This is a genomic window from Anaeromyxobacter sp. Fw109-5, assembly GCF_000017505.1.
GTDB lineage: Bacteria > Myxococcota > Myxococcia > Myxococcales > Anaeromyxobacteraceae > Anaeromyxobacter.
Map to the genome: position 1 here is coordinate 3,154,487 of NC_009675.1, position 110,465 is coordinate 3,264,951.

At 73.0% G+C, this 110,465-nt stretch carries 107 protein-coding genes, 1 tRNA gene and 1 other RNA gene (2 of these 109 running past the window's edge); 45 read left to right on the forward strand and 64 right to left on the reverse strand.

From position 1 onward, the window contains the following. From asnS to ANAE109_RS13955, 3 genes are all read left to right on the forward strand, one after another. Positions 1 to 294: the 3' portion of an asparagine--tRNA ligase gene (gene asnS, locus ANAE109_RS13945; RefSeq protein WP_012097522.1), read on the forward strand. The gene continues 1,011 nt to the left of window position 1, outside the view; 294 of the gene's 1,305 nt are visible here — the last part of the coding sequence; the start codon falls outside the window, past its left edge; it ends in the stop codon at positions 292 to 294. A 799-nt stretch (positions 295 to 1,093) separates the two neighbouring features. Continuing rightward, entirely contained in the window at positions 1,094 to 1,840 is a 747-nt protein-coding gene (locus ANAE109_RS25315) for a hypothetical protein (protein WP_158305892.1), read from the forward strand. 241 nt (positions 1,841 to 2,081) lie between these two features. After that, positions 2,082 to 3,797 (forward strand): HNH endonuclease, encoded by a 1,716-nt coding sequence (locus ANAE109_RS13955; RefSeq protein ID WP_012097524.1) that lies wholly within the window; start codon positions 2,082 to 2,084, stop codon positions 3,795 to 3,797. Positions 3,798 to 3,869: 72 nt separating this feature from the next. Here ANAE109_RS13955 and ANAE109_RS13960 read toward each other — a convergent pair whose 3' ends face one another. The 21 genes from ANAE109_RS13960 to ANAE109_RS14060 all read right to left on the reverse strand — a co-directional run bounded on the left by ANAE109_RS13960 (position 3,870) and on the right by ANAE109_RS14060 (position 22,989). Further along, complete coding sequence (locus ANAE109_RS13960) at positions 3,870 to 4,649, reverse strand: phosphatase PAP2 family protein (protein WP_012097525.1); 780 nt, start codon at positions 4,647 to 4,649, stop codon at positions 3,870 to 3,872. 34 nt (positions 4,650 to 4,683) lie between these two features. Beyond that, a complete protein-coding gene (locus tag ANAE109_RS13965; protein ID WP_012097526.1) occupies positions 4,684 to 6,141 on the reverse strand; it encodes an AcvB/VirJ family lysyl-phosphatidylglycerol hydrolase in 1,458 nt (485 codons plus the stop codon). After that, entirely contained in the window at positions 6,138 to 8,675 is a 2,538-nt protein-coding gene (mprF, locus tag ANAE109_RS13970) for a bifunctional lysylphosphatidylglycerol flippase/synthetase MprF (protein WP_041448352.1), read from the reverse strand. Before mprF ends, ANAE109_RS13965 begins: the two co-directional genes overlap by 4 nt. A gap of 171 nt (positions 8,676 to 8,846) precedes the next feature. Next, positions 8,847 to 9,446, reverse strand: coding sequence for a M17 family peptidase N-terminal domain-containing protein (locus ANAE109_RS13975; RefSeq protein ID WP_012097528.1), 600 nt, complete (start codon positions 9,444 to 9,446; stop codon positions 8,847 to 8,849). Between the two features lie 14 nt (positions 9,447 to 9,460). After that, the gene (gene nusB / locus ANAE109_RS13980; RefSeq protein WP_012097529.1) at positions 9,461 to 9,892 is read right to left on the reverse strand and encodes a transcription antitermination factor NusB; all 432 of its coding nucleotides are present in this window, start codon (positions 9,890 to 9,892) and stop codon (positions 9,461 to 9,463) included. A 2-nt stretch (positions 9,893 to 9,894) separates the two neighbouring features. Further along, a complete protein-coding gene (gene ribE / locus ANAE109_RS13985) occupies positions 9,895 to 10,386 on the reverse strand; it encodes a 6,7-dimethyl-8-ribityllumazine synthase (protein ID WP_012097530.1) in 492 nt (163 codons plus the stop codon). Next, a complete protein-coding gene (locus ANAE109_RS13990; protein WP_012097531.1) occupies positions 10,383 to 11,660 on the reverse strand; it encodes a bifunctional 3,4-dihydroxy-2-butanone-4-phosphate synthase/GTP cyclohydrolase II in 1,278 nt (425 codons plus the stop codon). The genes ribE and ANAE109_RS13990 overlap by 4 nt, the downstream gene beginning before the upstream one ends. Then, positions 11,657 to 12,304 carry a riboflavin synthase gene (locus ANAE109_RS13995; RefSeq protein WP_012097532.1) on the reverse strand — a complete coding sequence of 216 codons (648 nt, stop codon included), beginning with the start codon at positions 12,302 to 12,304 and terminating at the stop codon, positions 11,657 to 11,659. Before ANAE109_RS13995 ends, ANAE109_RS13990 begins: the two co-directional genes overlap by 4 nt. 12 nt (positions 12,305 to 12,316) lie before the next feature. After that, positions 12,317 to 13,522 (reverse strand): bifunctional diaminohydroxyphosphoribosylaminopyrimidine deaminase/5-amino-6-(5-phosphoribosylamino)uracil reductase RibD, encoded by a 1,206-nt coding sequence (ribD, locus tag ANAE109_RS14000; protein ID WP_012097533.1) that lies wholly within the window; start codon positions 13,520 to 13,522, stop codon positions 12,317 to 12,319. Then, positions 13,519 to 14,007, reverse strand: a complete 489-nt coding sequence (gene nrdR / locus ANAE109_RS14005; RefSeq protein WP_012097534.1) for a transcriptional regulator NrdR — start codon at positions 14,005 to 14,007, stop codon at positions 13,519 to 13,521. The genes ribD and nrdR overlap by 4 nt, the downstream gene beginning before the upstream one ends. Before the next feature lie 54 nt (positions 14,008 to 14,061). Next, a complete protein-coding gene (gene glyA, locus ANAE109_RS14010; protein ID WP_012097535.1) occupies positions 14,062 to 15,315 on the reverse strand; it encodes a serine hydroxymethyltransferase in 1,254 nt (417 codons plus the stop codon). A 45-nt stretch (positions 15,316 to 15,360) separates the two neighbouring features. Next, a complete protein-coding gene (rpiB, locus tag ANAE109_RS14015; RefSeq protein ID WP_012097536.1) occupies positions 15,361 to 15,804 on the reverse strand; it encodes a ribose 5-phosphate isomerase B in 444 nt (147 codons plus the stop codon). Positions 15,805 to 15,960: 156 nt separating this feature from the next. Continuing rightward, positions 15,961 to 17,202: a beta-ketoacyl-ACP synthase II gene (fabF, locus tag ANAE109_RS14020; protein ID WP_012097537.1), complete on the reverse strand. Its 1,242-nt coding sequence runs from the start codon at positions 17,200 to 17,202 to the stop codon at positions 15,961 to 15,963. A 70-nt stretch (positions 17,203 to 17,272) separates the two neighbouring features. After that, positions 17,273 to 17,515, reverse strand: a complete 243-nt coding sequence (gene acpP / locus ANAE109_RS14025) for an acyl carrier protein (protein WP_012097538.1) — start codon at positions 17,513 to 17,515, stop codon at positions 17,273 to 17,275. A 55-nt stretch (positions 17,516 to 17,570) separates the two neighbouring features. Further along, on the reverse strand, positions 17,571 to 18,320 hold the full coding sequence (fabG, locus tag ANAE109_RS14030; RefSeq protein ID WP_012097539.1) for a 3-oxoacyl-[acyl-carrier-protein] reductase: 750 nt from the start codon (positions 18,318 to 18,320) through the stop codon (positions 17,571 to 17,573). Between the two features lie 11 nt (positions 18,321 to 18,331). Further along, the gene (gene fabD / locus ANAE109_RS14035; protein WP_012097540.1) at positions 18,332 to 19,273 is read right to left on the reverse strand and encodes an ACP S-malonyltransferase; all 942 of its coding nucleotides are present in this window, start codon (positions 19,271 to 19,273) and stop codon (positions 18,332 to 18,334) included. Between the two features lie 20 nt (positions 19,274 to 19,293). Then, positions 19,294 to 20,274 (reverse strand): beta-ketoacyl-ACP synthase III, encoded by a 981-nt coding sequence (locus tag ANAE109_RS14040; RefSeq protein WP_012097541.1) that lies wholly within the window; start codon positions 20,272 to 20,274, stop codon positions 19,294 to 19,296. Between the two features lie 14 nt (positions 20,275 to 20,288). Then, entirely contained in the window at positions 20,289 to 21,368 is a 1,080-nt protein-coding gene (plsX, locus tag ANAE109_RS14045) for a phosphate acyltransferase PlsX (protein ID WP_012097543.1), read from the reverse strand. Positions 21,369 to 21,377: 9 nt separating this feature from the next. Then, positions 21,378 to 21,557 (reverse strand): 50S ribosomal protein L32, encoded by a 180-nt coding sequence (rpmF, locus tag ANAE109_RS14050; protein WP_012097544.1) that lies wholly within the window; start codon positions 21,555 to 21,557, stop codon positions 21,378 to 21,380. 34 nt (positions 21,558 to 21,591) lie between these two features. Beyond that, positions 21,592 to 22,152 carry a DUF177 domain-containing protein gene (locus tag ANAE109_RS14055; RefSeq protein ID WP_012097545.1) on the reverse strand — a complete coding sequence of 187 codons (561 nt, stop codon included), beginning with the start codon at positions 22,150 to 22,152 and terminating at the stop codon, positions 21,592 to 21,594. A 189-nt stretch (positions 22,153 to 22,341) separates the two neighbouring features. Continuing rightward, on the reverse strand, positions 22,342 to 22,989 hold the full coding sequence (locus ANAE109_RS14060; protein ID WP_012097546.1) for a response regulator transcription factor: 648 nt from the start codon (positions 22,987 to 22,989) through the stop codon (positions 22,342 to 22,344). A gap of 217 nt (positions 22,990 to 23,206) precedes the next feature. Between ANAE109_RS14060 and ANAE109_RS14065 the strand changes: the two genes are divergently transcribed. Next, a complete protein-coding gene (locus ANAE109_RS14065) occupies positions 23,207 to 25,462 on the forward strand; it encodes a hypothetical protein (protein WP_012097547.1) in 2,256 nt (751 codons plus the stop codon). 133 nt (positions 25,463 to 25,595) lie between these two features. On the opposite strand, the gene ANAE109_RS14070 is transcribed toward ANAE109_RS14065, so the two are convergent. Beyond that, positions 25,596 to 25,841 carry a hypothetical protein gene (locus tag ANAE109_RS14070; RefSeq protein WP_012097548.1) on the reverse strand — a complete coding sequence of 82 codons (246 nt, stop codon included), beginning with the start codon at positions 25,839 to 25,841 and terminating at the stop codon, positions 25,596 to 25,598. A gap of 4 nt (positions 25,842 to 25,845) precedes the next feature. Continuing rightward, a complete protein-coding gene (locus tag ANAE109_RS14075) occupies positions 25,846 to 26,529 on the reverse strand; it encodes a NapC/NirT family cytochrome c (RefSeq protein WP_143827974.1) in 684 nt (227 codons plus the stop codon). A gap of 179 nt (positions 26,530 to 26,708) precedes the next feature. On the opposite strand from ANAE109_RS14075, the gene ANAE109_RS14080 reads away from it, so the two are divergent. Continuing rightward, a tRNA-Arg gene (locus tag ANAE109_RS14080) sits at positions 26,709 to 26,785 on the forward strand. Positions 26,786 to 26,931: 146 nt separating this feature from the next. On the opposite strand, the gene ccsA is transcribed toward ANAE109_RS14080, so the two are convergent. From ccsA to ANAE109_RS14095, 3 genes are all read right to left on the reverse strand, one after another. Further along, positions 26,932 to 29,280 carry a cytochrome c biogenesis protein CcsA gene (gene ccsA, locus ANAE109_RS14085; RefSeq protein ID WP_012097550.1) on the reverse strand — a complete coding sequence of 783 codons (2,349 nt, stop codon included), beginning with the start codon at positions 29,278 to 29,280 and terminating at the stop codon, positions 26,932 to 26,934. Positions 29,281 to 30,103: 823 nt separating this feature from the next. Continuing rightward, a complete protein-coding gene (gene gltA, locus ANAE109_RS14090) occupies positions 30,104 to 33,121 on the reverse strand; it encodes an NADPH-dependent glutamate synthase (RefSeq protein ID WP_012097551.1) in 3,018 nt (1,005 codons plus the stop codon). A 179-nt stretch (positions 33,122 to 33,300) separates the two neighbouring features. Then, positions 33,301 to 33,675, reverse strand: a complete 375-nt coding sequence (locus ANAE109_RS14095) for a hypothetical protein (protein WP_041448353.1) — start codon at positions 33,673 to 33,675, stop codon at positions 33,301 to 33,303. A 632-nt stretch (positions 33,676 to 34,307) separates the two neighbouring features. Between ANAE109_RS14095 and ANAE109_RS14100 the strand changes: the two genes are divergently transcribed. Then, the gene (locus ANAE109_RS14100; RefSeq protein ID WP_143827975.1) at positions 34,308 to 35,408 is read left to right on the forward strand and encodes a rhomboid family intramembrane serine protease; all 1,101 of its coding nucleotides are present in this window, start codon (positions 34,308 to 34,310) and stop codon (positions 35,406 to 35,408) included. A 7-nt stretch (positions 35,409 to 35,415) separates the two neighbouring features. On the opposite strand, the gene ANAE109_RS14105 is transcribed toward ANAE109_RS14100, so the two are convergent. After that, positions 35,416 to 35,853, reverse strand: coding sequence for a secondary thiamine-phosphate synthase enzyme YjbQ (locus ANAE109_RS14105; RefSeq protein ID WP_012097553.1), 438 nt, complete (start codon positions 35,851 to 35,853; stop codon positions 35,416 to 35,418). A 199-nt stretch (positions 35,854 to 36,052) separates the two neighbouring features. Here ANAE109_RS14105 and ANAE109_RS14110 point away from each other — a divergent pair, with 199 nt between their 5' ends. Then, positions 36,053 to 36,505 carry a bacteriohemerythrin gene (locus ANAE109_RS14110; RefSeq protein WP_012097554.1) on the forward strand — a complete coding sequence of 151 codons (453 nt, stop codon included), beginning with the start codon at positions 36,053 to 36,055 and terminating at the stop codon, positions 36,503 to 36,505. A gap of 31 nt (positions 36,506 to 36,536) precedes the next feature. On the opposite strand, the gene ANAE109_RS14115 is transcribed toward ANAE109_RS14110, so the two are convergent. Beyond that, positions 36,537 to 38,123, reverse strand: a complete 1,587-nt coding sequence (locus ANAE109_RS14115; RefSeq protein WP_012097555.1) for an aromatic amino acid hydroxylase — start codon at positions 38,121 to 38,123, stop codon at positions 36,537 to 36,539. A gap of 265 nt (positions 38,124 to 38,388) precedes the next feature. Between ANAE109_RS14115 and ANAE109_RS14120 the strand changes: the two genes are divergently transcribed. After that, positions 38,389 to 39,669, forward strand: a complete 1,281-nt coding sequence (locus ANAE109_RS14120; protein WP_012097556.1) for a 4Fe-4S dicluster domain-containing protein — start codon at positions 38,389 to 38,391, stop codon at positions 39,667 to 39,669. Between the two features lie 9 nt (positions 39,670 to 39,678). Here ANAE109_RS14120 and ANAE109_RS14125 read toward each other — a convergent pair whose 3' ends face one another. Further along, positions 39,679 to 41,202, reverse strand: a complete 1,524-nt coding sequence (locus ANAE109_RS14125; protein WP_012097557.1) for an ATP-binding cassette domain-containing protein — start codon at positions 41,200 to 41,202, stop codon at positions 39,679 to 39,681. Between the two features lie 269 nt (positions 41,203 to 41,471). On the opposite strand from ANAE109_RS14125, the gene ANAE109_RS14130 reads away from it, so the two are divergent. Next, on the forward strand, positions 41,472 to 41,840 hold the full coding sequence (locus ANAE109_RS14130; RefSeq protein ID WP_041448354.1) for a response regulator: 369 nt from the start codon (positions 41,472 to 41,474) through the stop codon (positions 41,838 to 41,840). A 126-nt stretch (positions 41,841 to 41,966) separates the two neighbouring features. Here the strand turns inward: ANAE109_RS14130 and ANAE109_RS14135 are convergent, their stop codons facing one another. The 3 genes from ANAE109_RS14135 to ANAE109_RS23505 form a co-directional block, all read right to left on the reverse strand. Further along, entirely contained in the window at positions 41,967 to 42,473 is a 507-nt protein-coding gene (locus tag ANAE109_RS14135) for a hypothetical protein (RefSeq protein WP_041448355.1), read from the reverse strand. A 480-nt stretch (positions 42,474 to 42,953) separates the two neighbouring features. Then, positions 42,954 to 44,312, reverse strand: coding sequence for a cbb3-type cytochrome c oxidase subunit I (locus ANAE109_RS14140; protein ID WP_012097560.1), 1,359 nt, complete (start codon positions 44,310 to 44,312; stop codon positions 42,954 to 42,956). Next, a complete protein-coding gene (locus ANAE109_RS23505) occupies positions 44,309 to 45,028 on the reverse strand; it encodes a c-type cytochrome (protein WP_049768589.1) in 720 nt (239 codons plus the stop codon). The genes ANAE109_RS14140 and ANAE109_RS23505 overlap by 4 nt, the downstream gene beginning before the upstream one ends. Positions 45,029 to 45,418: 390 nt before the next feature. On the opposite strand from ANAE109_RS23505, the gene ANAE109_RS14150 reads away from it, so the two are divergent. Further along, the gene (locus ANAE109_RS14150) at positions 45,419 to 46,774 is read left to right on the forward strand and encodes a cytochrome-c peroxidase (protein ID WP_012097562.1); all 1,356 of its coding nucleotides are present in this window, start codon (positions 45,419 to 45,421) and stop codon (positions 46,772 to 46,774) included. A gap of 22 nt (positions 46,775 to 46,796) precedes the next feature. Here ANAE109_RS14150 and ANAE109_RS14155 read toward each other — a convergent pair whose 3' ends face one another. Beyond that, a complete protein-coding gene (locus ANAE109_RS14155) occupies positions 46,797 to 48,011 on the reverse strand; it encodes a DUF1015 domain-containing protein (RefSeq protein ID WP_012097563.1) in 1,215 nt (404 codons plus the stop codon). A gap of 61 nt (positions 48,012 to 48,072) precedes the next feature. After that, positions 48,073 to 48,294, reverse strand: a complete 222-nt coding sequence (locus ANAE109_RS14160) for a hypothetical protein (protein ID WP_041448356.1) — start codon at positions 48,292 to 48,294, stop codon at positions 48,073 to 48,075. Between the two features lie 328 nt (positions 48,295 to 48,622). Here ANAE109_RS14160 and ANAE109_RS14165 point away from each other — a divergent pair, with 328 nt between their 5' ends. The 4 genes from ANAE109_RS14165 to ANAE109_RS14180 all read left to right on the forward strand — a co-directional run bounded on the left by ANAE109_RS14165 (position 48,623) and on the right by ANAE109_RS14180 (position 53,467). Further along, positions 48,623 to 49,987: a CxxxxCH/CxxCH domain-containing protein gene (locus ANAE109_RS14165; RefSeq protein WP_012097564.1), complete on the forward strand. Its 1,365-nt coding sequence runs from the start codon at positions 48,623 to 48,625 to the stop codon at positions 49,985 to 49,987. A 205-nt stretch (positions 49,988 to 50,192) separates the two neighbouring features. Beyond that, positions 50,193 to 51,203, forward strand: coding sequence for a CxxxxCH/CxxCH domain-containing protein (locus ANAE109_RS14170; protein ID WP_012097565.1), 1,011 nt, complete (start codon positions 50,193 to 50,195; stop codon positions 51,201 to 51,203). A 112-nt stretch (positions 51,204 to 51,315) separates the two neighbouring features. Continuing rightward, the gene (locus ANAE109_RS14175; RefSeq protein ID WP_012097566.1) at positions 51,316 to 52,197 is read left to right on the forward strand and encodes a glucose 1-dehydrogenase; all 882 of its coding nucleotides are present in this window, start codon (positions 51,316 to 51,318) and stop codon (positions 52,195 to 52,197) included. Between the two features lie 91 nt (positions 52,198 to 52,288). Then, positions 52,289 to 53,467 carry an acyltransferase gene (locus ANAE109_RS14180; protein ID WP_012097567.1) on the forward strand — a complete coding sequence of 393 codons (1,179 nt, stop codon included), beginning with the start codon at positions 52,289 to 52,291 and terminating at the stop codon, positions 53,465 to 53,467. Here the strand turns inward: ANAE109_RS14180 and ANAE109_RS14185 are convergent. Beyond that, a complete protein-coding gene (locus ANAE109_RS14185; RefSeq protein WP_041448357.1) occupies positions 53,464 to 53,712 on the reverse strand; it encodes a DUF6132 family protein in 249 nt (82 codons plus the stop codon). The genes ANAE109_RS14180 and ANAE109_RS14185 overlap by 4 nt on opposite strands. A gap of 109 nt (positions 53,713 to 53,821) precedes the next feature. Between ANAE109_RS14185 and ANAE109_RS14190 the strand changes: the two genes are divergently transcribed. The 3 genes from ANAE109_RS14190 to ANAE109_RS14200 all read left to right on the forward strand — a co-directional run bounded on the left by ANAE109_RS14190 (position 53,822) and on the right by ANAE109_RS14200 (position 57,522). Then, complete coding sequence (locus ANAE109_RS14190; protein WP_049768590.1) at positions 53,822 to 54,916, forward strand: cytochrome-c peroxidase; 1,095 nt, start codon at positions 53,822 to 53,824, stop codon at positions 54,914 to 54,916. 237 nt (positions 54,917 to 55,153) lie between these two features. Continuing rightward, a complete protein-coding gene (locus tag ANAE109_RS14195) occupies positions 55,154 to 56,449 on the forward strand; it encodes an ISAs1-like element ISAnsp9 family transposase (RefSeq protein WP_011985640.1) in 1,296 nt (431 codons plus the stop codon). A 230-nt stretch (positions 56,450 to 56,679) separates the two neighbouring features. Continuing rightward, entirely contained in the window at positions 56,680 to 57,522 is an 843-nt protein-coding gene (locus ANAE109_RS14200) for a 3'-5' exonuclease (protein ID WP_049768591.1), read from the forward strand. A gap of 66 nt (positions 57,523 to 57,588) precedes the next feature. Here the strand turns inward: ANAE109_RS14200 and ANAE109_RS26005 are convergent, their stop codons facing one another. From ANAE109_RS26005 to ANAE109_RS14210, 3 genes are all read right to left on the reverse strand, one after another. Continuing rightward, entirely contained in the window at positions 57,589 to 57,720 is a 132-nt protein-coding gene (locus ANAE109_RS26005; RefSeq protein WP_012097570.1) for a hypothetical protein, read from the reverse strand. A gap of 69 nt (positions 57,721 to 57,789) precedes the next feature. Beyond that, positions 57,790 to 58,893, reverse strand: a complete 1,104-nt coding sequence (locus tag ANAE109_RS14205; RefSeq protein WP_012097571.1) for a DNA topoisomerase IV subunit A — start codon at positions 58,891 to 58,893, stop codon at positions 57,790 to 57,792. 3 nt (positions 58,894 to 58,896) lie between these two features. After that, a complete protein-coding gene (locus ANAE109_RS14210; protein WP_012097572.1) occupies positions 58,897 to 60,990 on the reverse strand; it encodes a DNA topoisomerase VI subunit B in 2,094 nt (697 codons plus the stop codon). A gap of 136 nt (positions 60,991 to 61,126) precedes the next feature. Here ANAE109_RS14210 and ANAE109_RS14215 point away from each other — a divergent pair, with 136 nt between their 5' ends. Beyond that, entirely contained in the window at positions 61,127 to 62,056 is a 930-nt protein-coding gene (locus ANAE109_RS14215) for a zinc metalloprotease HtpX (protein WP_012097573.1), read from the forward strand. 149 nt (positions 62,057 to 62,205) lie between these two features. On the opposite strand, the gene ANAE109_RS24635 is transcribed toward ANAE109_RS14215, so the two are convergent. Genes ANAE109_RS24635 through ANAE109_RS14230 form a run of 3 tightly spaced genes read right to left on the reverse strand, consistent with a single transcriptional unit; the run spans position 62,206 to position 64,187 of the window. After that, positions 62,206 to 62,679 (reverse strand): hypothetical protein, encoded by a 474-nt coding sequence (locus ANAE109_RS24635; protein ID WP_012097574.1) that lies wholly within the window; start codon positions 62,677 to 62,679, stop codon positions 62,206 to 62,208. Positions 62,680 to 62,705: 26 nt separating this feature from the next. Next, positions 62,706 to 63,734: a zinc-binding dehydrogenase gene (locus ANAE109_RS14225; RefSeq protein WP_012097575.1), complete on the reverse strand. Its 1,029-nt coding sequence runs from the start codon at positions 63,732 to 63,734 to the stop codon at positions 62,706 to 62,708. A gap of 15 nt (positions 63,735 to 63,749) precedes the next feature. Beyond that, the gene (locus ANAE109_RS14230; protein WP_049768592.1) at positions 63,750 to 64,187 is read right to left on the reverse strand and encodes a hypothetical protein; all 438 of its coding nucleotides are present in this window, start codon (positions 64,185 to 64,187) and stop codon (positions 63,750 to 63,752) included. A 187-nt stretch (positions 64,188 to 64,374) separates the two neighbouring features. Between ANAE109_RS14230 and ANAE109_RS14235 the strand changes: the two genes are divergently transcribed. Both ANAE109_RS14235 and ANAE109_RS14240 read left to right on the forward strand, forming a co-directional pair. Next, on the forward strand, positions 64,375 to 64,788 hold the full coding sequence (locus tag ANAE109_RS14235; protein WP_041448358.1) for an NUDIX domain-containing protein: 414 nt from the start codon (positions 64,375 to 64,377) through the stop codon (positions 64,786 to 64,788). Between the two features lie 168 nt (positions 64,789 to 64,956). After that, a complete protein-coding gene (locus ANAE109_RS14240; protein WP_012097577.1) occupies positions 64,957 to 65,133 on the forward strand; it encodes an FmdB family zinc ribbon protein in 177 nt (58 codons plus the stop codon). 57 nt (positions 65,134 to 65,190) lie between these two features. Here the strand turns inward: ANAE109_RS14240 and msrB are convergent, their stop codons facing one another. Then, positions 65,191 to 65,613: a peptide-methionine (R)-S-oxide reductase MsrB gene (msrB, locus tag ANAE109_RS14245; protein ID WP_012097578.1), complete on the reverse strand. Its 423-nt coding sequence runs from the start codon at positions 65,611 to 65,613 to the stop codon at positions 65,191 to 65,193. Positions 65,614 to 65,755: 142 nt separating this feature from the next. Here msrB and ANAE109_RS14250 point away from each other — a divergent pair, with 142 nt between their 5' ends. Next, complete coding sequence (locus ANAE109_RS14250; protein ID WP_012097579.1) at positions 65,756 to 66,247, forward strand: peroxiredoxin; 492 nt, start codon at positions 65,756 to 65,758, stop codon at positions 66,245 to 66,247. After that, entirely contained in the window at positions 66,247 to 66,465 is a 219-nt protein-coding gene (locus tag ANAE109_RS14255; RefSeq protein WP_012097580.1) for a hypothetical protein, read from the forward strand. Before ANAE109_RS14250 ends, ANAE109_RS14255 begins: the two co-directional genes overlap by 1 nt. Here the strand turns inward: ANAE109_RS14255 and ANAE109_RS14260 are convergent, their stop codons facing one another. From ANAE109_RS14260 to queG, 4 genes are all read right to left on the reverse strand, one after another. Next, on the reverse strand, positions 66,466 to 67,377 hold the full coding sequence (locus ANAE109_RS14260; RefSeq protein ID WP_041448359.1) for a folate-binding protein YgfZ: 912 nt from the start codon (positions 67,375 to 67,377) through the stop codon (positions 66,466 to 66,468). A 94-nt stretch (positions 67,378 to 67,471) separates the two neighbouring features. Further along, positions 67,472 to 67,897: a hypothetical protein gene (locus ANAE109_RS14265; RefSeq protein ID WP_012097582.1), complete on the reverse strand. Its 426-nt coding sequence runs from the start codon at positions 67,895 to 67,897 to the stop codon at positions 67,472 to 67,474. A gap of 76 nt (positions 67,898 to 67,973) precedes the next feature. After that, positions 67,974 to 68,834: a DMT family transporter gene (locus ANAE109_RS14270; protein ID WP_012097583.1), complete on the reverse strand. Its 861-nt coding sequence runs from the start codon at positions 68,832 to 68,834 to the stop codon at positions 67,974 to 67,976. A gap of 41 nt (positions 68,835 to 68,875) precedes the next feature. After that, positions 68,876 to 69,919 carry a tRNA epoxyqueuosine(34) reductase QueG gene (gene queG / locus ANAE109_RS14275; RefSeq protein ID WP_012097584.1) on the reverse strand — a complete coding sequence of 348 codons (1,044 nt, stop codon included), beginning with the start codon at positions 69,917 to 69,919 and terminating at the stop codon, positions 68,876 to 68,878. A 148-nt stretch (positions 69,920 to 70,067) separates the two neighbouring features. On the opposite strand from queG, the gene ANAE109_RS14280 reads away from it, so the two are divergent. The 7 genes from ANAE109_RS14280 to ANAE109_RS14310 all read left to right on the forward strand — a co-directional run bounded on the left by ANAE109_RS14280 (position 70,068) and on the right by ANAE109_RS14310 (position 77,734). Further along, positions 70,068 to 70,916: a site-specific DNA-methyltransferase gene (locus tag ANAE109_RS14280; protein WP_012097585.1), complete on the forward strand. Its 849-nt coding sequence runs from the start codon at positions 70,068 to 70,070 to the stop codon at positions 70,914 to 70,916. Positions 70,917 to 70,979: 63 nt separating this feature from the next. Continuing rightward, complete coding sequence (locus ANAE109_RS14285; protein WP_234945149.1) at positions 70,980 to 71,825, forward strand: CDP-alcohol phosphatidyltransferase family protein; 846 nt, start codon at positions 70,980 to 70,982, stop codon at positions 71,823 to 71,825. A 211-nt stretch (positions 71,826 to 72,036) separates the two neighbouring features. Beyond that, positions 72,037 to 73,131, forward strand: coding sequence for a CarD family transcriptional regulator (locus ANAE109_RS14290; protein WP_012097587.1), 1,095 nt, complete (start codon positions 72,037 to 72,039; stop codon positions 73,129 to 73,131). Beyond that, complete coding sequence (locus ANAE109_RS14295) at positions 73,128 to 73,673, forward strand: archaemetzincin (protein ID WP_012097588.1); 546 nt, start codon at positions 73,128 to 73,130, stop codon at positions 73,671 to 73,673. Before ANAE109_RS14290 ends, ANAE109_RS14295 begins: the two co-directional genes overlap by 4 nt. Positions 73,674 to 73,686: 13 nt before the next feature. Continuing rightward, a complete protein-coding gene (locus ANAE109_RS14300; protein WP_012097589.1) occupies positions 73,687 to 74,703 on the forward strand; it encodes a hypothetical protein in 1,017 nt (338 codons plus the stop codon). A 122-nt stretch (positions 74,704 to 74,825) separates the two neighbouring features. Then, positions 74,826 to 76,322 carry a hypothetical protein gene (locus ANAE109_RS14305; protein WP_012097590.1) on the forward strand — a complete coding sequence of 499 codons (1,497 nt, stop codon included), beginning with the start codon at positions 74,826 to 74,828 and terminating at the stop codon, positions 76,320 to 76,322. 134 nt (positions 76,323 to 76,456) lie between these two features. Beyond that, complete coding sequence (locus tag ANAE109_RS14310) at positions 76,457 to 77,734, forward strand: dicarboxylate/amino acid:cation symporter (protein WP_012097591.1); 1,278 nt, start codon at positions 76,457 to 76,459, stop codon at positions 77,732 to 77,734. Here ANAE109_RS14310 and ANAE109_RS14315 read toward each other — a convergent pair. Both ANAE109_RS14315 and ANAE109_RS14320 read right to left on the reverse strand, forming a co-directional pair. Then, positions 77,722 to 78,189, reverse strand: coding sequence for a universal stress protein (locus tag ANAE109_RS14315; RefSeq protein ID WP_012097592.1), 468 nt, complete (start codon positions 78,187 to 78,189; stop codon positions 77,722 to 77,724). The two genes, ANAE109_RS14310 and ANAE109_RS14315, sit on opposite strands and share 13 nt — an antisense overlap. A gap of 44 nt (positions 78,190 to 78,233) precedes the next feature. Beyond that, positions 78,234 to 78,722 carry a universal stress protein gene (locus ANAE109_RS14320; protein ID WP_012097593.1) on the reverse strand — a complete coding sequence of 163 codons (489 nt, stop codon included), beginning with the start codon at positions 78,720 to 78,722 and terminating at the stop codon, positions 78,234 to 78,236. 345 nt (positions 78,723 to 79,067) lie between these two features. Here ANAE109_RS14320 and ANAE109_RS14325 point away from each other — a divergent pair, with 345 nt between their 5' ends. Together ANAE109_RS14325 and ANAE109_RS14330 are read left to right on the forward strand one after the other, a co-directional pair. Then, entirely contained in the window at positions 79,068 to 81,512 is a 2,445-nt protein-coding gene (locus ANAE109_RS14325; RefSeq protein ID WP_012097594.1) for a Lon protease family protein, read from the forward strand. A gap of 167 nt (positions 81,513 to 81,679) precedes the next feature. Continuing rightward, positions 81,680 to 82,123 (forward strand): hydrogenase maturation protease, encoded by a 444-nt coding sequence (locus tag ANAE109_RS14330; RefSeq protein WP_012097595.1) that lies wholly within the window; start codon positions 81,680 to 81,682, stop codon positions 82,121 to 82,123. Between the two features lie 67 nt (positions 82,124 to 82,190). On the opposite strand, the gene ANAE109_RS14335 is transcribed toward ANAE109_RS14330, so the two are convergent. Continuing rightward, on the reverse strand, positions 82,191 to 82,421 hold the full coding sequence (locus ANAE109_RS14335; protein WP_012097596.1) for a hypothetical protein: 231 nt from the start codon (positions 82,419 to 82,421) through the stop codon (positions 82,191 to 82,193). Positions 82,422 to 82,753: 332 nt separating this feature from the next. Here ANAE109_RS14335 and ANAE109_RS14340 point away from each other — a divergent pair, with 332 nt between their 5' ends. Beyond that, positions 82,754 to 83,044 (forward strand): DUF1540 domain-containing protein, encoded by a 291-nt coding sequence (locus ANAE109_RS14340; RefSeq protein WP_012097597.1) that lies wholly within the window; start codon positions 82,754 to 82,756, stop codon positions 83,042 to 83,044. 135 nt (positions 83,045 to 83,179) lie between these two features. Then, positions 83,180 to 83,530: a transfer-messenger RNA gene (gene ssrA / locus ANAE109_RS24195) on the forward strand. Positions 83,531 to 83,535: 5 nt separating this feature from the next. On the opposite strand, the gene ANAE109_RS14345 is transcribed toward ssrA, so the two are convergent. Both ANAE109_RS14345 and ANAE109_RS14350 read right to left on the reverse strand, forming a co-directional pair. Further along, positions 83,536 to 84,891: a site-specific integrase gene (locus ANAE109_RS14345; protein WP_012097598.1), complete on the reverse strand. Its 1,356-nt coding sequence runs from the start codon at positions 84,889 to 84,891 to the stop codon at positions 83,536 to 83,538. A 64-nt stretch (positions 84,892 to 84,955) separates the two neighbouring features. Continuing rightward, a complete protein-coding gene (locus ANAE109_RS14350) occupies positions 84,956 to 85,279 on the reverse strand; it encodes a helix-turn-helix domain-containing protein (protein ID WP_012097599.1) in 324 nt (107 codons plus the stop codon). 578 nt (positions 85,280 to 85,857) lie between these two features. On the opposite strand from ANAE109_RS14350, the gene ANAE109_RS14355 reads away from it, so the two are divergent. From ANAE109_RS14355 to ANAE109_RS14365, 3 genes are all read left to right on the forward strand, one after another. Beyond that, positions 85,858 to 86,355, forward strand: a complete 498-nt coding sequence (locus tag ANAE109_RS14355) for a hypothetical protein (protein WP_143827976.1) — start codon at positions 85,858 to 85,860, stop codon at positions 86,353 to 86,355. A gap of 128 nt (positions 86,356 to 86,483) precedes the next feature. After that, a complete protein-coding gene (locus ANAE109_RS14360) occupies positions 86,484 to 86,708 on the forward strand; it encodes an AbrB/MazE/SpoVT family DNA-binding domain-containing protein (protein WP_012097601.1) in 225 nt (74 codons plus the stop codon). Then, positions 86,705 to 87,100 carry a type II toxin-antitoxin system death-on-curing family toxin gene (locus ANAE109_RS14365; protein ID WP_012097602.1) on the forward strand — a complete coding sequence of 132 codons (396 nt, stop codon included), beginning with the start codon at positions 86,705 to 86,707 and terminating at the stop codon, positions 87,098 to 87,100. The genes ANAE109_RS14360 and ANAE109_RS14365 overlap by 4 nt, the downstream gene beginning before the upstream one ends. 119 nt (positions 87,101 to 87,219) lie before the next feature. Here ANAE109_RS14365 and ANAE109_RS14370 read toward each other — a convergent pair whose 3' ends face one another. Beyond that, the gene (locus ANAE109_RS14370) at positions 87,220 to 88,290 is read right to left on the reverse strand and encodes a hypothetical protein (protein WP_049768593.1); all 1,071 of its coding nucleotides are present in this window, start codon (positions 88,288 to 88,290) and stop codon (positions 87,220 to 87,222) included. A 745-nt stretch (positions 88,291 to 89,035) separates the two neighbouring features. Here ANAE109_RS14370 and ANAE109_RS24200 point away from each other — a divergent pair. Beyond that, positions 89,036 to 89,431: a GFA family protein gene (locus ANAE109_RS24200; protein ID WP_012097604.1), complete on the forward strand. Its 396-nt coding sequence runs from the start codon at positions 89,036 to 89,038 to the stop codon at positions 89,429 to 89,431. A 100-nt stretch (positions 89,432 to 89,531) separates the two neighbouring features. Here ANAE109_RS24200 and ANAE109_RS14375 read toward each other — a convergent pair whose 3' ends face one another. Then, positions 89,532 to 90,683 carry an NAD(P)/FAD-dependent oxidoreductase gene (locus tag ANAE109_RS14375; protein WP_012097605.1) on the reverse strand — a complete coding sequence of 384 codons (1,152 nt, stop codon included), beginning with the start codon at positions 90,681 to 90,683 and terminating at the stop codon, positions 89,532 to 89,534. Between the two features lie 350 nt (positions 90,684 to 91,033). Here ANAE109_RS14375 and ANAE109_RS14380 point away from each other — a divergent pair, with 350 nt between their 5' ends. The 3 genes from ANAE109_RS14380 (at position 91,034) to ANAE109_RS14390 (ending at position 92,945) form a co-directional block, all read left to right on the forward strand. Beyond that, the gene (locus ANAE109_RS14380) at positions 91,034 to 91,417 is read left to right on the forward strand and encodes a helix-turn-helix transcriptional regulator (protein ID WP_041448363.1); all 384 of its coding nucleotides are present in this window, start codon (positions 91,034 to 91,036) and stop codon (positions 91,415 to 91,417) included. Further along, positions 91,414 to 91,887, forward strand: a complete 474-nt coding sequence (locus ANAE109_RS14385; RefSeq protein WP_012097607.1) for an SRPBCC domain-containing protein — start codon at positions 91,414 to 91,416, stop codon at positions 91,885 to 91,887. The genes ANAE109_RS14380 and ANAE109_RS14385 overlap by 4 nt, the downstream gene beginning before the upstream one ends. A 647-nt stretch (positions 91,888 to 92,534) precedes the next feature. Beyond that, positions 92,535 to 92,945, forward strand: a complete 411-nt coding sequence (locus ANAE109_RS14390; protein WP_041448364.1) for a VOC family protein — start codon at positions 92,535 to 92,537, stop codon at positions 92,943 to 92,945. 55 nt (positions 92,946 to 93,000) lie between these two features. Here ANAE109_RS14390 and ANAE109_RS14395 read toward each other — a convergent pair whose 3' ends face one another. Beyond that, positions 93,001 to 93,648, reverse strand: a complete 648-nt coding sequence (locus tag ANAE109_RS14395; RefSeq protein ID WP_041448365.1) for an NADPH-dependent F420 reductase — start codon at positions 93,646 to 93,648, stop codon at positions 93,001 to 93,003. A 426-nt stretch (positions 93,649 to 94,074) separates the two neighbouring features. Between ANAE109_RS14395 and infA the strand changes: the two genes are divergently transcribed. Further along, entirely contained in the window at positions 94,075 to 94,293 is a 219-nt protein-coding gene (gene infA, locus ANAE109_RS14400) for a translation initiation factor IF-1 (RefSeq protein WP_012097610.1), read from the forward strand. Positions 94,294 to 94,440: 147 nt separating this feature from the next. Here the strand turns inward: infA and rsgA are convergent, their stop codons facing one another. The 3 genes from rsgA to ANAE109_RS14415 form a co-directional block, all read right to left on the reverse strand. Next, positions 94,441 to 95,490, reverse strand: coding sequence for a ribosome small subunit-dependent GTPase A (gene rsgA / locus ANAE109_RS14405; protein ID WP_012097611.1), 1,050 nt, complete (start codon positions 95,488 to 95,490; stop codon positions 94,441 to 94,443). 323 nt (positions 95,491 to 95,813) lie between these two features. Beyond that, complete coding sequence (locus ANAE109_RS14410; RefSeq protein WP_143827977.1) at positions 95,814 to 97,703, reverse strand: hypothetical protein; 1,890 nt, start codon at positions 97,701 to 97,703, stop codon at positions 95,814 to 95,816. A gap of 420 nt (positions 97,704 to 98,123) precedes the next feature. After that, a complete protein-coding gene (locus ANAE109_RS14415; RefSeq protein ID WP_041448367.1) occupies positions 98,124 to 98,744 on the reverse strand; it encodes a histidine phosphatase family protein in 621 nt (206 codons plus the stop codon). A gap of 293 nt (positions 98,745 to 99,037) precedes the next feature. Between ANAE109_RS14415 and fusA the strand changes: the two genes are divergently transcribed. Then, a complete protein-coding gene (gene fusA / locus ANAE109_RS14420) occupies positions 99,038 to 101,125 on the forward strand; it encodes an elongation factor G (protein WP_012097614.1) in 2,088 nt (695 codons plus the stop codon). A 17-nt stretch (positions 101,126 to 101,142) separates the two neighbouring features. Beyond that, entirely contained in the window at positions 101,143 to 102,435 is a 1,293-nt protein-coding gene (locus tag ANAE109_RS23510; protein ID WP_012097615.1) for a hypothetical protein, read from the forward strand. 33 nt (positions 102,436 to 102,468) lie between these two features. Here the strand turns inward: ANAE109_RS23510 and ANAE109_RS26010 are convergent, their stop codons facing one another. The 7 genes from ANAE109_RS26010 to ANAE109_RS14460 form a co-directional block, all read right to left on the reverse strand. Beyond that, positions 102,469 to 102,603 carry a hypothetical protein gene (locus ANAE109_RS26010; RefSeq protein ID WP_255342581.1) on the reverse strand — a complete coding sequence of 45 codons (135 nt, stop codon included), beginning with the start codon at positions 102,601 to 102,603 and terminating at the stop codon, positions 102,469 to 102,471. 163 nt (positions 102,604 to 102,766) lie between these two features. After that, a complete protein-coding gene (locus tag ANAE109_RS14430; RefSeq protein WP_200860859.1) occupies positions 102,767 to 104,428 on the reverse strand; it encodes an MOSC and FAD-binding oxidoreductase domain-containing protein in 1,662 nt (553 codons plus the stop codon). A 359-nt stretch (positions 104,429 to 104,787) separates the two neighbouring features. Beyond that, positions 104,788 to 105,627, reverse strand: coding sequence for a DMT family transporter (locus ANAE109_RS14435; protein WP_012097617.1), 840 nt, complete (start codon positions 105,625 to 105,627; stop codon positions 104,788 to 104,790). A 445-nt stretch (positions 105,628 to 106,072) separates the two neighbouring features. Further along, entirely contained in the window at positions 106,073 to 106,438 is a 366-nt protein-coding gene (locus ANAE109_RS14445) for a molecular chaperone DnaJ (protein ID WP_012097618.1), read from the reverse strand. Positions 106,439 to 106,556: 118 nt separating this feature from the next. Then, a complete protein-coding gene (locus ANAE109_RS14450) occupies positions 106,557 to 107,453 on the reverse strand; it encodes a 5'-3' exonuclease H3TH domain-containing protein (protein ID WP_012097619.1) in 897 nt (298 codons plus the stop codon). A gap of 45 nt (positions 107,454 to 107,498) precedes the next feature. Further along, the gene (locus ANAE109_RS14455) at positions 107,499 to 108,482 is read right to left on the reverse strand and encodes an MDR family oxidoreductase (protein WP_012097620.1); all 984 of its coding nucleotides are present in this window, start codon (positions 108,480 to 108,482) and stop codon (positions 107,499 to 107,501) included. Positions 108,483 to 108,642: 160 nt separating this feature from the next. Continuing rightward, positions 108,643 to 109,029 (reverse strand): DUF488 domain-containing protein, encoded by a 387-nt coding sequence (locus ANAE109_RS14460; protein ID WP_012097621.1) that lies wholly within the window; start codon positions 109,027 to 109,029, stop codon positions 108,643 to 108,645. Positions 109,030 to 109,071: 42 nt separating this feature from the next. On the opposite strand from ANAE109_RS14460, the gene ANAE109_RS14465 reads away from it, so the two are divergent. Beyond that, the gene (locus ANAE109_RS14465; RefSeq protein WP_012097622.1) at positions 109,072 to 109,428 is read left to right on the forward strand and encodes a GFA family protein; all 357 of its coding nucleotides are present in this window, start codon (positions 109,072 to 109,074) and stop codon (positions 109,426 to 109,428) included. Positions 109,429 to 109,572: 144 nt separating this feature from the next. Further along, positions 109,573 to 110,465, forward strand: the 5' portion of a protein-coding gene (locus ANAE109_RS14470; RefSeq protein WP_012097623.1) for an ABC transporter substrate-binding protein. Its footprint extends 103 nt past the window's final position; only the first 893 of its 996 coding nucleotides appear in the window; the start codon lies at positions 109,573 to 109,575; its stop codon lies off the right edge, out of view.

Here is a 110,465-nt window from a genome sequence, read left to right on the forward strand (position 1 = left end):
CCCACGGACCCGAAGGTCGCGCTCGGCTGCGACGTGCTCGCGCCGGAGGGCTACGGCGAGATCATCGGCGGCGGCGAGCGCGAGAGCTCGCTCGAGACGCTCGAGGCGGCCATCGCGCACCACCAGCTCCCGAAGGAGGCGTTCGAGTGGTACCTCGACCTGCGCCGCTACGGGACGGTGCCGCACGCCGGCTTCGGCATGGGAGTGGAGCGCTGCGTCGCGTGGATCTGCGGGCTCCATCACGTCCGCGAGACCATCCCGTTCGCGCGGATGATGGAGCGGATCACGCCGTGAGCCTGACCGCGCGCTTCGCGCGCGGCGGCTCACGGCCATGATCGAACGGGGGGCTGCGCCCCCCGCCCCGTCGACGGCTGACCGCCGTCGCCCGGGGCCCACCCCTGCTCGCCGGGGCCCGTGACCTCCGCCGGAGGCGGAGGTCCCCGGCGCGCCGGCTTCGCCGGCGGTTACGGCCGACACCGCGCGCTGCCGCATCGGAAGCGCCCCGCGCCTTCCCGCGCTACGCGCGGCGGCTCACGGCCATGATCGAACGGGGGGCTGCGCCCCCCGCCCCGTCGACGGCTGACCGCCGTCGCCCGGGGCCCACCCCTGCTCGCCGGGGCCCGTGACCTCCGCCGGAGGCGGAGGTCCCCGGCGCGCCGGCTTCGCCGGCGGTTACGGCCGACACCGCGCGCTGCCGCATCGGAAGCGCCCCGCGCCTTCCCGCGCTACGCGCGGAGGCTCACGGCCATGATCGAACGGGGGGCTGCGCCCCCCGCCCCGTCGACGGCTGACCGCCGTCGCCCGGGGCCCACCCCTGCTCGCCGGGGCCCGTGACCTCCGCCGGAGGCGGAGGTCCCCGGCGCGCCGGCTTCGCCGGCGGTTACGGCCGACACCGCGCGCTGCCGCATCGGAAGCGCCCCGCGCCTTCCCGCGCTACGCGCGGAGGCTCACGGCCATGATCGAACGGGGGGCTGCGCCCCCCGCCCCGTCGACGGCTGACCGCCGTCGCCCGGGGCCCACCCCTGCTCGCCGGGGCCCGTGACCTCCGCCGGAGGCGGAGGTCCCCGGCGCGCCGGCTTCGCCGGCGAGACGCGTGATCAGCTTCGTGGCTCGGGCGACTCAGGCCTCGTTCCTGGACTGTCGGTGCACGGATAGTATCGCCGGCTCGGGGGTCGCCATGCCGCTCTTCGCGCTCGTGATTCCGGTCCTGCTCGCGGCGGATCTCGGCGCCGCGTTGCCCGCGGGGGCGCTTCCTGACGCCCGCGACCCCATCGCGCCGCTTCTCGCCGCCTCGCCCGCGGGCGAGCGCTTCGCCCACGAAGAGGACGTTCAGAGCGCGGTTCCACCAGGCCGATGGCTGGCCGCGTCGGGGGCGACGCTCCTCGGCGACGCAGCCGTCACGGGGCTCGCCCTCGCCGGCGCCTCGATGTCGGTCGATGCGTGGCTGCGAGACCGTCCGACGACCGCCGGGGGAGCCGTCACGGGCGTCGCGGTGCTCGCGGCGCTCGTCGCCCCGCCCGTGTTCGCGACGTGGGGGGCGCGCCGCGCGGGCGCGCCGGGCGAGCACGCGGGCCGCGCCTACGGTCTCGGCCTCCTCGCGCACATCGGCGGCGCCACCGCGGCGTGGGGGCTCTCCGCGGTCGCGCAGCGCCACACCTCCGTCGAGCCGGGCCCTGTCTTCGTGGCGGCGTTCGCGGTCTCGGAGCTGGCGCTGATGCCGTGGGTGGTGACGCGCGCTCTCGGGGGAGCCTCGCTGGCGGACGAGCCGACAGCGCCGGTGGACGGAGGGCCCTCGACACGCGCGCGCCCGCTCCGCGACCCGGCGCTTGCTACGCGCTGAACGAGTCGTCACCGACTCGAGTCACGACGAGACTCCTCCCTCGGTGGATCGCGAGGGGACGGCGCCGACGGCCGGGCGGCCGGACCGAGCCAGCGACACCGGCCCGTCCGATCACGCCGGACCTCGCCGCGATCGGATCCAGGTCGGAAATGCGCGTCTGGAAGGCTCGAGAACGCAATCGGCCGATCGGGCTCGCTGCGTCTGCGATCGGTGGACTCCAAACCACGTCCATTGACCGTCAGTGTCAGACCTCCATGCCATCCTGTGCGCGATGGAGGCCGCGCTCCCCACGCTCGAGACGGACGCGGTGACGCCCGACGCCTCGCTGGCCGGCTTCGCGGCGCCGCGGCTCGAGCTGCCGCCGCTCACCCGGGCCGAGCTCGAGACGTGGTTCCGCGGCGGGGAGCCGGAGGCGGACGCGTGCGAGCACCTCCTCGCCTGGGCGGCGCGGGCGCGGGCCGGATTGGATCTCGCGATCGGCGAAGGGCTCGACGCGCTCAGGCGGCGGGAACGGCTCGCGGAGCTGGGCTATCACCTCGACGACTATGCCCGCGAGGTCCTCGACCTCGGGAAGCGCACGGCCGAGAACCTCGCCCGGCTCGGGGCTGGGCTGCGAACACGTCCTCTGCTCCGGGAGGCGCTGCGGTCCGGGCGCGTCCGGATCCGCGCGGCGGAGACGGTGCTGCCGGTCGCGGTCGGCGAAGCCGAGGCGCTCTGGATCGAGCGCGCCAGGGTGCAGACGGTCCGGGAGCTGGAGGAGGAGGTCCGCGCGGCGCGCGCGCAGCCGAACGACGATGGCGAGGAGGAGTGGGTCCGGCTGCGCACGCATCTGCCACCGAACGAGCGGCTGGTCGTCGACGAGGCGCTCGCGGCCGCCCGCGAGCAGCTGCCGGGCTCGACCCGCATCGAGCAGCTGGAGGCGCTCGCGCAGGAGTACCTTGCCGAGTTCTCGACCGACGGCGACTCCGACGAGACGCGCCCGCTCGGGCCCGGGTTTCGCGCGTGCGGCCTCGGTCACCCTGCGCGGCGCGCGGCGGGCGGGGCCGCGACCGATCGATGCGCCGAGCTCCCCCCGGTTCCGGAGCTCGCCGCGCCGGACGTCCCGTTCGACGAGACCTCGACGGCGCAGGAGATCGACGAACGTCTCCGCGCGCTCTCCCGCCTTCGGATGGCATGGGATTCGCTCATCGGATTCTGCGGGCACGCGGTGAAGCGGAGCGGGATGCACGTGCTCCTGGGGTACGGCGGCTTCCGCCAGTACGTCGAGGAGCGGCTGGGGCTCCCCGCGCGCGCGGTGGAGCAGCGCGTCGCGCTCGAGAAGCGGCTCTGGGACTCTCCGGCGCTCCAGGAGGCGCGGCGGCAGGGCGTGTCGTACGAGAAGCTGCGGGTACTCGCGCGCCTGCCGGAGGCCGACATCGCCTCGTGGATCCCTCGGGCGCTCGAGGCGACCTGCATCGCGCTGAACCGCGAGGTGGAGGGCGAGCGCGACGGGCAGATGCGTGCGCGGCAGAAGCTCCTCGTTCCGCTGCCGCGCCGCGTGGCGGTGCTCCTCGAGGCGGCCGTCGAGGCCGTCCGGGGACGATTCGGGCGCGTACTCTCGACCGGGACGTGCCTCTCGGTCATCGCGTTCCATTTCCTCGCGTCGTGGAGAGGCGCGGGCAGACGTTCGAAGACCCGTTCGCAGAAGATCCGCGACCGGGATCAGGGCTGGTGCCAGGTCCCGGGGTGCAGCCACCGCGCCGCCCACTCGCACCACATCGACTACCGCTCGCACGGCGGCAGCGACGACCTCGAGAACCAGGTCGGCCTCTGCGCCTTCCATCACCTGCGCTGCATCCACCGCGGCTTTCTTCGCGTATTCGGACGGGCGCCGGACCGGCTCATCTGGATGCTGGGCGAGACGGTCTGGAAGGGACCTCCGGTCCGGAGCGCCGGCGCAGAGCTGCTGGCGAGCTGAACCGCGGTGAGGATATGGCGCACAGGGCGCGGGCCTTTGCCCCGTCGTCGCACCCCGGGTCGCCGTCGCCATTCAGAATCTCCCCACGAGCGCGAGGCCGCCGCCGAGCGGCGCGAGGGCGAGGCGTGCCGGGCCGCCGCGGGCGTGCAGGAGCGGGACGGCGGTCCCGACCGCCGCCCCGGCCACGAACCCCACCACCACGTCGGTCGGGAAGTGGTGGCCTCCCCAGACCCGCTCCACGCCCACGCTCGCGCCGCCCACGGCGGCCACGAGCCAGGGCCAGCGGCGCTCGCCGTAGCGGAGCCGGATCGTCCAGGCGGCGTCGGTGAGCGCCGCGACGGTGGCGCTCGTGTGGCCGGACCAGAACGCCCGGTAGGAGCCCGGCTCGCGCAGGTACGCGGGCTGGCCCTCGTACGCCCGCGGGATGGGGCGCTGGCTCGTGTACTTCGCGAGCGTGGTGAGCGCGCCGCTCACGGCGAGCGTCTCGGCGAACACCGTGAGGTCCTGCAGGAACGCGCGGCTTCCCCCGAGCACCGCCCAGTCCGCGAGCGGCGGGGCGAGCAGGGCGAGGAACAGCGTCGCCTGGCTCGCGTGCGCCGCGGCGTCGCTGTGGAGGCCGATCGCCCAGCGGTCGAGCGGGTTCACCTCGCCCTCGTCGCACGGGCAGCGCAGGTCGATGATCCGGTCCTCGAGCAGCCAGGGCACGAGGTTCGCGAGCCCCGCCCCCGCGACGATCGCGCCGTCCACCAGGGGGTCGACGCGGAACACCTCGGCCGGGTGCGCAGCCGCCGCGGGGGACGGGGCAGACACGATCACCGCTGCGGCGAGCGCGACGACCGCCCAGGACTTCAAGAGCCCTCCCCTCCGCCGACGTCGCCCAGGCGAATCATGGAGACCGCGAGCCGCCGTCGCCTGGTACGCCTGCGGGTGCGTTCGCCGCCTCGCTCACGATCCGCCCGAGGCTCGGGTAGTCCCGATCGAAGTGATGCCCGCCCGGGAGCACGACCCGGTCGACCCAGGGCAGGTCCGCGAGGTGGGGGCAGAGGCTGTCCTGCTCGTCCGCGCCCTGCACGCACAGGAACCGGGTGGCGCCCGCCGAGGCGCGCACCGCCGCCTCCGTGGACGTCGCCGTGCTCCGCCGCGGGGTCGAGAACAGGTCGACGACGTGGACCTCGAACTCGGCGGACGTCCCGGGGCCGAGCATCGCGACGAGCTTCAGCGCGGCGCGCTGGTCGGCCGGGAGGCGCGTCGCGACGAACGGCACGATGTCGGCGCCCCGGGAGTAGCCGAGGAGGAGCAGCTCGCTCCGGCCCCACGCGGCGCGGTAGTGCGCGAAGATCCGTGCGACGTCCGCGGCGGTCTCGCCGGGCGTCCGTCGCCGCCAGAAGTAGCGGAGCGAGTCGAGCCCGACCACCCCGACGCCCGCGTCGGCGAGCGCGCGCCCCACCCCCTTGTCCAGGCCGACCCAGCCGCCGTCGCCCGTGAGGAGGACGGCGAGACGTGGACCGGGCTTCGCGGCGGGAACCTCGACGAGCGGCAGATCCTTCACCTGCGCACCCGCGTCCGGCCCTGGCTTCGCCGCTGGCGGCGGCGCCGTCCCGACCGGCCCGGCGTGGTGCGCCTCGATGCGCGCGATCTCGGCCGAGACGGCGTCCGCCCAGCGATCGCCGGGCGCGAGCGAGTGGGCGGCCCCGGCGACCACGGTCACGGCGAGGGCGGCGCGTGCTCGCCCGAACTCCTGCGCGCTCGCCGCGGGGCAGACGCGGTCGTCCGCCCCGGCCACGATCGCGAACGGTGCGCCCGGGCGGGCCTGGTCGCCCGGGAGGTCGCCTTCGGGCGTCCTGCGCGGCGGCGGCCCCGCGCCCGCGCAGAGCGTCACGCCGAGCGGCTTCCCGGGGCAGGGCGCGAGGGCGACCACGCCCGCGAACGTGCCGTCGGGCGCCTGCGCCAGCGCGGCCCACGCCGCGGCGGCCCCCTGCGCATAGCCGACGAGCATCGGCCGGACGTACTCCTCGAGCCCGAGCGCCTTCTCGACGTGCTGGGCGAGCGATTCCAGGTCGCCCGCCGGGTAGACACAGCGGCCCGCCCGCCGGAGGGCGAGGTAGCCGGGCGTGTCGATCGCGAGCACGAGCGCCCCCTGCGCAGCGAGGGCGTCGGCGAGGGCGAGCTCGCCGCGCGCGAGGCCACCCTCCCCGGAGAGGAGCAGCACCGCGCGCCGCGGCTGGCCCGCGGGAGCCCGGACGTGGACGGTACCGACGCCCGCGAGCTGGAGGGTGCGCGAGGACGGCGGCGGGGTCGCCGGGGCGCTCGCGCCGAGCAGCGCGGCGACGACGAGCGCGATCATCGGGTCACCACGCCCTTCAGGCCGCGCGAGACGAGCGCCGCGACGTTCGTGAGCACGAGCGGCAGCCGGAACCCGCTCGGCGCGGCGAGGAAGCGGGGGCGCCACTCCGGCGCGAACTTCTCCTTGTACTGGCGGAGCCCCTGGAAGTTGTAGAAGTACTCGCCGTGCCGGTAGAGGCGGGCCCCGAGCCTGGTCCAGAGGGGCGCGAGCGTCCGGTCCTCCAGGCCCGAGAGCGGCGCCATCCCGAGGTTGAACGCCTCGTATCCCTCGCCGAGCCCCCAGCGCATGAGCGACACGAACAGGAAGTCCATGGTCGCGCGCGGCGCCTCGGCGACGTGGCGCATGAGATCCACCGACAGCTCCGCCCGGCACGTGCCCGCCCACACGTTCGCGAACGCGACGGGGCGGCCGTCGAGGAGCGCGAGCGCGACGGGCCCCTCGCGCAGGTAGCGCTCGTCGAAGTAGCCCAGCGAGAACCCCTTCTCGCGCGTGCTCCGCTCGGCGAGCCACGCGTCGGAGATGCGCCTGAGCTCCGGGACGAGGGGCGGCACGCGATCGGCCGGGACGAGCTCGAACGCGAGCCCGTCGCGCTCGGCCCGGTGGAACGCCTGGCGCAGCGGCCGCCGCTCCGCGCCGTCCAGGGAGAACGTGCGGAGCGGGACGATCGCCTCCTCCCCGAGCCGGTGGATCGCGAGCCCGAGGTCCAGGTAGCGCGGGAGCGCCGAGGGGCCGATCTGGTAGAAGCAGGCCCAGCCACCGTGGCGGTCCGACAGCTCGCGGAAGCGCCACGCCAGCTCGGTCGCGGCGCGGCTCGAGCCGATCGGATCTCCCATGGAGCACCAGGTCCGCCCCTCCACGCCGTACATGAGGAACGACGCCCCGTCGTCGCCGAAGAGGATGGGCTTGTCCCCGAGGAGGGCGACGTGGGCGGTGGAGTCCTCCGCCCGGGCCACGATCGGCCGCAGGCGCGCGAGCTCCGCCTCTCCCGGCGGCGCGGGCTCGGGCGGCGCCGGGTGCACGAGGCGCACGATGCCGTAGAGCACGACCGCGCAGACGCCGACGACCGACGCGCGGAGGAAGCGCGGGGCCTCGGCGTGGAAGGCGAAGTCGAACCACAGGTCGCGCGAGTACTCGACGTGCCGGAAGGCGAACAGCCCGATCCAGAGCGACGCGCCGAGCACGGCGAGCACCGCCGCGATCCAGCCCGGCGACAGCGGCACGTCGAGGAGCGCGCTGCGCCGGTAGAACTGCCGCCGGAACGGCAGGAGCGCGAGGAGGAGCGCCGTGAGCAGCGACGCCTCCTCCCAGTCGAGGCCCTTCGCGAGCGACGCCGCCGCGCCGGTCGCGAGGAGCGCCACCGCCAGCACCCACGCCCCGTCGAGCCGCCGCGCGAGCGCGCGCGCCAGCAGGAGGAGCGCGGTGCCGACGAGGCTCCCCACCAGGTGCGACGCCTCGAGCAGCGCGAGCGGGATGGTGCGCCTCAGCAGGTGGAGGCGACCCGCGCCGGCGGGGGTCGCGCCCGACACGAGGAGGACCGCGCCCGCGATCATGCTCCCCAGCGCCGCCAGCCAGGGCACGACCGGCGCGAACGAGGCGTGCGCGACCCTCAGCGCGCGCCCCAGGCGCTCGCGCCGCACGACGAGCTCGTTCACGGCGAGGAGCGCGAAGGCGACGACGAAGGGCGCGAGGTAGTAGACGAGCCGGTACGCGACGAGGCTCGACAGCACCGCCGGCGCGGGCACCGCGGGCGTCAGCGCCGCGAGCACGATCGCCTCGAACACGCCCACGCCGCCGGGGAGCTGCGAGGCGAGCGCCGCCACCTGGGCGACGACGAACAGGCCGACGAGGCCGGCGAGCGGGAGCGGCGACGACGGGGGCAGGAGCACTTGCAGGACCACCGCCGCGAGCACCCAGTCCGCGGCCGACACGGCCACCTGCGCGGCGGCCAGCCCGAGCGAGGGCAGCCGCACCGTGGCGCCGCCGATCCGCAGCTCGCGCCCGAGCGCGGCGAGCACGAGGTAGGCGGCGGTGATGGCGAGCGCCGCGAGGCCGAGCGCGCGCGCCACGAGCGGCGGGAGCGGCACCGGCGCGCCGGCGAGCAGCGCGACGCCGAGCAGGGGGAAGAGCCCCGCCCAGAGCTGGGCCGCCGTGAAGCCCACCACCTTCGTGATCTCCGCCGCGGACAGCCCCCACTGCGAGTAGAGCCGGAACCGCACCGAGCTGGAGGAGAGGAGCGCGAACCCGACGTTGTTCCCGAACGCGTAGGCGATGAAGGAGGTGAAGGCCACCCGACCGTACGGGAGCCTGCGGCCCGCGAAGCGCAGCGCGAGGAGATCGTAGGCCCCGAGCAGGAGATAGTCGGCGAGCGTGACGGCGACCGCGGCCGCCACGGCCGCGGCCGGCAGGGCCGAGAGCCCCCGCTCGACGTCCCGGAGGTGGAACGCCCGCAGCTCGGCGTGCAGCGACCAGGCCGCCACCCCGAGCAGCACCGGCGGGACCAGGGCCGCCGCGATCCGCCTGACGCGCGTGCGCATCGTTCGAGTGGCGCTTCCGAGCGGCCCCATCCGGCCGCCCTGCTCCACCCGTCTGATGTCACCCGGCGCCCGCGCGCGGCTCAACGTCCGCGCGGGGCTGCGCTCGTCGCGGGCTGCGCCCCGGGGCCGCGCCCTGAGGCGCCGGCCACGATCGAAAGGGGGCCCCCTGCTTCAGCTGCGCGGGACCGCGGGGGCGCGCAGCACGCCGCCGACGTGCGGCAGGGCACGGGCCCGCGGCATCTCGACGCGGGTGGGCGGCGCGATCACCTCGACCTCGACCGCGAGCGTGTTGCGGGCGGTGGAGAGGTCGCGCTGGAGCTGCCGCGCGTCGCCGAGGACCACCTGGCGGCGCACGGGCTTCGTCAGGCTCGCCTCGACCCACAGCCGCGCCGCGAGGGCGGCGTCGCCGCCGGAGAGCGACGGCATGGAGATCGCGAACGCCTCGCTGCCGGCGCGCGCGAGCGCCTCCAGCCCCGCGCGCGCGGCGGGCAGGAAGGCCTCGGGCGCGAGGGAGACGTCCGGCAGGCCGAAGCAGAAGAGCCGCGCGGGCCCCATGCGGCCGCCGGTGGGCAGGAGGAGCGCCTCGCCCCGCGCGCCCTCGAACAGGCCGTTCCGGATCGCGCGCGAGATGGCGCCGCACATGCGCCAGTCCACGAACCCCGCGAGCCCCTGCAGCGGGCGCTCCGGCCCGACGAAGACGCCGACGGCGTCGACGTCGAGCGCGTCGAGCGCCGGGAGCCCCAGGTCAGCCACCTCGATCTTGAGGGCCACGCCGCTCCCTTCTCCTACCGGTCCGTGCGGCGCCGCTCGGGCGGGAGCCCGGCGGCGACCTTGTCGAGGACGCCGTTCACGAAGGCGCCCGAGCTCTCGGAGCCGTACTTCTTGCCGAGCTCGATCGCCTCGTTGATCGCCACCTTCACCGGGACGTCCGTCCGGAGGAGCTCGTACACCGCCAGCCGCAGGACGTTCCGGTCCACCTTCGCCATGCGGTCGAGCCGCCAGTTGGTCGAGACGCCCTCGATGGTATCGTCGATGGTCCTGCGGTGGGCGGCGACGCCGCGCACGAACCCCTCGGCGTCCTCCATCACCTCCCGCTCCACCGGCTCGAAGCTCTTCCAGAACCGCGAGAGCGCGTCGTCGATCCCCTCGGCGGCGACGTCGATCTGGTAGAGCGCCTGCAGCGCCCGCTCGCGCGCCCTCGTCCGCTTCAGCGACACGATCACTCCGCCCGGCGGGGCGAGGGCACCTTCGCGGCCTCGCGCAGCACGTTCGCCTGCTCGACCGCGGCGACGGCCGCCTCCGCGCCCTTGTTGCCCGCCTTGACGCCGGCGCGCTCGAGCGCCTGCTCCAGGGTGTCGCAGGTCAGGATCCCCATCGACACGGCGCAGTCGGACTCGAGCGCGATCTGGGCCACGCCCTTCGTCGCCTCGCCGGCGACGTACTCGAAGTGCGGGGTGCCGCCGCGGATCACCGCGCCGAGCGCGACCACCGCGTCGTAGCGCGCGCTCCGCGCGACGCGACGGAGCAGCGCGGGGAGCTCGAAGGTCCCCGGGCAGCGGAACACGTCGATGTCGCCGTCCTTGACGCCGTGGCGCCGGAGCGCGTCGGCGGCGCCGACCAGCAGCTGCTCGGTGACGAGCGAGTTGAAGCGCGCGACCACCAGCCCGACCTTCAGCCCGGTCGCGACGAGCGAGCCCTCGTAGACGTTCATCGCTTCCTTCCTTTCGCGCGGGACGCCGTCCGCCGCGCCGGCGCCGCCGGCGCGAGCGTGAGCAGGTGGCCCATCTTGTCCCGCTTGGTGATGAGGTACGCGCGGTTGCGGCGGGTGGCCGGCATCTCGATCGGCACGCGCTCCACCACCTCGAGCCCGTAGCCCTCGAGCCCGATGATCTTCTTGGGGTTGTTGGTGAGCAGCCGCATCTTGCGGACCCCGAGGTCGCGGAGGATCTGCGCGCCGATCCCGTAGTCGCGCAGGTCCGGCTTGAAGCCGAGCCGCACGTTCGCCTCGGCCGTGTCGTACCCCTCGTCCTGGAGGTTGTACGCCTTCAGCTTGTTCGCGAGGCCGATGCCCCGCCCCTCCTGATCGAGGTAGAGCAGGACGCCCTTGCCCGCGCGCTCGATCTGGCGGAGGGCGGCCTGGAGCTGCGGGCCGCAGTCGCAGCGCTCGCTCCCGAACACGTCCCCGGTGAGGCACTTCGAGTGGACGCGCACCATGACCGGCTCGCCCTCGCGCCACTTCCCCTTCACGAGCGCGACGTGCTGGTGCCGGTCCACCTCGTTCTCGTACGCGACCGCCCGGAACTCCCCGTACTCCGTGGGCAGCGGCGCCTGCGCGGCCCGGTGGACGAGGGTGTCCTTCAGCATCCGGTACGAGATGAGGTCGGCGACCGAGACGAGGGGGAGGTCGTGCTCGGCGGAGAGCCGCTCGAGCTCCGGCATCCGCGCCATCGTCCCGTCGTCGTTCATCACCTCGCAGATGACGCCGGCCGGCTTCATGCCGGCGAGGCGGGCGAGATCGACGGAGCCCTCGGTCTGGCCGGCGCGCACGAGGACCCCGCCCTTGCGCGCGCGGAGCGGGAAGACGTGGCCGGGCCGGGCGAGATCGTCGGGGCGCGCGTCGTCGCGCACCGCGGTGAGGATGGTGTGGGCGCGGTCCTTGGCGCTGATCCCGGTGGTCACGCCCTCCTTGGCCTCGATCGAGACCGTGAAGGCCGTGCCGTAGGAGGAGGAGTTGGCGCTCTCGTCCACCATGAGCGGCAGGCGCAGCGTGCGGACCTTGTCCTCGGTGAGCGAGAGGCAGATGAGGCCGCGCCCGTACTTCGCCATGAAGTTCACGGCGGCGGGGGTGACCTTCTCCGCCGCCATGCAGAGGTCGCCCTCGTTCTCGCGATCCTCGTCGTCGGTGAGGATCACCATCTTGCCGGCGCGGATGTGGGCGATCGCCCGCTCCACGCGCTCCACGGCGTGCGCCGCGTGGTCCTTCACTGTCCGCTCCCCGAGCCGTAGCCCCAGCGCGAGAGGTCGGCCGCGCTCGGCCCCTCGAACTCGCGCAGCCGCGCCACGTGGCGCGCGATGACGTCCGCTTCCAGGTTCACCTTCGTCCCGGGCCCGGCCTCCCCGAGCGTCGTGCGCGCGAGCGTCTCGGGGATGAGCGCCACCTCGAACCGATCCCGCGTCGCCGCCGCGACCGTCAAGGACACCCCGTCCACCGCGATCGAGCCCTTCTCCGCCACCAGCGGCGCGATGCTCGCCGGCAGCGAGATCGTGAGGCGCGCGCCCTGGCCCTCCGGCCTCCGCTGCACGACCTCGCCCACCGCGTCGACGTGCCCCTGCACGAGATGCCCCCCGAGCCGCTCCCCGACGGCGAGCGCGCGCTCGAGGTTCACCTTCGTCCCCGGACGCCAGCCGCCCACCGTCGTCCGGGAGAGGGTCTCCGGGACGGCGTCGAAGGAGACGCGCCCCCCGCCCCGCTCGACGACGGTGAGGCACGCGCCCGAGCAGGCGATGCTCTCGCCCAGGACGAGGGCGTCCACGGGGAGGGCCGCCGGCCGGACGGTCAGGCGAGCGCCGCCCTGCCGTGGCACGATCGCCTCCACGAGGCCCAAGTCCGCGACGAGACCGGTGAACATTCGCGGCGAATCCTAGCCCCGGCGGGGATTTTTAGCCAACAGGCCACGCGGGCCCCGGCGCGCCGGCGTGCCGGTCACGAGGACGTCGTCGCCCACCCGCTCGACCCGCACGTCCGCGAGCGACAGCGCGTCCGCCATCCGCGCCGGCCCCCGGCCGGCGACGAGCGGGATGCCGTCGCCCCCGGCGATCTTGGGCGCCACGAAGATGGCGACGCGATCGACGAGCCCCTCCTGCAGGAAGCGCGCGTGGACCCGCGCCCCGCCCTCCACGAGCAGGTGCGTCACGCCGCGCGCCGCGAGGCGGGCGAGCAGGTCGCGGAGGTCGACGCCGCCCGGGCCGCGGCGGCAGCGCAGGAGCTCGATCCGCGGGCCGAGGTCGCGGGCGCGCGCCGAGGCGTGCGCGACGAGGGTCGGGGCCGCGGAGCGCTGCCGGAACAGGTTCAGATCCCGCGGGAGCGAGAGATCCGTGTCCAGCACCACGCGGATGGGATCGCGCCCGCGCCCGCCGGGGAGCCGGGTGGTGAGGCGCGGATCGTCCGCGCGGGCGGTGCCGCTGCCCACGAGCACCGCGTCCACCCGGTCGCGCAGCCGGTGCACCCAGCGGCGCGCCGGCTCGCCCGTCACCCAGCGCGCGTCGCCGGTGCGCGTCGCGATCCGGCCGTCCAGGGTGACCGCCGCCTTGAGCGTCACGTGCGGGCGCCGCTCGGTGATGAAGGTGAACCAGTGCGCGTTGAGCTCGTCGCAGGTCTCCCGCAGCACGCCGGTCACCACCTCGACCCCTCCCTCGCGGAGGCGGGCGACGCCCCGCCCGTTCACGAGCGGGTTGGGATCGGCGGAGCCGACGAACACGCGGCGGACGCCCGCCTCGAGCACCGCCACGGAGCATGGCGGGGTCCGCCCGAAGTGGTCGCAGGGCTCGAGCGTCGTGTAGAGGTCTGCGCCGCGCGCGCGGGCGCCCGCGGCGCGCAGCGCGACCACCTCGGCGTGAGGACCGCCCGCCCGCGCGTGGTGGCCGCGAGCGACGACCCGCCCGCCCTTCACCAGCACCGCGCCGACGGCGGGGTTGGGGCTCGTCCGGCCCAGCCCCTTCGTCGCCTCGCGCACCGCGGCGCGCATGAACGCCTCGCGGGCGGCCTCGTCGGGCGCGGCGGCGCGGGGCGCAGCGCGACGGGCGCGCAGGGCCGGAGAGCGGCGGCCGCGGCTGACGACCCGGCTCATCGAGACCCCTCTCCTCCCGGCTTCGAGCCCGGCTCCTTGCGCCCGAGCCCCTCGAGCTCCGTCATGAACTCCCCGACGTCCCGGAACGCCCGGTACACCGACGCGAACCGGACGTACGCCACCTCGTCGAGCCGCCGGAGCCGCTGCATCACCGCCTCGCCGATGGCGACGGTGCGGATCTCGCGCTCGCCGAGCTCCTGGAGCTGGCGCTCCACGCCCGAGACGAGCGCCTCGATCTCCTCCGCGGACACGGGCCGCTTCTGGCAGGCGCGGGCGACGCCCTCGACGATCTTCTTGCGATCGAAGGGCTCCCGCCGGCCGTCCTTCTTCACGACGTGCGGGAGGATCTCCTCGATGCGCTCGTAGGTCGTGAACCGCCGGGTGCACCCCAGGCATTCCCGCCGGCGCCGGGTCGCCTGCCCGTCCCCCGCCTCGCGCGAGTCGACGACCCGGTCCTCGAGGTGTCCGCACCAAGGGCAGCGCATGGCGTCTCCGCGGGCGGCGCGCGGCTCGCCGCGAGGGCCGCCCGCGCGGGGGTTCTACAACCGGTCCTGGTACATCGGGAACTGCGCGCAGAGCTCGCGCACCTCGCCGCGCACCGCGGCGATCACCTTCTCGTCGGCCGGCGCGTCGAGCACCCGGCCGATGAGCGAGGCCACTGTGGCCATCTCGCCGGGACCCATCCCGCGCGTGGTGAGCGCGGGCGTGCCGACTCGGATGCCCGAGGTGGTCATGGGCTTCTCGGGATCCCACGGGATCATGTTCTTGTTCACCGTGATGCCGGCCTTCCCGAGCGCCTCCTCGCCGATCTTGCCCGTGAGCTTCTTCGGGCGCAGGTCGACGAGCATGAGGTGGTTGTCGGTGCCGCCCGAGACGAGCCGCAGGCCGGCCTCCTTGAGCCCCTCGGCCAGCGCCTGCGCGTTCTCGACGATCCGCCGCTGGTACTCCTTGAAGCTCGGCTGCAGCGCCTCGTGGAACGCCACCGCCTTCGCGGCGATCACGTGCTCGAGCGGACCGCCCTGGATGCCCGGGAAGATCTGCGAGTTGAGGACCTTCGCGTGCGCCTCGCGGGTCAGGATGAGGCCACCCCGCGGGCCGCGCAGCGTCTTGTGCGTGGTGGTGGTGACGATCTCGGCGTGCGGCACCGGGTTCGGGTGGAGCCCCGCCGCGACCAGGCCGGCGATGTGGGCCATGTCCACCACCAGCGCCGCGCCGACCTCCCGCGCGATCCCGGCGAACCGGTCGAAGTGGAGCGTGCGCGGATAGGCGCTCGCGCCGACCATGAGGACCTTCGGGCGGTGCTCCCGGGCGAGGCGCGCGACCTCGTCCATGTCGATGGTCTCGTCGCTCTGCTTGAGCCCGTAGGGGACGATCTTGAAGAGCTTGCCCGAGAAGTTCACCGGCGAGCCGTGCGTCAGGTGACCCCCGAAGTTGAGGCTCATCGCGAGGACGGTGTCGCCCGGCGTGGCGAGCGCGAAGTACGCCGCCATGTTGGCCTGCGAGCCCGAGTGCGGCTGCACGTTCGCGTGCTCGGCGCCGAAGAGCTGCTTCGCGCGGTCGATGGCGAGCTGCTCGACCTTGTCGACCACCTCGCACCCGCCGTAATAGCGCTTGCCGGGGTAGCCCTCCGCGTACTTGTTCGTGAGGGTGGAGCCCATCGCCTCCATCACCGCGGGCGAGACGAAGTTCTCGCTGGCGATGAGCTCGAGCCCCTCCGCCTGGCGGCGAGTCTCCTCGCGGATGAGCTGCGCGATCTGGGGGTCGGCCTCGGCCAGGGGCTTCGTCGGCATCATCGAAAGATCTCCTCGCGGCGAGCGGCGTTCATACCGCCCCGCAACCTACTTTTCCATGTCCTTCAGCTTCTGGACGCGGCGCTCGTGGCGGCCGCCCTCGAAGCGCGTCTCGAGGAACGCCTTCACGATCGCGGCCCCGAGGCCCAGCCCGACCACGCGCTCGCCGATGCAGAGCACGTTCGCGTCGTTGTGGAGGCGCGCCATCCGCGCCTCGTACTCCGAGGCGCAGTGCGCAGCGCGCGCCCCCTTCACCTTGTTGGCCGCGATCGACATCCCGATGCCGGTCCCGCACACGAGGAGGCCGAGCCGCGCCCGCCCGCTCGCCACGGCCTCGGCCACCTGCCGGGCGTAGTCCGGGTAATCCACGCTCTCCCCGGAGAACGGCCCGACGTCCTCGACCTCGAAGCCGGCCTCGCGGGCCACCTTCACGGCCTCGGCGCGGAGCGAAAGCCCCGCGTGGTCCGAGCCCGCGATCACACGATCCGCCATGGAGTCCTCCGGAAGGGGCGGCATTCTTCCACACCGGCGGGGCTCGCGTCGCCCCCTCTCGTCGGGGGCGGCTTGGCCGCCGGACGCCCGCCCGCCACGAGACGCCGAAGGGCGCCGCCCGGCGGACGGCGCCCCAGGGACTCGGCCGCGACGCCGCTACGCCCTCTTGAACAGCAGCACCGCGTTCGTGCCGCCGAACCCGAAGGAGTTCGACATCGCGTAGTCGATCCGGACCTCGCGCGCCTGGTTCGGGATGACGTCGAGCGGGCACTCGGGATCCTGCTCCTCGACGTTGATGGTCGGAGGGAGGACGCCGCGCGCCAGGGCGAGGACGGACACCACCGCCTCCAGCCCTCCGGCGGCGCCGAGGAGGTGCCCCGTCATCGACTTCGTCGAGGACACCATGAGCCCCTGCTTCGCGTGCGCGCCGAACACCTTGCCGATGGCCTGGCACTCGGCCACGTCGCCCTGCGGCGTGGAGGTGCCGTGCGTGTTCACGTAGCCGACCTGGTCGGGGGAGATCCCGGCGTCGCCGAGCGCCATGCGCATCGCGCGCTGGCCGCCCTCGCCCTCCGGCGCGGGCGAGGTGATGTGGTTCGCGTCGGCGCTCGCGCCGTAGCCCACCACCTCGGCGTAGATCCTCGCGCCGCGGCGGCGCGCGTGCTCGTACTCCTCGAGGATGAGGAGGCCGGAGCCCTCTCCGGCGACGAAGCCGTCGCGGTTCTTGTCGAAGGGCCGGCTCGCCTGCTCCGGCGCGTCGTTCCGCTCGGAGAGCGCGCGGGCCGCGCAGAACCCGCCGATGCCGAGCGGCGTGATGGTGGCCTCGCAGCCGCCCGTGATCATCACGTCGGCGAGGCCGCGCTCGATGTAGAGCGTCGCGTCGCCGATCGAGTGGTTGCCGGTCGCGCAGGCGGACACCGGCGAGAAGTTCGGGCCCTTCAGGCCGTACTTCAGGCTGATCTGCCCGGGCGCCAGGTTGATGATGAGGCTCGGGATGAAGAAGGGGCCGATCTTGCGGACGCCCTTCTCGAGGAAGACCTTGTGCTCCTCCTCGATGGTCCCGAGGCCGCCGATGCCGGCGCCGACGATGGCGCCGATCCGCTCCGGGTCCTCCTTCGCCATGTCGAGGCCGGAGTCCTTCATGGCCATGTCGGCCGCGGCCAGCGCGAACTGGATGAACCGGTCGTTCCGCCGCGCTTCCTTGCGATCCATGAACTTCGTGGGATCGAACCCCTTCACCTCGCCCGCGATGCGGGTCGGGAAGGTCGACGCGTCGAACAGGGTGATCGGCCCGATGCCGCTCTTCCCGGCGACGAGCGCGGCCCAGGACTCCTCCACCCCGATGCCGACGGGGGAGACGAGACCGAGCCCGGTGACGACGACACGGCGCCTGCTCATGCGGTTCACCTCAGGTAAAATAACCGAACTGCGCCCCGGGCGCTTCTCGCCCGGGGTCCCTCGCCTGCCGCTACTTCTTGTGCGTCGTGATGTAGTTCACCGCGTCCTGGACGGTCTTGATGTTCTCCGCCTCCTCGTCCGGGATCTCGACCTCGAACTCCTCCTCCATCGCCATGACGAGCTCGACGATGTCGAGCGAGTCGGCGCCGAGGTCCTCGATGAAGCTGGAGGTGATCTTGATCTCGTCCTCGCCGACGCCCAGCTGGTCCGCGATGATGTTCTTCACCTTCTGCTCGACGTTCGCCGTGGTCATGTTCCGTCCTCCTGTGGTGTGAAGCCGTTGAAGAGCCGCGCCCGCGCGGGCGAGGCTACATGTACATGCCGCCGTTGACCCGCAGCACCTCGCCGGTCACGTACGACGCCAGATCGCTCGCGAGGAACGCCACCGCGTTCGCGACGTCGTCCGCGGTCCCGAGCCGCGCGAGCGGGATGAGGTCCTGCAGCTTCGCCTTCGCGGCCTCGGGGAGCGCCGCGGTCATGTCCGTCTCGATGTAGCCCGGCGCCACCGCGTTCACGCGGACGTTGCGCGAGGCGAGCTCGCGCGCGACGGACTTGGTGAGGCCGATCAGGCCGGCCTTCGTCGCCGCGTAGGCGGCCTGGCCGGCGTTGCCCATCTCGCCGACCACCGAGGTGAGGTTCACGATCGCCCCGCCCCGCGCCTTCATCATCGGGCGCGTGACGGCGCGCGTCAGGTTGAACGCGCCGGTGAGGTTCACCTGGAGCTGGCGGTTCCAGTCCTCGTCCTTGAGGCGCATGACGAGCTGGTCCACCGCGATGCCGGCGTTGTTCACGAGGACGTGCAGCCCGCCCAGCTCCGCGACGATCGCCTCGACCGCCTGGTTGCAGGCGGCCGGGTCGGCGACGTCGAACCGGTAGAGCTTGGCCTTCGGCGCCCCCGCCTGCTGGACGAGCGCGAGCGCCTCCGCGGCGGCCGCCTCGTTGCCCGCGTAGTTGAGCGCCACGTTCGCGCCGCCCCTCGCGAGGGCGACCGCGACGGCGCGCCCGATGCCGCGGGAGGCCCCGGTCACGAGCGCGGTCTTGCCGGTGAAGTCGAACATCCCCTCTCCTCTCACGCCGCGAGGGCGGCGAGCGTCTTCTCCAGCGACGCGCCGTCCTCGACGTTCCAGGTCTCGACGCTGCGGTCGATGCGCTTCGCGAGGCCGGACAGCACCTTCCCCCGCCCCACCTCGACCACGCGGGTGACGCCCTGCCGGACGAGCTCCTCGACGCACTCGATCCAGCGCACCGGGGCCGTCACCTGCTCGACGAGGAGCGGCACGATCCGCCCGGCGTCGGCGTTCGGCCTCGCCTCGACGTTCGTCACCACCGGGCAGCGCGGCGCCGCCCAGGGGATCTCCCGCAGCACGGGCTCGAGCCGCGCCTTCACCGGCGCCATGAGGGCGCAGTGGAAGGGGGCGGACACCGGGAGGGGGAGCACGCGCTTGGCCCCGGCCTCCTTGAGGCGCACCCCGGCCTGCTCCACGGCGCCCGCGGCCCCGGCGATGACGGTCTGGGCCGGCTCGTTGTAGTTCGCGGGCGAGACGACCGCGCCCGTCTCGGCCGCCACCGCCGCGCAGATCTCGCGCACCTTGGCCGGGTCGAGCCCGAGCACGGCGCTCATCGCGCCCTCGCCGGCCGGCACCGCCTCCTGCATGAACGTGCCGCGCGCGCGGACCGCCTTCGCGGCCGCCGCGGCGCCGCACGCGCCCGCGGCGACGAGCGCGGAGTACTCCCCGAGCGAGTGGCCGGCCACGAGCGCGGGGACGACGCCGCGCGCCGCGAGGACCGCGGCGGCCGCGGCGGACACGGTCAGGATGGACGGCTGGGTGTTGGCGGTGAGGCGGAGCCGGTCCTCCGGCCCCTCGAAGCAGAGCGCGGAGAGCCGCTCGCCGAGGGCGGCGTCCACCGCCTCGAACACGGCGCGCGCCTCGGGGAACCGATCGTGGAGGTCCTTGCCCATGCCCACGGCCTGCGACCCCTGGCCGGGGAAGACGAATGCGAGCTTGCCCATCGCCGTGCCGTTCTCCTCGCCTACCACCGCACGACGCTGGCGCCCCACGCCATGCCGCCGCCGATCGCCATCATCAGGATCACGTCGCCCGGCTTGAACCAGCCGGCCCGGTTCGCCTCGTCCAGCGTCATCGGCACGCTCGCCGCCGAGGTGTTGCCGTACTTCTCGAGGTTCATCCAGCACTTCGAGGCGGGGAGCTCGAGCCGCTGGAGCGTCGCGTCCAGGATCCGCTTGTTCGCCTGGTGCGCGATGACGTAGGTCACGTCGCCCGGGGTGAGCTTCTCCGCCGCGAGCACCTCGCGGCAGCTCTCCTCGAGCGCGCGCACCGCGACCCGGAACACCTCGCGGCCGTTCATCTTCACGAAGTGCGACTTGTCCCGGAGGACCTTCTCCGAGATCGGCTCGCGCGAGCCGCCGCCGGGCTGGAAGAGGATGGGGACCAGCGCGCCGTCCGAGTGGAGCCGCGTCGTGAGGATGCCGCGGCTCGGGTCGTCGGTGGGCTTCAGCACCATCGCGCCCGCGCCGTCGCCGAAGAGGATGCACGTGTTGCGATCGGTCCAGTCGGTGATGCGCGTGAGGGTGTCGGCCCCGACCACGAGCGCGTTCTTCACCGCGCCGCTCGCCACGTATCGATCGGCGACCGACAGCGCGTAGAGCGAGCCGGCGCAGGCGGCGGACACGTCGAACGCGAACGCCTTCTTGTTCCCCAGCCGGCCCTGGAGGACCGCGGCGGCGGAGGGGAACGGGTAGTCGGGCGTGATGGTGCCGACCACGATCGCCTCGACGTCCTTGGGATCCAGGGAGGCCGCCTCGCACGCGCGGACGGCCGCCTTCACGGCGAGGTCGCTCGTCGCCTCGTCGGGGGACGCCACGTGACGCTCGCGGATGCCGGTCCGCTCGACGATCCAGTCGTCGCTCGTCTCGACCATCTTCTCGAGGTCACGGTTCGTCAGGACCTTCTCGGGCGCGTAGGAACCGGTGCCGGCGATGAACGATCGCATGTCTTCCTTTCGAATCAGGCGTCGTGCGACGAGGCGCGGCGCGGAGGGGGTGGCCTCGCGGCGCGGCCGGCGGCGCCCTCGAGGAGCGCCTCCGACGGCGCGACCGCGCGGGCGATCTCGTCTACGAAGTGGGCGCGGGCGGCGTCCCGGGCCCGGTGGATGGCGTTCTCGATCGCGATCGCGTCCGAGCGTCCGTGGGAGATGAAGCCGACGCCGTTCACGCCCACCAGCGGCGCGCCGCCGACCTCGCGCCAGTCGAGGCGCTTCTTCATGCCGTCGAGCGCGGCCTTGGAGAGCATCCCGCCGATGGCGGAGACGGCGGTGGAGCGGAGCGCGCGCTTCAGGTACTCGCCCACCACCTTCGCGGTCCCCTCCATCGTCTTGAGCGCGACGTTGCCGGTGAAGCCGTCGGTGACGATGACGTCCACCTCGCCGGTGAGGAGATCGCGCCCCTCGCAGTAGCCCACGAACTGGAGGGGGGCGTGCCGGAGCGCGGCGGCGGCGGCGCGGGTGAGGTCCGTCCCCTTCGACTCCTCCTCGCCGTTCGCGAGGATGGCGACCTTCGGGCGGGCGACGCCCACGACGCGCCGGGCGTAGACCTCGCCCATCAGCGCGAACTGGACGAGGTGGATGGGCTTGCAGTCCACCACCGCGCCCATGTCGAGCAGGATCGAGGAGCCCTTGAGCGCCGGCAGCACCGAGATGATGGCCGGCCGCTCCACGCCCTCCGGGCGGCCGAGCACGAAGATCGCGCCGGCCATCACCGCCCCGGAGTTGCCCGCCGACACCATCGCGCTCGCCCGGCCCGACTTCACGAGCTCGAAGCAGACGCGGATGGAGTTGTCGCGCTTGCGGCGCATCGCCTGGCCGGGGTGGTCGTCCATCTCGACGACCTCGCCGGCGTGGTGCACCTCGATCGGCAGCGCGTGCCCGGCGCGATGGCGCGCGAGCTCGTCGCGCAACCGCGCCTCGGGGCCGACCAGGAGGATCGGCAGCCCCTTACGCGCTGCGTTAATGGCGCCTTGAACGATCGCGCCCGGGGCGTGGTCGCCCCCCATCGCATCCACGGCGACGGGCGCGATCTTCCCGACCATCGGGGCTTGCTACGTCGCCTCGGTGATCTGCTCGCCCTTGTACGTCCCGCAGGACGGGCAAGCGCGGTGCGAGATCACCGGCTCCTTGCACTTGGGGCACTTGGTGACGTTCGCCACCTTGATCTTGAAGTTCGACGCGCGGCGGCGATCGCGGCGCATGCTGCTCGTACGCTTCTTCGGGACACCCACGGCGTGCTCCTTTTGCTGACTGGTACGGCCGCTCCTACAGCTTCACGTTCTTGAGGCCCGCCCAGCGCGGATCCGGAACGTGGCGATCGCAGCCGCACTCGCGATCGTTCAAGTTGGCCCCGCACACGGGGCAGAGGCCCTTGCAGCCCTCGGTGCACACCGGGTAGCCCGGGAGCGCGAGGAGGATCTGCTCGCGGAGGATCGGGTCGAGGTCCACGACCTTGCCCGAGTACGTGTCCTCCTCCGCCTGCCCGGGATCGAAGCTACCGGCGACCGGACCCGTGTTCGAGTCCTTCCCGCCGTGCGTCTCGCCGGCGAGCTCCTCCGCCGGCACGAGCGTGAGCTCGAAGTCGACCGGGACGTCCAGTGAGATCGGGACGAGGCAGCGGCCGCACGCCGCCGAGAGCTCGGCCCGGGCGTGCCCCTCGACGCGGACGCGACGCTCGATCCGCTCGAGCTTCGCCTCCACGTGCGCAGGGCCCCGCGCGCGATACCCCGCGCGGTCGCCGGCGACCATCTCGTCGAGCTGCTCGCGAGCCACGTCCCAGCTGCGCCGGAGTCCGGCCTCCTTGATTTCGTCAATGTTGACGCGCATTTACAACGCTTCCCGAGACCAAAAAAGGGCCTCATTATAGGGGTCGATCAGGCGAAGTCAAGGCGCGCCGGGCCAAGCCGCGCGCCTTCGGCCGCCCTCCTCACCAGAAGGAGACGCCCTTCTTAACCCCCGCTCGAGGGATCTTCAGCGCGGCGAGCGGGGGCGTTCCTCCGGGCGAGACCCCTCGTCTCAGGGCTTCACGAGGCCGCGGGCGACCGCGAGGAGCGCCGCCTCGGCCTTCGTGGAGACGTCCATCTTCTCGTAGATCCGCTTCACGTACGTCTGCACGGTCCCCTCGGCGATCCCGAGCGCCTGCGCCACGTCCGCGTAGGTGTGGCCGTGCACGAGCAGCTGCAGCACCTCGAGCTCGCGCTTCGAGAGCGCCGGGCCGTCCTTCGCCTTCTGGTCGGGCGGGTCGCCGCGCAGCTCGGAGAGGAGCACCTTCGCGGCGCGCGGGCTGATGGGGGCGGCGTCGCCGCTGAGCACGTCCTCCACGGCGCGGGTCAGCTCGGCGGCGTGGAACGGCTTCAGGATGTAGCCGGAGGCGCCGGCGCGCATGGCCGCGAGGACGCGCGCGGGGATGTCCACCGCGGTCAGGGCGATGCAGGCCGTCTTGGGGAGCTCGTGCCGGATGGTGGCGATGACGTCCTCGCCGCTCATCTTGGGCAGCCCGAGGTCCACGAGCGCCACGTCCGGACGCTCCCGGCGGGCGAGCGTCACCCCCTCCTCCCCGCTGGCCGCGGTGCCGCACACCTCGAAGCCGTGCGAGGTGAGGACCTGCGCGATGAGCCGGGAGACCGCCTCGTCGTCCTCCACCGCGATTGCCCGGATAGCCATGTTCCCCCAAGTCCGAAGTGGAGGCACATCCAGCCTCCGCAAGCGGTCCATTCAGTAGCAGCCCGCGCGGTGGGGGGTCAAGAAACCCACCCCCCCTCCGAACCGGGCGCGCGAGCCGACCGCCGCCCACCCGTCCGCACACGGAAGTACCTGACACCAAATGGAAATCTCGGGAGAGCTGTGTCAGGTTGCTCGCCTGGTCGCACAGGAGGCGTTCATGCGAAGCGGACACGCTCGGCTCGGGCTGCTCGTCGCTGCCCTTTCCTCATTCTTCCTCGCCTGCAGCTCCGGGGGCGGCGGAAAAGATGATCCGGCGTGCACGCTCGCCGGCCTCGGGCAGGCGTGCGCAGCGCCGTCCGAGTGCTGCTCGGGCGCTTGCTCGGCCGGCATCTGCGTGCCGGACGGCTACTGTGGCGGCGAGGGCGCCGCGTGCGACGTCTCCGGGGACTGCTGCGACTCTCCCGCGGCGCTGCTCTGCAGCAGCAACGGGGTGTGCGTCGATCCTGGTGCCTGTCTCCCCGACCCAGGCGCGGCGTGCACCGCCGACGCCGACTGCTGCAGCGGGGCGTGCAACGGCGGCCACTGCGGAGAGCCTCAGGCCCCGCAGTGCAGCCTGCAGAACGAGGCGTGCACCGCCAACGACCAGTGCTGCTCCAAGACCTGCGCCTCCGGCAAGTGCACCGACTCCGGCGCCTGCACCGTGGAGGGCAGCTCGTGCGCCGCCGACCTCGAGTGCTGCTCGAAGAACTGCCTCGGCGAGACCGCCACGGCGCGCGGCACCTGTGACCCCCGCACCTGCATCCAGGCCGGCGATCCCGCGACCCAGGCCGCGCTGTGCTGCTCGAAGACGCTCGCGGGCGGCGTCTGCCAGCCGCTCGGCTCCGACGGCACCAAGTACGCGTGCACGACGCTGGGTGAATCCTGCGGCTCGAGCGACGCCTGCTGCTCGCGCAACTGCCAGGGGGGCACCTGCGTCCCCGCCTCCTACTGCAACGCGCCTGGCGACATCTGCCTGCGCCCGCAGGACTGCTGCTCCGGGCTCTGCACCGCCGACGGCGACGGCTCCCCCGGTCGCTGCAAGGCGCCGGACGGCGGCTGCACGCAGGACGGCGTGCCGTGCACGAACGACTCGAACTGCTGCACCCGCAAGTGCGTGGACCTCGGCAGCGGCACCAAGGTCTGCCAGCCGGCGGGCGGCTGCCGGATGACGGGCTCGTTCTGCGACAGCACCGACGCGTGCTGCGGCGGCACGAACGAGGCGTCTCCGGGGACGAAGGAGAGCACCTACGGCGTGTTCTGCGACGGCCCGTCCGCCAGCGACACGGCGCCCGAGTTCGACCCGAGCTCGAAGAACGATCGCACCTGCTCGAACGGGCAGAGCTGCAACCCGCCGGGCAACATCTGCGGCGCGTTCGGCGACAACGCCTCCCAGAACTGCTGCGTCCCCGGCGACTTCAACGGCAGCGGCAAGATCGTCTGCAAGCTCGACACGAACAAGATCCCCCGCTGCTTCGGTTCCGGGCCCGGCGGCGGTACCGGCACCAAGTGCCCCACCGGCTACGACTGGTCGAAGCCCGAGTGCTGCAAGCCCATCGGCGAGGTCTGCCAGATCCGCGAGCAGTGCTGCGACCTCGCGCCGTGCGTGCCCGACGGCGAGGGCGTGCTCCGCTGCGGCGGCGGGGCCGGCGGTCCGGCCTGCAGCCCGCGCGGCACCCCGTGCACGGGGACCTCGGACACGAGCTGCTGCGAGGGCACGACGTGCAAGCTCATCGCCGAGGCGGGCTACTTCTGCGCCGACTCGCAGGGCGGCGCCGGCGACTGCGTGACGAACGGCGGCGCGTGCACCGGCCCCGGCCAGTGCTGCGCCGGCGCCTGTGACCAGGGCACCTGCCGCGTGTGCCAGGCCGAGGCCGCGAGCTGCACCGTGGACGCCGACTGCTGCAGCGGGCTCTCCTGCGACATCGAGCCCGGCGCCACCGCCGGCGCCTGCAAGGCGCCGACCTCCGGGCCGACCTGCTCCGAGTCCGGCCAGGCGTGCACGGCGACCTCGCCCTGCTGCAACGTGAACGAGGAGTGCGTCGAGGGCACCTGCGCCCCGCCGCCTCCGCTCTGCGGTGGGCTGACGCAGAGCTGCCAGACCCAGCCGTGCTGCGAGGGGCTCACCTGCGATTCGACCACGAAGGTGTGCGGCGAGCTCGCGTGCGCCGCCACCGGCACCTCGTGCACCACGCAGAACCCGCTCTGCTGCGAGTCGGGGGCCTCCTGTCGCGCGGCGGGGAACCCGTCGCAGGAATGCACGGACGGCGCGAGCTGCGCCTGCGTGAACCTGTCCGTCTGCGCCGAGCCCGCGGCCCCCTGCGCTCCGACGCAGACGTGCTGCGACGTGAGGCAGTACTGCGCGGAGAGCTCCTCGGTCCAGCCGTGCACCGGGAGCAGCGCGAGCTGCGTCTGCAAGTCGCAGTCGGCGGGCTAGCGCCGCCGCGGATCACCCTCGCATCGAACGGCCGCTCGCGCTCGCGCGGGCGGCCGTGCTGCTTCCGGGCCGGGAACGCGAAGGCCGCTCGCGCAGGCGAGCGGCCGCCGGGTCCGCGCGCTGGACGCGAGGGTCAGCTCTCGGGCGTCTCTCCCCCGAGCCCCTCGTCCTCGCCGACGCCCTGGAGGTCGAGCGCGATGGCGAGGAGGTACAGGGCGAGCGAGGAGGTCCCGAAGAGCTGGCCGAGGCTCATGGCGAGCACGAGCAGCAGCGGCGATGGCCAGAAGAGTCCCGCCACCATGAGCCCGAGCGCGATCAGCGTGAGGACCGCGGAGACGAGGACCAGGCGGCGGACGGTGATCCGGGAGAGACCGATCACGGCGCTACTCCTTCCTCTCGCCGCCGGCGGACGCCGTCGGCGCGCGGCCGTTGCCGCCGTGGTTGAAAGAGCGCGGGTGGACCTGCGCGCCGCCGTGGCAGTCGACGCAGCTGGCGTCGCCGGCGCGGAGCTCCTCGATCATCCCGCCGTGCTCCTCGCGCGCGAGCCAGCTCGGCGCGGTGGTCGAGTGGCAGCGGGTGCAGCTCCCGTTCTTGAACGGCTTGTACAGGTGGATGCGGGGCCCACCCTCTCCGTACTCCCCCGAGTCCGCGTACGCGGTGATGTAGTAGTAGAGGTGCTTGAGCCCGTTCACCTTCGTGGTCATCGCGCCGAAGAGCTGGTAGTCGGCGTGGCACGTGTAGCAGCTCTCACCGCCGAAGCTGGAGTTCCGGCTGTGGATCGCGGCGAGGCTGTTCGACTTCGGGTCCGCCGCGTCCTCGGTGTAGGGCAGCATGACGTGGCAGGAGCTGCAGAACTCCCGCTTCAGCGTGTACTCGAAGCCCGCCACGTTCCCGGTGAGCGCGACGCCGATGGGCATCACGCCGAGCCCGAACAGCAGCATGACCTTCGTGATGCGCCCGAGCGGCGGGCGCTTCACCAGGTACCAGACGATGATGACGGCCGAGATCGCGGCCGCGACGACCGCCGTGACCTTGAGCAGCTGCTCGAGCGAGTGAATGTCTTGCACGGGATGCCTTGCTAGCATGTAGGAGGGGGTCGTTCAAGGCGGAACCGCGACATTACGCCGCACTTGGAACCGCCCTCTCCGGCCGGGCAGCGGCGAGCGGCGGGTCGGCCGAAGATCGCCGACCACCGCGAACTGCCTTGCCTTTCCGCCCCGCCTGCACTAGATACGGCGGCTCGCGAGCGCGGTTAGCTCAGCTGGATAGAGCGTCGGCCTCCGGAGCCGAAGGCCACAGGTTCGAATCCTGTACCGCGCGCCACTCCCGACGGCCGGTCACCTCCTGGTGGCCGGCCGTCTCTTTTTTCGCGGGTCCCGGGACCCGGGTGGCGGCGGCGCAGGAAACGACGAGGGCCGGCCCGGGTTGCCCGGGCCGGCCCTCCGTACCGAACGATCGCCGAGCGCCGGTCAGGCCACGGCGGCCTCACGCTGCTGCCGGGCGTGCGCGTACCAGCCCCAGCCGACGAAGGCGGCCTCGGCGAGCGCCACCAGGATCATCCACTTCACCACCGGCGAGTCGCCCATGCCGTAGGAGTGGAGGCCCGTACCGAGCACGTAGTTCACGCCCAGGTACGTCATGAGGATGGTCTGGAAGGCCACGATCGACAGGGCCGCCACGCCGAACTGGCCGATGAGCTTGTCGAACCGGCCGTGGACGATCGCCATGTACGCGAGGAACGCGACGAGCGACCAGACCTCCTTCGGATCCCAGCCCCAGTACCGGCCCCACGAGGACGCCGCCCAGATGGACCCGGTGAGGATGCCCGCGATGAGGAGGATGTTGCCGACCAGCATGTACCAGTAGTTCAGGTCGGCCATGCGGTTGGTCAGGTCCGTCCGGCGCGGCGCGAACATCGTGAAGCCGATCTGCATGTGCGCGATCACGACGCCGAGCGCGAGGACCGAGTAGCCGACCATGATGATCGGCACGTGGATCGCGAGCCAGGGCGTGCCCGAGAGCACGGGCGGCATGGGGTGGATGAACCGGTCGATGGGCAGGAGGTCCGTGAGCGCCATGGTGAGCGCCGCCATCGCGTTCGCGTTCAGGACGACGAGGCGGTTGCGCAGCACCGGGAGGGCCACCACCGCGAAGAGGCCGACGCCCCACGCGAGGAAGAGCAGCGACTCGTACATGTTCGACGCCGGGATCCGGCCGGCGACGGCCCAGCGCATCGCGATGCCCCAGCTCATCACCCCGAATCCGCCGAGGAGGCCTGCGAAGGCGAGGACGTCGAGGAGCCTCGACCTGCGGCTCCAGGCCACGAGGGACAGGACGAGGGCGCCGAGGAGCACGATCCAGGCGACGCGCGTCGCGCGCACCTTCTTGTAGAGGATCTCGCGGTCGATGGCGGCGGGGCTCGGCCAGCCCTCGAGCCGCGGGCCGGTGGAGAGCGCGACGAGATCATCGACGCTGCCCATCGGCTGAGGGACGCCCCAGCGCGCCCGCGGCTGACCGGCCACGGGGATGGCGCGGAGCTTCTCCCGCTCCAGGAAGCCCTGCATCCAGACCAGCCGGCCCTCGAGCTTCTCCGCCTCGCTGAGGACGCCGGTCCGCGGGCGATCCTGCGCCGCCGCCTGCCGCGCCTGCTGCATCAGCCCGAGCACCCGCTGGCTCGAGACCAGCTGCGAGAACGACGCGTACTTCGTGCCGCTGGGGAGCCCGACCGCGACCGCGAGCTCGGGGCTGCCGAGCTCGACCAGCGGCGTGTTGGAGGCGCGCATCGGGTCGAAGAGCCACTGCGCGACGGTGACGACCGGATCTTCGCCGTTCCAGGAGTACTTCCCCGTCACGTTCCAGACCGCCTCGCGGGCGAGCGTGTCGAGCGGCATGGAGCGGCCGTCGTGCTGCACCGGCAGCCGGCGCATCGCGTCCACCTTCGCCCAGCCGTCCAGGGCCGCCGGAGCCTGCGCGGACGCGACGCCCGCGAACAGCGCCAGCGCCACCGCCGCGGCGGCCTTGCCCGCCCGGCCCGCGGGGCGAGGCCCGCCGGCCTCGCCGCCGTCCAGCATGCGCTCGAGCTCGGCGCGCTTGCGCGCCTCGACCATGCGCGTGCCGAGCACCACGATCATGCCCAGCACGAGGAACGTGTAGCCCACGAACACGATCGTCTGCCCGGGGTCCTTGGAGACGGAGAGGATCGTCGCCTCGCGGCGGATCTCGTTGGTCTGCGGGTCGCGGTCCTGCTGGTAGCTCGACTGGAACAGGCTGTACCCGCGGTAGTGCAGCGGGTGGTTCATGTAGATCTCGGTCGCGAACGTCTCGCCCGTCTCGCCGTCGGTGACCTGGACGCGGCTGCGGAACTGCGACGGCCGCATCGTGCCCGGGTAGTTCTCCACCTCGAAGTCGTCGAGCTTCACCGTGAACGGGAGCTTGTGAGGCGCGCCGGGCTGCCCGGCCTCGTCGAACACGGCGATCTCGCCGCCGCTGTTCCCTTCCCAGAGGCCGAGCTGCCCCTCGGTCTTGAGGAAGTACGTGAGCCCCGCCCCGATGAAGATGACGATCATCGAGGCGTGGGTGAGGACGTAGCCGATGCGGTTCTTGCCCCACGGCGCGAGGGACAGGATCGACGCGGTGACGTTCACCGCGAAGAGCCCCTGCAGCGCGAGGAACCACCAGGCGTAGTACACGGTCTGCTGAGCCACGGGCGCGCCCCTGGACGACTCGATGATCGTCCCCGCCGCGAGCCCGACGAGCAGCAGCACGAGCAGGATCACGGCGAGCTTCAGGGAAGCGAGCTGGTTGAGGAGCCTCTTCATCGACGCAAACCTCCGAACGATCCGGCGACGCGCCGGACCTCCCGCCGTGGGCGGGCACCCGTGGACGGCACCCCTGGAGCGGGGAGCCGAGGACGTCCGCTTGCGCGAGCCGCGGGGTCCGCAGCGCGCACTTGCCATCTTCGGGCCACCCGCAGAACGTCGCGTTCAGCGTGAATAATCCGGGCAGGAATCGCCCGGAGAGCGTTCGCTCGCTGCGGCGAGCCGTCGCGAGCCCTGCGCCGCGAACGCGAGGCCTCGCTCGGGATCTCGCGGTCTTGCGTGAGATCAGCCCTGGGAGCCCCCAGGACGGCCGAGCAGAGCTGGCGCGCGCCCGGAGGCGCTTCCGGGGCTCCTCCGCCGAACCCGCCGGCTGCGCTGATGCGCTGCGTCGGCGGGTTTCCGAGGGCCCAGCGCACGATCTGCGCGGCCACACCCGCCGTTCGCCCTCGGCGCGCCGGAAGCGCCGCTCGAGAGCGCGGCCCCCCTGCCCTCCCACGCGGCGGGAGCGAAGGGAGGGAGGACTCCGGCAGCGCGGGAGGACAGGAGGCCGGCACGCGGGAGCAGCACGGCCCGGAGGCGGAGCCGCTCGCGCGCCCGGGTAAGGGAGACCGCCCGCGAGGCCGTCGCGCTGAGGTGCGCGCGGCCCGCAGGATCACGGCGTCCGGTACCGCGGGGTTCCCGTCTAGCTTGGGGATCGCGGACGAGGTCCGCCACCGGCACGACGCGGACCGCGTCGCTGGTGGCCGGGGAGCTCGTCGCGTGCTGCGGGTGGGGGGGGCGGCGCGTGCGCCGGATGCCGGCGCAGCGCCGCCCGCCACGATGACTACAGGAGCCCCGGCTTGCCCTGCTTCCAGCGCTCGAACTCGGTGGTGAGCAGGGCGACGTGCTCCCGCTCCTCCGCGGCGAGCTCCTTGTAGAGCTGGCGCTCGGCCGACCCGGGCGCGGTCTTCTCGGCGCGCTCGTCGAAGAACTTCACCGCGCGCTCCTCGAACGCGATCGCGATCCGGAACAGGTTCGCCGGGTCCTCGGGGCGGCTCGCGATGCCCGCGTAGACCGCGGCGCGCTCCACCTTGAAGTCCGCCGACGGCGCCGGCACCTCCGCGTGGTAGCGGCGGGAGAGCGTCGCCATGTGCTCCTGCTCCATGACGGCGAACTTCCCGAACAGCTCCTTCAGCACCGGGTCCGACGTCTCCTTGGCAGCCCGGCCGTAGAACGCCATGCCGCCGAGCTCGATCTCGAAGGCGACGCGGATGGCGTCCTGCGCCGCGGCGTCCTCGACCCTGCCGCGCTCCAGGGCGGCGAGCTTGCCGCCGCACGCGGGGCACATGCCGTACGGGAAGGCGAAGCCCTCGCTCACCTTGCCGCAGTCGTCGCAGCGCCACTGGAGCGTCGAGCCGGCGCAGCAGACGTACGCCTCGTCGCCCTCCACGGGCCGGTGGCACTTCGGGCAGGTGGCCCCGGGGGTCTCGAACGCCCCGGCGACGGCGGAGGCGCCGGCGAAGCGCGCGGTCTCCGGGAGCGGCGTCGGCGGCTGGAACGCCGCGATGTCCTCCTTGCTGAGCGGCCACTTCTTGCCGGTGGAGAGGTACGTCGCGATCGACCTCGCCGCGCGGCGGCCCGCGCCCATCGCGAGGATCACCGTCGCGCCGCCGGTGACGATGTCACCGCCCGCGAACACGCCCGGGAGGTTCGTCGTCTGCGTCGAGTCGAGCTGGCCGTCGTCCGCGGCGATGTTGCCCCACTTGTTGAGCGCGAGGCCCGGCGTGGACTGCGTGACGATGGGGTTCGCCTTGGTCCCGAGGGCGACGATGACGGTGTCGCAGTCGAGGTCCTTGAACTTGCCCGTGGGCATCGGCTTGCGGCGCCCCTTCTCGTCCGGATCGCCGAGGACCATCTCCTCGACCTTCATGCCCTTCACGTTGCCGTCGGCGTCCGCGTAGACCTCCACCGGCGCGTGGAGGAAGAAGAACTCGATGCCCTCCTCCTTCGCGTGGCGGATCTCCTCGATGCGGGCCGGCGCCTCCGCCTCGGTGCGGCGGTAGACGCAGCGGACGGTCGGCGCGCCGAGCCGCTTCGCGACGCGCAGGCAGTCCATGGCGGTGTTGCCGGCGCCGATGACGGCGACGCTCTTGCCGAGGGTGATGGGCGTGTCCTTGAACGGGAACACGTTGCCGCCCATCAGGTTCACGCGGGTGAGGAACTCGTTCGCCGAGTAGACCTGGCTCGCGGACTCGCCGGGGATGTTCATGAACGCCGGCGCGCCCGCGCCGACCCCGAGGAACACCGCGTCGTAGCCCTTCTCCATGAGCTGCGGGACGGTGAAGGTCTTGCCGATGACCTTGTTGGTCTCGATCTTCACGCCCTGGTCGACGAGCTGCTTCACCTCGCGGTCGATGATCTCGCGCGGGAGGCGGAACGGCGGGATGCCGTACTGGAGCACGCCGCCCACCACGTGCAGCGCCTCGAAGACGGTCACGTCGGCGCCGTACTTCACGAGGTCGGCGGCGGCGGCGAGGCCGGCGGGGCCGGAGCCGCAGATCGCGACCTTGCCGAGCTTCTCGGCGAAGCGCGGGGGCGAGACGGGCTTCGACTTCGCGTTGTCACCCACGAAGCGCTCGAGGCGGCCGATGCCCACCGACTCGACCTTCTTGGCGATCACGCACTGGGCCTCGCACTGCGACTCCTGCGGGCAGACGCGGCCGCAGATCGAGGGGAAGGCGTTCGCCTGCTTGATGACCTCCAGGGCGCCGTCGAAGTCGCGGACCACCACGTGCTTGATGAAGCCCGGGATGTCGATCTGGACGGGGCAGCCGGAGACGCAGGTCGGCTTCGCGCACTGGATGCAGCGCTCGGCCTCCTGGAGCGCGTCCTCGAGGCCGTAGCCGAGGTTCACCTCCTTGAAGTTGCGCGACCGCTCGAGCGCGTCCCGCTCGGGCATGTGCGTCTGCTTCGGGAGGAGGTCCTTGATCTTGCGGTAGTTCTTCTTGTTCTCCTCGAAGAGCTGCTTCTCGAGGTTGCAGACGTGCGCGTAGTCCTCGCTCGCGCGCTGCTCCTGGCTCTTGAAGCGCTTCTGCCGGGAGAGGAGCTCCTTGAAGTCGACCTTGTGGCCGTCGAAGTCCGGCCCCTCGACGCAGGCGAACGCGACCTTGCCGCCCACCGTCACGCGGCAGGAGCCGCACATGCCGGTGCCGTCCACCATGATGGCGTTCAGCGACACCATGGTCTTCACGCCGAACGGCCGCGTGGTCTCGACGCAGGCGTTCATCATCGGGAGGGGCCCGATGGCGACGACGAGGTCGGGCCTGTCCTTCTCGAGGATCTCCTTCAGCGCCGCGGTGACGAAGCCGGGCTTGCCGTAGGAGCCGTCGTCCGTGCAGACGACGAGGTCGTCGCAGTACTTCCCGAACTTGTCCTCCCAGAACACGAGGTCCTTGTTCCGGAAGCCGATGATGCCGGTGGTGCGGTTCCCCGCCTCCTTGAAGGAGCGGAGCTGCGGGTACACCGGCGCGACGCCCAGGCCGCCGCCGACGAGGACGACGTGCCCGTACTTCTCGATGTGCTGCGGCAGGCCGAGCGGGCCGACGAAGTCGATGAAGCTGTCGCCCTGCTTGAAGTCCGTCATCATCTCCCGGGTCGTCTTGCCGAGCGTCTGGACGACCATGGTGATGGTCCCGGCCTTGCGATCGTAGTCGGCGACCGTCAGCGGGATGCGCTCGCCGCCCTCGCGGAGGCGGAGCATGACGAAGTGACCGGGCTCGGCGGAGGCGGCGACGTCGGGGGCCTCGACCTCCCAGAGGAAGGTCGTGTCGGAAAAGGCTTCGCGGCGGACGATCTTGTACATCGGGGTTTCGATGCCTCCCTGAGGGTGACGAAGGGCTGCGCGCGGCAGCGCGGTCGTAGCAGCCACCGCACTGGGGCGTCAAGGGGAGGTCCGCGAAATTCCTTGGCTATTTCCTGACGGAACGGGTCCACATTCGGCGCTCGCGCCGCGTGATGGGCGGAGCGAGCGGCCAGGTCGCGTCAGGGGGCGAGCTCGAAGGCGAGATCGTCGTGGTCGGCGAACGGCCCGATCGAGCAGGCCTCCTGCGGCGCTGACGCGTCGCGATAGACCGCCCGCACCGCCTGGACGTCTCCGGGGTCGAGCACGAGGGTGGCCGTGAGCGTCTGCGGACCGGCGCTCGCCGGCACGAGCGCTGCCACCGGTGTCCAGACCGGGCGGAGCGCCAGCGCGTCGGCGGTGTACCAGAGGTCGACCGCGTCGGTCGCCCACGTCTCGGCCCCGAACACGTCCACCTCGACGAGGACCTCCTCCGCGAAGACCACGTCGTCGTGATCGTCGTACAGGCCGGAGACGACGCGGCGCGTCTGCGCCCCGCCCTCCTCGGTCCGAGCCACGGTCGTGCCGCACGGGCCGCGCGCGCCGCCGTAACGGAAGCGCGCGCGGAGCGCCTGCAGGCCGGGCGGGCGGCACGACGAGCGTCGTCGAGAGCACCTGCTCCCCGGCGCAGGCCGGCTGGAGCGTCGCGAGGTGACGCCAGGCCGGCGAGTCGGCTCGCGTCGCGTGGTACAGGTCCAGCGCATCGCCGTCGAACGGGTGCGCCGCGAACACCGTCACCTCGACGCGCACGGCGGCGCCAGGCGTGAGCTCGCGCCCGTCCTCGGTCCGGAGCTCGATCCGCTCGATGGACTCGTCCACCCGGTAGGCGCCCGCGTCGCCGTCCGGGCAGGACGAGGCGATGGTGCTCGGGGCGTAGGGCTCCGGGCCGAGCGTGTCGCGGCCCTGCACGAGCGTGCCCGTGTCGCAGAAGCTCGTCGGCTCGAGGCAGGCCGGCGCCGAGCGCGCCGCCGGGGTCGCTCTCGTCGTGCCGAGGGCCCCGCGTTCGCGGGAGCACACCCGCAGTGTCAAGGACGAACAGTCAACTAATGGCGATCACTGCACGTGTACGTGCCGGAGCCGCGCGGGTGGGTTAGGGGTCGCGCGCACCCCTGTGCGAGGTGCACGCACGGCGGCGCTCGCTATGCTCTCGATGATGCCCGCCCGCGAACGCGCCCCCCGCTCTCGGTCCCCGCGCCGCCGCACGCCCGTCGTGACCTGGGCGCTCGCCGCAGCGAACGTCTCGTTCTTCGCGCTCGTCCTCTCCCGCGGCGATGCGGCGGATCCGGAGCTGCTCGTCCGGCTCGGCGCGCTGGAGCGGAGTCGCGTGTGGGCGGGGGAGCCCTGGCGTCTCGTCACGGCGGGCTTCCTGCACGGCGGCTGGCACCACCTCGCCATGAACCTGGGCGCCCTGCTCCTCGCCGGCCCCATCGTCGAGCGGGGGCTCGGCCCGGCCCGCTTCCTGGGCCTCTACCTCGCGAGCGTCGTGGGCGCCTCGGCCGCATCGCTCCTCGCGCACGACGCGGTGGTGGCGGGCGCGTCGGGAGGGGTGTTCGGGGTGGTGGGCGCCCTGCTCGTCCTGGAGCTGCGCCACGCGGGGAGCGCGCGGCGCTTCGTCGCCGCGCCGCATACGATCGCCGTCCTCGGCGCGCTGGCCGCCGGCTTCCTCGCCTCGCGCCTCTTCCCCGCGCGCCTCCCGTCGGACGACTTCGCGCACGCCGGCGGGCTCGTCGCCGGCGCCGCCGCCGCGTGGCTCCTCACGCGCCCCGCCCCGCGGACCGCTGCGCCCTGGGCGGCGCTCGGCCTCGCCTTCGCGGCGGCGGTGCTCCTCGCCGTCTGGCCCCGCCCGGGGGCGACGCGGTTCCAGGCGGCCGAGCTCGAGGGCGCGCTCCACGCCGCGCTCCGCCGCGAGGACGCGGCCGAGGCGCGGCGGCTCCTCGCCATCGCGGAGGCGCGGGGCCAGCGGTCGCCCGCGCTCGACTACCTCCGCGCGCTGGTGCAGGCGCACGACGGAGAGCTGGAGGGGGCGCTGCGGGCGCTGCGCGAGCTCGCGGCGCGCGCCGGCGACCCGCTCGGCGAGGACGCCCGCCGCTCCGCCGCCCGCGTGGCGCGGATCCTCGCCGACCGCCACGCGAGCGGCCTCGGGCGGCCCCAGGATGCGGCGCGCGGGCTCGCCTATCTGGAGGAGTCCTGCGCGCTCGGCGACGCGCGGAGCTGCCGCGACGCGGCCGCGAGCCGCGCGGCGCGGCGATGAGCGACGATCACTCGCCGATGGCCTTCAGGACCACGCGCTTGCGCCGGCGCCCGTCGAACTCGTAGTAAAAGACCTGCTGCCACGGGCCCAGGTCGAGCTTCCCCTTCGTCACGGGGAGGATCACCTGGTGCCCGACGAGCAGGTTCTTGAGGTGCGCGTCGCCGTTGTCCTCGCCGCTCCGGTGGTGGCGGTAGTCCGGCCCGGGCGTGCGGTCGTCCGCGGACGGCCCCGGCGCGAGCCGCTGCACCCACTCCTCGATGTCGGCGTGCAGCCCGGGCTCGTCGTCGTTCACGAAGACCGCCGCCGTGATGTGCATGGCGGACACGAGGACCATGCCCTCCGCGAGGCCGCTCTCGCGGACGAACGCCTCCACCTCGTCGGTGATGCGCACGAGCCCTCGGCGGCGGGGAAGCTCGAACCAGAGGTACTTGGTGTGACTCTTCATGGACGAGAGCGTAGCCCCGGTCCGGTCGCATCGCCCGACGGCGTGCGACCCGCCCGGCTCGAACGGGGAACGGTCCGGGGGGGGCACCGGGTGAATCCCCGAGGGTTCGCCCGGAGCGTCCCGCGCCCAGGGGTGAGGCGCTCGCGGTACTTGTGGCGCGACGCCGGCCGCGAGATGGTCGTTCCCACCGGAGGCGATCATGTCCGCGGACTGGACGCCAGAGCTCGCGGTGAACCACCCCCAGCTCGACGAGGAGCACGTCGAGATCTTCCGCCTGCTGGAGGCCGCCGCGCGGTCGCTCGACGGCACGCGGGAGGCGGCGGAGCGCGCCGTCAGCATCCTCGCCGACGCCATCGTCGAGAACCTCGTGTCCGAGGAGCGTCTGATGGAGGAGACGTTCTACCCGGACCGCTCGAGGCATCGGGCCGCGCACGAGCTGTTCATGGCGGACTTCGCGAGCATGCGGGACGAGCTGCGCGAGAAGGGCCCGACGCCGCTCGTGGAGGTCTGGCTCGGCACGCGGCTCCCGGAGTGGCTCCGCTTCCACATCCGCGTGAACGACGCGCCGCTCGCCGCGCACCTCGCCCGCCGCCGCCCGTCCGAGCCCGGCGACGCGCGATGGAGCCGGACGGGTACGCACCGGGTGTCCTGAGCTCGCGGTGGCGACGCAGGCGACGGGAGGTTCACCGCGCGTCCGCCTCCGCCGGCGCGCCGAGGAGCTCGTCCACCTCCGCGCGCAGGAGCCAGTCCTCCGGGAACTCCGCCGCGGCGTCGCGGATGGCGATGAGCCGCTCGCGCGCCGCGGTCCCTGCCTCACGCAGCCGCCGCACCTCGGCGTAGAGCGCCGCCAGCCGCGGCGGGAGCGCCTCGGCCTTGCGCGCCCGGGCCCGCGCCTCGCCCTCTCCCTCGGCGAAGGACGACAGCTCCCCGAACCAGCGATCCCACGCCCCCGGATCGGCGGGCCCCCCCGCCACGGAGCGGAGGTCCTCGGAGACGAAGAGGAGGGCCCAGGAGGGGAGCTCGAGCGGGCGACCGGCGACCGCGCCGCGCAGGTTCACCACCTCGCCTCCCCCCACCGCGAACCCCTGCAGCGCGAGGCCCGACGAGAGCGCCACGTCGAACGCGCCGCGCTCCGGGAGCGCCGCCCGCCCGAACGCGACGACCACGTCGCCCTGCCAGGGCTTCCCCTCCGCCACGCCGCCGCGCGACACGAGCACCGGCCCGTCGAGCCGCGCGAGCGCGCGGCGGAGCCCCGGCGCGGCCTCGCCCGTGCCGTCGACGCACGCCACCACCCGCCCCGAGAGCTCGCGCCCCGCGGAGAGGACGAGGTGGTTCACGGAGCGGGCCCGGCGCGCCTCCTCGAGGCCGTGATCGCCGCCGCGCTTCCAGGACAGCGTCGCCGCGAACCCGTCGAGGACCTCGAAGAGCTGATCGAAGTCGCGCGCCACGAAGAGCTGCGGCTGCATCCGCGTGATGTCGTAGGCGAGGTCCGCACACGCGGCGGTGAGCGGGAGCTTCTCCACCGCGGGCGTGAGGCAGTGGACGGCCTCGCCGATGGAGGAGAGCAGCCCGGCGCCGTAGAGCCGCGGCGCGTCGAGCGCGCCCACCAGCCCGTACTCGGCGGTCCACCAGTAGAGCCGGCTCGCCCGCGTGGACTCCGAGGCGTACCGGACGCTCGCCGCGGCCGCGGCGAGGCGCTGCTCGGCGAGGGCGACCTCCTCCTCTCCGGCGGTCGGATCCTCCTTCACGACGGACAGGTTGCGGATCGCCTCGAACACGGCCTGGTCCTCGGCCGAGGCGATCGCGCGGAACCCCACCTCGCCGGCGCGCCGCAGGTACTCGGCGTAGGTCGGGTCCGCGATGAAGGGGGCGTGGCCGGCGCTCTCGTGGACGATGTCGGGCGCCGGCGTGTACTCGATGTGCTCGTGCGTCCGGATGTCGGCGGCGATGGCGAGGACGCGCCGGCTCTGCAGCTCGGTGAAGACCGCGGGCGGGATGAACCCGCGCACGGCGACCGCCGCCCAGCCGGCGCGCGCGAGCCGCTCGTTCATCTCGTCGAGGCGGGGGATGCGCTCGACGTCGATGCCGGTGGCCTCGAGCCCGGCGAGGTAGCGCGGGTGCGCCCGGGACCGGAGGTGGGCGGTGAGCCGGCGCAGGATGTGGCGCCACACGGCGTGGTCGCGCGGCGTGTACGCCTCGTAATCCTGGGTCACGACGAACCGGCGCAGGTGCGGCGGGAGACCGGCGATGGCGCGCTCGGTGGGGGTCATCGATCCTCGCTCCCTCCTTCGGAGAAGGTTGCTCCCGCCGCTCGCCCGCGGAAGCGCACCGCGGCGGCGAGACACCGTCGCCCCCTCGATTAACCGGCGGGCCGGCAGGCGCCAGGTCCCGCGCGCGATTCCGGGGGACGCAGCGCGCCCTCGCGGCCCGGCCTCGCCGGGCGCGCCGTCGCGTGGCCCCCGAACGAGCCGTCCTCCGTCGCGGGGTTTCTGCTGTGCTCCTCGTCCCACACGGCGCGAGACGGGAGAGCACCCGATGGCCCATCACGCTTCGCGGTCCTCCGTCTACCGGCGGCTCACGGACCGGCTGAACCGCTCCCCGCAGGGCGCGCCGCCCTCGGAGACCCTCTTCGAGATCCTGCGGCTGCTGTTCAGCGAGCGCGAGGCGGAGCTCGTCTCCGTCTTGCCGCTCAAGCCCTTCACCGTGGCGAGGGCCGCGGCCGCGTGGAAGACGACCGAGGCGGAGGCGCAGCGCGTGCTCGAGACGCTCGCCTCGCGCGCGCTGCTCGTGGACCTCGAGGGGAAGGACGGCGTCCGCTACGTCCTGCCGCCGCCGATGGCGGGGTTCTTCGAGTTCTCGATGATGCGCGTGCGGAGCGACCTCGACCAGAAGGCGCTCGCCGAGCTGTTCTACCAGTATCTCAACGTCGAGGAGGACTTCGTCCGGGCGCTGTTCGCGGGCGGGGAGACTCAGCTCGGGCGGACGTTCGTGAACGAGCCGGCGCTGGGAGACGACGACGCGCTGCACGTGCTCGACTTCGAGCGCGCGAGCGAGGTGATCCGGACGGCGACGCACCGGGCCGTCGGCCTGTGCTACTGCCGCCACAAGATGCAGCACCTCGGCCGCGCCTGCGACGCGCCGCAGGACATCTGCATGACGTTCAACCTCTCCGCCGCCGCGCTCGTCCGGCACGGGCACGCGCGCGCCGTGGACGTGGCCGAGGGGCTCGAGCTCCTCCAGCAGGCGTACGAGCGGGACCTCGTGCAGTTCGGCGAGAACGTGCGGGAGTCGGTGAACTTCATCTGCAACTGCTGCGGCTGCTGCTGCGAGGCGATGATCGCCGCCCGCCGGTTCGCGGTGATGCACCCCATCCACACGACCGCGTTCCTCCCGGCGGTGGAGGAGAGCGCCTGCAACGGCTGCGAGAAGTGCGTCCGCGTCTGCCCCGTGGAGGCGATGAGCGCCGTGTCGGCGAACGACCCGCGCCACCCGAAGAGGACCGTCGCGCGCCTCGACGAGGACCGGTGCCTCGGCTGTGGCGTGTGCGTCCGCGCCTGCGCGCCCCGGGCGATCGCCCTGCGCCCCCGCGCGAGCCGCCGGCTCACTCCGCTCAACGGCGCGCACCGCGCCGTGCTGATGGCGATCGAGCGCGGCAAGCTCCAGGACCTCGTGTTCGACGATCGGCTGCTCTTCAGCCACCGTGCGCTCGCGGCGCTCCTCGGCGCCGTCCTCCGGCTGCCCCCCGCCAAGCGGCTCCTCGCGACCGAGCAGGTGCGGTCCCGCTACCTCGAGGCCCTCTGCAGGCGCTTCGCGTGAGTGACCCGCCTACGCCGGGGAGACGCGTCCTCCCCCGATGCGCCAGCGCTCCGCCCGCGGAGGCCCCTCCACCCCTCCTCTCCCCACGCCGAGGACCCGCTCCGCGAACGCGTCGTCGTGCGTCACGAGCAGGATCGCGCCGGGGTACTCCTCCAGCGCGGCTTCGAGCCGCTCCACCGTGGGCAGGTCCAGGTGGTTGGTCGGCTCGTCGAGCACGAGCGCCCAGGCGTGGCGCCCGAGCCCGAGCGCGAGGAGGAGCTTGCGCGCCTCTCCCGGCGACGGGTCGCACGAGGCGAGGAGCCGCGCCGGATCGCTCCCGAGCGCCGCCACGAGCGAGAGCACTCGCCCCTTCACGTCCGGCGCGAGCCTCCGCACCTCGTCGAGGAGCCGGGTCCCCGCGCCCGCGGGCAGCTCCTGCGGCAGGTGGAGGAGCCGCTCGCCCGGGAGGGTCGAGCCGGCGAGGAGCGCCTCGACGAGGGTCGTCTTGCCCGCCCCGTTCGGCCCCTCGAGCCGTACGCGCGCCTCTCGCGCGAGCCGCACGTGGACGTCGCGCAGCACGGGCGCGGGGCCGGCGCGGAGCACCTCCGCGTCGAGCGAGAGCAGCACCGGCCGCGGCGCGCGCTCGAAGCCGAGCCGGATGGTGCGGCCGAGCTCGGCGTCGGGCACGTCAGGGATGGCCTCCTCCGCGCGCCGAGCCGCCGAGCGGAGCCGGTTCACGTCCCCTCCGAGCCGGTCCTCCGCCCAGGCGCGGAGCGTCTTCGCGCCGAGCGTCCGTCCGTCACGGTCCTTCGGATCGCGCCGGCGCCCGCTCTGCGAACGCTCCGCCGCCTCGCGCTCGCGGCGCGCCTCGTCGAGCTTCCGCGCGGCGCCGCGCGCCGCCTCCTGGGCGGCGCCGCGCCGCTCCCACGCGGCGCCGAGCTCCGACTCCCACGCCGCGCGCGCGGCGCCGTACGGCAGGAGCCAGAGCCGCGCCTCGCCCCGGTGGAGCCGCAGCGTGCGCGGCGCGATCGCCTCGAGGAGCGTGCGGTCATGGGAGACCACCACCCCCACCCCGCGGAAGCGGCGCAGCGCCGCGACGAGCATGGCCCGCGCCTCCGCGTCGGCGTGGTTCGTCGGCTCGTCGAGGAGCAGCACGTCGGGCTCGGCCGCGAGCGCCGCGCCGATCTGCCAGCGCTTTCGCTCACCGGGGGAGAGCGTCTCCCAGCGCGAGAGGTCCTCCGGCGCGAGCGCCAGCGACGCCCGCAGGCGGCGAGCGGGGCCGTCGTCGCGCGCCGCGAGGAGGGGCGGCTCCGCGCCCGGACGGTGCACCTCCTGCGGGCAGACGGCGACGATCGCGCCGCCGGGGTCGAGGCGCACGCGGCCGGCGTCCGGCGCGAGCGCGCCCGAGAGCAGCGCGAGCAGCGTCGACTTGCCGGCGCCGTTCTCGCCCACGAGGGCGGTCCAGCCGGACGGGAGGACGAGATCGACGTCGGAGAGGACGGGTGCGGCGTCCGCGTAGGCGAACGCGAGCCGCTCGAGGCGGACGGAGGGCATCTGGCTGCTCCAGGACGGGCCGTGCGCCACGCGGGGATCGCGGGCGCGGGGGACGAGAGGGCCTCGGGTTCCGGAGCTAGGCGAGCATGGACGCACCGCGCGAGCGGCGCGGAGACTTTCTAGCCCGACCGCGCGCCTCGGGCAACCGCGAGGCAGATCGGCCGGCGCGCCGGTAGGGAACGCTCGCACGTCCGGGCGAGCCCCACGCTCCTGGGACCTAGACGCGCTTGCCCCACGGGGGTGGGCGCGGTTATCCACCGGGCGAGCGGATGAGCCCCGAGCCTCCCAGGATCCTCGTCGTGGACGACAGCGCCGCCCTGCGGGAGAACCTGCAGGAGTGCCTGGAGCTGGAGGGCTACGCCGTCAGCGTCGCCAAGGACGGCGTGCACGCGCTCGAGCGGCTCGCGGAGGAGCCGCCCCCGTCCGTGGTGCTCCTCGATCTCGCCATGCCCGGCATCGACGGCCGCGAGCTGGTGGCGCGCATCCGCGCGAACCCGCGGCTCGCGGGCGTGCGCATCGTGATGTCGAGCGGGCACACCGCGCCTCGCATGCGCGAGGGGATCGCCTTCGACGCCTTCCTCGCCAAGCCCTTCGGCGTGGACGAGCTGCTCGCCGCGCTGCGGCGCGTGCGCGGGTGAGAACCGGGCGCCGCGGACGCGCTGCGAGACGCGGCGCGGGCACCCGGTCTTCTCCGTCGCGCGTGGCGGGAGCCTCGATCCGCAGAGGCGCGCCACGCGGACGCCGGCGGGAACGGAGCGCTGGACCTAGTCGAAGACGCAGAAGCCGCCGTAGTTCAGGATTCCGTCGATGCACGCCGCGATGGCGAGCTGATCGTTGCGGTTCTCGGGGCGGCAGTCGGCGATCTCCGCCTCGATCTCCCAGGCCTGGCACTCAGGCTGGCCGCCGCCGCACTGGCCGGGGCACTGGATCCCGTTCGATCCCTGGCCGATCGTCGGGTTGCTCAGCTGCAGCGCGACCCAGAACTTCTGGAGCACGTCGCCCGACGCGCACGTCGCGGGACATCCCTCGCGATCCTGGCCGGCGTTCGCGGAGGTGGGCCCCACGAAGCACTCGCACATGTCGGCGCAGGAGGTGAAGCCGTAGAAGTCGTTGCACTGGTCGTCGGTCGCCGTGCTCGCGCCGCCGCACCAGAAGCCCGGGGTGAACCCTTCGCACGTGACGACGTGCTCCGCCGTCGACTGCTCCAGAGACGAGTCGCTCGCGGTGCCGCCGCACGCCGCGAGAGCAGCCGCCGCGAACAGCGCAATCATACCCTGCGTATAACCCCTCATCGCGCATCCCCTTCGGTGGTTGGGTGGAACGGGCCTAAGCTGCGTCGGAACGTGGATGGCGGTGAATGATTGTGATGGGTCGTTCCCCAATACTGCCCGCTCTTTGCGCCGACCCCTCGTCACGCGCCGTGACCGAGTGACAGGTCTGGCCGAGTGAACGCACCGAGCCAGGGCAGCCCGATGACCGCCTGGTTCCAGGCGCCCCGCGGCCGGTGGACTCGAGCGCGAGGAGCGCCGCCACCAGGCGACGCCGAGCACGTCCAGCGGAACCCGGACCCCGACGATGTCACCAGAGCTGCCCGAGCTCCTGGCGCGCGTCGTCCTTCAGATGCGCATCGGTGGCGTCCGCCGATCGCCTTCGCGCTCCGGCGCCTCGACGCCGCCGGGCAGGCAGGCAGGCGCCCCGTCGCACGGACGCGCCTCGTCGATGCGCTGGACGGGACGCTCGCGCTCGAGACGTCAGGCCGCCGGCGCCGCGCCCCGCGCCGCTTCGTCCGGGGGCGACCGCAGCGTGAGCAGGTCCCACGCGATGATCGCCGCGCCCGCGAGCACCAGCAGGCCGTGCAGGAAGACGAGGAGCATCCAGAAGCGGATCGGCTCCTGGGAGACGATGTACGGCTCGCCTCGCATGCGCTCGAGATAGGACTGGAGGACCCCGGCGACGGAGAAGGCGAGGCTCATGCCGACGAGGCCGAAGCTCGCCGCCCAGAAGCCCACCTGGCCTCGGCGCTCGCGGAAGCGTCCGCCCGGCAGGGCCCTGAGCCGCGGGATCGCGAAGTAGAAGAAGGTGAGGTTCACGAGCACGTACGCTCCGTAGAAGGCGAGGTGGCCGTGCGAGACGGTCACCTGGCTGCCGTGCGTGTAGTAGTTGATCTGCGGGAGCGTGTGCGCGAGGCCGAAGAGCCCCGCCCCCACGAAGTGGAGCACCGCCATGCCGATCAGGAGCGTCCACGTGAGCCGAGGCTCGAGCTTGCGGCCGCCCTCGCGCTCCGCGCGGAACGTGTCCCAGAGCATGAGGAGGATGGGCAGCGGCTCGAGCGCGGAGAAGACGCCGCCCACCCACAGCCAGTACCTGGGGGTACCGAGCCAGTAGTAGTGGTGGCCGGTGCCCGCGATGCCGGTGAAGAGGAACAGGCCGAGCTCGACGTAGAGCCACTTCTCGACGACGCGCCGCTCCACGCCCGTGAGGTGGATGAGCATGAACGCCACCAGCGCCGCGGTGACGAGCTCCCACGCCCCCTCCACCCACAGGTGGATCACCCACCACCAGTAATACCAGTCGGTGGCGAGGTTCCGGTAGAAGGGGATGCCGAACAGGTAGAGGACGGCGAGAAACACGAGGCCGGCGAGCAGGCTCCCCTGCGTCACCGTGAACCGGCGCGCGAGGAGCATCGTCGCTCCGACGTTGCCGAGGAACATGAGCGCGCCGGCGACGACGAGCAGATCCAGCGGCCGCGGGATCTCGAGGAGCGGCCTCCCCTGGGTCCACCCGAAGAGGAACCCGACGATCGCGACGACGCCGGTGCCGGTCAGGACGACGAGCTGCGCGATCGCGAGCTTCGGCGAGGCGAGCTCTCTCCCGGTCTCCTCCGGCACCATGTAGTAGGTCGCGCCCATGAAGCCGAGCAGCAGCCAGAGCACGAGCAGGTTCGTGTGGATGGCCCGGGCGGTCGAGAAGGGGAACACGTCGACGAACCCCTGCGGCAGCGTGAAGAAGTAGCTGAAGGCGAGGAAGAGGCCGAGGAGCACCTGCGCGACGAAGAGGAGGAGCGCGACGACGAAGTAGGGGTACGCCACCCGCTGGCTCTGGTAGTTCACGGCACCCTCCCCCGCGCTGCGAGGCTCACCACCAGCTCCCCGATCATCTGCCGCTGGCCCTTCGAGAGGTGGCCATAGGCCGGCATGGTCGTGCCCGGCTGCTGGCGCTGCGGGTCCTCGAGGAACTCCGCGACGTACGCCGCGTCTCGCCGGCCGCCGATCCACTCGAGGCGCGGCCCGATGCGCTCCCCCTCCGCGCCGAGCGCGTGGCACTGGAGGCAGCTCTCCTGCTTCAGCAGCGCGGCTCCGGGCGAGAGGAGCCCGCCGGCGAGGAGCCGCTCGGTGGAGCGCTTCCAGGCGCGCTCCGAGTCCTGCGGCGGCCAGTCGTTGTTCTCGATGCCATCGACCCAGCGGAGGAAGCGGACCATCCCGTCGAGCTCGGCCGCCGAGAGCCGCTGCTGCGGCATCTTGCGATAGGACGCGCGGAACACCTGCTCGGGATGGGCGAGCCGCCGGCGGATGCCCTCCTCGCCGATGCGGGCGTGGGCGCGCGTCAGGTCCGGCGCGTAGTAGCCCCCGAAGCCGAGGATGGTGTGGCAGTCGTTGCAGTTGCGCGCCTCGAAGGCACGCTTGCCTGCCACGACCTGCTCGTCGAGCGCGTCGGCGTTCGTGAGGCGATCGAACTCCCTGTGAGTGTCGACGGTGAGGGCGAGGAACAGGGCGGCCGACGTGAGCGTACCGACCCAGAAGACGACCTTCGACTGGCCTTCGGTCATGACCCGGTCTCCCCTCCGCCGCGCCGCGGCGGGTTCGCCCACGGTACGGGAGCCCGAGCGGCCGCCGAGCCGGGAGGGAGGGTTCCGTCGAGCCGGTGACCTCGCGAGAGGCGCGCGGCTCCGGTCGCTCTCGACCCGATCGCTGGTCGGGGTGCGGCACACCGCCGCGGCTCGCCGAGCAGGACGAGACGCAACGGCGGCGCAGCGTCATCGGTTCACGGTACGTGACCACCGGCGCCCCGAGCAGCGCGTGGTCTCCCGCGCGATCCGTGGCTACCCGAGCGTACGGCGGTTCGTCCTCCGGGACGGTGGGTGAAGCCGTGGAGAGGGCAGGCCCGCCCTCTCGCGAGACGCCCTCGCTGAACCGCCGCCCTCGAAGGGAGAGGCATCATGGGACTGCCGTGGTTCGCCCTCGTCGCGTTCTTCCTGTTGGCTCCCGCGCTCGCGCGGGCGGACGGGCTCGCTCCGCTCGAGGAGCTCGGCCGGCGGTTGCTCTTCGACGCGGGGCTCTCGACTCCGCCAGGCCAGTCCTGCGCGACCTGCCACGATCCCGCGGTGGGGTGGACGGGGCCCGACTCCGAGCAGAACTACGATACGGCGGTCTACCCGGGCGCCGTAGCCGAGCGCTTCGGGAATCGGAAGCCGCCCTCTGCGGCCTACCTCGGCTTCACGCCGATCCTCCACCGCTGCGGTGGCGGGGACGGGACGTGCGGCGGCGGAATGGGCGGCGGCGGGATGGGCGGTGGCGGTATGGGCGGTGGCGGCATGATGTCGCCGGGCGACGTCGTCGGCGGCCTGTTCTGGGATGGCCGCGCCACCGGCTGGACCCTGGGCGATCCCCTCGCGGAGCAGGCGATGGGGCCGTTCCTGAACCCCCTCGAGCAGAACGCCCCCAACGCGAGGTACGTGTGCCTCCGCGTCCGCGCCGCCGATTACGCGGGCCTCTTCGAGGAGGTCTGGGGAGCCGGCTCGCTCGACTGCGTGAAGGACGTGGACGGCACGTACGAGCGGATCGCCCGCTCCATCGCCGCCTACGAGCGGTCCGCCGAGGTGAACCCCTTCAGCTCGAGGTTCGACCGGTTCTGGGATGCCTCCAGGGGCCGCATGCCCGCCGTCTGGGCCATCAACGGGATGAACTGGACCCGCTTCCGCGGCCGGGGCCTCACCGACCTGGAGCTGCAAGGGCTCGCGGTCTTCAACACCAAGGGGAACTGCTCGGTGTGCCACCCGCTCCGCCCGATGGCCGGCAGCGAGTACCCGCTCTTCACGGACTTCCGCTACCACAACCTCGGGATGCCGAAGAACCCGCGGAACCCGTTCTACGAGCTCCCGCGCGTGTGGAACCCCGACGGCGCCGGCTGGATCGACCTGGGCCTGGGCGGGTTCCTGGAGACCGTCGACGATCCCGAGCTGCGCGCCCTCGCCGCCGAGAGCTACGGCAAGCACAAGACGCCGACCCTGCGCAACCTCGAGAAGCGCCCCTCCCCCGAGTTCGTCAAGGCGTACGGCCACAACGGCTGGTTCAAGAGCGTCGCCGCGGTCGTCCACTTCTACAACCTTCGCGACGCGCTCCCCGGGTGCGACGCGGCGGGCGTGCCCGCGGTGGATTGCTGGCCGGCTCCGGAGGTGGCGGAGAACGTCGACCGCGTCAACCTGGGCAATCTCGGGCTGACGCCACCCGAGGGGATGGCGCTCCTGGCCTTCCTGAAGACGCTGGACGACGAGGAGCCCCTCGCCTCGGAGTGAGGAGGGGCGTCCGGACGCCACCCTAGAACGCGTGCACGAACAGCCCGGAGCGCAGCTTCGGCTCGAACCACGTGCTCTTCGGCGGCATGAGCTTGCCCGCGTCCGAGACCGCGATGAGCTGCTCGATGCGCGTGGGGAAGAGGTGCAGGGCGAGCGACCAGCCCTCCTCCTTCACGCGCCGCTCGAGCTCCTCGTGGCCGCGGATCCCGCCGACGAAGTCGACGTCCCTCGAGGTGCGCGGGTCGGCGATGCCGAAGATGGGCGCGAGGAGCTGGTCCTGGGCGATGGCGCAGTCGAGCGACGCGACCGGGTCGTGCGCCGGGTACGACCCCGGCCGCACCCGGGCGTGATACCAGCTCCCCGCAGCGTAGACGCCGAAGGCGAGCGGGCCGGGCGGGCGCGGGTCGCTCGCCGGCGAGACGTCCATCACCTTGCCGATCTGCGCGAGCAGCTCCCCCGCGGTGCGTCCGCGCGGGTCCCGCACCAGCCGGTTGTAGGCGAGGATCTGCATCTGGTCGTGGGGGAACACGACCGCGAGGAAGGCGCCGTGCTCGCCGGGCTGGCCGGCCCGCTTCGCGTGGACGCGCGAGGCCGCGGCGGAGCGGTGGTGGCCGTCGGCGACGTAGAGCGCGGGGACGGCGGCGAAGAGCGCCTCGAGCCGGGCGCCGATGGCGGCGGGGACGACCCAGAGCTGGTGGGCGACGCCGTCGGGCGTCACGAGGTCGTACTCCGGCGCCGCGCGCTTCACCTCCTCGACGGCGCGGTCGATCTCCGGCGCGGCCCGGTAGGTGAGGAACACCGGCTCGTCGTGCGCGGAGAGCGTGTCGATGTGGCGGACGCGATCGTCCTCCTTGTCGGCGCGCGTCTTCTCGTGCTTCTTGATGGCGTCCCGGTCGTACTCCTCGACCGACGCGCACGCCACGAGCCCCGTCTGGCGGTGCGCGCCCATCCGCTGGGCGTACACGTAGAAGCGCGGCTCGGCCTCCTCGCGCAGCACGCCGCGCCGGACGAGCTCGCGGAGGTTCTCCGCCCCCTTCGCGTACACCGCGTCGGCGTGCTCGTCGGTGCCCTCCGGCAGGTCGATCTCGGGCCGCGAGACGCGGAGGAAGCTGTCGGCGTTCCCCTTCGCGAGCGCGCGCGCCTCGCGCGTCGAGACCACGTCGTACGGAGGCGAGGCGACGTGCGCTGCGAGATCGGCGGGCGGGCGGAGCGCCCGGAACGGCTTCAGGGTGGCCATGCGATCCTCCGGCGGGCCGGTCGTTCTAGCAGAACGCGGCGCTCGTCGCCCGGATCACGCCTCACCCCCACAGCTTGTCGTCGCGGGTCGGCAGCACGCGGCCGCAGATCGCGCAGATCTTCACCCGCGCTCCCGTCGTGGCGTGCCGGCCGTCCGCGTAGCTGTGATCGCACTCGTCGAGCAGCTTCGCCTCCTCCGCGCGGAGCGCGGCGAGCATGCCCTCGTGCTTCGCGATCTCCGCCCGCAGCGCGTCGCGGCGGGCGAGCCGTTCCGTCTGAGTCACGGCGTGCCTCCCGAAGAGTGAAGCTCCAGTGTACGCCAGCCGGCGCGCCGTCGGAAATGCGCCAGGCGGACCGGGCTTCCGGCCGCATCCCTTGCGGCACCCTCCCCGCGTCCAACGCGAACCGCGCAAGCCGTTCGCCCGGGCGCTCGGCCTCCCGGCAGCGCGGGTTCGCCGCGACGCTGCGTACGTGCCTGTCCCGCCTGAGCTACGACATCGGCGCCTCGCGCCCGCGCACAGGGACGTACCCTGGCGGGGCACGCTCGTTGCTACGGGTGAAGGGCCTCGCGCCCGCGAGGTCCCGTCGCGGCCGCCCACGCCGGGAGCTTCGATGGCCGCCACCAGACTTTCGCTCTGCTGCCTCGCGACCGCCGCGCTCGCCGCCGCCGGCTGCGAGGGCACCGCCCGTCCCATCGCGGACCACGGGTTCACCGCGGGAGATGCCTGCACCCTCTGCCACGGCGATGCGGCCCGCCAGGTGGACGCGCCGATCGTCCAGGCCGCTCCGGCGACGGGCGCGCACCTCGCCCATCTGCAGGGCTCGACCTTCCGCGACCCCATCGACTGCGCGGAGTGCCACCCGATCCCCGCCAACGTCTCGCACGCGAACGAGGAGGTGGACTTCCGGTTCGGCGAGCTCGCGAGCGCGCGCGGCGTCACGCCGTCCTACGTCGACGCGAGCGGGACCTGCACGACCGCGTGCCATGGCGCGGCGCCCTCCCCCGCCTGGACGTCGAATCCGGCGCTCGGCTGCACGAGCTGTCACGGCTACCCACCCGCGTCTGCGCCCCACGACGCGACGACGCAGGCGTGCGCCACCTGCCACCCGGGCACGGTCCTCGCGACGGGCGAGCTGAACCGCTCCTCGAAGCTCCACCTCGACGGCAAGGTCGACGCCGGAGCGTTCCACGGCGCCACCTGGGCGAGCCCGGCGGAGCACGGTCGCGCGGCGATGACGGAGCTCCGCGGCGGCTGCGCGGGATGCCACGGAGCGGACCTGGCCGGCGGCAGCTCCGGCGCGTCCTGCACCGGCTGTCACGACGCGGCGGGCCACGCCGGATGGGCCACCGAGTGCACCTTCTGCCACGGAGATCCGGCGAGCGGTCGCGCCTCGCCGCCCGTGGACACGCAGGGGCGGAGCGACGCGTCGAGGGTGTCGGTCGGGACCCACGCCTCGCATCTCGGGACGGCGATCGCGGCTCCGATCGCCTGCGACGCGTGCCACCCGTCGCGCGGCGACGTCCGGACGGACGCGGCGCATCTGGACGGGGACGGCGTCGCGGAGGTCGTCTTCGGAGGCGTGGCCACCACCGGCGGCACGACGCCGGCGTACGCGCGGGCGAGCGCGACGAGCGCCACCTGCGCCTCCACGTATTGCCACGGCCGCTTCTCCGGGGGCGTGAACGGCGGCTCCGGGGCCACGGTGAGCTGGACGAGCACCACCCAGGTGACCTGCACGTCCTGCCACGGGAACCCGCCGGGCTCCGGAGAGCACTCGAAGCACGTGTCGGGCGTGGGGATGGCGTGCGCGAACTGCCACGACGCGGCTTTCCCGTCACTGCACGTGAATGGCGCGAAGGACGTCCGGCTCGGCGGCACCCTTCGCGGCAGCTCCGTGACGGGCGCCTGGTCGCCGGTCTCCCGCTCGTGCTCGGGGCTCAACCAGACGGCCTGCCACGGCACGAAGTCCTGGTAGCGGTCCGCCTGACCGTGAACGAGCCGTGGAGCCCGGGTGGGTCGCCGCGCACCGGTCCCGCGCGTCCGCGACGCGCGCCAGATCGGTGCTTCGGCGTATACTCTTGAGCGCGGTCAACGAGGATCCGCCGCACCGAGTGCATCCTCCGGCATCTCGCCGGGCCCGCTCTCGGGCTCGCGTCCCGCTCTCCCGAGGTCCGACCGACATGCCCAACCAGCGATTCGCCCTGCTCGCCCTCGCCGCGGGCGCGATCACGCTCGCCGCGTGCGACGAGGCTCGCACGATCGACGCGCCCGAAACCTCGAGCGCCGCTTCGTGCAGCATCTGTCACGGCTTCCCTCCGCCGGCGCCGCACCCGCAGTCCCAGAGCTGCTCCACCTGCCACCCGGCGACGGTCGATGCCGAGAACCGGATCATCCCGGGCGGCCCGCACGCGAACGGCGTGATCGACGTTACCTTCGGACACCCTGACGGCTACGTCGCGAGCCACAGCGGCGACGCCATCGCCGACATCCAGAGCTGCGCGGTGTGCCACGGTTCGGGCTACGACGGGGGCATCGCCCAGGTCTCCTGCAACGCCTGTCACCAGGCGGCGCTCCAGATCCAGAGCTGGCAGTCCAACTGCACGTTCTGCCACGGGACCCGCGACCCCGCGTTCACGTTCGACGACCTCGCGAAGGCGGCGCCGCCGCAGGGCGTGCGCCAGGGCACCGCGACCACGGATCCGCAGGTCGGCGCGCACCAGAAGCACCTCGGGAACGGGAGCGTCCTGTCGAACGGCTTCCAGTGCCAGACCTGCCACCCGCTGAACGGCGGCCTCGCCCACCTCGACGGGAACGTTCCGGTGGAGTTCGGCGCCCTCCCGCTCGCTTCGGCCGAGGGCGTGACGCCGACGTTCACGAAGGCGACGCAGACCTGCGCGGTGTACTGCCACGGCTCGACGCTCGAGGGCGGGACGGCGCCGCAGCCTGTCTGGACGGCTTCCCTGGCCTGCAACTCGTGCCACGGCCTCCCGCCCGACTCTGGACCCGAGGCGCTCCCCACCGCGCACCGGTTGCACGCCGTGGACTTCGGGGTCGGTTGCGGCGCGTGCCACGCGGGCTACGACGCGGCGTCCGTCAACAAGGCCACGCACGTGAACGGCACCCGTGAGGTCGTCTTCGCCGGCGTGACCATCAACGGCTGGGACTGCGGGACCTGCCACGCGCTCCGGTAGGCGGGAGCACTGCGCGCGGTGATCGAGGGCCGGGGGTGCACCCCGGCCCTCTTCTTTTCGACCCACCTGTGGCGAAGTCTCCCCGTGCACAGCTTCGCGATGGGGGAACGCCATGGCGAAGCGCGAGGACCCGCGGAAAGCGGGTGACAAGCCGCCGTATCCGAAGCAGCAGCAGGCGACGCCCGGCTCCGAGGCCGAGATGCGGCCGCGCCCGGACTTCGGCGAGGAGAGCTACCGCGGGCACGGCCGGCTGAAGGACCGGGTGGCGATCGTGACGGGCGGCGACAGCGGGATCGGCCGCGCCGTGTCCCTCGCGTTCGCGCGCGAGGGCGCGCACGTGGTCGTCTCCTACCTGGACGAGCACGAGGACGCGGCCGAGACGAGGCGCGTCGTCGAGGCCGCCGGGCGCACCTGCCTCACCATCCCCGGCGACATCGGCGACGAGGCGCACTGCGAGCGGATCGTGAAGGAGACCCTCGAGCGGCTGGGGCGGCTCGACGTCCTCGTGAACAACGCGGCGTTCCAGGGCCGCGCCGTCGAGCGCTTCGAGGACCTGGACGCGGCGCGCGTGGAGCGCACGTTCCGCACGAACGTCCTCGCGATGTTCCACCTCGTGCGCGCCGCCCTCCCGCACCTGAACCCGGGCTCGGTGGTCATCAACTCGACGTCCATCCAGGCGTACCACCCCAACCCGCAGATCCCGGACTACGCCACCACGAAGGGCGCGATCCGAACCTTCACCCAGGGGCTCGCGAAGGAGCTCACCGCCCGCGGCGTCCGCGTGAACGCCGTGGCGCCCGGGCCGATCTGGACCCCGCTCATCCCGCAGTCCTTCGACGAGGAGAAGACCTCGAGGCACGGGGAGAGCGCGCCGCTCTCGCGGGCGGGCCAGCCGGCGGAGGTCGCGGCCGTCTTCGTCTTCCTCGCCTCGGACGAGTCGAGCTACGTGAGCGGCGAGGTGGTGGGCGTCACCGGCGGCTCGCCCCTCGCGTGAGGGTCGTCGCCGGCAGACAGGGTCGGGCGCTCCGCTCGGGACCCCCCGCGCGGCCCTGCCCCGCCCGCCCGGCCGGTCCCAAGTTTCGCCCGTGCAGGCCTCGCGGCGCGATCGTCTCGCCTCCCTCACCGGGCTCCGCTTCGCGGCCGCGCTCGGCATCCTGCTCTACCATCACGGCGGCCCGCTCGTGGCGGGGCTCCCGGCATGGGTGGAGCGGGTCCGCACGGGCGGCCACGTCTGGGTCGGGCTCTTCTACGTGCTCTCCGGGTTCGTGCTGGCCTGGGCGAACCCGCTGCCGATGGGGCCCTCGGAGCGGCGGACGTTCTACGTCGCGCGCTTCGCGCGCCTCTATCCGGCGTATCTCCTCGCCTTCGTGCTCATCGCCCCGTTCGCCCTCGAGCGCTGGGAGGGCGGTGGCTCCGTCGCGCTCTCTAAGGCGGCGATCGTCGCGACCGCGTGCCTGCTGCTCGTGCAGGCCTGGGCGACGCCCCTCGCGCGGCTGTGGAACCCCCCGGGCTGGTCGACGTCGGTGGTCGCCGCGTTCTACGCCGCGTTCCCGTTCCTGGCGGCGCGGCTCGCGCGCCTCTCCCGGCGCGGGCTCGCGCTCGCGGCGCTGGGAGCGTGGGCGTCGAGCCTCTCGCTGCCGCTCCTCTACCTGGCGCTGCGCCCCGACGGGGAGGTCCCGCCCGGCGCGCTCACCTGGGAGGAGCCTTTCTGGCTGGAGTCGCTGAAGTTCCACCCCGTCGCCCGCGCCGGCGAGTTCGCCTTCGGCGTCGCCCTCGGCCTGCTGCATCACCGCGGGCTCGCGCTCGGCCGCGCGGGGGGCGCCGCCGCCGTGGCGGCGCTCGGCGCGCTGGGGGTGCTCCTCGCGTGGGGGGGCGCGCCGTACGTGCTCCTGCACAACGGGCTCTCCGTGCCGCTGTTCGCGATCGCGCTCCTCGGCCTCGCGTCCGGCCACGGCGGGACCGCCCGGCTCCTCTCGACGCCCGCGGCCCGGGCGCTCGGGGACGCGAGCTTCGCGCTCTACGCGCTGCAGGAGCCGCTCTGGCTCTGGGCGCGCCGGCTCCTCGCCGAGGATCCCCTGGGCGCGCCGGGCGCCGCGTTCGTGGCGGGCTGGGCGCTGTTCGCGATCGCCTTCTCCGTGCTCGTGTCGCGCACGCTCGAGCGCCCCGCGCGGCGCGCCCTCCGGGCGCTCCTCGGCGGTGAGCGGGCGCGCGAGCCGTCGGTCCGGTCGTCGGCCGAGGCGATCGCGCCCGCCGAGCGGCGCTAGCCCGGACCCGCCCCGTCCGCGCCCGCCTCGCGCCCGCGGTCCCGCTGCTCGCGGCGCGGCCCGGGAAGCCCCACCACCCCGCCCGCGAAGCCGAAGAACAGCGCCGCCGTCCCGACGTTCGAGGTGAGCGGGCACGTCCCCGTGTTGCAGCCGATGAAGAAGGCATACGCGGCCCCGGCGGCCGCCCCCAGCCCGGCCCCGGCCGCGGTCCGCCAGTGCCTGGCGGCGAAGGTTCGAGCGTTCATCGGTCGTTGGAGCCTCCGGCGCGGCTGGAGATTCACCCTGCTCGTCCTGGGGCTGCGACCGCCGTTCCGCTTGACCGGGCGCCCGCGCCAGCCTTCTCTAGCCGCGCCCATGGACCGTGTCCCCGTCCTCGCGCTCCTCGCCCTGGCGCTCGCGGCCTGCCGCTCCGCGGAGGTGCGTCCCGCGTCCGGCCCGGCCTCGCCGCCCGCCTGGGAGGCGGAGAACCCCGTCCGCCCACTCCCGGCCGCTCCGCTCGGCAGCCCGGCCGACTTCTCGAGCGTGCCCTGGGTCACCCCGGAGAAGGTCCGGCTCGGCCGCTGGCTCTTCTACGATGCCCGGCTCAGCGCCGACGGGACGATCTCCTGCGCCACCTGCCATCGCCCCGAGCACGCCTTCTCCGAGCCGACCGCCGTCTCGACCGGCATCGGCGGCCGCCAGGGCCGCCGGAAGTCGCCGCCCATCCTGAACGCCGCGTGGCCGGTGTACCCCCGGTACTTCTGGGACGGACGCGCCTCGAGCCTCGCGGAGCAGGCCAGGGGTCCGCTCGAGAACGAGGTCGAGATGGGCAACACGCTCGAGCACGTGGTGCTCACCGTCTCGCGCGTCGCCGGCTACGCCCCGTACTTCCGCGAGGCGTTCGGCGACCCCGGCGTCGACATCGCGCGGGTGAGCGAGGCGATCGCCGCCTACGAGGCGACCCGGCTGTCGGGGAACTCCCGGTACGATCGCTTCGCCGCGGGCGACGAGTCGGCGCTCGGCCCGGACGAGCGGCGCGGGATGGAGCTGTTCTTCGGGCGGGCGCAGTGCGCGCAGTGCCACCTCGGCCCCAGCCTCTCCGACGCGCAGTTCCACAACCTCGGCGTCGGCTGGCGGCCGCCAGACCCCTACGTGGAAGCGCCCATCGCGGGCTTCGCGGACAAGGGCCGCTACGAGGTGACCGGCGACCAGAAGGACGTGGGCGCGTTCAAGACGCCGACCCTGCGCGACTGCTCGAAGCACGCGCCGTACATGCACGACGGCTCCATGGCGACGCTCGAGGAGGCGGTGCTGCACTACTGGCGAGGCGGGTTCCCGAACCCGTGGCTCTCCGAGCGGATGACGCCGGTCCCGATGTCGCGCGGCGACCTGGAGGCGCTCGTCGCCTTCCTGCGCGCGCTCGACGGCGAGGGGTACGCCGACGTCGCCCCGCGATCTTTCCCGCAGTAACGCCGCAGACCTGATTGGTGACCAGTCGGGCGGCCGCCGGCGTCCCTGAGCAGCGCCGCAGGGTTGAGGTCCAAGCCGATCCACGACCCGGCGTGCGCAAGTTCGCACGCTGATCTCACCGAGGGTACGAAGAAAGAGCGGCGGGTGATCCTAGCCGATCACCCGCCGCGAACGGCCTGTCGCTGGGTAGGAGCCCGGCGTGAGCCAACGACCCCGAGATCTTACGGGAGGAGATCGGTGAGGGAAAGACGAGTTCGCCGGGTGGCCGGGCTGCTGCGTGCCCGCCTCCCGGAGCTGGACCTTGAGGCGGTGCCCGACGTCCGCGCCAGGGAGGGACGCTGGTCGCTGGCGGAGATCCTCACGGGGGTCCTTCTCGGCATCGTGGCCGGGGCGCGGAGCTTGGCCGAGGCCGAGGAGCTGACCGACGGGATGAGCCCCGCGGCACGCCGGCTCGCCAGCGTGCCACGACGGCTTCCGGACACCACGGCGCGCGACGCGCTCTGCGCCGTGCCGCTCGACGGGCTTCGCGCGGCGCTGCACCGGCTCGTGCGGGCCGCGTGGCGCCGCAAAGCGCTCACGCCGGTGGACCTGCCGGTCGGGGTGGTCGCGCTCGACGGCAAGGTCACGGCGTTGCCGACGCTGAACCATCCGCTCATCCAGAACCAGCACCCCGACGTCGGGCTGCCCTACGGCCTCGCCCGCACGGTCACCTGCGCGCTCGTCTCGGCGCCGGGGCGGCCGTGCATCGACGCGGTCCCGATCCCGGCGGAGACGAACGAGGCGGGTCACTTCCAGCACGTCCTCGCGGGCCTCGTTGAGACCTACGGCGCGTTGTTCCAGGTGGTGACCTACGACGCGGGCGCGCTGTCCGAAGCCAACGGCGCTGCGGTAGTCGCGGCGGGCAAGGACTACGTGTTCGCCCTAAAGAACGATCACTTCACGATGGTGAAGCTCGCGACCGAGCTGCTCGACCCGCACGAGATCGCGGCGCGGCGCGAGGACGTCCTCGACAACGCGACGACGGCAACGCGCGAGATCCAGATCCTCGCCGTGGACCCGAGCCACGGATACGGCGCGGGCAAAGGGCCCGAGGAGTCGGTCTGGTCGCATGCGAGGACCTTCCTGCGCGTGACCTCGACGGTGCGCCGCTCCGGCGTCGTGATCGAGCGTGACAGTCGGCTCTTCGTGTCGAGCCGAGCGGCCGACCAGCTCACGCCGGACCAGTGGCTCCAGGTCGTTCGCGCGCACTGGGGTGTCGAGAACAACAACCACCACACGCTCGACACCGCCTTCGCCGAGGACGAGCGGCCGTGGATCGCCGCCGACGCGAACGGCATGCTGGCGGTGCTCCTGCTCCGCCGCATCGCGTACACGCTGCTCGCGCTCTTCCGGGCGGTGACGCTCCGCTCGGACGACCACCGCGCGATGCGCTGGCTCGCCCTGCTGCGCTGGGTGCGCGACGCGCTCATCGTCCTCTCCGCGGAGCACGTCGAGAACCTGCGTCTTCGCTCGCTCGCCGTCGCCACACGCTGACATCGCCGGGCTCCTACCCGCGGCGAGCGAACATCGAAGGGACCTGAGGGCGGGCGGCGGGCGCGTCGGCGCCGGCCGGCTGCGGCCGCTGCTTGCCTCGACGTCCAGGCCGACCGCCGGCCCGGCACCCCGGAACGAGAGCCTAACCCTGGGATCGGCGTGACCGATCAGGTCTGAGTAACGCCGCCGCGGCGGTCGGCGTGTCAGACCGCCTTGCGAGACTGCGGCTCGTGCGACGCTTCGTCACGCTCGATCTCGAGACCGTCCCCGACGAGGCGCTCGTCCGCGCGGTGGACGGTGAGCCCACCCGCCCGTACCCGGAGCAGCTCCGCCGCGTCCTCGCCGACCGGCGCGCCCGGACCGGCGGCAAGAGCGACTTCCTGCCCCTGCCCTACCACCGCCCGGTGGCGGGCTGTCTCCTCGAGGCGGTGGAGGACGGCGGGATCGTCCGGGTGGCGGACGTGTCGGCCTGGACCGATCGGCGCGGCGACGAGGCGTCGTTCCTCGCGCAAACCTGGGAGCGGGTCGCCGGAGCCGCGCTCGTGACCTTCCACGGGAAGGGCTTCGACCTCCCCGTGCTCGAGCTGCGCTCGCTGAAGCACTCCGTCCCGACGCCCGCCTGGTTCTCCGCCGGCCGGCGGCCGGGCGCGAACGATCACTTCGACCTGAAGGAGCTGCTCTCGGCGCACGGCTCCGGCGGCGCCGCGCCGCTGGATCTCTACGCGAAGCTCGTCGGCCTCCCCGGCAAGGAGGACGTCGCGGGCGAGGACGTGCAGGCGCTCTACGCAACCGGCGCGCTCGACCGCATCGCCGCGTACTGCATGACGGACGTGGTGCAGACGTTCCTGCTGTTCCTGCGCTACCGGCTGCTCGAGGGCTCGCTCTCGCCCGACGGCTACGCTGAGAGCGCCGCCCTCGCGCGGGCGGCGCTGCCGTCGCTGTTCCGGCGCCGCTTGCCGCTGGGCGAGCACGCGGCGCTCGACGGCTTCCTCGAGCGCTGCGCGCCGTTCTTCGGTGAACGGGCCCTGACGTTCCGCCCGCCCTTCGACAGGCTCACGGCGAGCGGGGCCTGACCCTTCGACAGGCTCGGGGCGACCCTTCGACAGGCTCAGGGTGAGCGGGGGTGACGTCCGCGCGGGCTACTTGGGCGCGCGCTTCGCCTTGCGCTTGCGCTTCACGGACAGGGCGCGCTTGCGGGTGGCGGTGGTGCGCTTGAGCTTCGAGCGGTTCGCGACCTTGCGCTTCGAGCGGTTCCCCTTCTGTGCGGGCATGCGTCCCTCCTGGATGCGTGTGAGCGCGGGAGTGTCGCCGCGGGGGCGTGCGGCGTCAACTCCGCTGGCCTACTCGAGCCAGTCCCGATCGCGCAGCTTCCTCGGCAGGTACTCCTCGGTGATGAAGCTGATGCCGCGCCGGGACAGCGCCTCGAGCTCGTACTTCTGCCCGGAGTGGACCATCTCCTCGATCTCGCGCTGCCACTTGGGCCGCTGGAACCAGGGGTAGGCGAGCATCTGCTTCGCCCGCGCGTTGTCCTGGTCGTTCATCTTGATGGCGACGTTGTCGGGGAGCTTGTACGTCGCCTTGTCGAACGAAGAGAGGCCGATGAAGCGCGCGTCCGGCACCGCCATGCGCATGGACTCGTAGGCCAGGTTGATCGAGCCCTGCTTCATGACCGAGTAGATGTAGAAGCCCCACGGATCGTTGTCGACGAGGACGTACACCGGCAGCTTCAGCTCGGTGTGCAGCCGCTGCACGAGCCGGCGCACGCCGCGCGGCGGCTGCCCCTGCCCCGTGACGATGACGCACTTCTCGCGCTGCCAGAACTTGTCCTCGTTGAAGCGCCGCCAGACCGCGTCCTTCTCGATGAGCAGGACGTACTTGGCCTCGGTCTTCGTGAACTGGACGACGTGCTCCTCCACGATGGAGGGCACCGACCAGCCGCCCGACCCCATGCGGCGCAGGTCGATGGTGTCGCCCGAGTCGCGGATGGTCATGGGGCCGACCATCGAGCCGCGGCCGGTGGCGAAGAGGTGCAGCTCCTCGCGGAGCGAGTCGATGGCGACCTCGAGGTCCTCGATGATCGGATCGGACTCCTCCTGCTCCTCGAAGGTGTTCTGCTTCGTCTCCCCGAGGGTGTGCTTCGTCATGTAGTACAGGTCGCGGATGCTCGTCGTCTTGCCGGAGTCGATGAGCTCCTTGCAGGCCTCCGAGACGAGGAAGGTCTGCATGAACTTCTTCGCCATCGAGACGTTGAAGAAGTAGCGCTTCTGCTTCTGCGAGCCGAGCTCGATGAGGCGCCGCCGCTCGTTGAACTTCACGTTGGCGAGCGAGCGGATCGGGATCTCGACGAAGGGGTTCTTGCCCCCCTTCACGCTCCGCACGACCGAGTCGGCGAGCTTCTCGATCTTCTGGACGGTCTTCTTGTCGATGGCGTCGAGGCGCGGCATGGCTTACTCCTGCTCCTCCTGCTCCGCCCGCCGCGGGCGCTTCGCGATCTTCTTCGACGCCTCCTCGAGGGCGGCGTCCTGCTCGGCCAGCTCCTGCTCGGTGACGCGGTCGGCGAGGCGGAGGAACTCGCGCTTGATGGGCTCCGGGCTCTTCCTGGTGATCCGGCCGATCGCGTGCGCGACCTCCTGGATGTAGAGCTCGAAGATGCTGCGGCGCTGCGCCTGGTAGTCCGCGTGCTGCTTCTTGCGGATGTGCGCGGCGAGCTTGCGGCCGCACTCCTGGGCCGCGAGCTGGATCTCCCGGATGATCTCGGGGTAGTGCGCGACCGCCTCCTTCGCCTCGCTCGTGAACGGCACCCACACCGAGGCGATGTGGACGAGGAGCGCCATCGGGCCGACCGGCAGCGCGCCCTTGGGCTGCGAGAGGAGGTAGTTCCGCCAGTCCGTCTTGGCGATGGCGTCCGTCATGCCGCAGGCGCCGCGCTGGAAGAGGAGCGGCACGCGGTTCGCGAAGCGGAAGAGCTCGATGGTCTTGTCGGCCGGCCAGGAGCCGCCGTAGGCGAGCCCGACCTCCACCTGGAAGGGATTGCCGCGATAGACCTTGGGCGGGCGGGTGACCGTCGCGATGAAGTAGTTGTGCCCCTTGATCTTCTCGACGCCCTCCTCGGGCGGCGCGTCGGGCACCTCGGGCGCGGCGGCCTTGGCCTGCTTCTCCTTCCGGGAGGTCTTCTTCTTCGCCGCGTGGTCGAGATCGAGCTGCTCGTCCGTCTCCGGCCCCTCGGTCTCGATGACGTTCAGGAAGGAGATGAGCCCGCGCTTCATGAGCTCGTCGCCGATGGGCGACAGGCAGTTCGTCGGCGGGTTCATGATCTTCGTCGCGCCGATCGCCTTGTGCAGCTTGTCCGCCACCGCGCGGTCCGCGGCCACGTCGCGGGGGCGCACCCGGCCCTTGAAGCCGGCGCGCTTCACGATCTCGTCGGCCACCTGTCCGGACACGCGCGAGAAGGCGGTCTGGAGGAAGCCCTTCACGTCGTGCGCCTTCGAGTCCGACGCCATCAGCATGAGCGCGCCGAGCTCCACGCCGTGCGGGTGCGGCTTGATCTCGCTGGCCTCCTTGGGCAGCTCCTCGGTCGCGCGCGGGAAGGAGATGCGCTCCTGGCGCGGCCGGACGTAGTGCACCGTCGCGTGCGGGTTCGAGAGCGCGGTGTGCTCGACGTAGCGGTTCACGAACCGCTGCCCGGTCTGCCAGTTCGCGACGATCTCGAGCTCGACCCGGGTGCCGTGCTCCAGGTGCCACTCGTCGAGCTGGCGGTCCTCGGTGACGACCGGGTTGTTCTTCCGCGTGTCGATCTGGATCTCGAAGTAGTGCGCCGGCTTCCCCTTGCCGGTGCGCGACGTGACGCGGATGGGCTGGCCCGTCGTCAGCTGGCCGTACATCGCCGCCGCGCTGATGCCGATGCCCTGCTGGCCGCGCGACTGCTTCAGCCGGTGGAACTTCGAGCCGTAGAGGAGCTTCCCGAAGATCTTCGGCGCCTGCGCCTTCACGATCCCGGGGCCGTTGTCCTCGATGACGACGACGAAGCGGCCCTCACCCTTGGTGAGCTCCCCCTCCCCCTTCGGCCCGAGGGCGAGGTCGCGGACCTCGATGGTCACCTCGGGGAGGATGCCGGCCTCCTCGCAGGCGTCGAGCGAGTTGTCGACGGCCTCCTTGATGGTGGTGAGGAGGGCCTTCGAGGGGTTGTCGAACCCGAGGAGGTGGCGGTTCTTGGTGAAGAACTCCGAGATCGAGATCTCGCGCTGCTTCGCCGCCATCTGCTCGGCGGTGGCGCGGCGCCGCGGCCGCGCGGCGGCGGGAGCCTCCGCCTCGGCCAGCTCCGCGACGGGGTCGGGCGCGATCGCCGGCAGCTCCGGCTCCAGCTCTGGCGCCGCGGCTCGCCGCGACCTGCGCGCCGCGGGAGCGGGCGCTGCCTTCGCCGCCCTCCCGGCGCTGCGCCGGGGGGGCGCCGGCTCGAGCTGGACGAGCTCGAGCTGCGCCTTCTCGGCCTTCGCCGCGGGCTTCCCCTTCCCCTTCGCCGCCGTCGCCTTCCGAGATGCCATTGCCGGGCTAACCTCGCGATATCGCCTGGGGCGGCTTTAGCACGGCGCGCCCACGCGCGCGAGAAAGCATCGGCGTGGCGGGCTCCTGACCGATCGCTCCGTTGACGGCGCCGCCCGGGTGGTTACGTACGAGGTCATGGCCTGGAACGAAGCGACGACGCCTCGCGGGATGCCGCGCGCCAGCGGCGGGTTCGGACGCAACTACGTCAAGACCGCCATGCTGATGGCCTTCCTCATCGCGATCCTCGCGATCGGCGGCCAGATGGTCGGCGGCACCGGCGGGATGCTCCTCTTCGGCGCCATCGGCCTCGTGTTCAACCTCCTGTCGTACTGGTTCTCGGACCGGATCGCGCTCATGGCGCATCGCGCCCAGCCGGTCACGCGCGAGCAGCTCCCCGACGTCTACGAGATCGTCGAGCGGCTCACGCGCAAGGCGGGCATCCCGATGCCCCGCGTGTTCGTCATCCCCTCCGCGACCCCCAACGCCTTCGCGACCGGCCGCAACCCGAGCCACTCCGCGGTGGCGGTGACGCAGGGCATCCTCGGGATCCTCGACAAGCGGCAGCTCGAGGGGGTCCTCGCGCACGAGCTCGCGCACGTGCGGAACCGCGACGTGCTCATCGCCACGATCGCCGCCGCGGTCGCGGGGCTCATCGCCTCGCTCGGCCACATGATCCAGTGGGGCGCCATCTTCGGCGGCTTCGGCGGCCGCTCCGACGACGAGCGCGGCAACGTCTTCGCGGCGCTCGCCTGGGCGCTGCTCGCGCCCATCATCGCCCTGATCGTGCAGCTCGCGGTGTCTCGCTCGCGCGAGTTCGGCGCGGACGCGTCGGGCGCGGAGCTGACCGGCGACCCCGACGCCCTGGCGGAGGCGCTCCTCGCGCTCGAGCGCGGCAACGAGGTCCGGCCCTACGCCTACGGCGGCCCGGCCACGGCGCACCTGTTCATCGTGAACCCGTTCCGCGGCGCGGGCGGGAAGATGCTCCAGCTCTTCTCGACGCACCCGCCCATCGAGGCGCGCGTGGAGCGGCTGAGGCAGATGCGCCGCGGCGTCCGCTACGGGTAGCGCGGCGCACGATCTCGGGCCTGCGACGGGGGTGCTCGCTCCTTCCGGCTGCGGCGTACGAAAGCAGTACGCCTCGCCGGGCGTCGCTGCGCTTCCCCGTCTCGGCTCCGATTTCGTGCGCCTCGTGAACGCCTGCGCTCCGACGCGCGCTACAGACCGCTCGAGAACGTCGAGGCGAAAGCGCAGCTCGACGGACCCGACGCGACCGTGAGCGTGCCCATCGAGCGCAGCTGGTCGGTCTGCGCGTCGTACACGAGGAGGTCGTAGGTGCCAGGCTGCGAAGGGGCGCGGACGGCGCACTCCAGCGGCGCGCTCTGGCACAGCGGCGTCGGCGTCGAACAGCTCGACACGTCCTCGCACGCCTCCACGGTGGGATCGAGCTGGATGTATTGGCTCGCGAGCGCCGCGGAGTCGTCCACGTCGCACTGCGCGCCGGTCTGGTTGCAGGTGGGGCACAGCCGGACGCCGACGTTCACGGTCGCGCCGGGAGCCACCGTGCAGCTCTCCACCGCGTCCACCTTCGCGACGGTCTCCGTGGGACAGCCCGAGGTGACCTCGCCGCAGCCGGAGAGTCCGAGCGCGGCGGCACAGGCGGGGATGGCGATCATGCGGCGGAGCTTCATTCCCGTTTCCTCCTCGCCCGGGCCGCTCACGGCTCGAGCACGATCTTCCCGAACTGCGCACGCTCGCCGAGGAGCGCCTGTCCCTTGACGGCGTCGGCGAGCGGCAGCGTCCGGTCCACCACGGGCCGGAGCTTCCCCTCGCCCACGAAGCGCAGCACCTGCACCAGCTCGGCGGCAGTGCCCATCGTCGACCCCAGGATGGAGAGCTGCCGGAAGAACACGTGGCGGAGGTCCGTGAGCGGGTCGTACCCGGTCGTCGCCCCCACCGTGACGATCCTGCCCCCGATCCCGGCGGAGAGGATCGACTTTTCCCAAGTCTTCTTCCCGACGTGCTCGAAGACCACCTCCACCCCCCGCTTGTCGGTGAGCCGCCTCACCTCCTGGACGAAGTCCTGGGTCTCGTAATTCACGACCTCGTCGGCCCCGAGCGCCTTCGCCCGGCGGAGCTTCTCGTCGGACCCTGCCGTGGCGATGACGCGCGCGCCGAGGAGCTTCGCGATCTGCACGGCCGCGACGCCCACGCCGGAGCCGGCGGCGTGCACGAGCACCGTCTCACCCAGCCGTAGCCGGGCGCGCGCGACGAGCGCGTGCCAGGCGGTCATGAACGTGAGGGGGACCGCGGCGGCCTCGACGAACGAGAGGTTCGCGGGCTTGGGCAGGACGTTCCGGGCGGGGACCGCGAGCCTCTCCGCCATCCCGCCGGAGACGTGCTCGCCCAGGATGGCGTAGCGGCGGCAGAGGTTCTCGTCGCCGGAGAGGCACCGCTCGCATCGGCCGCAGCCGAGGCTCGGGTTCACCACCACCGCGTCCCCGACCTTCACGCCCTCCACGCCAGCGCCGATCGCCTCCACCGCTCCGGCGACGTCCGACCCGAGCACGTGCGGGAAGGCGAGCTTCAGGCCCGGCCAGCCCTTCCGCACCCAGATGTCGAGGTGGTTGAGGGCAGCCGCCTTCACCGCGACGACCACCTCTCCCGGCCTCGGGGTGGGGTCGGGCAGCTCGACGAGGCTCACGACCTCCGGGCCGCCGTGCTCGCGGATCGCGATCGCCTTCATGTCTCCTCCGGGGACTCAGGGAGTGGGCTGGCCGCGCAGGAATCGGCTCGCGCAGATCTTCGCATCGAGCGCGCTGGGATTGTCGCCCCACGCGGGGTCCTGACGCATCACCCGCATCTCGCACACCAGCCAGCAGCCGCTGACCTCGCACAGCCCCGGGTCCACCGGGTACCAGTAGAAGAAGACCTGGCACTGCGGATTCTCCTGGCTGGACGGCGCACAGGTGTCGTTGCCGCCCATCGGCGCGAGCTGAGCGATGCACACCGGACCCCCGACGATCGGGAGGTCTCCGCTCCGAGGGAACTTCTGCTGCGCGTCGCGGAGCGTGGCTCCCTCGGCGACGAGCGCCCGGCACTCCGCGGCGACGCGGTCGAACTCCTCCTCCTCGCGGCTCTTCCCGCACGCCGCGGAGACGAGGAGCAGCGCGAGCGCGAGCGGCCGGCGAGCGAGCACGCGTCCACGATGGCATCCACCGCTCACGGTCGCCACGCGCTTGTGGGGCGCACGGCTACCCGCCACGGACCCGTCGTCACGGGCGGCCGCGCCGCCGGGCGTGGCTCCGCCGGACGGCGGGGGAGCGAGGCCCGGGGACCCCGCCGGGGCGCGCCACGCGTCCCTCACAGCGCGCTACCATTCGCGCGTGCTCGTCCGCGTCGACGTCGTCCCGATCGTCCTCGAGATGCGCCGCGTGATCGTCGCCGAGATCATCGGCGGCTATCACGGACAGGCCCAGCTCGGCCGCTGGTGGCTCCCCTCCGGCGTGCTCGAGGAGGGCGAGCAGCCCGGCGAAGCGGCGCGCCGCATCGTGAGGACGCAGCTCGGCCTCGAGCTCGAGGGCGTCGTCGTGGTCGGCGTGCGGGCCGCGCCGGTCGGCGACGAGCGTCACCTCGCGCTCGTCCTCGCCGGCGCCGTCACGGGCGGCGAGCCCGCCCTCGGCCCATCCGTCTCCGGGTTCGCCGCCAGGACGCTCGCCGAGCTGCCGGACCAGGTGGGGTTCTGGCATCGGGACGACGTCGCGGTGCTCGTCGCGCGCTACGAGAAGCTGCGGGGCTGACCGGGCGGCGGGACGACCCTTCTCAGCCTGCCCTCCTGCCCGGCGCGCGTCGGGCCACCGCGCACCGGGAAGCCTGTCCACCCGACCACGCTCCTCGAGCGGGGCACTCCATGCGTCCGATGGCGCCGCCCGACCCTAGGCGGATCATCGCGCGAGGAGGGTCGGGAGATGCCCGTCTACGAGTTCTTCTGCCGCCGCTGCCAGAAGCCGTTCACCGAGGTGATGCACGTCTCGGAGCACGACGCAGGCGTCGCGGAGTGCCCCGGGTGCCACCGCAAGGACGAGGTGGAGAAGCGGATGTCCACGTTCACCGCCGTGACGAGCCGGAAGTCCGCCGGGCTGTAGCGCGCTCCGCGGCTCGTCACCCCGAGTCATGGCGCGTCCGCGAGGCCCCTCCGCCGCTCAGCGCTCGACGAGCCGGATCGGCTCGCCCTCGGCCACGTGCCGCATGGCCGCGGAGTTCATGCAGTAGCGCCGCCCGGTGGGCGGCGGGCCGTCGGGGAAGACATGGCCGAGGTGCCCGTCGCAGCGGGCGCAGCGCACCTCGGTGCGCCGCATCCCGTACGAGCCATCCTCGATCTCGACGACCGCGTCGGCCGCCACGGGCTCGGTGAAGGACGGCCAGCCGGTCCCCGACTCGAACTTCCGGCCGGCGGGGAAGAGGGGATTGCCGCAGCCGGCGCACACGTAGGTACCCGGGTCCTTCGTGCCGAGGAAGCAGCCCGTGTACGGGCGCTCCGTGCCGTGGCGCCGGAGCACCTGGTACTCCTCGGGGGAGAGCCGCCTCTTCCACTCCTCGTCGCTCAGGATCAGCTTGCCGGCCATGCGGTCGGACCTCCGCGATCGCGGCTCGCCTCCGGGAGGAGGCAGCGCCGCCCGGTCATAACGGCGCACCCATCCGCTCGCCCCGGCGAGCGCGTTGCCCGCCCGGCCGGGGACCGCTAGGAAGTCCGTCGGAGAGACCCCGATGAAGATCCCGATCCTCGCGATGCTGCTCGGCTCCGCCGCCCTGAAGGTCGGCGACAAGGCCCCCGACTTCACGCTGCCCGACACCGAGGGCGAGCCGGTCAACCTCTCGAAGCTGCTCGAGAAGGGCCCGGTGATCCTCGCCTTCTACCCGAAGGCGTTCACCCCCGGTTGCACGAAGCAGAACGCGAACTTCCGCGACCGCTACGCCGACGTCACCGCCAAGGGCGCCCAGGTGATAGGCATCTCGACCGACGACGTCGAGACGCAGCGGCGGTTCAAGGCGGAGATGAAGCTCCCCTACCCGCTCCTGTCGGACGCGGGCGGCAAGGTCGCGAAGCAGTACGCCGGGACGATGGCGGTGGTGGGGGTCGCGAACCGGGCCAACTTCGTCATCGCCCAGGACGGGACGGTGAAGGAGATCGTCGAGGGCGGCGACGCGACCGATCCGGCCGCCGCCATCGCGGCGTGCCCGCTGAGGAAGGGATCGTGATGAAGCTCGTCGACGCGCTCGTCGCGGGGGCCCGGCGACGCCTCCTCGGCATCTCTCCGGAGGAGATCCGCTACACCTTCGAGGACGTCCGCGCCGAGATCCGCGCCGTCCGCGCGGAGCTGAAGCAGGAGCTGGAGGCCGTCCGCAAGGACATCGACTCGCTGCCTTCGCGCCAGGACCGGCCCGCCGGCCCCGAGATCCCGGTGGCGGAGGCGTGATCAGAGGTCGGGCTCCTCCACGATCACCCGCCGGACCGTGGCGGGCTGGCCTCCGGCGTCCACGACCGCGCCGGGCTTCCAGTGAGCGCGCCGCAGGTAGCCGAGACCGAGGCGTCCCTCGGGCGTGTCGGCGGCGCTCGTCACCACGCCGACCTCCTGCCCCCCCGCCGTGAGCTTCGTGCCGGGACCCGCCCCGCCGGGCAGCGCGAGCTGCACCAGGCCGCGCTGGAGGTGGCCGCGGGCGGTGGCGCGCAGCACGACCTCCTGGCCGATGTAGCAGCCCTTCGAGAACGAGATCGCCGCGCGCGTGAGCCCGGCCTCCATGGGCAGGCGCGAGGCGTCCATGTCCGCGCCGAAGCGGGGCACGGCCGCGAGGATCCGCAGCGCCTCGAGCTCGCCTTCGTCGAGCGCGACGGCCCCCTCGGCGAGGAGCTCGGCGCGGAGCGCCTCCGCCTCGTGCGGGGGGAGGAGCACGTCGGCGCCCGGCGCCCCGCGCCGCTCGTGGGCGATCCGCGGCGCCTCCGGGACGCGTCCCGTCAGCCGCCGCGCCGCCTCCGGTCCGAGCACCGGCACGACGCGCAGCGCCTCGGAGAGGTCCTCGAACACGACCTCGTCCATGATGACCAGCCGCTCGAGGTGGACCTGCGCGTCGGGCTGCGCGCGCGGGTCGAGATCGAGCAGGATCCCGTCCTCGCGGGCGAGGACGTGTCCCTCGGCGACGAGGTGGCCCTTCGCGCTGAGGAACGTCGCGTACGCGGACTCGCCCGGCCGGAGCCGGGCGAGGTCCTGCGTGGACATGCGGTGCAGGTAGTCCTGCGCGTCCTTGCCGGTGGCGCGCAGGACCGCGCGCGGCTGGACCGGCCCGACCGCGCAGGCCTCCCGGGCGGCGCGGAGCTTCTCGGCGAGCGTCATCACGGCGGAACGAATAGCGTCCCGCGAGACGGCGCTCAAGCCCGAGCCGCCTCCGCCGGCGTCCCGGTCCCCGAGGTCCCCACGAGCGGGTGCCTCAGCGCGCCGCCAGCGCCACGGGCCGGAGCTCGCCGACGCGCGCGATCACCTGCCCGGTCGCGTCGCTCGCCTCGAAGCGGACCGGGACCCGGACGCGGCGCGCGACCGGGACGCCCGCGAGATCCGTGGCGGGCGTCCATACGCAGCGCGAGAGCGCCCCCCGGAACTGGGTGTCGAGGCCGCGCCCGACGTGCGCGTCGGAGGCGACTCCCCAGATCTCGCCGTCGGCCGAGACCGTGAACTCCAGGGACGTCGTGTCCGGCAGGTGCCCGAGCATCGCGCGCGGGATCCGCATCGACTCCGCGAGGCAGCCGGGCCGCCGCTCCGCGGGACGGGACAGCGTGACCTGCGGCTCCTCGGCCGCGGCGAGTCCGGCCGCGAGCAGGACCCCCGCGATGGCGAGCTTGGTGAACGGGAGCGTCATGGCTTCGTCCTCCTGATGGACGGGGGCGCGAAGCGCGACGATGTGACGCGGGCGCGCGGGTTCCCCCGCGGGGACCTCAGCCGCGCTCGGTGAGGAGCACGCCCGCGAGCACCATCGCGCCGCCCGCGAGGAACGGTCCGGTGAGCCGCTCGCCGTACGCCGCCCAGGCGAGGAGCGCGGTGAGCACCGGCTGCAGGTTCGACCAGATCGCGACCCGGCTCGCCTGGGCCCGCGACAGCGCCCAGTAGTACAGCAGGTACGCCACGACGCTCGTCAGCACGACGAGGTAGCCGAGGCTCGCCCAGCCGAGCGGCGTGAGGCGCGTGAAGCGGTCCAGGTCGGAGAGCGCGAGCCCGATCGGCAGGTAGAGCAGCGTCCCCATCACCACCGCCGCGGCGGTCGCGACGACGGCGCCGTGGCGCTCGGCGTAGACCTTGCCTCCGACCGCGAAGATCGCCCAGGCGATGACGGCGAGCAGGATGAGCAGGTCGCCGGCGAGCATCCGCGACGAGCCGCCCAGCGAGACCGCCCCGCGGGCGCCGAGCACGACGAGGACGCCGGCGAAGGCGACCGTGATGCCGCCCACCTTGAGCGCCGTCGCGCGCTCACCGAGCCGCAGGCGCGCGATGAGGAACACGAAGATGGGCGTGAGCGCGTACAGGAGCGCGGCGTGGCCGGGCGTGGAGAGGGCGAGCCCGGCGAGGAAGAAGCCCTGGTTGAGCGGCACCGCCACGAAGCCGAGCACGGCGAGGCCGAGCAGATCCTTGCGAGGGATCCGCGCGCGCCTGCGCCAGAGGATCGCGCCGAACACGAGCCCCGCGAGCGTGAAGCGCGCGAGCGCGACCTCCCACGGCGGCAGCTCGTCGAGCAAGCGCTTCGCCGCGAGGTAGGTCCCGGCCGAGATGGCCGAGTGGAGGAGCATCACGAGGTGGACCACGGGCGTCCTGGGCGGTTGCGGGTGCGGACTCTAATCGAGGGCTACGCCGGGCGCATCCCCGCCCGCCGGGCGAGCTCGTCGAGCGCCCAGCGTGCCGCCGCCCGGACGCCCTCGTGCGGGCTCGCGAGGTGGGCGCGCACCGCCTCGAGCCGGCGCGGATCCCCCTCGCGACCCGCCGCGAGGAGCGCGTTCCGCACGAGGCCGTCGTGGCGCGCGCGGGCGAGCGCGGTGCCGTAGAAGCGGCGCCGGTACTCCTCCTCGGTGAGCGCGAGGAGCTCGTCGATGCCGAGCGCCGTCTGCTCGGGCCTCGGCGCGAGGCCGGGGTCGACGGCGGCGTCGGGGTGGCGGTTCCAGGGGCAGACCGTCTGGCACGCGTCGCAGCCGAACACCCAGCGCCCGAGCCGCCCGGCGAGCTCGTCCGGGACGGCGCCGCGGCGCTCGATGGTCCAGAACGAGATGCAGCGGCGCGCGTCCACGAGCCCGGGCGCCGGGATCGCGCCGGTGGGGCACGCCGACAGGCACGCGTCGCAGCTGCCGCAGCGCTCCGGGTGCGGGGCGTCGGGCTCGAGCTCGCGATCGAGGAGCACCGTCGCGAGCAGCACCCAGCTCCCGTAGCGCTCCGTGATGAGGCAGCCGTTCTTGCCCACCCAGCCGAGGCCGGCCCGCTCCGCCCAGGCCTTCTCCATCACCGGCGCGAGGTCGCTCGACGCGAACGTGCGCACCTCCGGGTCGCGCGCCCGCAGCTCGGCGACGAGCCCCTTCAGCTTCCCCCTCATCACCGCGTGGTAGTCGCGGCCTCGCGCGTAGCGGGCGACCTCGCCCGCCCCCGCGGGCGGCTCCGCGCCGGCGCCGTCGTAGCCGAGCGCGAGCGCGACGACGCTCCGGGCGCCGGGCAGGAGCCGCGACGGATCGAGCCGCTCCTCCCGCTGCGTCCGCAGCCAGACCATGTCGGCCTCGGCGCCGGCGGCGAGCATCCGGTCGAGCGGGCCGGGGTCGAGCCGCTCCGCGCGGGCGATGCCGCAGGCCGCGAACCCGCAGCGGCGGGCGGCGTCCTTCACGGAGGCGGCGTCGAGGGGCTGGCTCACGCGGGGTCCTTCTTAATCCAGTATCGCTCCTGGTTCCCCCGAGCCTGCCGGATCTCCGCGAGCCGGAGCGGCGCGCGCGATCGAGCGATCGACCCTGGGTGTGGCCGAAAACTGGCGATATCGATCGGCCGCCCTACGATTCGCCGATATGGCTCGACGCCTCGATCTTCACGCGTGGGATGGGCTGCCGAACACGGCTGAGCAGGGGAAGGGATGGGCGCTCGTGCAGGGGGACTGCATCGAGGCGCTCGAGGCGCTGCCCCCTCACTCGGTGGACGTGGCCTTCGCCGATCCCCCGTACATGCTCTCGAACGGCGGCACCACCTGCCAGAGCGGCCGGCGCACCAGCGTGAACAAGGGGCAGTGGGACGCCTCCCGCGGCGTCGTCGAGGACCACGCGTTCCAGACGCGCTGGCTCACGGCGGTGCGGCGGGTGCTGAAGCCGAGCGGCACGCTGTGGGTGTCGGGCACGCAGCACGTGATCTTCTCGATCGGGTTCGCGATGCAGGAGCTCGGCTATCACCTGCTCAACACGATCACCTGGTACAAGCCGAACGCCTCGCCCAACCTGGCCTGCCGCTTCTTCACGCACTCCACCGAGATCCTCCTCTGGGCGAGCCCGATGAGGACGCGGCCGCTCGGTCACCGCTTCAACTACAAGGCGATGAAGGCGGAGAACGGCGGCAAGCAGATGCGGGATCTCTGGCAGATCCCGGCGCCGGAGGGCGACCAGGTCGTCTGGAGCGTGCCGACGCCCGGCCCGCGAGAGAAGGTCCACGGCCGTCACCCCACCCAGAAGCCGCTCGCGCTGCTCGAGCGCGTCCTCGCCTCGAGCGCGGCGGCCGGCGACCTGGTGCTGGATCCGTTCTCGGGCTCGGGCACCACCGGCGTCGCAGCGGTCAAGGCAGGATGCCGCTTCCTGGGCCTCGAGCGGGACCCGGCCTACGTCGATCTGGCGGCCAGGCGCATGCGCGCCGCCCAGCTCGACCCGGAATGAGGTAGACTCCGCGCCCCTCGCGGTGTCGACCTAGGAACGCTTCCGGTGGATACACTCACACCCGTGACACCTTCTGCGGCAGAGGCGCTCGCTCCACTGCTGGGCCTCGTCGCGTTCCTCCTCTCGACGCTGGTCTACTACTCGATCAAGGCCGCGATCTTCGGGCGCAAGCGCGAGGCCTACATCGAGAATCGCCAGCGGTCGATCCTCGCCAAGCTGTTCCAGGAATGGTGGATCTGGCTCTGGACGCCGGTCGAGCGGTTCTGCCTGCGGCTGAGGCTCTCCCCCGACGCCATCACGACCGCGGCGACCTTCGTCGTGGCGGTCTCGGCCGTGCTCATCGCCTCCGGCCACTTCTCCAGCGGCGGCTGGGTGTTCCTGGCGGGCTCGAGCTTCGACTTCATCGACGGACGCGTGGCGCGCGCCACCGGCCGGGTGAGCCGGGCCGGAGCGTTCCTCGACTCGACGCTCGACCGCGTCGGTGAGCTGTTCGTGTTCGGCGGGCTCGCCGTCGCGTACCGGCAGTCGTGGGTGCTCTTCGCCGCGCTCCTCGCGGCGGGGGCTGCGACCCTCGTCTCCTACGCGCGCGCCCGCGGCGAGGCGGTGAACGCCGGCGACACCGTCAAGATCGGGGGCATGCAGCGGCCGGAGCGGATCGTCCTCACCGGCATCCCCTGCGCGCTCTCCCCGATCTCCGACCTCCTGTTCGGCGCGGGCGCGGGCCGCAACGTGGTCGCGGGCGCCCTCACGGTGCTCGCGGTGCTCACCACGCTGACCGCGATCCGCCGGACCTGGTCCATCTACCACGCGCTGCGCCTGCAGGACCCGACGCCCGCCCAGCCCCCCTTCCGCCTCGCCGACGTGTTCGGGCTCGAGAGCGCGCGCAGCAAGAAGAAGGCGGCGCGGTAGGCCCTCCGTCCCTCCGCGCCGGCCGTTCCCGCCCCGCGAGCGGGCAGATCGGCCGCCCGCCACGAGCGCCCATCGTTAAGATCGAGGGGGAGGGGCGCTCCAGCCGGCGCCCCGGACACCATCGAATGCGCTCGACGCCTGACCTTACACCCTTCACCGACCGGCGCGCGGCGATTGCCGCCCCCCTGGTCGCATGGTAGGAGGGGGAGCCGTGAGAGGCCCGCCCCCCCGCCACCCCGACGAGCAGCGGGAGCAGCTCCCAGCCGTCGAGGGCGTGATCGCCGACGCCGCCGAGCTCCGGCCCGGGAACCGCGTCGTGTACCCGAACCAGGGCGTCTGCGAGGTCGTGGGCGTCGAGGAGAAGGACATCGCCGGGCAGAAGCTCCAGCTCGTGCGGATGCGGCGCGAGGAGGATGGCGCCGCGGTCCTCGTCCCCAGGAACAAGGTGCCGTCCATCGGGCTCCGCCGCGTCGCCACGGGCGAGCAGATCGAGGGCGTGTTCCACTTCCTCGCGGCGCAGTTCGAGGATCCCGAGCTCGACTGGAAGGTGCGCCACCGCGACAACGCCGATCGGCTCATCGCCGGTGGCGTGCTCGGCGTGGCGGAGGTCGTGAAGGGGCTCCACTCGCTCTCGCGCATCCGCCCCCTGCCCGCGAAGGAGCGCGAGCAGTACGACAACGCCCGCCACCTGCTCGTGCACGAGGTCGCCGTGTCCCTCGGCGTCCCGCCCGCGCTCGCGGAGGACTACATCGACTACGCGTTGATGCCGCCCGCCGGCGTCAAGTTCGACCTGAAGCCGCCGCCGACGCCGGTCCTCCTCCCCTCCCGACCGAAGCGCCGCCGGCCCGCTGCGGCCGAGGAGGAGGGCATCGAGGATCTCGGGCTCGGGGAGCTGGGCCTTGGTGAGCTCGAGCTCGGCGAGGCGCTCGAGGGCGTGCCCGAGGTCGGCGAGGCCGCGGAGCCGGGCGCGGAGGCAGAGGGCGCGGAGGGCGCACCGGCCGAGGAGGGCGCCGAGGCCGCGCCGGAGGAGGCGGAGGCCGAGGAGGAGGCGGCGGCCCCCGCGCGGAAGGCGCGCAAGGCAGCGGCTCCCCGGGCCGAGAAGCGCGAGGCGAAGCCCGCCTCCGCGAAGGAGCCGCGCAAGAAGCCCGAGAAGCCCGAGAAGGCCGAGAAGCCGGAGAAGCCGGCCAAGCACGCCAGGGCCGAGAAGAAGCCGGCCGCGAAGAAGGCGCCGGCGAAGAAGGTCGAGAAGCCGGCGAAGAAGCCGGCCGCGAAGCCCGCGGCGAAGCGCGGAGGAAAGAAGAAGTGATCCGCGTCGTCACGATCGACAAGATCGATCCCGCCGACATGGCGTTCCTCACGGCCACCCTGTACCGGGCGTTCGGCCTCGGGACCGAGCACGCGGGCGACCGCCCCATGCCCCAGGACGCCGAGGAGAAGGACGGCCGCGTCGACGCCGTGAAGTTCCTGCAGGAGGTCGCGCCCGTCCGCACCTTCGCGGACGACAAGGTGCTCTACATCACCGCCGCGCCGCTGGCGCTCCCGCCCGGACCGCTCGGTGAGCCGCCGTGCTGGGGCTTCGCCCAGTACGGCGGCGAGCGGGCGGTGATCAGCCTCTCGCGGCTCCCCGCGCGCGGCGTGACCGAGGCGTCGATCGAGATCTGGCGCCGCAGGCTCGCCCGCGAGGCGATCCACGCGATCGGCCACCTCTGGGACCTGCACCACTGCTACGACGCGAAGTGCGCGATGCACCCATCGTGGTCACCCGCGCTGCCCGCGAATCCCGAGATGGAGCTGGACGCGTTCTGCCGCGAGAAGAGCGAGCGCCGCATCCGGCTCGCCAAGACGTGATCCTCCACCGAGCGTGACCGGGGACCCCGACAGTCCGGGCACCCGCGGCGCCGGACTCGCGCGCCGGGTCGCCGCGGGCGCGGTGCGCGGCGCCGCGGCGGGCCTCGCGCGCGGCCGCGCAGGCCTCGCCCGCGCCTGGCGCCGCCGCCCTCCCCTCCCGCGCGCCACCGCGATCGCCTTCGCGGCCGGGGCCGCCGCGCTGGGTGCCCACGGGATCCTCTTCCAGGCCGGCCTCCCCGCACGCCTTCCATCGCGGCTGGACTGGACCGCCGCGCGCGTGCTGCTCGAGCGCGACGCCCGGCCTGGCGACGCGGTCGCGCTCGCGCCCGCGTGGGTCGAGCGCGCCCGGGAGGTCCTGCCGCCCGGCCTCCCCGTGCTCGCCCGCGCCGGTCGCGGCGAGGACCTCCCCGGCGTCCGGCGGGTGTGGCTCGTCTCGCTCCCGCGCGCGCCCGGCTACGACTGGAGCACGGAGGTCGCGCTCGTCTCGCGCGCCGCCCGCTCGACGCCGGCGCAGAGCCTCGGCGCGCTCGAGGTGACGCGCCACGAGCTCGCCCGCCCTACCCTGCCCCTCGCGTTCCTCCCGGACCGGCTCGCGCAGGCCGAGGTCTCGCTGGGCGGCGCGCCCTGCGCGGCGGACGGCGCCGCGTTCGTCTGCGGGCCTGCCGGCCTCCGCGTCGAGCGCACGGTGCGCGAGGTGGACGGAGTGCCGCGCCCCTGTCTGTCGGCGTCGCTCGACGCGCCGCCCGGCGCACCGCTCGCGCTCGCCTTCCCGGGCGTGCCGCTCGCGCGCGCGGTCCGAGGCCACGCCGGCGTCGCCGGGGGGCGCGGGACCTCCCCCGGCGCGTCGGTGCGGATCGCCGTCCACGTGGATGGCGAGGAGGCTGGGGCCGCCGAGGTCGCCGCCGGCCCGTTCGAGCCCTTCGAGATCGACACCGCGCACCTGCCCCCCGGCTTCCACCTGGTGACGCTCGTCCTCACCTCGCCCGGCGCGCCCGGCACCCTCTGCCTCGACGCGGAGACGCTCCCGTGATCGGGCTCCCGCGAACCCAGCCCGGTCCGCGGGCCCTGGCCGCCGCCGCAGCGCTCGCGACCTGCGCCGCGCTCGCGCCGCTGGCGCACGCCCCTGGGATTTCCCGTGACGAGGGCCGCGTGATGGGAGGCGCGGTGGGGGAGGTGCGCGCCGCGCCGCTCGCGCCGCTGCCGACCCCGGACGTCACCGCGCCGGAGCCACCGCTCGGGCGCGCGGCGGCGAGGACCGCGCACGGGCTCTTCTCCCGGCTGGGCGCGGGCCACGTGCGCTCCCTCCGGCTCGGCACGGTGGCCTTCGCGGCGGGCCTCTCGGCGCTGCTCGCGATCGCGGGGCACGGGCTCGCCGGCGGCGCCGGGGCGATCCTGGCGCTGCTGCTCTTCTGGCTCGTGCCGCGGCACCTTCACGCCGGACTGCTCGCGACCCCGGACGTCGCCGCGGCGGCGCTGTGGCTCGCCACGGCCTGGGCCTACCGGCTCGCGCAGCGGGCGGAGCGCCCCGCGACGCGACGGGCGGCGGCCGCCGGCGCTGGGCTCCTGCTCGGCGCCGCGCTCACCGCCCGCACCGACGCCTGGCTCCTCCTCGCCGCGCTCGCGCTGCACGCCCTCGTCGCGCCCCGCCTCGCGGGACCGTCGCGCCCCGCAGAGGAAACCGCCGCGCAGGGTTCACCCGCCGCCCGCGGGCGCGGGGGGCTGCTCGCGCTCGCCGCGATGGCCCTCCTCGGCCCGGCGCTCCTCGTCGCCTCCTGGCCCTGGCTCTGGGCCGACGTCCCCGCGCGGCTCGCCGCGGCGTTCGCGCCGGGGCGCGCGCCGGCGTCGGGTGCGTGGGACTTCCTCGGCGCAGCGCTCGCCGGCCGCCCGCCGGCGCGCTACGCGCTCGTGGTGACGTCGCTCACGCTGCCCGCGGCGGTCCTGTGGACGTACGGGGGCGGCCTGCTGCACGCCCTCGCCCGCGCGGTTCGCGCGCTCGCCCGCCGCGATATGGATGCGCGCGACGACCTGCTCCTCGCGCTCGCCGCGGCCGCGCCGTTCGTCGCCTCGACCGCGGGGGTCGCGCCGCTCGCCGCGGGAGTTCGCCCGTGGCTGCCGGCGATGCCCTTCCTCGCCCTGCTCGGCGCGCGCGCGCTCGTCGTGGCCGCCTCCTGGGCCTGGGCGGCGCGGCGGGGCCCGCTGCTCGCCGCCCTGGCGGTGCTCGTGCTCTGGCCGGCGCTCCGGCAGACGATCCACGCGTTCCCGGCGGGCGCCTCCGCGTGGAACGAGCTCGCCGGCGGCGCGCCCGGGGCCGCCTCCCTCGGCATGCAGCGGCAGGACGGCGGCGAGGCGGCGGCCGCCGTGCTCGACCTGGTCAATGAGCGCTCGCGCCGCGGCGCCCGGATCTGGTGGCCGCGCACGGCGCCCGAGGCCGTGAACGCCTGGACGCGCGACGGGCGGCTGCGGGCGGACCTCTCCCGCGCCGACGGACCCGAGCTGGCCGATCTCGCGGTCGTCGCGCTCGACGGGGCGAGCCGGGACGACGAGTACCGCGCGTGGGCGGCCCTGCGGACGGCGCGGGCGTCCGCCGGCGCGTATCTCGACGAGGTGCCCCTGGTCCTCGTCTATGCCCGCGGCGGCGCCTGGCGCTGAGAGGGCTGTCCAGAGCTCCCCTCCCGTCGCCGGGCGAACGATCCGCTGCGCATCGCTGCGTTGCTTGCGTCTCGCCTAACAACCCTGCGAGCGGCGCGCTTGCCCGCCCGCCTCCCGCGCGCTAGGAGCTGCCCGTGCCCTCCCACCGCAAGATGCTCGTGGCCGTGCTCGCCGGCGCCAGTCTCGGGATCGCCGCGAACGCGCTCGGCACCGGGAGCCCCTGGCTCGACGTCGCGGTGAAGGACGTCGCGCAGCCGCTCGGCCAGCTCTTCATCCGGCTCCTCTTCATGCTGGTCGTGCCCCTCCTCTTCTCGGCGCTGGTGCTCGGCGTGTCCGATCTCGACCTGCGTCAGCTCGGGCGGCTCGGGGCGCGGATGTTCGGGTACACGGCCGCGGTCTCGGCCATCGCCGTGCTGATCGGCGTGACGCTCGTGAACGTGCTCGGGCCGGGGCGAGGGATGCCCGACGCTGTCCGGGAGATCGCCCGCGTCGCCGCGCCGGTGAAGCCCGCGTCGACCCCCGGCGGAGACACCGTCGCGACGTTCGTCGTGGGGCTCGTGCCCGACAACCCGGTGAAGGCTGCGGCCACGGGCGACCTCATCGGCCTCATCGTCTTCTCGCTCCTGTTCGGGATCGCGCTCGCGCTCACCGACACCGCGCCCGCGCGCCGGCTGCGCGAGACGATCCAGGGGCTGTACGACGTCACCATGAAGCTCATCGAGGGCGTGCTCAAGCTCGCGCCCCTCGGGGTCGGCGCCCTGCTCTTCGTCATGACGGCTCGGCTCGGGGTGGCGGTGATCCGGCCCGTCGCCGCGTACGTCGGCGTCGTCGTCCTCGGCCTCGCGCTCCACACGCTCGTGGTGTACTCGCTCTCGGTCCGCTTCCTCGGGGGGATGAGCCCCCGCGCGTTCTTCGCGGGCTCGCGGCTCGCGATGGTGACCGCGTTCTCGACGGCCTCGTCCTCGGCCACGCTGCCGACCGCGCTGCGCGTCGCGGAGGAGAGCCTGCGCCTGCCCCGCCACGTCGCGCGCTTCGTCCTCACCGCGGGCTCCGCGATGAACCAGAACGGCAGCGCGCTCTTCGAGGGCGTCACCGTGCTGTTCCTCGCGCAGGTCTACGGCGTGGAGCTCTCGCTCGGGCAGCAGGCCATCGCGGTGGGGATCGCCGTGCTCGCCGGGATCGGCACCGCCGGGATCCCGGCCGCGTCGCTGCCCTTCATCGCGATGATCCTGGGGATCGTCGGCGTTCCGGTCGAGGGGATCGGCCTCATCCTCGGCGTGGACCGCTTCCTCGACATGTGCCGGACCACCGTCAACGTCACGGGGGATCTGGCCGCCGCGGTGTTCGTCGCCCGCGGCGAGGACGCCCTGGCCACGGCGGAGGCCGGGCCCCCGCCGGATCAGGCCGCGTAGAGCGCGCCGTCCGGCTCGGGCGCGGGCACCCGCGGACGGACCACGAGCACGGGGCACCTCGCCTCGCGCGCGACGCGCGCCGCCACCGAGCCGAGGCGGCGATGTCCCATCGCGCTGCGGCCGCGCGCCCCCAGGACGAGGAGCTCCGCCCCGCCCTGGCCCGCGCGCCTCAGGATCTCCTCCGCCGGGTCGCCCAGGAGGAGCTCCGCGCGCGCCGGCGCGCCTGCCCGCAGCTCCGCCTCCGCTCGCCACACCGCGAGGTCGCGCTGCAGGTCCACCGCCGCGACGGCGAACGCCGCCGGCGAAGGCGGGACCTCCTCCGCCGCGATCGCGTGAACGTGCAGGATCGTGAGCTCGGCGCCCAGCCAGCGCGCGAGCTCCGCCGCCTCGACGAGCGCGAGCAGCGACTCCTCGGAGAAGTCGATGGCGCACCAGATTCGTTCGCATGCGACCATCGCCGTCACCTCCCGCCGGGCCGCCGCGCGCCTGCGCCCGGGCGCTACGTGTGCTGCGCCGCCTCCGCGGCGACCTCCCGCGCGTCGTCGCGCCTGCGCGCCCGCGCGACGAGTACGGGACAGGGGGCCTCGCGGAGCACGCGCTCCGCGACCGAGCCCAGGACGAACCGCCGGAGGCCCCGGCGCCCGTGAGTGCCGAGCACGAGGAGATCCGGCCCGTGGCCTTCCGCCCAGCGGACGATCTCGGAGGCCGGATCCCCGACCACCGCCGTCGCGCTCACGGAGCGTCCGAGCCGCTGCTCCGCGTCCTCGCGCCAGCCGGCGAGGCTGCGCTCCATCTCGTCGGCCGCCATCAGCGCGATCTCGGCGGGCGAGGCGATCACGTCGGACGGCTGGGGGGGCGGCGGGACGTGCACGTGCAGCAGGGTCACCTCGGCGCCGGTGCGCCGCGCCTGCTCCACCGCCTCCTCCAGCGCGAGCCTCGACGGATCCGAGAAGTCCACCGCGCAGCAGATCTTCTTCCACTCGCTCATGGTCCGCCTCCTCCTCGCCTGCGGCGGGGTCGGCCCGACGTCCCCACGCGATGCTACGCCTCCGGCACGGCGCCACGGCCGACGAGACGGGTCGCCCCGCCGGTACGATCGACCCGCCCGCTGCGCGCCGGCCCGCTCGTTCGCTCGTGCGCGAGACGCCGCCCGCGGCAGCGGACCGCGCCCTCGCGAGCGGCCCCCTGCGGGCGAACACCCAACGTCCGGCGTTGCGTGCCCGCGCCACGGCGGGACGATCGTCGTCGTCGACCGCCGTGGCGCTCTCGTGGTCGGCGGCGCCGCGTCGCTGGGCGAGCTGGAGCGCCGGTCACGAACGCGCCGAGGGAAGCCATGCCGATCGCCCCGCTGTCCGCGACGTCGCTCCGTCCTGCCGGGCTCGCCCCCGGGATGTCGTTCGAGACCACCGCCGAGCTCGAGGACCTCGAGGGTCCCCTCGGGCAGGCCCGCGCGACCGAGGCGCTCCGGCTCGCGGTGTCGCTGGGCGGCGAGGGCTACAACGCCTACGTGATGGGGCCGCCCGGCGCGGGCAAGCGCACGTTCGTGATGCGCATGCTCGGCCGCACCGCGCTCGAGGCGCCGACGCCGTCCGACTGGTGCTACGTGAACGACTTCGCCGATCCTCGCCGGCCGGGACGGATCGAGCTGGCGCCCGGGCGCGGGCGCCAGCTGCGCGCGGACCTGGACCGGTTCGGCGCCGGGCTCCGCGACGTCCTGCCGGCGGCGTTCGAGAGCCGCGACCACCGCGCCCGGGTGCACGTGCTCGAGCAGGAGCTGGAGGAGGCCCGCGAGGCCCCGGTGAACGAGGTGCGGCGGCGCGCCGAGGCGCGCGGGGTCGCGCTCCTGCACGGGCCCATCGGGTTCGCGTTCGCTCCGGTGAAGGACGGCGAGATCGTCGGGCCGGACGCGTTCCACACGCTGCCCCTGGAGGTGCAGGAACGGTTGAAGCGGGACATCGGCGAGCTGCAGAACCAGCTCGCCGACGTGCTGCGGGCCATGCCGGACCTCGAGCGGCGCCACCGGGAACGCCTGAAGGAGGTGAACGGCACGTTGACCGCCCGCGTCGCCGACGAGCTGCTCCACGAGCTGCGGCGGCGCTACGCGGACGCCTCCGCCGTCCTCGCGCACCTCGACGCGATCCGGGCGGACCTGGTCGAGCGGGTCCACGAGCTGCTCGCCGCCATCGAGGGCACCAACGAGATCCCGTCCGCGCTGCGCAAGCTCCTCGCCGACACCCCGTTCCTGCGCCGCTACGGGGCGAACGTGATGGCCGATCACGCCGAGCGCGCCGGCGCACCCGTCGTCCACGAGGACCTGCCGTCGCTCTCGAACCTCGCGGGACACGTGGAGCACCACGCGCACCTCGGCACGCTCGTGACCGACTTCAGCCTGGTCCGCCCGGGCGCCCTCCACCGCGCCAACGGCGGCTACCTCGTGCTCGACGCGCGCAAGGTCCTCGTCCAGCCCTTCGCGTGGGACGCGCTCAAGCGGGCCCTGCGCGCGCGGGAGATCCGGATCGACCCTCCGGAGCGGCTGCTCGGGCTGATGGGCACCTCGACGCTCGAGCCCCAGCCGATCCCCCTGCAGACGAAGGTCGTGCTCCTCGGTGACCGCGCGCTGTACCAGCTCCTGTCGATCCTCGATCCCGAGTTTCCGCAGCTCTTCAAGGTCGAGGTGGACTTCGACGACGAGCTCCCCCGCTCCCCGGAGCGCGACCGCGAGTTCGCGCGATTCGTCGCCACCGTCGCCCGCCGCGAGGGGCTGCCTCCCTTCGAGCGCGCCGCGGTCGAGCGGATGCTGCGCGAGGCCACCCGCCGCGCGGGGGACTCCACCCGCATCAGCGCCGACGCGGCGGCGATCCACGATCTCGCTCGCGAGGCGGCGCACGTGGCGCAGGGCCAGGGGCGCACCGCCGTGACCGCCCCCGACGTCCACGCCGGGGTGGAGGCGCAGGAGCGCCGCGCCGGACGGGTCCGGGATCTGCTCGACGAGGAGCTCCGCCGCGGGACCCTCCTCGTCGAGACCGCCGGCGCGCGCGTGGGTCAGGTGAACGGCCTGTCGGTCGTGACGACCGGCCGCCGGATGTTCGGCCGGCCGAGCCGGATCACCGCGCGCGTGCGCCTCGGGCGCGGCGAGGTGGTGGACATCGAGCGAGAGGTCGAGCTGGGCGGCCCCCTCCACTCGAAGGGCGTGCTCATCCTTTCCGGCTTCCTGGGCGGCCGATACTGCGCGTCCACGCCGCTCGCGCTCGGCGCCACGCTGGTGTTCGAGCAGTCCTACGGCGGCGTCGAGGGCGACAGCGCCTCGTCGGCGGAGGCGTACGCGCTGCTCTCCGCCATCTCCGGGGTGCCGCTGCGCCAGTCGCTCGCCGTGACCGGCTCGGTGGATCAGCTCGGGAACGTGCAGGCCGTGGGCGGGGTCAGCGAGAAGGTCGAGGGGTTCTTCGAGGTGTGCCGCGCGCGCGGCCTTCGCGGCGACGAGGGAGTGCTCGTGCCCGCCTCGAACGTGCCGCACCTCGTGCTGCGCGACGAGGTCCTCGCCGCGATCGAGGACGGCCAGTTCCGCGTCTACCCGGTGAGGACCCTCGACGAGGGGCTGGAGCTCCTCTCCGGTGTGCTCGCCGGAGCGCCCGACGCGAGGGGGGCGTTCCCGCCCGACACCTTCAACGGCCGCGTCGCGGCGCGCCTCGCCGAGCTCGCGGCCGCGGCCCGCACGTTCGCCCAGGGTGATCGCGACGGAGCGAGCGGCCACGGCCACGGTCACGGACGGGCCCGCTGAACCGTGCCGGTCGCTGCGCCCTCGGCCCCTCGCGGTGCCCGTGAAGCAGGGAGACGGCCGCCCTCGCGCCCGCCCGCAAGCGGGGCCACCGATGCCCGCCGTCGTCGTCGCACTCGGCGGGCCGGCCCGGGACATGGTAAGGATCCGGGCTCGGAGGGCCCGCGTTCGTGAAGATCCTCGCCTTCGCCCTGGGTAACGCCATCCGAGCCGACGACGGGGTCGGCCTCGCCGTCGCGCGCGGGCTCGACGCGCTCGTCCCGGACCTGGAGGTGGTCGAGGTCCAGGAGCTCCTGCCCGAGCACGCCGACGCGGTCGCGGGCGTGGACGGCGTGCTCTTCCTCGACACGTCGGTCGGGGGGACGCCCGGCGACGTCCGTGCCGACCGGCTGGTCCCACGGCCGGCCCGCGCGGCCATCCTGCACGCGCTGATGCCGGAGGAGATCCTCGGCCTGGCCCGGGCCCACTTCGGCCACGCCCCTCCCGCCGCCCTCGTCACCATCGCCGGGCGCGACTTCGCGTTCGGCGAGGCGCTCTCGCCCGAGGTGGAGGCGGCGCTGCCGCTCGCGCGCGAGAAGGCGCGGGAGATGGCGGCCCAGTTCCGCCCCGCGTAGCGCTACGGTCGCGAGCCGCCGCGGAGCGGCGGGAGGCGCGCGGGCAGCCTCGCGATGGTGCCTCTCGTCACCTCCCCGGTCCACTGCGAGTCGACGGAGGAGAACGCTTGCTGCTCCTGAAGCCGAACTCCGTCACGTAGACGTTCCCGTCGCGATCGATCTCGATCCCCTCGGGGGCGGTCGCCTCGTCCGGGAGCGTCGCGAAGGTGCTCGCGTGGCGCCGATTCCATGCGCCGGCGGGGGAAGGCATCGCCGTCAGCGCTGCGGTGGCCAGGGCCGCGACTGCGTGCATTCGCATCGTGACCGGCTCCTCCTGCGGGCTCGCAGCCATATGCGAGGCGCGGCCGCGGGGAGCGCGGTCCTCGTGGGGTGAACCTGGGAGGCGCCGCTCCCGGCGAGCGCGGGGCGAAGTCAGCGTCGCGGTCGCTCCGGCCTCTCGAGCTCCAGCTCGAGGGTGGTGCGTGCACGAGGGTCGCTGCCGCTCGGGCTCTCCCACTCCGCGCGGGCGAACGCCGGCAGCCGCCGGGGACGGCCCGCCGAGCGCCGCGCCGTCCCGCGCGCGCTGGCGAGGGCGTGACTAACCTCGGGCGAGGCGCGGGCGTCACCCTTCACCGCGCCGAGGAGGCACGCATGGCATCGGCGATGCCGGTGATCTCGAGCTGCGAGGTGTCGAGCTGCTTCTACAACGCAGGGAAGATGTGCCACGCGCCGGCCATCAACGTCGGCAGCGAGCACGCCGCCTGCGACGCGTTCATGTCCGACGGGAAGGGGCGTCACAGCGCTCGCAAGGACGTGGGGCTGGTCGGCGCCTGCCACATCGAGGAGTGCCGCTTCAACGACGACATGACCTGCGCGGCCGCGTCCATCGTGGTGCTCGGCCACGGCGGCCACGCGGACTGCGGGACCTACCAGCACCGCTGAGGGCGTCCGGCTGGGCCGGCGCCCCACCGGCCCTCTCTACCTGCCGGGCGGCCGTCCGACCCCCGTGCTAGGATGCCACCGCCGCTTGACTCGCGCGGCGGCGGTCTTATGAAAGGACCGTCAGTTCGCAGACTTGGGGGCGAACTGGTTTCGACGGAGGACGGAAGGCGACTGGTGCGCGCCGTGGTTGGTCAGCAGGCCACGTAAAAAGCCGACCAAGCAGAAACGCGAACGAGCCCATGGCTCTCGCGGCCTAACTAAAGGCCGTGCGTTCCCCCGGAAGCGCCGGGTACCGGGTGTGAACGTCAGCTCCGGCTGGATCTGGGTGGGAGGCGAGCCGCCTTACCTGGATCGAGATCAAAGGGCGAGGACGTGAGCGGTTGCAGGCCCGGAGGTTGCCGTTCACGTATTCACTCCGGGATACGCGCGTAGGACCTGTCACTGGAAGTCTTTCGGACCCGGGTTCGATTCCCGGCGCCTCCACTCTTCAACTACTCGGATCGACTCGACTCCGGCTTCGGCCGGAGGCCTGTCTCCACGCCGTCTCCAACGGAGATGGCGCGCACCGCGGACGGTGCGGTCCCATCCCCTTCACCTGGCCCACCACCCGTTCGCCCCGAGCGTAGCGGCGCCGCAGGCGCCGCGGAGTCGAGGGGCGTCCCGACCTCATCCTCGACGGGCCTGCGGTCGAGCAGCCGGATGGCCGCATCCTTGTGCGCCGGCGAGAGGTGCATGTACCGCTGCGTGGTCGTGAGGTCCTGGTGCCCGGCCAGCTCCTGGATCGCCTTCGCCGTCGCGCCCTGCATCGCGAGGTGCGAGCAGAACGTGTGGCGGAGGATGTGATAGGCGCCCGTCGCCGGCAGCACGGCCCGGCGCTGCGCGCGCTGCACCCACATCCGGATCTCCTTGTTCGTCGGGGACGCTCCGCCGTCGTAGTACAGGACGCGCGGCCCCTTGAGATGCCGGTGGGACCTTAGCGCCTCGGCGAGCCGCTCGGTCAGCGGCAGCCGGCGGGAGCGCCCGCCCTTCGGCAGCGTGACGTGCCCGTTCCACGAGCTGCGCTGGACGTGCACCGTCCGTCGCCGCAGGTCGACGTCCGTCCACTCGAGGGCGATCGTCTCGCCGCGGCGGAGCCCGGCGTCGCCGCCGAGGAGCACGAGCAGCTCGATGCGGGGATCGATCGCTGCCGCGCCCTCGACGAGATAGCGGTACTCGGCGAAGTCGTAGAACGGGACCTCGACGAGCTCCCACTTGAGGAGCCGGATCCGGCACGGCATCGCGTCGATGACCTTCCAGTCCACGGCGCGCTTCAGCATGACCGACAGCGCGGTGAGGACGTTGTTGATGGACTTGTTCGCCATCTCGTCCTCGACCAGCTCGCCCTTGAACCGCTGGACGAGCTCGTCGCCGATCGCGTCGAGCCGCAGCGACCCGAAGGTCGGCTCGAGGTGCGTGCGGAACACGCTCTCGTAGGCCTCGGCGGTCGACGGCTTCAGCCGGTTCGCCTTCACGTGCCCCTCGATGAACCGGGGCTTGAACTCGGCGAGCGTCGGCACGACGCGCGCCTGCCTCGGCTTCCTCCCTTTCTGGGCCAGGATCTGCCCCTCGCGTTCCTGCGCCCACCGAAGCGCGGCGCTCTTCCCGCTCACGGGCGCCTTCACCCGTTCGCGGATCGGAGTGCCGTCCGGCAGCCGCAGCACGAGGTCCACTTCCCACCCGTCCGTCACGCGTTCGCAACCGGGCGCACAGCGCTGGCGGCCGAGCTTCCGGCCACCCTGCCCGCTCTCCAGTCGCGGGCAACCCGGGACGTGGTTCACGGCCACCACGTAGGGCCTGATCTTCACCATCGCGCCTCCTGCAGCGCGACGGTGCACGCCTTGCGGTGGTGGACTGTAATCCTCACGACCCGGCTCAGCGACCCCTGTCGAGGAGCGCGTCGAGCTCGGCGCGGCGGAAGCGGAGGCGGCGCCCGAGTTTGTGGGCCGGAACCTGGCCGCGCTCCACGGCGGCGTAGAGCGCCTTCCGCGAGGGGAAGCCGAGATGGGCCGTCGCCTCGTCCGCGGTGAGCCAGCGCAGCCGGCGGTCCTCGGCGTCGCGGTCTGCGCCGGCGGAGGCGGGGCGCCTGGCCCTGGCGCGCGCCGCCACCTGCCCGCGGCCAGCCATCCGCTGCGGCCTCTCAACGCTCGCCTTGGCGCTCCAATCGAACGCCGCCTGCTCCGCCCCGGCTTCTGCCATGACCTTCTCCCCGCCGCCCTCGCCGGCGCTCGCCGCACCGGACCTCACGCTCGTTGCGGCATGACCTAACATGCCGGCTACCGCACTCTCAACGTGCAGCGGCCGTCACGCCCCGATTTTCGCGACCCCCTGCCACGAGAACCGTCTTTCGCGGTGAGTGAAACTGGACGCCGCGACCGCCCCTACACCGAGGGAGAGCGATGCGATCCGGAGTCGACGGCCGGTGGTGGCAGCGCGGCGACAGTCACCATCAGTGATTTCGATGGGTTCACTGCCGTTTGTCACCCTGCTGGTGGCAGCCCGTCCGACCGCGAAGGCAATTCTGGCTGGAAGCACGCGCGCTTCGGCTGCACCAGGAGGTGCGTATGGTCTGTGACCGTTAAGGACCCGAGGAGGCTCCCGAAGAAGCGGCAGTTCGCCGGCCGTGCGATGCCGCCGAGAAGGGCGTCCCGACACCGAACGGGCGGAGCCCGTTCGCTTGCAGCGGAGCCACACCGGTGGCACGCTACGCCGTGCCCGTCAGGGTTGGTCGGTTCCATGGGGGCAAGGGCGGTCCGGGAGCGCGAAGGGAGAACCGCGTGGCGCAACTCCAAGCCGACGGGGAGCCCCGGAAGTCGTTCCGGACGAAGACGCTCCGGCTTCACCCGCTCGAGAACCGCATCTTCGAGCAAGCCTGCGAGGCGCTGAACGGGATGGAGCGCACCCAGCTCATGCAGGAGGCGGTCATCCACGAAGCGGCCCGCCTCGGAGTCCGCTGGACGGCAGAGCCAGCCCCGCCGCTCTCCTCGTCGTGGCCCTACATACCGGACCGCGGCGACGAGCCGACCGAGGTGCGGGTCTCGATCACGGTGAGCCTTCCCGTCGCGGAGATCATCACTCGAGCGGCCGAGCACGTCCACGCGAGCGAGCCGATGTTCATCATCGGGGCGACGCTCGCGCACATCGGGCGGCTCAAGGCCCGCTTCAAGGCCATCCACGCGGACACGCCGGAGGAAGCCCGCGCCATCCGCGCCGGCCTGGACAAGATCAAGCTGCCGCCGCGGTACCTGTATCCGCGCCGGTCGAGGCGAGGCTGATCGAGTCGCCGTGCGTCGTCGCGAAGCCCGACCCGGGGTCCGAGTGATGGCGCGGAAGTCGAAGGCGAGCCGCTTGCCGACGTCCGCCTGCCTCGTTATACATTAGTCAGAACGGAGCGGATCACGTCATGCGCAAGAAGCTCTCCGCCATCGGCAACAGCCTCGGCATCGTCATCGAGAAGCCTATCCTCGAGCTCCTGGACATCGACCGGGAGACGGAGCTCGACATGCGGACGGACGGGGAGCGGCTCATCATCGAGCCCATCCGGGGAGCCAAGCGGGCGAAGGTGAAGGCGGCGGCGCAGCGCGCGATGGCGGCGCACGACGCGACCCTCCGGAAGCTCGCGAAGTGAGCGAACCCGTCTTCCTCGACGTCGAGGACGTGCTCCTCATCCACGAGGAGCAGCTCGCGCGCTACGGCGGGGCCGCGGGAATTCGCGACGCTGGCCTGCTTGAATCGGCGGTCGCCGTACCGCGCGCGTCAGCCGGCGGCGAGTTCGCGCACCAGGACCTCTTCGCCATGGCGGCCGCCTACGCGTTCCACATCGCGCAGAACCAACCGTTCTTGGACGGCAACAAGCGGGCGGGCCTCCTTGCTGCGTTGGTGTTCCTCGACTTGAACGGCGTTGAGATCGCCGACCCCGAGGGCCGCCTCTACGACGCCATGATCGCGATCGCCGCCCACGAGTTGGACAAGCCGGGGATGGGCCACCTCCTGCGGGAACTGGCAACCGCGCCTCGATAAGGGAACGTCACGCTGACGGCGAAACGCGTCGAGCGCCTGGCTGGCGACCTCCGTGCGGACGAGCGCTGATCACCGAGCAGCGGGGGCACGCCCTCGTCGACGTTAAGTCGAGCCTTCGCCTAAGGGAGCAGCGCGGTGACCGGAACGGGCACGTGGCTCTCGCTGGTGGAGTCGTTCCCGAGCTGACCGGAGACGTTCCTCCCCCAGCACTGCACGCCGCCATTCACGACCGCGCAGGTGTGGTACTCGCCTGCGGCGATCGCCTGCACCCCGCTCGTGAGGCCCACGACGTCGACCGGCACGGCGATCCCGACGTTGGCGTCCGGGTAGGTGGTGGAATCGTTCCCGAGCTGACCGTAGTAGTTCTGTCCCCAGCATCGGAGCCCACCGTTCACGAGCGCGCAGGTGTGGACGTACCCTGCGGCGATCGCCTGCACCCCGCTCGTCAGGCCCTGGACCTGGACGGGCACCCAGCTATCGATGGTGGCGTTGTCCCCGAGCTGGCCGACGTGACCAAACCCCCAGCAGTGGACGCCACCGTTCGCGAGCGCGCAGGTGTGGGAACCCCCTGCGGCGATCGCCTGCACCCCGCTCGTGAGGCCCTGAACCGGAACCGGCACTGAGCTGTCCGTGGTGGAGTTGTTACCGAGCTGACCGTTGAAGTTGTCCCCCCAGCATTGGACGCCGCCATCCACGAGCGCGCACGCGTGGAAGGGGCCGGTGGTGACGGCCTGCACTCCACTCGTCAGGCCCTGGACCGGGGTCGGCACGTGACTATCCGTGGTGGAGTTGTTCCCGAGCTGACCGGTGTCGTTGTGCCCCCAACACTGGACCCCGCCATTCGCGAGCGCACACGTGTGGGCGGCGCGCGCAACGATGGCCTGCACCCCACTCGTCAGGCCCTGGACCGCGACGGGCACGTGGCTGTCGGTGGTGGAGTCATTCCCCAGCTCGCCGTAGTGATTGTATCCCCAGCACTGGACGCCGCCGTTCACGAGTGCGCACGTGTGGAACGTGCCCACGGCGACCGCCTGCACCCCGTTCCTCAGGCCCTGAACCGGGACCGGTACGGAGCTGTTCGTCGTGGAGCCGTTCCCGAGCTGACCGTGGCCATTGTCCCCCCAGCACTGAACGCCGCCGTTCACGAGCGCGCAAGTGTGGGAGTACTCCGCGGCGACGGCGCCCGCCATGCCTGGCGGCGCGGGACTCGAGGCAGTGGAATCACTGCCCGCGCATCCAGCCTGGATGCCCAGCACGATCAAGCCTACGGCGATCTGGGCTGCGCGCATGCTCCCCCCTGAACTTCACGTCGCGGAAACTGCGGTTTGCGAATGTACCAGTTCCTGACGGGCTCGCGTTGTCTCTCCAGGCTCGCGCTTCCGGTCCTCCTGATCGGGGACGTCGCGCTCGCGATAATTCGGGCCAGAGCCGCGCGGCGCGAGACGCTCTCCTCGTCCGCCGCCGCTCCTGGATGGCGGTGGGGTGAGCGGCGCCTCCGCGGGTCGACTGCGTCGTCTCCAAACTGTCTCCAAGCCCAAGGCCGATTCGCGTGGATTCGGGGCGGCCACCGTGGACTGCGCCGAGAACCTCAACCCGCCGACCGCGAAGGCGTTCCCGGCGAAAGGCGTGCACCGCCGCGAGGTTAGCTATTCACGGTAAGTGAGTTTCGACTCCCGGCGCCTCCACTTCAAGTCACCGAAGGCCCTCGCTCTGCGGGGGCTTTTTCTTTTCGGACCCTCGGGCTTCACCGACAGACGCGCGAGCTCGGCCTCGCTCACGCCACGACCGGCGCGGGCATTGGGCGCGATGGGCGCCCATGGACACGCGGGCGCCCACAGGGGCGATGCACTCTCGGATGACGTCGGACTGCCGGCTCGTCGGTTGCGGTGACGGCGCCGTTCGTTAAGAACGTCCGGCGGTGTGATTCCAAAGGAGATGCAGCATGGACCGATTCACCGGCGGTTGCCTGTGCGGCAACGTCCGCGTCGTGGCGTCGGGGCTCCCGTACCGGGCGGGCTTTGTCACTGTCTCGACTGCCGCAAGCACCACGGGGCCCTGTTTCACGCTTCCGCCGTGTTCCCTCGGGATGCGGTGACGATAGAGGGCGAAACACGCGAGTACGCCGGGCGGTCTTTCTGTCCCCGCTGCGGCTCGCCCATTTTTGGACGCACCGCAGACGAGATCGAAGTGAACCTGGGATCGCTGGATGCCCCTGACCAGCTGAGGCCAACCTACGAGAGCTGGACCGTCCGTCGCGAGTCCTGGTTGCCGCCGTTCCCGCTCACGAGACGATACGACCGCGATCGAGACCCCTCGGGTCGCTTCGAGTAGGTCGCACGAAGGGTGCGAGCCAGAGCTCCCGCGCGCGCGTCGTGACTCCGGGCACGAGGTTCAGCCCCCGGCTCAGCCGGCTCGTGCGCGCGCAGGGCGCTCAGGCCCAGCGCTCGAGCCACTCGCGCTCCCACGCCTCCTTGGCTCTGCGGGCGTCTTCGGTGGGCGGCTCCAGGGCCACCACCGGGACGGGATCGCCGAAGAAGTCGCCGCGCCCGCGCGCCGCCACGCCGTCGCCCGTCTCGACCCAGCACTCGCCGATCGCGGAGTAGGCCTCCGCGGGCTCGCCGCCGAGGATCTCGGTCGCCACCGCGCGCGCGACGACCTGCGCCTCGCCCTGCGCGAACGTCGCGGCCTTGGGGAGCGGCTTGCCCATCTTCAGCGGGATTCCCGTGACGTCGCCGATGGCCCAGACGCGGTCGAAGCGAGTGCGGAGCGTGGACCGGTCGACCGGGATCCACCCGCTCTCGGCCGTGAGCCCCGCCTCGCGCACGACGCGGGGGGCACGGTGCGGCGCGACGAAAGCGAGCAGGTCGTACGCGGCGGCGGCGCCGTTCGCGAAGTGAAGCCGCCGCTGTCCCGCGTCGGCCCGGACGGCCTGGTGATCCGGGTGGTATGCGATGCCCTTCGCGGCGAGGAGATCGCGGACGGCGCCCGACACCTTCGGGCCCGCCACGCCCATCGGCGCCGGCTCCGCCGCGTAGAGGTCCACCTCCACCTTCTCCCGGACGCCGCGCCGGCGCAGGGTCCATTCCATCAGCAGCGCCGCCTCGTACGGTGCGGCCGGGCACTTGTACGCGGGGGCCGCGGTCAGGACGACGAGCCGTCCGCTGGAGAACGACGCGAGCGCGTCGCGGAGCGCCACTGCCCCGTCGAGCGCATAGAAGGAGTGCCCGGCCGCGGCGAGCCCGGGGACGCCGGACGGGTCGAGGTCGGCGCCGAGCGCGACGACGAGGTGATCCGCGTCGAGCCGCCGACCCGCCACCTCCACGCGGCGCCGCTCCGGGTCGATCCGCTCGAGCTCGCCGGCGACGACCTCGACCCCGCGCCGCGACAGCGACGCCATGGGTCGCGCGATCTCGTCCGGGCGCCGCTCGCCGACGATCACGCGCAGCAGCGAAGCCCCGAGGACGAAGTGATCCGCGCGCTCGACCAGCGCGATCCGGTGCTCGGCCGGGAGCAGCTTGCGCAGCTCCGTCGCGACGACGCTTCCCCCCACCCCGCCTCCCAGGATCACCACGCTCGCGCCCATGACGGCCTCCGTCCGCCGCGCCGGTCTACGGCGCCTCGGCATGCACCTCGCGCCGGTGTCGCACCGGGTCCGGCGGACCGGACGGAAGCCGCATGCCTCCCGTACCCGGAGAACCGCTCCTCGGTTCCCGGCTGGCGCCTCGGGCTGGCCTCCGTCCGCTCGGCGAGGTGACGTGGGTGCTGCCTCGGACCGCCCGTTACGCCCGATGTAACGGGGCCGTGACGCGTGGCCCGAGTTCCGCTCGCTCGTCGCGCTCTCGGAGATCGGCGCCCGCGCCACTTCGCGGGCGAAGACCTCCTGTACTTAACCGCGTGGTTGACAACCATCCGGTTGAGTACGATGCTGGGTCCATGACGTCGAGCGACGCCCTCAGCACCACGCTCTCTGCCCTGGCGGACCCGACGCGCCGGCACATCCTCGCCCGGCTCGCCAGCGGCGACGCTACGGTCAAGGAGCTGGCCGCACCGTACGAGATGAGCCTTGCGGCGGTCTCCAAGCACCTGAAGGTGTTGGAGGGGGCGGGCCTCATCACCCGCAGCCGCGAGGCGCAGCGTCGCCCGTGCCATCTCGAGGCCGAGCCACTTCGCGCCCTGTCCGACTGGCTCGACGAGTACCGCCGCTTCTGGGAGCGGAGCTTCGAGAGCTTGGGGGACTACGTGAAGACGCTGCAGCACCCTCCCCGGGGAGGGAGCCCCGGGCGACGGACGAAGCCCAGGCCGGGAGGGAGCCGATGACGGTCCGGATCGACGTGAGCTCGAGCCGCGAAGCGGTGATCGTCATGACCCACACGCTCGATGCGCCACGCGAGACCGTGTGGCTGGCGTTCACCACGCCCGAGCACGTCGCGCGCTGGTACGGCGGCGAGGGCTTCACGAACCCGGTCTGCGAGATGGACGTCCGTCCTGGCGGCCGCTGGCGGCACGTCATGCGGACGCCGGACGGGAGCGAGCACCACTACGAGTTCGTCTTCGTCGAGGTCGTGAGGCCGGAGCGGCTCTCGTGGCAGGCCGAGCGGGGGTTCCCCGGCAAGCCCCTCCCCCTGAACACGCTCACGCTCGAGGACCTGGGGCGGCAGACGCGCGTGAGGTTCGAGGCGCGCTTCACCTCCATGGCGGAGCGGGATCTGGCGATGAGCTGGGGCTTCGCGGACGTCCTTCGCGAGGGCGTCGAGCGCATGCGCGCGCTCCTCGCGTCGCTGGTCTGAGCAACCGAAGGCAGGCAACCTCGGCAGGAACGGGAGGGAGCACGTGCGTACGCTGGTCGTCTTCAATCAGCTGTCGGTCGACGGCTACTTCGTGGACGCCCACGGGGACATGTCCTGGGCGAAGGAGGGCGCCGACGAGGAGTTCGACCGGTTCACGACGGAGCGCGCGCGAGGAGGGGGCGTGCTCGTCTTCGGGCGCGTCACCTACCAGATGATGGAGAGCTTCTGGCCCACGCGCGAGGCCGCGCGGATGCTGCCCGAGGTCGCGGAGCAGATGAACGCGCTGCCGAAGGTGGTCTGCCCGGTCGCGCTGGGCGCTGGACGGACGATCTTCGACGGCCTCCGTCAGCGCGTGGACTACGCTGACCGAGTCGCGGATCTTCGAGAACGGGAAGATCCTCCTGCGCTACGCGCCCGCCGGCGCGGCACGCAGGCGCTAGGAGCGCCGGACTGGGTCCTCCAGGGATCGCCTGATGAGAAACGGCTGCTGGAGACCCGCCCGGGAACGCCGCAGGGCGACGCGATCGGCTGCGCCGGGCGACGGTCGGCGCGTTGCTCGTACAGCAGGGGCGTGCCTCACCAGGCTGCTCGGCATTGCGGGAGCCGAGCACCGGGATCAGAGAAACGGTCCAGGGAGGGAGACGCGCATGGTCCAGGCCGCCACGAAGTCATTCGTCGAGAAGGTCCACGGCGTCCGCTATCAGGTGAGAGACGTCGCTCGCTCCGTGTCGTTCTATACGCAACAGCTCGGGTTCGCGTTGGAGCACGAGCAGCTCCCCGCATTTGCGAACGTCTCTCTGGGTGAGGCGCATCTGCTGCTCAGCGGGCCTGGTGCATCAGGCTCGCGGCCGATGCCGGACGGGCAGCAGCAGGAGCCGGGCGGCTGGAACCGGGTGGTGCTGAAGGTCACGGATCTTGCGGGCTTCATCGCTGAGCTGAAGAAGGCAGGCGTCCGGTTTCGCAACGAGGTGGAGACAGGCCCTGGCGGTCGACAAGTCCAGATCGAGGATCCGGACGGGAATCCCATCGAGCTCTTCGAGCCCGCTCGATCGCGGTAGCCGGCGGCCTGAAGACCGCCTCGATCCCCGTGCACTGAAGCGGCGCGGTGTCGGCTCACCTCTGGGCGTACCGCTTCGCGGCGGCCACGTCGCCGCGAAGCTCTTCGGCGGTGCGCCGCGGTCCGTATCCGGGCGTGTCGCGCTGGATCCGCCAGCCCTCCTTCAGCGACCCGAGATCGACGACGTCGAACCCGAACCGATCGATGAGGTGGCTCACGGTCGCCTTCGCCCCGGGGTCGTCGCCGGCGATCGCCAGCGCTCTTCGGTTCCGGGTCCCGGGCGGCTGGCCATCCTGGGTGAGATCGGCCGCGTGGATGTGGTTGAACGCCTTCACCACCTTCGAGGTCGGCAGGTGGGCCTGGAGGAGCTCGGAGGTGGTCGTGGTCTCGGCGTCGAGGGCTGGGATGTGGCCGTCGCGCTGCGGGTAGTAGTTGTTCGTGTCGATGACGACCTTGCCGGCGAGCGGCTCCACCGGAACGGAACGGTAGCTCCTCAGAGGGATGGTGACGACCACGAGATCGCCTGCGCGCGCCGCCTCGAGGGGCGTCCCCGCCCGAGCCTGCGGGCCGAGCTCCTTCACCAGGCCGGCGAGCGTCTCCGGCCCTCGCGAGTTGCTCATCACCACCTGGTAGCCGTTCGCCACGGCGAGACGTGCGAGCTGACTGCCGATGTGCCCTGCCCCGATGAAGCCGATGGTCGTCATGCCGGTTCCGTAGGGGCGCGCGGGCCCTCGCGCCAGCCATGGTGCGAGGCCTGCTTCGTCTGCAGGGGGCCCGCCGGAGCGTGGGCGCACCCCGGTCGCCGGGCCGGCGAGGCGGTGGCGCGCCCCGGGCACGACAGCTCCTTCATGACGCGCGGTGACCGGCGGGCAGGCGTCGGGCAACGAGACTTGCTAAGGCCGCGGAATCCGGCTATCTCCGTGCCGTGAAGTGCCCGGCTCCTCGGTTCGAGACCGGCGCCTCCACTGAAATCACAGCGGTTTTCGAACCCCGTCCAAACAGGGGGCCACCAGGCCGCCGCCGGGCGGTGTTCGGGTCTCGAGGCCGCCTCTATCGGAAGCTTGGCCGGCGCGGCGCGCTGTGAGCCCGGCGGGCCAGTCGCAGAGAAGCAGTGACCACCAAGGAGAGAGATGAGCGAGAAGGAAGCCGGTATCGAGGTGCAGGGCAGAGTGGAAGAGTCGAGCGGCAGCATGTACCGCGTGAAGCTCGATCAGGGCCCGATCGTACTGGCCTATCCGTCCGGCAAGATGAAGCGGTTCCGCATCCGCATCATCACGGGCGACCGGGTGAAGGTTGAGCTGTCGCCGTACGACCTGACGCGCGGCCGCATCACCTATCGCGACAAGTAGCATCCACGAGCCGCCCGGACGACCGTGGTTCGTCTCCGGCGCATCGACTCGAGCACGACGAAGCGATGGAGCCGGCGCGAGCCGGCTCGTTTCGTCTCGGCCGAGCGAGCGAGGTCGGTCGCGGCAGCCCGACCTCGCCCGCAGACCTCAGCGCCCCCGCTCGCGCGGCAGCCGGCGCAGCGCCTTCGAGACCGCCTTCCACCGCGCGCGCTCCACCCGCGCCGCGCCACCCTCGCGGCGCGCCGCCTGACGCTCGAGCTCGAGCGCGAGCTTGCGGTGGCTCTCGACGCGCGCGGCGTCGAGGTGCCCGTCGGCGATCGCCTCCCGGACGGCGCACCCGGGCTCGCTCCCGTGCGAGCAGTCCCTGAACCGGCAGCGCGCCGCGATCGCCGCGAGGTCCTCGAACGTCGCGTCGAGCCCGCTCGCGTCCCAGAGCCGCAGCTCGCGGATCCCCGGACCGTCCACCAGCGCGCCGCCGGCGGGGAGCAAGAAGAGCTCGCGGCCCGTCGTCGTGTGGACGCCCCGGTCGTCGGAGCCACGCACCGGCGCGGTGCGCTGCGCCTCGCGGCCGAGGAGCGCGTTCACGAGGGTGGACTTCCCCGCGCCGGAGGGGCCCACGAGGACGCCGGTCCGGTCCGAGCGCAGGCGCGCCGCGAGCGCGGCGACGCCCTCGCCGGTGAGCCCGGAGGCGACCTCGACCTCGACGGCGGGCGCAGCGCCGCGGGCCTCGGCGAGCGCCGCGGCGAGGTCCTCCGCCCGGTCCGGCTTCGTGAGGACGATCACCGGCTCCGCCCCGCCCGCATGCACCGCCGCGAGCGTCCGCTCGAGGCGGCGCGGGTTCGGGCCCTCGTCGAGCCCCTGCACGACGAACACGACGTCCACGTTGGCGGCGAGCACCTGCTCCGCGGTCGCTCCACCCGCGACGTTCCGGGAGAGCCAGGTGCGGCGCTCGAGGACGCGGGCGACGGTGCGATCGGGCCCGGGGGTCGCGACGACGAAGTCGCCCACCACCGGGAGGACGCCCTCGGCGCGCAGCCGGCCCGGGACGAGGACGGCATGGGCGCCGTCCGGAAACTGGACGAGGAGGCTGCGGCCGCGAGCCGCGACCGCGCGACCGACGAGGGACGACTGGAGCTCCTCCAGGGAGAGCTGCGAAGAGAAGAAGGGACCGAAGCCGATGAGCTCGGGACGAACCACGGAGTACCTCGAAAGCGCGAGTGACGGACGAGATCCGCGCCCCCTCGGCTGAGGTGGCGGGATCCGGACGGGCGCGCGTCACCTGCCGTTCGGCAGGCGGACGCGGCGACTCGGGCTAGCGGGCACGATCCACGGCTCCGGAATAAACCGGAAGCGGGTGCGCAGGCAAGTGGCGCGCGCGGGGAGGTCGCAACCCCACCCCCGCGGCGTGCGCCCTCGGCTCGCCGAGACTCGGCGCCGCCGCAGGGACCGGTGGAAAATGGACAATCCCCCGGCAGCGCCGGGGGATTGTCGTGGAGTGACTCTCTGGTTGACGGGCTGTTCTACTGACAGACCGCCGCGGCGATGCAGAGGCTATCGCTCTTGACGGTTCCCTCCGGGCACCCGGAAAGCTGACAGCTGGAGGTGGCGGCATTGAAGGCGCTTCCCGCCTGGCAGGCCGCGCCGGAACAGCTGCCGGTGCCGATCTGGAGGCCGAATCCCGCCGGGCAGGACCAGGGCCCCACGTACTGGAGGGTCTCGGGGTCCCAGCCGAACCCGGGGAGCGGATCGGGGGAGGTGCAGCCCTCCTCGTAATAGCCGTAGCTCCCGCCCTGCGGGCAGGCGGAGTTCAGGACGCCGGCGCAGACATGGGTGCCGACGTCGAGGATGTATCCCGGCGGGCAGGTCGGAGCGACGGGGCTGACCTGCGGAGCGAAGTCGCACTGGGTGGTGCTGTTGTTGTACGTCTGCCCGGCTGCGCAGGCCGGAGCGGCCGCGGCTTCGCACTTGCTGGTGGTCGCGTTGATCGTCGTCCCTGCCGGGCAGCTCGCCGTCACCATCGGGCCGGAGCAGCTGCCGTCCCAGGTGTTGACGGAATAGGCCGGCGGGCAGGCCCACGGCCCGATGTACAGGCCGGTCTCGTTGTCCCAGCCGAACCCGGGGAGCGGATCGGCGGAGGTGCAGGTCTGCTCGTAATACCCCCAGGTGCCGCCCTGGGTGCAGGAGGAGCTGGGCGCTCCGACGCAATCGAGGCCGTTGAAGAGGTAGCCCTCGGGACAGCTGTCGGCCGGGGTGAACGTGGCCGGGATCTCGCACTTGTCGCTGTAGCCGTTGTACGTGTGACCGCTCGCGCAGGGAGAGAGGTTCGCGGCCTCGCACTTACCGTAGAAGGGGTCGAAGCTGGAGCCGGCAGGGCAAGTCAAGGTGCTGGCCGCGACGGGAGCAGGGGCCTCACACGCGAGGGTGGCCGAGTCGTACACCTGACCTGCCGGGCAGGCCGCGCCGGAACAGCTGCCGGTGCCGATCTCGAGGCCGAACCCCGCCGGGCAGGACCAGGGCCCCACGTACTGGAGGGTCTCGGGGTCCCAGCCGAACCCGGGGAGCGGATCGGGGGAGGTGCAGCCCTCCTCGTAATAGCCGTAGCTCCCGCCCTGCGGGCAGGCGGAGTTCATGCCGCCGGCGCACACGTTGGTGTCGGCGACGAGGACGTGGCCCGGCGGGCAGGTGGAGGCGTCGGCGCTGACGAGCGGAGCGAATTCGCACTGGGTCGTGCTGTGGTTGTACGTCTGCCCGGCGGCGCAGACCGCCGCGGCAGCGGCCTCGCACTTGTTGGTGCGCGCGTTGATGGTGCTGCCCGCAGGGCAGCTCGCCGTCACCATCGGTCCGGAGCAGCTGCCGTCCCAGGTGTTGACGGAATAGGCCGGCGGGCAGGCCCACGGCCCGATGTACAGGCCGGTCTCGTCGTCCCAGCCGAACCCCGGGAGCGGGTCGGCGGAGGCGCAGGTCTGCTCGTAGTAGCCCCAGTAGCCGCCCTGGGTGCAAGCGGAGTCGGGCGCTCCCAGGCACTTGTCGAGGGTCGCGTCGAAGGCATATCCCTCCGGACAGCTGGCGGCCGGAGTGAACGTGGCCGGGATCTCGCACTTGTCGCTGTAGCCGTTGTACGTGTAGCCGCTCGGGCAGGGAGAGAGATTCGCGGTCTCGCACTTGCCGAAGAAGGCGTTGAAGCTGCTGCCGGCCGGGCAGGTCGCCGAGCTCGTCGTGGCAGGGGCAGACGCTTCGCACTGGCTGGAGCTCGTGCTGTAAGCGTACCCCGGCAGACAAGCGTGGAAATCCCCCTCGCACCGGTCGGCCGCGACGTCGAGCGTCGTGCCCGACGGGCAGACGGCGGTGGACGGGGGCGGGCAGGCACCCTCGGCGGCGCCGGGCTGCAGGGCAAGGAAGCAGCAGATCACGGACGCCAGACCAGGCACAACGAATCTTCGGTTCATACTCGCTCCGTCCCTTGGTTCCCGGGACATCACTCACCGTTACCGTCATACGAAGCGCAGAGAAGCCTCGCGCTTCACCCTTGGTTACGCTTCACGTCGACGTCGTGTTCAGCCGGTTCGCGTCCACGGACACGGTTGGAGCGATGCGGGCGATGCCCAGCCGCGCTGCGTTTGCGATCCGTCCGAGCGGTGGCTGGCAGTGAACACCCCGCGAACGAGCCTGTCGCCCCCCAACGGAGGCATTTGCTTGCTGATACCTGTCGTCAACATGCGCTGACGGCGAAATCGACGCCGCGCCGTTGATCTCGATCACGGGCGCCAGCGCCGGTGGAGCAGGCCTCGCGGCGCCGCTCCCCCATGATCACCTTCCGTGAAAGCGTGACCTCAGGGGGCGTCGCCGTGAAGCGCCGCCGCCCCGACCACGCGCCCGGCGACGAGGCGCACCCGCCACACGCCGCCGTTCGGGATGAAGCGCGGCGGCGCGACCTGCGCGGGCCCCGGGCAGGCGCCGAGGGCGGCGGCGAGGAACGCCCGCATCACGCCGCCGTGGGTCACGAGCACGGCCGGCGACTCGAGGCGCCCGGCGGCCCGCTCGATCGCCGGGAGGACGCGCGCGAGCAGCGCGTCCGTGGACTCGCCGGCGGGCGGCGGCGCGCGCGGATCGGAGACGTGGCGCGCCCACTCCTCCGGAAATCGCGCCTCGCACTCTCCCCGGGTGAGGCCCTCCCAGAGCCCGTAGGCGCGCTCGCGCAGGTCCGCGTCCACGAACGCGATGCGGAGCCCGAGCGCCTCGCCCACGATCTCGGCGGTGCCGCGCGCGCGGCAGAGGTCGCTCGTCGCGATCGCGCGGACACCCTCGGGGCGCAGCCGAGCGGCGAGCGCGGCCGCCTGCGCCCGGCCCGTCGCGTTGAGCGGCACGTCCGTCTGGCCCTGCCACCGCCCGGCGGCGTTCCAGTCCGTCTCACCGTGCCGCACGAGGAGCAGGTGTCGTTCGGTCGGCGCCATCGGAGGAACGTTTACGCGACCCGGGCGGGAACGCCAACGCCGCGGGGCGCTTCCGGCGCGCCGAGTTGCGAAATGGCACCGGTTGTGCCAGGGTGCGCGCGCGCGACGCCGTCGAGGTGGGTGAACGTCGCGCATTTCCGCACCCGTCGGCGCGCTGGCGAAGAAATTCCGGCGACGCGCGACGGGTTCGAGACGAGCGGCGTACTGGCTGGCCCGAGGGTGGCCGGCGACCGGCGCCGCGCACCGATTCGCCCATCATTTGCTCGGTCCGCCCCCGCGGGTGGAGGTACGACGTGTACACGGATTTCTCGAAGCTCCGGAACATCGGGATCTCGGCCCACATCGACAGCGGGAAGACCACGCTGACGGAGCGGATCCTCTTCTATACGAACCGGATCCACGCCATCCACGAGGTGAAGGGCAAGGATGGCGTCGGCGCCAAGATGGACTCGATGGAGCTCGAGCGCGAGCGCGGCATCACCATCGCCTCCGCCGCGACGCACTGTGAGTGGAAGGGGCTCCACTTCAACATCATCGACACCCCCGGGCACGTCGACTTCACCATCGAGGTCGAGCGGTCGCTGCGCGTCCTCGACGGCGCCATCCTGGTGCTCTGCTCCGTCGCCGGCGTCCAGAGCCAGTCGCTCACCGTCGACCGCCAGATGCGGCGCTACAAGGTCCCCCGCCTCGCCTTCGTCAACAAGTGCGACCGGTCCGGCGCGAACCCGCTGCGGGTGAAGGAGCAGCTCCGCGAGAAGCTCCAGCACAACCCCGTGCTGATGCAGCTCCCGATCGGCCTCGAGGACAAGTTCGAGGGCGTCGTCGACCTCGTGACGATGAAGGCGGTCCGCTTCAGCGGGCAGGACGGCGAGGTCATCACCGAGTCCGAGATCCCCGCCGAGCTGCAGGAGCAGGCGGCGAAGGCGCGCGAGGAGATGCTCGACGCCGCGTCGATGTTCTCCGACGAGCTGACCGAGGCGATCCTCGAGGATCGGGTCACCGAGGCGCTCGTCAAGGCGGCGATCCGCAAGGGGACCATCGAGCTGAAGCTCACGCCGGTGTTCATGGGCTCGGCCTACAAGAACAAGGCCGTCCAGAAGCTGCTCGACGGCGTCGTCGACTACCTCCCCGACCCCACCGAGGTGGTCAACGAGGCCCACGACCTCGCGAAGGACGAGCAGAAGGTCGTGCTCACGATCGACAACGACAAGCCGACGGTGGCGCTGGCGTTCAAGCTCGAGGACGGCCGGTACGGTCAGCTCACGTACCTGCGCATCTACCAGGGCAGGCTCTCGCGCGACATGTTCATCACCAACATGCGCACGAAGAAGGATCACCGGGTCGGACGGCTCGTGCGCATGCACTCCGACGAGATGGAGGACATCGACGCGGCCGGCTCCGGCGACATCGTCGCGATGTTCGGGATCGAGTGCAACTCGGGCGACACGTTCACCGACGGCAAGGTCAAGCTCAACATGACCTCGATGCACGTGCCGGATCCGGTGATCTCCCTCTCCATCAAGCCGGCCGACTCCAAGAGCGAGGCGAACATGGGGAAGGCGCTCCGGCGCTTCACGCGCGAGGATCCGACGTTCCGGGCCGGCATCGACGAGGAGAGCAGCGAGACGATCATCCGCGGGATGGGCGAGCTCCACCTCGAGGTCTACATCGAGCGCATGAAGCGCGAGTACAACGCGATCGTCGAGGTGTCGCCGCCGCAGGTCGCCTACCGCGAGACGGTGAGCCAGCGCGCCGAGTTCGCCTACACGCACAAGAAGCAGACCGGCGGCTCGGGGCAGTTCGGCCGCGTGTGCGGGTACATCGAGCCCTGCGAGCAGGCGTTCGAGTTCGTCGACGACGTGGTGGGCGGCGCCATCCCCCGCGAGTTCATCTCCGCGGTCGAGAAGGGCTTCCGCTCGATGCTCGCCAAGGGGCGGCTGCTCGGCTTCCCGGTCGTGAACGTGCGCGTCGTCATCAACGACGGCGCGAGCCACGCGGTCGACTCGTCCGACATCGCGTTCCAGGAGGCCGCTCGCGGCGCCTGGCGCGAGGGCTTCGATCGCGCGAAGCCGCGGCTGCTCGAGCCGATCATGCGGGTCGGCGTCGAGACGCCGTCCGAGTTCTCCGGCGGCGTCCTCGGCACCCTCATGCAGCGGCGCGCGATGATCGTGGGCTCCCAGGAGGACGGCGGCCTCGTCCGCATCGAGGCCGAGGTGCCGCTGGCCGAGATGTTCGGGTACTCGACGACGCTCCGGTCCTCCACGCAGGGCAAGGCGGAGTTCAGCATGGAGTTCTCCCGGTACCTGCCGGTCCCGCTGGCGATGGCCGAGGAGCTCATGGCGAAGGCCGGCAAGAAGGCGGCGGAGGGCGGCAAGAAGTAGGATCCCGTGCGGCGTCCATGATCCGGAAGGAAGCGATCCTTCAGAGCCCGCTGCGGCTCCTCGACCGCTCGATCCGCGGCGGGCTCGGGAGGGGTCACCTGGGCGTGATCATGGCGCCGGCGGGCGTCGGCAAGTCCGCCTGCCTCGTGCAGCTCGGGCTCGACGCCCTGCTGCGCGAGCGGCCGGTCCTCCACGTCGCGATCGGGCAGTCCGTGGAGCACGTCTCCGCGAGGTACGACGCGCTCTTCGACGATCTCGCCGAGCGCGTCGACCTGGCCGACCGGCGGGGCGTGCGCCAGCTCGTCGCCCGCCGGCGCCTCATCTGGGCGTCGGTGGAGCGCGCCTTCAGCGCGAGGGGGCTCGACGAGGCGGTGGCTGCGTTCCAGGCGCACCTCGGGGCCGGGCCCCACGCCATCCTCGTGGACGGCTTCGACTGGGAAGCGGCCGGGTGCGCCGCGACGGTCCGCGCGATCAAGGCGAGCGCGGCGCGCGTCGGCGCCGAGCTGTGGATGACCGCGCGCGACGCGCTGTGCCGCGAGCTCGGGCGCGGCCCCCCCCTCGCCTCCCGGTCGGACGACTGCGCCGCGCTCGTCGACGTCGGCATCCTCCTCGAGCCCCACGGACCGCACGCCCGGCTGACGCTGGTGAAGGACTTCGAGCGGTTCCCCGAGACCGACGTCGCGCTCGTGCTCGAGGGCGGCAGCCTGCGGCTGCCAGGCGACGAGGACGCGCCGCCGTCGATGGAGCGCTCCCCTGAGGAGTTCACGCTGCTCGGGAGCGGGTCGCCGGGGGCCGAGGAGGAGTTCGGCGCCTGCGCCGAGCGATGGGGCGTCCGCGAGGTGAACTTCTCGTTCGCCGACCGTCACGAGCTCGCCCGCACGCGCGGCCTCGTCGAGCTGAGCGAGGACGAGCTCAGGGTGGGCGAGGTCAGCGGCGCCTACATGAAGGCGCACCTCCATCGCGCGCCACCGGAGTCGCCGGAGCTGCGGCGCGTGCTCCAGGCCATCTGGCACCAGGTGAGCGCTGCGGGCGAGGTGTTCTTCGTCGGCGCCGTGAACCCCGACAAGACGGCCCACGGGGGGACCGGCTGGGCGGTCGAGCTGGCTCGACACTGGGAGAAGCCGGTCCACCTGTTCGACCAGGAGCGGGGGCGCTGGCTCCGGTGGGACGAGCGCGACTGGGTCGCCGAGGAGGCGCCCGTCATCACGCGCGAGCGGTTCGCGGGCTGCGGCACGCGCGCCCTGACCGAGGACGGCCGCGCGGCGATCCGCGCGCTGTTCGAGCTGAGCTTCGGGGCTCCGCGTTCCTAGGCAGTCGCGTCCGCCGGCGGGCACCGCGCGGGCTCACTCGTCCAGTCCGTCGAGCGCGCCGTCCGTCTCCTGCTCGCGGGAAACGAGGTCGAAGAGCTCGTCCTGGGGCCTCGCGGTGCAGTGACCGGTCTCGAGCTGTTCCAGGTCGGCATCGAAGTCTGCGTCCATCGCCCCTCTCCGTGGTGGGGCGGCCACCGCGCTCGCTCGTCGCGCGCGGCGCGCCGCCGTCTCCACGGATGACCGGGACCGCGGTCAGAGCTGACCGGGGCGGCCTGAACGTGACCGGAGGGAACCACCCGGCCCAACGTTCCCCTCGAGGACCCCCCGTGCCTCAGAGATCGATGACCACGTCTCCGGTGGGCCTCGAGCAACAGATGAGCACGCTGCCGGGCGCGGGGGGATCGAGTGGTTCGGGGTCGTAGGCCACGGAGCCCGAGATGAGCCCGCTCTGACAGTTGTGGCAGACGCCCGTGCGGCACGACCACCTCGCTGGCACGTCGCAGGCCTCCGCGAGCTCGAGCAGGGAGCCGCGCGACGGGCTCCACCGAACGGCGAGCCCGCTCCGGGCGAACGAGACGAGCGGTCCCGAGCCGGCCGGCCCGAGGGGTGGGTGTGGCGTGCGGGCAGCAGCGGGCGCGATCCCAGGCGTCATCGATTCGCCGGGCCCGAACACCTCCGTATGGATCCGCGCCCGTGAGACCCCCCACCCCGCCAGGCCGGCGGTCAGGTCGCTCAGGAACGCGGGAGGGCCGCACAGGTAGAAGTCCGCATCGCGGGGAACCCCCACCTCCTCGAGGGCGGCGACGGTGAGACGTCCGGGAGCGTCGAAGTCGGTCCCGGGCACGTCCTCCGGGCGCGGCCGGCTGTAGCGGACGTGAGAGTGCCCGCCGGGGAGCGCGCGTACCAGGCCGCGGGACTCCTCGCGAAACGGGTGATCGTCGCGGTTGCGTCCGCCGAACAGCCACCACACCTCCCGCCGCGAGCGCTCCATGGCCAGCACGTGGAGCATCGCCAGCACCGGGGTCGCTCCCACCCCGGCGCCGAGCAGGACGACGGGCCCCTCGCCATCACGTAACGTGAACGTCCCCCGAGGCGCGCTCACCTCCAGCAGGTCGCCTACGCGAGCGCGCTCGCACAGATAGGCGCTCGCCACTCCATGCGGCTCGCGCTTGACGCTGACGCGGTATCGCTCGAGGCTCGGCGCACCGGAGAGCGAGTAGCTGCGCAGCAGGGGAGGCCCTCCCGGAGCGGGCCGAAGCCGCAACACCACGAACTGCCCACCCAGCGCCCGCGCGAGGGAGCTCCCGTCGGCGGGCTCGAGCTCGATGGACACCACGCTGCCGCTCTCCGGCGTGATGCGGGCGATACGGAGCGGGCGGAAGCCCGGCCAGGCCGGTGCCGGCGACGACGGAGGGTCCAGCCCAGGGTTGCCCGCCGGCGCCCCTGTGGCCGCCCCCGCGTGGTCGAGCATGGCCTGGAAGGATCCTCTCCAGCCCGGGCTCAGCGCCGGGATGCGGAGCGCCCGCTCCAGATCCGCGCGGAGGTGGCCCGGCAGGTAGAGGAGCGCGTTCACCCGCGCAACGGTCATGCGCTCCGGGCCGTCCGCCACCTTCGCGATCTCGTCGCCCGCCGCGACGTCGCCCTCCTGGAGCACGCGCAGGTAGAAGCCGGGCCTGCCGCTCGAGACGAGGAGCGCCGGCATCCGGGGGTCGTCCATGCGTATGCCGACGCGGTAGCAGGTCACGCGCGGCTGCGTCACCTCGAAGATCGCGCCCCCGATGCGATACCGGTCGCCGATGCACACCTCGTCATCGGGCAGGCCGTCGACGGTGAAGTTCTCGCCGAACTGCCCGAAGGTGAAGCCCCCTCGACCGAGCTCCTTCTCCCAGAACCGGTAGGAGGCGAGCTGGTAGACGAGCACCGCTCGCTGCTCTCCCCCGTGGCCAGCCAGGTCGCCCTGCCGGTCGCCGTCGATGTTGAGCCGTCTCACCATGCGCCGCCCCGCCACGGGCGCCTTCCAGACCGACGTGTGAACGGTCTGGCCTTGCCATGCGAGGTCACGGGGCACGCCCACGTTCACTGACAGCAATCGCGGCACCGGGTCCTCCGAGGCCTTCGCCACCTGGGCGCCTGCTCCTCGCCTGGCCTGGGCTCCAGGCGAACGGACAGGGCTTCGGTGGCCCTGGCCACTCCCTCCGAACGGACTGTCGTTGATGAATTGGCCTGGAGGGTTCAACGGCCGCGCGGGGTGCCGCGACGGGACGCGCTGGACCGAGGCCTCGACGCCTCCTCCCGCCACACGAGCGAGCCGCGAGCGTCCTCCGCGCGCGCGCCGCCGGCGAGCGCCCGCCCTCACCCCGCGATCAGGGCGATCGCGCCCAGCACCGCCACGATCCCGGCGCCCTGCGTCCGGCTCACGCGCTCCCGCAGCAGCCCTGCCGCGAGCAGCACGGTGCTCGCGGGGTACATGGAGGAGAGGACCGCCGCGACGTCGAGGCGGCCGGCCTGCGCCGCGAGGATGAAGAAGGCGTTCCCGCCCGCGTCGAGCGCCCCGGAGAGCACGACGAGCGGCGCGGCCGACCTCGCCGGCACCCAGGGGCCGCGGCGGACGGCGGCCGCGGCGAGGGCGAGCGCCAGCGACGTGCCGCGCGCCGCGGCGAGGGGCCAGAAGGTCCCGCCCTGCGCGCCGCGGTCCATCAGCACGAGGAACCCGCCGAAGCCGCACCCGGCGAGGAGCGCGAGCCCGAGCCCGTCTCGGCGCTCACCGGGCGGGCCTGCGCGCGCGATGAGCCAGATGCCGGCGAGCGCGAGGGCGAACCCGACGAGCTTCGAAGGCGGCGGCACGCCCTCGACGATCGCGCTCCACGCGAGCGGGATCGTCGCCGAGAGCACCGCGGAGAGGGGCGCGACCACCGCCATCCGCCCCACCGCGAGCCCGCGGTACAGCGCGGCCAGGCCGATGGCCCCTGACGCGCCGGCCGCGACGCTCCACGCGAGCGCGGCCCTCGCGGGCGACTCCTCGCGGAGGAGCAGCGCGAGCGCGACGATGAGCGCGACGCCGGCCGCCTGGCCGAGCGCGAGGACACCGAGGACCGGCGACCGCTTCGATGCGAGCCCTCCGGTGAAGTCGCCTGCGCCCCACGACGCGGCGGACGCGAGACCCAGGAAGACGGCGGCGGCGTCGGGCGGCATCGCGCGCGATGGTACCCGCTATTGGCTCAGGGCGCGGGGCCGCGACGACCGAGGGCACCCGCGACTACCGCACCGAAGCCCCTCGCCGGGCGGGCCCCGAGGAGCGCTGGCAGGGCCCGCCTTCGCCGGATAGCGATGGTGCATGTGGATCACCCCGGAAGCCCCTTCGTCGAGACCTGCGGGCGCCCCGAACGCGACGCGTGTCCCACCTGCCGGCACCGACCCGGAGTGCGACTGGTGCGGTCGGGCCCTGCGTCGCGAGACGGCGGTCCAGCGGGGCTCGCGCGAGGGCGACGAGACGGACGAGACCGAGGTCGTGCAGCTGTGCGCCGAATGCGAGTTCGGAGCCGACTGACCCCTGCGGCCCCCGATCTCGGCTACGACCGCGCGGGCGAGGGCAGCCTCGTCGATGGCGAGCGCATGCTGCGGCCCTCCCGCGGGACGATCACCCCGGCCGAGCCTGCTTGCGGACCTTCTTGATGAAGGTCTTCGTACACCGTCCGTGGGTGCTCTCGTGGTTCACGATCTCCGCGATCAGGCGCGTCTTGGCGTCCGCGAACAGCACCGTGGAGGCGTTCACCTCTCGAGCGAGCTGCATGCCTTCCGGCGTCGCGGGCACCTTCGGCCCCGTGGCCACCGCGGCCGCCGGGCGGTAGTGCGACGGCTTCGTCTTGGTGACGTCGTGGAAGCCGGACGACGCCTCGGCGCGTCGCCCGGACCCGTGGCAGCTGGGACAGGTCGCGGAGCTGCCGCCGAGCGCGTTGCCGACCCGCCCGTCCCCACCGCACATCCGGCACGTCTCGACTTCCATGGCACCCTCCGTGGACCGTCATCGCTGCCACGGCCATCCGGCCGCTCCCATCGACCGTAGCACGGTGGTCGGTCCGCCGCTGGGATGGCCGGGATCCGGCGTGCCCGTGGACCTCCCCTCACCCGTCGGCCCAGCGCGCGCTCCGGGCACCCAGCGTGGCGAGGAGCGGACGGGCGTCCACCTTCTCGCACCACCGCTCGAACCGGGCGCGCGGGATCCCCTGCCAGCGCAGCTCCTCGAGCGACTCCGCGAGCGGCGCGTCCGAGACCAGCGTCGCCAGGCGTCGGTACAGCACGGCGGCGTCGCGGTGCTCGACGAGCGTCGCGGCGAGCTGGGTCGCTCCGCGGATGCCCGCGGGCCAGCGCGCCGGCTGCTCCGGGATGGCGTCGAGGTGGCCGTGCGCCGCCAGGAGCCGCGCGGCGGTCACCGGCCCGAACCCGGGAACGCCCGGGATCCCGTCCGCGGAGTCACCCACGAGGGCGAGGTAGTCGGGCACGCTCTCCGGGCGGATCCCTCTGCGCGCGAGGAGCGACCCCTCGTCGATCTCACGCCGGCGCACGCGGTCGACCATCACGACCCGGCCACCGTCGAGGCACTGCCCGAGGTCCTTGTCGGGCGTGACGATCCGGACCTGCTCCACCGCGTCCCGGAACCGGCGAACGCCGGTGGCGAGCGCGTCGTCGGCCTCGAGCTCCCGCATCGACCAGACGACGAGGCCGAGGGCGCGGGCCGCCTCCTCCGCCGCGTCGAACTGCGCCCGGAGCTCGGGAGGGACCCCCTCGTCGCTCTTGTACCCGGCCCAGAGATCGTTCCGGAACGAGCGGATGGGGTTGTCGAACGCCACGGCCAGGTGCGTCACGCCCTCGGCGGCGTCGTGCAGGAGCCCGAGCAGCGAGATGACGAGCCCGACGGTCGCCTTCGCCTCCCCTCCTGCCCTCGCGCGGTGACTGGCCATGCGGGGGGAGAAGTGAGCCCGGAACAGCTCGAACGTGCCGTCGACGAGATGGACGCGCATGACCACCGGCAGGTGTACCGGGCGAGCCCGTCCGCGGCCCGTCCCTCATCGATTCACGTCGACCACCAGCCGCCCGCGGACCCTGCCCGCGAGGACCTCTCCGGCGGCGGCGATCGCCTCTCCCAGCGCGATCTCGCGGGTGATCGCGTCGAGCCTGTCCGCCTCGAGATCGCGCTCCAGCCGCGACCAGGCCTCTCGGCGCAGCTCCGTGGGGGCCATCACGCTGTCGATGCCGTAGAGGGTGACGCCGCGGAGGATGAAGGGCGCCACCGTGGCGGGGAAGTCCATCCCCTGCGCCAGCCCGCAGGCCGCGACCGCCCCGCGATACCGGGTGGTCGCGCACACGTTCGCCAGGGTGTGGCTGCCGACCGAGTCCACCGCGCCGGCCCAGCGCTCCTTGCCGAGCGGCTTGCCCGGCGCCGAGAGCTGCGCGCGGTCGAGGATCTCCGAGGCGCCCAGGGAACGGAGGTAGTCCGACTCCTCGGCGCGGCCCGTGGATGCCACGACGGAGTGGCCCAGCCTCGAGAGCAGCGCGACGGCGATGCTGCCCACGCCGCCGCTGGCGCCGGTGACCAGCACCTCGCCATCGCCCGGCGCGATGCCGTGCCGCTCGAGCGCGAGCACGCAGAGCATGGCCGTGTATCCCGCGGTGCCGATGGCCATCGCCTGCCGCGTCGTCAATCGGTCGGGCACCGGCAACAGCCAGGCGCTCTTCACTCGCGCCCTCTGGGCGAGACCGCCCCAGTGGCTCTCGCCCACGCCCCACCCGTTCAGCAACACCCTGTCGCCCGGTCGGCGCGCGGGATCGCCGCTCGCCTCCACGACGCCGGCGAGGTCGATCCCCGGCACCATGGGATACTTGCGCACCACCGGCGACCTGCCCGTGATGGCGAGGGCATCCTTGTAGTTGAGCGTCGAGTACTCGACGCGCACGGTCACCTCGCCGTCCGGCAGCCGGCCTTCGTCCAGCTCGGCGAGGTGGGCGACGTGCCCCGCGTCGGCCTTCTCCACGAGAATCGCTTTGAACACTCTGGACTCCTCCGCGCCGGCGCGAAGCAGCGTTCGCTCCTCGTGGCGACGTCACCGGGACAGTAGCAGCGGCGCCCGACTCGAGCAGACCGAATCGCCTGCGCCTTCCACCGCGCACCTCGCCGCTCCCCGCCAGGGGCCTTCATGGCGCGGCCTCCGCTCACCCGATCTTCGCCCCTCGCGCCGCGAGCAGCTCGCGCAGCACCGACCGATGGCAGCGCGCCTCATCCTCGCAGTAGCACCCCACGGAGAACTCCGCGGCGTGCGAGAGCCTGGCGAGCAGATCGAGCGTGCGGCTCGCCCCGGGCTGGGCCATCTCGGCGCGAAACTTCTTCGCGAACCTCGCCCAGTCGCGCTCCGACTGCGCCGCCTTGCCGAGCTTCATCGTCGCGACGCTCGGCGCGAGCTCCGGATACCAGACGTCGTACCAGTCCTCCGCGGCGAAGCGCGCCGCCGGCACGCCACGCGGCGGGCGGCGCACCGTGCCGATTCGTAGACCCTCCCCGGTGCCGCGGGGACCGCCGAGGCGGACGATACGAACGCTCATGACATTTCTCCCAGCTCGTACCCGCGGAATGGGACCCCTCTCGTGCTGACCGCCACCTGCCACTGCGGCGCCGTACGCGTCGAGCTGCCGCGAAGGCCCCGCTCCCTGACGAGCTGCAACTGTTCGATCTGCAGACGGTACGGCACCCTCTGGGCGTACTACAAGCCGAGCTCGATCCGAGTCGTGTGCGCGGCCGGTGCGACGTCGAGCTACTCCTGGGGTCACAGGACCATCCGCTTCGTCCGCTGCGACACGTGTGGATGCGTGACCCACTACGAGCGCGACGGCTCTCCGGAGCGGAGCGTCGGGGTGAACGCGCGCAACGTCGATCCGGCCGAGCTGGGCTCGGTGCGCGTCCGCAGGCTGGATGGCGCGGCGACGTGGAAGTACCTGGACTGAACCCTCGCCCCCCGTACCCGGCCCGGCGAGCTGGCGCTGGCACGCCCACCACCACGCGATGAGTACACTTCGGATAGGGTGCGTCGTTTGGACCGCCATCCACGGCGAGGGACCCCATCCCGAATCAGGGCGCGCCCCGCTGGGGTGTGCCGGTGGTCGTGCATCGTCTCCGCGCTCGCGCTCGCGCTCGCCGGGTGCGGCTTGCGCGCGGACCGCGACCGCGAGCCGCTCGTGGTCGCCACCGTGAGGCAGCCCGCGACCGCGCTCTTCTTCGTCGCGCGCGAGTCGGGCTGCTTCGACGACGAGCGCCTCCAGGTCGTCGAGCACGGGTTCGAACTCGGCCGGGACGCCGTCTCGCTGCTGCTGCAGAATCGCGCCGACGTCGCCATCGCGTTCGAGACGCCGACGCTGCGCGCGGCCGTGGCCGACGAGCGCATCCGCGTGCTCACGACGCTGCACAAGTCGATGCGCAACACCCGTCTCGTCGCTCGCCGAGATCGCGGGTTCGCGTCCTTCTCCGAGCTCGCCGGTGCGCGCATCGGCCTCGCGGAAGGCTCGAACGCCGACTTCTTCGTCGACCTGGTCCTCCGATTCGGGGGTGTCCCGCGATCGGGGGTGACCATCGTGAACCTCTTTCCGGAAGCCTCGGTCGGCGCGCTCGCGAGGGGCGAGCTGGACGCGGCGGTCCTTTCCGATCCCTGGGCCGCGCGCGCGGAGCAGCTGCTGGGCGATGACGCGCGGGTGCTCCAGACCGATCTCTACACGGAGATGTCGCTCCTGCTGACGCGGGACGACGTTCTCCACACTCGGGAGGGAGCGCTGCGAAGGCTCGTCCGAGGGCTCGCGTGCGGGGAGCGCGTGTCACGGGAGCATCCGGAGGAGGCGCTGCGCCGCATCCGCGCGCGGTTCCCGGAGCTCGGCGAGCGCGAGCTGCGAGAGCAGCTCTCGCGGGTCGAGTGGGGGCTCGGGCTCGACCACGTGCTCCTGGGCGTGCTGCGCGACGAGCGCGACTGGTTCCGCGACTCCGGTGGCCTGGA

What these genes read in the sequence shown, in the direction of transcription:
- ANAE109_RS13965 (WP_012097526.1), bottom strand. Translation starts at nt 6,141, where the DNA reads ATGATCGCGCTCGTCGTCGCCGCGCTGCTCGGCGCGAGCGCCCCGGCG.
- mprF (WP_041448352.1), bottom strand. Translation starts at nt 8,675, where the DNA reads ATGCGCACGCGCGTCAGGCGGATCGCGGCGGCCCTGGTCCCGCCGGTG.
- ribE (WP_012097530.1), bottom strand. Translation starts at nt 10,386, where the DNA reads ATGAACGTCTACGAGGGCTCGCTCGTCGCGACCGGGCTGAAGGTCGGG.
- ANAE109_RS13995 (WP_012097532.1), bottom strand. Translation starts at nt 12,304, where the DNA reads ATGTTCACCGGTCTCGTCGCGGACTTGGGCCTCGTGGAGGCGATCGTG.
- ribD (WP_012097533.1), bottom strand. Translation starts at nt 13,522, where the DNA reads ATGAGCCGGGTCGTCAGCCGCGGCCGCCGCTCTCCGGCCCTGCGCGCC.
- nrdR (WP_012097534.1), bottom strand. Translation starts at nt 14,007, where the DNA reads ATGCGCTGCCCTTGGTGCGGACACCTCGAGGACCGGGTCGTCGACTCG.
- glyA (WP_012097535.1), bottom strand. Translation starts at nt 15,315, where the DNA reads ATGATGCCGACGAAGCCCCTGGCCGAGGCCGACCCCCAGATCGCGCAG.
- rpiB (WP_012097536.1), bottom strand. Translation starts at nt 15,804, where the DNA reads ATGGCGGATCGTGTGATCGCGGGCTCGGACCACGCGGGGCTTTCGCTC.
- fabF (WP_012097537.1), bottom strand. Translation starts at nt 17,202, where the DNA reads ATGAGCAGGCGCCGTGTCGTCGTCACCGGGCTCGGTCTCGTCTCCCCC.
- acpP (WP_012097538.1), bottom strand. Translation starts at nt 17,515, where the DNA reads ATGACCACGGCGAACGTCGAGCAGAAGGTGAAGAACATCATCGCGGAC.
- fabG (WP_012097539.1), bottom strand. Translation starts at nt 18,320, where the DNA reads ATGTTCGACTTCACCGGCAAGACCGCGCTCGTGACCGGGGCCTCCCGC.
- fabD (WP_012097540.1), bottom strand. Translation starts at nt 19,273, where the DNA reads ATGGGCAAGCTCGCATTCGTCTTCCCCGGCCAGGGGTCGCAGGCCGTG.
- ANAE109_RS14040 (WP_012097541.1), bottom strand. Translation starts at nt 20,274, where the DNA reads ATGCGATCGTTCATCGCCGGCACCGGTTCCTACGCGCCCGAGAAGGTC.
- plsX (WP_012097543.1), bottom strand. Translation starts at nt 21,368, where the DNA reads ATGGTCGGGAAGATCGCGCCCGTCGCCGTGGATGCGATGGGGGGCGAC.
- ANAE109_RS14055 (WP_012097545.1), bottom strand. Translation starts at nt 22,152, where the DNA reads ATGCGCGTCAACATTGACGAAATCAAGGAGGCCGGACTCCGGCGCAGC.
- ANAE109_RS14060 (WP_012097546.1), bottom strand. Translation starts at nt 22,989, where the DNA reads ATGGCTATCCGGGCAATCGCGGTGGAGGACGACGAGGCGGTCTCCCGG.
- ANAE109_RS14065 (WP_012097547.1), top strand. Translation starts at nt 23,207, where the DNA reads ATGCGAAGCGGACACGCTCGGCTCGGGCTGCTCGTCGCTGCCCTTTCC.
- ccsA (WP_012097550.1), bottom strand. Translation starts at nt 29,280, where the DNA reads ATGAAGAGGCTCCTCAACCAGCTCGCTTCCCTGAAGCTCGCCGTGATC.
- gltA (WP_012097551.1), bottom strand. Translation starts at nt 33,121, where the DNA reads ATGTACAAGATCGTCCGCCGCGAAGCCTTTTCCGACACGACCTTCCTC.
- ANAE109_RS14100 (WP_143827975.1), top strand. Translation starts at nt 34,308, where the DNA reads ATGATGCCCGCCCGCGAACGCGCCCCCCGCTCTCGGTCCCCGCGCCGC.
- ANAE109_RS14105 (WP_012097553.1), bottom strand. Translation starts at nt 35,853, where the DNA reads ATGAAGAGTCACACCAAGTACCTCTGGTTCGAGCTTCCCCGCCGCCGA.
- ANAE109_RS14110 (WP_012097554.1), top strand. Translation starts at nt 36,053, where the DNA reads ATGTCCGCGGACTGGACGCCAGAGCTCGCGGTGAACCACCCCCAGCTC.
- ANAE109_RS14115 (WP_012097555.1), bottom strand. Translation starts at nt 38,123, where the DNA reads ATGACCCCCACCGAGCGCGCCATCGCCGGTCTCCCGCCGCACCTGCGC.
- ANAE109_RS14120 (WP_012097556.1), top strand. Translation starts at nt 38,389, where the DNA reads ATGGCCCATCACGCTTCGCGGTCCTCCGTCTACCGGCGGCTCACGGAC.
- ANAE109_RS14125 (WP_012097557.1), bottom strand. Translation starts at nt 41,202, where the DNA reads ATGCCCTCCGTCCGCCTCGAGCGGCTCGCGTTCGCCTACGCGGACGCC.
- ANAE109_RS14130 (WP_041448354.1), top strand. Translation starts at nt 41,472, where the DNA reads ATGAGCCCCGAGCCTCCCAGGATCCTCGTCGTGGACGACAGCGCCGCC.
- ANAE109_RS14135 (WP_041448355.1), bottom strand. Translation starts at nt 42,473, where the DNA reads ATGATTGCGCTGTTCGCGGCGGCTGCTCTCGCGGCGTGCGGCGGCACC.
- ANAE109_RS23505 (WP_049768589.1), bottom strand. Translation starts at nt 45,028, where the DNA reads ATGACCGAAGGCCAGTCGAAGGTCGTCTTCTGGGTCGGTACGCTCACG.
- ANAE109_RS14150 (WP_012097562.1), top strand. Translation starts at nt 45,419, where the DNA reads ATGGGACTGCCGTGGTTCGCCCTCGTCGCGTTCTTCCTGTTGGCTCCC.
- ANAE109_RS14155 (WP_012097563.1), bottom strand. Translation starts at nt 48,011, where the DNA reads ATGGCCACCCTGAAGCCGTTCCGGGCGCTCCGCCCGCCCGCCGATCTC.
- ANAE109_RS14165 (WP_012097564.1), top strand. Translation starts at nt 48,623, where the DNA reads ATGGCCGCCACCAGACTTTCGCTCTGCTGCCTCGCGACCGCCGCGCTC.
- ANAE109_RS14170 (WP_012097565.1), top strand. Translation starts at nt 50,193, where the DNA reads ATGCCCAACCAGCGATTCGCCCTGCTCGCCCTCGCCGCGGGCGCGATC.
- ANAE109_RS14175 (WP_012097566.1), top strand. Translation starts at nt 51,316, where the DNA reads ATGGCGAAGCGCGAGGACCCGCGGAAAGCGGGTGACAAGCCGCCGTAT.
- ANAE109_RS14185 (WP_041448357.1), bottom strand. Translation starts at nt 53,712, where the DNA reads ATGAACGCTCGAACCTTCGCCGCCAGGCACTGGCGGACCGCGGCCGGG.
- ANAE109_RS14190 (WP_049768590.1), top strand. Translation starts at nt 53,822, where the DNA reads ATGGACCGTGTCCCCGTCCTCGCGCTCCTCGCCCTGGCGCTCGCGGCC.
- ANAE109_RS26005 (WP_012097570.1), bottom strand. Translation starts at nt 57,720, where the DNA reads ATGCCCGCACAGAAGGGGAACCGCTCGAAGCGCAAGGTCGCGAACCGC.
- ANAE109_RS14205 (WP_012097571.1), bottom strand. Translation starts at nt 58,893, where the DNA reads ATGCCGCGCCTCGACGCCATCGACAAGAAGACCGTCCAGAAGATCGAG.
- ANAE109_RS14210 (WP_012097572.1), bottom strand. Translation starts at nt 60,990, where the DNA reads ATGGCATCTCGGAAGGCGACGGCGGCGAAGGGGAAGGGGAAGCCCGCG.
- ANAE109_RS14215 (WP_012097573.1), top strand. Translation starts at nt 61,127, where the DNA reads ATGGCCTGGAACGAAGCGACGACGCCTCGCGGGATGCCGCGCGCCAGC.
- ANAE109_RS24635 (WP_012097574.1), bottom strand. Translation starts at nt 62,679, where the DNA reads ATGAAGCTCCGCCGCATGATCGCCATCCCCGCCTGTGCCGCCGCGCTC.
- ANAE109_RS14225 (WP_012097575.1), bottom strand. Translation starts at nt 63,734, where the DNA reads ATGAAGGCGATCGCGATCCGCGAGCACGGCGGCCCGGAGGTCGTGAGC.
- ANAE109_RS14240 (WP_012097577.1), top strand. Translation starts at nt 64,957, where the DNA reads ATGCCCGTCTACGAGTTCTTCTGCCGCCGCTGCCAGAAGCCGTTCACC.
- msrB (WP_012097578.1), bottom strand. Translation starts at nt 65,613, where the DNA reads ATGGCCGGCAAGCTGATCCTGAGCGACGAGGAGTGGAAGAGGCGGCTC.
- ANAE109_RS14250 (WP_012097579.1), top strand. Translation starts at nt 65,756, where the DNA reads ATGAAGATCCCGATCCTCGCGATGCTGCTCGGCTCCGCCGCCCTGAAG.
- ANAE109_RS14255 (WP_012097580.1), top strand. Translation starts at nt 66,247, where the DNA reads ATGAAGCTCGTCGACGCGCTCGTCGCGGGGGCCCGGCGACGCCTCCTC.
- ANAE109_RS14260 (WP_041448359.1), bottom strand. Translation starts at nt 67,377, where the DNA reads ATGACGCTCGCCGAGAAGCTCCGCGCCGCCCGGGAGGCCTGCGCGGTC.
- ANAE109_RS14265 (WP_012097582.1), bottom strand. Translation starts at nt 67,897, where the DNA reads ATGACGCTCCCGTTCACCAAGCTCGCCATCGCGGGGGTCCTGCTCGCG.
- ANAE109_RS14280 (WP_012097585.1), top strand. Translation starts at nt 70,068, where the DNA reads ATGGCTCGACGCCTCGATCTTCACGCGTGGGATGGGCTGCCGAACACG.
- ANAE109_RS14305 (WP_012097590.1), top strand. Translation starts at nt 74,826, where the DNA reads ATGGGAGGCGCGGTGGGGGAGGTGCGCGCCGCGCCGCTCGCGCCGCTG.
- ANAE109_RS14315 (WP_012097592.1), bottom strand. Translation starts at nt 78,189, where the DNA reads ATGGTCGCATGCGAACGAATCTGGTGCGCCATCGACTTCTCCGAGGAG.
- ANAE109_RS14320 (WP_012097593.1), bottom strand. Translation starts at nt 78,722, where the DNA reads ATGAGCGAGTGGAAGAAGATCTGCTGCGCGGTGGACTTCTCGGATCCG.
- ANAE109_RS14325 (WP_012097594.1), top strand. Translation starts at nt 79,068, where the DNA reads ATGCCGATCGCCCCGCTGTCCGCGACGTCGCTCCGTCCTGCCGGGCTC.
- ANAE109_RS14335 (WP_012097596.1), bottom strand. Translation starts at nt 82,421, where the DNA reads ATGCGAATGCACGCAGTCGCGGCCCTGGCCACCGCAGCGCTGACGGCG.
- ANAE109_RS14340 (WP_012097597.1), top strand. Translation starts at nt 82,754, where the DNA reads ATGGCATCGGCGATGCCGGTGATCTCGAGCTGCGAGGTGTCGAGCTGC.
- ANAE109_RS14345 (WP_012097598.1), bottom strand. Translation starts at nt 84,891, where the DNA reads ATGGTGAAGATCAGGCCCTACGTGGTGGCCGTGAACCACGTCCCGGGT.
- ANAE109_RS14350 (WP_012097599.1), bottom strand. Translation starts at nt 85,279, where the DNA reads ATGGCAGAAGCCGGGGCGGAGCAGGCGGCGTTCGATTGGAGCGCCAAG.
- ANAE109_RS14360 (WP_012097601.1), top strand. Translation starts at nt 86,484, where the DNA reads ATGCGCAAGAAGCTCTCCGCCATCGGCAACAGCCTCGGCATCGTCATC.
- ANAE109_RS14370 (WP_049768593.1), bottom strand. Translation starts at nt 88,290, where the DNA reads ATGGCGGGCGCCGTCGCCGCGGAGTACTCCCACACTTGCGCGCTCGTG.
- ANAE109_RS24200 (WP_012097604.1), top strand. Translation starts at nt 89,036, where the DNA reads ATGCAGCATGGACCGATTCACCGGCGGTTGCCTGTGCGGCAACGTCCG.
- ANAE109_RS14375 (WP_012097605.1), bottom strand. Translation starts at nt 90,683, where the DNA reads ATGGGCGCGAGCGTGGTGATCCTGGGAGGCGGGGTGGGGGGAAGCGTC.
- ANAE109_RS14380 (WP_041448363.1), top strand. Translation starts at nt 91,034, where the DNA reads ATGACGTCGAGCGACGCCCTCAGCACCACGCTCTCTGCCCTGGCGGAC.
- ANAE109_RS14385 (WP_012097607.1), top strand. Translation starts at nt 91,414, where the DNA reads ATGACGGTCCGGATCGACGTGAGCTCGAGCCGCGAAGCGGTGATCGTC.
- ANAE109_RS14390 (WP_041448364.1), top strand. Translation starts at nt 92,535, where the DNA reads ATGGTCCAGGCCGCCACGAAGTCATTCGTCGAGAAGGTCCACGGCGTC.
- ANAE109_RS14395 (WP_041448365.1), bottom strand. Translation starts at nt 93,648, where the DNA reads ATGACGACCATCGGCTTCATCGGGGCAGGGCACATCGGCAGTCAGCTC.
- infA (WP_012097610.1), top strand. Translation starts at nt 94,075, where the DNA reads ATGAGCGAGAAGGAAGCCGGTATCGAGGTGCAGGGCAGAGTGGAAGAG.
- ANAE109_RS14415 (WP_041448367.1), bottom strand. Translation starts at nt 98,744, where the DNA reads ATGGCGCCGACCGAACGACACCTGCTCCTCGTGCGGCACGGTGAGACG.
- ANAE109_RS23510 (WP_012097615.1), top strand. Translation starts at nt 101,143, where the DNA reads ATGATCCGGAAGGAAGCGATCCTTCAGAGCCCGCTGCGGCTCCTCGAC.
- ANAE109_RS26010 (WP_255342581.1), bottom strand. Translation starts at nt 102,603, where the DNA reads ATGGACGCAGACTTCGATGCCGACCTGGAACAGCTCGAGACCGGTCAC.
- ANAE109_RS14430 (WP_200860859.1), bottom strand. Translation starts at nt 104,428, where the DNA reads ATGGTGAGACGGCTCAACATCGACGGCGACCGGCAGGGCGACCTGGCT.
- ANAE109_RS14435 (WP_012097617.1), bottom strand. Translation starts at nt 105,627, where the DNA reads ATGCCGCCCGACGCCGCCGCCGTCTTCCTGGGTCTCGCGTCCGCCGCG.
- ANAE109_RS14445 (WP_012097618.1), bottom strand. Translation starts at nt 106,438, where the DNA reads ATGGAAGTCGAGACGTGCCGGATGTGCGGTGGGGACGGGCGGGTCGGC.
- ANAE109_RS14450 (WP_012097619.1), bottom strand. Translation starts at nt 107,453, where the DNA reads ATGCGCGTCCATCTCGTCGACGGCACGTTCGAGCTGTTCCGGGCTCAC.
- ANAE109_RS14460 (WP_012097621.1), bottom strand. Translation starts at nt 109,029, where the DNA reads ATGAGCGTTCGTATCGTCCGCCTCGGCGGTCCCCGCGGCACCGGGGAG.